Genomic DNA, 114,287 nt, shown 5'->3' with positions numbered 1-114,287 from the left:
ACGTCCTCGCACTGCACGGACACCAACGACCTCCCCGCATCACCGCGAACTCGCGGCACACCCGAAAACCCAACCGCCACTGCTGTCATCACGAGCTCCTCGGCGTCCGCGCGCTGGACGACCATCGGGGGCACATGCGAACGCGACGCCGGTCCCACGCGGGGATGACGCGACTCACAGAAAGTTACCCTGAATGGCGGCGTTTGGACACCGATCGGACTAATAAACCGGCCCTATCGATTGCGCTGGGTAACCAACGGCCGTTCCAGCTCGCGTCGGAGCCGAGTCAGCGCCCGGTGCTGCGCGACGCGGACGGCGCCGGGCGTGGCATCGACGGCGTCGGCGGTCTGGTCGGCGCTCAGCCCGACCACGACTCGCAGCACCAGGATCTCCCGCTGCTTGTCCGGCAGCAGCCGCAGCAGCTCGCCGATCCGCCGCGACAGCTCCACCCGCAACGCCGACTGCTCGGGGCCGACGTGCTCGTCGTCCGGCGCGTCGGGCAGCTCCGGCACCGGCTCGGCGCGGTTGCGCAACGCCGCACGGTGCGCGTCGGCGACCTTGTGCGCCGCGATCCCGTACACGAACGCCAGGAACGGCCGACCGTGGTCCTGGTACGTCGGCAAGGCGGTCAACAGCGCCAGGCACACTTCCTGCGCCACGTCGTCGGCCGACGCGGACGACCGCTCCCGCCTGCCCACGCGGGCGCGGCAGTAGCGCACCACCAGCGGGCGGACGGCGGCCAGCAGCGACGCGACGGCCCGGCGGTCACCGGCGACGGCGGCGCGCACGTGGTCGTCCAGCTCCTCGGGCGCGAGCGCGGCCATCAGCCGGCCCCGGCTAAGTGCGGGTCTCCCATGGCGAGTCCTCTGCGGTAGGCGGCGGAGGACTCCGTTCTACCGCACTCAGGCGGGCTTTCGGCCCAGGACGTGCAACCGGGCGGCCACATCGCGCAGCGGCGAGCGGGTGGACGCGGCCAGCTCCAGCTCGGCCAACGCCTCCGCGGCACCCGGGCTGCTCTCCAACACCGAGCCCGGCACCAGGTCCGACACCACGCCGTGACCCTGGACCGCCTCCACCTTCAGCCCCGCGGCCAGCACCAGCGCCTCCAGCCCGACCACGTCGAACCGGCGCAGCAGCGGGTCGCGGGTGTCGGTGAGCTGACCGGCCTCGTCGTCCAGCAGCCGGCGCGCGTCGACCAGCCGACCGGCGATCGCCCGGTGCAGCACGGCCGCGTACCGGTTCGCCACCAGCAGCGACACGGCGCCGCCCGGGGTCGCGGCGGCGGCCAGCGCGGCCAGCGCGGCACCGGCGTCGTCCACGACCTCCAGCAGCCCGTGCCCCAGCACGAGGTCCGCCGAACCGTCCCGGTCCAACGCGTCGGTGTCGCCCTGGATCGCGGTGACCCGGTCCAGCACGCCCTCGTCGGCCGCACGGCGGTGCAACGTCGCCAGCGCGTCCGGGCTCGGGTCGATCACGGTCACCGAGCACCCGGCCACGGCCAGCGGCACGGCCCACACGCCGCTGCCACCGCCGACGTCGAGCACGCGCGGCGGTTCACCGCCCCGGCGGTCGCGCGCGGCGGCCAGCTCGGCGTCGAGCACCCTGTGTACGGCGTCCGGTCGCATGGACGTAGAGCGTAAGGGCCGTAGGCTGCACTACGTGCATACGGTGGCGGTGCTCAGCCTCAAGGGTGGCGTTGGTAAGACGACGGTCGCGCTCGGTCTGGCGTCGGCGGCGCTGCGACGCGGTGTCCGCACGCTGGTCATCGACCTCGATCCGCAGTGCAACGCCACTTCCACGCTCGAACCCGACGACACCGAGGCCAGCATCTACGACGTGCTGCAGGATCCGAGCCGCGACACGCTGGACAAGGCGATCGCGCCCAGCGCGTGGGGCGACGGCGTGGACGTGCTGGCCGGTTCGGAGGACGCGGAGTCGCTGAACCACCCCGACCCGGGCGAGACGCGGCTGGGCAGGCTGCGCGAGGCGTTGCGGCTGTTGCAGGACGACGAGGAGCCCTACCAGCTGGTGCTGCTGGACTGCCCGCCGTCGCTGGGTCAGCTGACCCGGTCGGCGCTGGTCGCGGCGGACCGCGCGCTGCTGGTGACCGAGCCCACGATGTTCGCGGTCGCGGGTGTGCAGCGGGCGTTCGAGGCGGTGCAGGCCGAGCGTGAGCACAACGAGGACCTGCAGCCGTTGGGCGTGGTGGTGAACCGGGTGCGGCCGAGGTCGCACGAGCACCAGTTCCGCATCGACGAGCTGCGCGACATCTTCGGCCCGCTGGTGATGCCGGTGGCGTTGCCGGACCGGCTCGCGGTGCAGCAGGCGCAGGGCGCGTGCATGCCGATCCACGAGTGGGGCACGCCGGGCGCGCGCGAGGTGGCGTTGGCGTTCAACCTGCTGCTGGCGCGGATACTGCGGATCAGCCGGAGCAGACGCCGGGCCGTGCACCACGACTTCGACGACGAGGAGATCGGGGAAGCGGTGGACGCGTGAGCGGGCTCCGTGCCCGAGGGTGACACCGTCTTCCTGGCCGGGCACCGCCTGAACGAGGCGCTGGCCGGTCGCAGGCTCGTGCGCGGCGAGATCCGCCATCCCAAGTGGGCCACCGCCGACCTGAGCGGGCGGGACGTGCTCGCGGTGCGTTCGGTCGGCAAGCACCTGTTCACCCGGTTCTCCGGTGACCTGAGCCTGCACAGCCACTTCCGGATGGACGGCGCGTGGCACCTCTACCGGCCCGGCGAGCGCTGGAAGCGGCCCGGGCACCAGGTGCGGGCGCTGCTGGAGGTGCCGGACCGGGTGGCGGTGGGGTTCGCGCTGCACGACCTGGAACTGCTGCCGACCGACCAGGAGTCGCGGCTGGTCGGGCACCTGGGGCCGGACCTGCTGGGCGACTGGGACGACTCCCGGGCCGCCGAGGCGGTCGCGCGGCTGGTCGCGGACCCGGGCCGGGAGCTGGGGCTTGCCCTGCTGGACCAGCGCGTGATGGCCGGTGTGGGGAACCTCTACAAGGCCGAGGTGTGCTTCCTGCTCGGCGTCTCGCCGTGGAGCCCGGTGTCGGCCGTTGATCCGGCGGAGGCGGTGCGGCTGGCCCGCAAGCTGCTGCTGGCCAACGCGTGGCGCCCGGAGCAGAACACCACCGGCCTGATGGGGCGTGGCCGGCAGCACTGGGTGTTCGAACGGGGCGGCAAGCCGTGCCTGCGCTGCGGGACGAGGGTGCGCGTCGGCGGGCAGGGCGCGGGCGTGCTGGAGCGTCCCGCGTACTGGTGCCCGCGCTGCCAGCCAGGGCCGATCGCTTAGGGTTACCGCCGTGGTCTACAAGAGCGTGGTGCGCAAGGCGTTGTTCCGGATGCACGGCGGGGACGCGGAGCGGGTCCACGAGACCACCCTCGGCGCGCTGGAGAGGCTGAACCCGGCGGCGAAGCTGGTGAAGCGCAGGCCCGCCGGTGAGCGCACGGTCTTCGGCGTGCGGTTCCCCAACCCGGTCGGCCTGGCCGCTGGCCTGGACAAGAACGGCCGGGCACTGCACGCGTGGGGCGCGCTCGGGTTCGGGTTCGTCGAGGTCGGCACGGTCACCCGGCACGCGCAGCCGGGCAACCCGAAGCCGCGGCTGTTCCGGCTGCGCGACAGCGAGGCGATCATCAACCGGATGGGCTTCAACAACGACGGCGCGCTGGAGCTGGCCAACCGGCTCGACCGCCTCGGCCCGCTGTCCGTACCGCTGGGCATCAGCTTGGGCAAGTCCAAGGTCACGCCGGTCGAGGAGGCGGTGGAGGACTACCGGACCTCGCTGCGCGCGCTCTACCGGCACGGCGACTACTTCGCGATCAACATCAGCTCGCCGAACACGCCCGGCCTGCGCAGCCTGCAGGACCGCGGCGCGCTGACCGAACTGCTGTCCGCCCTCAACGCCACGGCGAGCGACCTGGCCGGCTCGAAGCCGCGCAAGCCCATCCTGGTCAAGATCGCCCCGGACCTCACCGAGCCCGCCATCGCCGAGCTGCTGGAGGTGTGCGCGGAGCACGAGGTCAGCGGCCTGATCGCGACGAACACCACGTTGTCGCGCGACGGGCTGGCCCCGGCCGACCAGCGGCTGGCGCACGAGGCGGGCGGGTTGAGCGGCCAGCCGCTGGCGGAACGGGCGCGCGAGGTGGTGTGGTTCGTCAGCCGGGAGACCGACGGCAAGCTGCCGATCATCGGAGTCGGCGGCATCGCGAGCCCGGACGACGCCAAGCGGATGCTGGACGCCGGCGCGAGCCTGATCCAGCTCTACACGGGGTTCATCTACGCGGGACCGGGCCTGGTGGCCAGGATCAACCGGGCGTTGCGCTAGAGGTTGCGGGCCGCGCGCAGCCAGCGCAGGAGCGGGTGCAGGATCACCACCAGCAGCGAGCCCCACACCAGGCCGCCCAGCTCCATGTCACCCAGCTCCAACGTCAGGTCGCCCACCCCGGCGACCAGGGCGGTGCCGCCGACCAGCGCGTTGCCCGGGTTGGTCAGGTCGACCCGGTTCTCCATCCACACCCGCACGCCGACCAGGCTGATCAGGCCGAGCAGCACGAGCGTGGCGCCGCCGACCACGCCCGCCGGGATGGTCGCGAGCACGGCGGTGACCTTCGGTGAGAACGACATCAGCACGGCGGCCACCCCGGTCACCGCGTACGCGGCGGTGGAGAAGACCTTGGTCACGCCCATGACGCCGATGTTCTCGGAGTACGTGGTGGTGCCCGACCCGCCGCCGAGCCCGGCCAGCGCGGTGGACACGCCGTTGGCGATGATCGAGTCGCCGACGTTGCCGTCGAGGTTGCGGCCGGTCAGGGCGCCGATCGCCTTGACGTGGCCGACGTTCTCCGCGACCAGCACGATCACCACCGGCAGCACCAGCAGCGTGACCGTCGGCCGCAGCTCCGGCGCGTGGAACTCGGGCAGCCCGAACCACGCGGCACGCCCCACCGCGGCCGTGTCGACCAGGTCGAGCCAGAAGCCGAGCGCCCACCCGGCGACCACGCCGATGAGCACGGAGAAGCGGAACGACAGGCCGCGGCCGAGCACGCCGCACAGCAGGATGATCCCCATCGTCACCACGGCGGGCAGCGGCTGCTGCGCGAACGAGTCGGTGGCCCGGTGCGACAGGTTGAGGCCGATCAGCACGACCACCGCGCCGGTCACCACCGGCGGCATCACGGCCTCCAGCAGCCGCACGCCCAGCGCCTTCACCGCGACCCCGATGATGATCACCAGCAGGCCGGCCGCGAGCACGCCGCCGAGCTGCGCGGCGATGCCCTCGTCGCGGGCGGCCGACAGCGGCGCGATGAACGCGAACGACGCGCCGAGGTAGCTGGGCACGCGGTTGCGGGTGATCAGCAGGAACAGCAACGTGCCGACACCGGAGAACAGCAGCGTGGTGCTGACCGGGAGACCTGTGGTGGCGGGGACGAGGATCGTGGCGCCTGCCATGGCGACCAGGTGCTGGGCGCCGAAACCGATGGTGCGCGGCCAGCTCAGCCGCTCCTGCGGCGCGATGGCGTCACCATCGGTGGGGCGGCCATCCCCGCGCACGGTCCACAACGCCACTCAATGACCTCCCCGGCGACCAGGACGGACCACGCTGTCCGACCCAGATCCTGCCACGCCAAGTAGTGGCCGCGGCTATATAACGGTCTGATAATCACACGATCGCAGCAGCGTACGCCACTGCGGCTGCGAGTTCAGCCCAACTCCGCTACGCAACGTGACGTAATCTCGGTTCGTGCAGATGGCCGCCGAGACGGCTGCGGAGATCCGCAGCGGGCGTCAGCGCGACAGTTCGCGCAACGCCGAGGCGAGGCCCGCCAGGTGGTCCGTCGCGTCACCCAGCACCTGCCGGGGGTTGGACGCGGTGCTCTCGGCGAGCACCCGACCCGCCGCGGCGACCAGGCCGCAGTAGCCGTCCACGCCCTCGTCCAGCTGCGCTCGCAGTCTTCGCACCCCTTCGACCAGCGGGGCGCGGTCCAGCGGCGGGGCGGTGTCGCGCGCCCGTTCGACGGCCTGCAGCTGCTGTGACACGGCCCGGATCGCGGACGCGGCCTCGGCGCCGGTGGCGCGGGCCTGCTCGACCGAGTCGGTGGGGATCGACGTCAACGCCGCCGAGTCGAGCTGGTGCAGCAGCTCCCGCAACGTGTCCTCGGCGTCTTCGAGCCGTTCCATCGGCTGACGCGCCACCGAGGACCGGGCGGGCAGCGGCGTGCGCACCGGCGCGGCCTGCAACTGCCGCCGTTCGGCGTCGATGCCCCTCATCCTGATGTTCGTGCGCACGGCCAGCACGGACGAGCCGGCGAAGCCGAGGGCGGCGACGACACCGACCGTGGGACCGATCACGCCCAGGATGGCGAGCGTGCCGACGGTCGTGAGCAGGGCCAGCACGATCAGCCAGAAGGTGAGCACGCGGCTCGATCGGCGATAGCGCCGATCGAGCTTCGCGCGCGGGTCGTTCCAGGCGGCGTACCGCCGTTTCACCTGGTCCGCGAGTTGCCCTTGGAGCTGGCCGCCGACGATCTGGGCGATCTCGCCGGCCACCTTCCTCGGTTCCATCGCGGACACCACCCTCTCAGCCCTGGCTCGCCGGCGGGTTCTGCTGCATCTGCTGGGTCGGCTGCGCCTGCGCCTGCTGCACCCGCTGCTGGATCTCCTGCTGGATGCTCGCGCTCGCACTGGCCGGCTGACCGCTCGTCACCTCACCGGCGACCTTGCCGCCCGCCATCGAGGCCCGGATCTGCTCCAACCGCGACTGGCCCGCCATCTCGGTGGTCGACTGCTGGACCTCCAGCATCCGGCCCTGCACCGAGTTCTGCGCCAGCTCCGCGGAACCGAGCGCGGTGGTGTACCGCTTCTCGATCTTGTCGCGGACCTCCTCCAGCGACGGCGTGTTGCCCGGCGCGGCCAGCTCGGTCATCTGGCGCAGCGAGTGCGAGACCTGCTCCTGCATCTTCGCCTGCTCGAGCTGGCTGAGCAGCTTGGTGCGCTCGGCGAGCTTGTTCTGCAGGACCATCGCGTTGCGCTCGACCGCCTGCTTGGCCTGCGTCGCCGCCTGCAACGCCTGGTCGTGCAGCGTCTTGAGGTCCTCGATGCTCTGCTCCGCGGTCACCAACTGGGTGGCGAAGCCCTGCGCGGCGTTCTCGAACTGCGTCGCCCGCTGCTCGTCACCCTTGGCGCGCGCCTCGTCGGCGAGCACGAGCGCCTGGCGTGCGGATGCCTGGAGCTTCTCCACTTCGCCGAGCTGGCGGTTGAGCTTCATCTCGAGCTGGCGCTGGTTGCCGATCACCGCGGCGGCCTGCTGGGACAGCGCCTGGTGCTGCCGCTGCGCCTCCTCGATGGCCTGCTGGATCTGCACCTTCGGGTCGGCGTGCTCGTCGATCTTGGACGAAAAAGCCGCCATGAAGTACTTCCATGCCTTCACGAAAGGGTTGGCCATCTCCTACGCCTGCCTTCTCCGCACTTCCCTGGCTCGCGCTCGTGATTGGCAACGACCCGGTGCCGGTGTTGGTTCCATCGTGTCAGTTGTCCCGCGCTGCTTCCACCGACCTGGGGAGATATCCGGGATCACCCTGAGTCACCCCCAGACTTTCGTCGGCATGGTCATCCTGCCCGCCCGCGATCGGGGGCACGCGGCGACCCCGTGGGGCGTTTGCCAAGTCGTTGCAAGCGCCGAAAGCCGAGCCGGTCGGACCGGCTCGGCTCTGGCACGTGTGCGCTGGGGTTACGCCGCCACCACCGCGTTGCGCGGCTTGCTGATCGAGGTCGACAGCCGGTGCGTCAGCATCGGCTGCAGCCGCAGGTCGGACAGGTCGTTGCCGATCACCGCGGGCACCATGGTGCCGCCTTCCAGACCCGCCGACGCGGACGCGGGCGCCCGTTCGGTGAGCTCGGCGGGGGTCGGCACGGGCTGCGTCACGGCGCCGATGTCCGAGGCGACCAGGTGCAGCAACTCCGACAGGGGCAGGTCCAACGCCTCGCAGATCGCGGCCAACAGCTCGCTGGACGCCTCCTTGCGGCCACGCTCCACCTCGGAGAGGTACCCCAGGCTGACGCGGGCGGTCCTGGAGACCTCGCGCAGCGTGCGGCGTTGGGTGGTGCGGGCATGGCGGAGCCGATCACCGATCGCCTCGCGTAGCAGCACGGTCATCGCGCGCCTCCTTCCGGCCGGCCGTGCCACCACGTTACCGACCCGTCCCGTCGACGGGCAGTGACTTCCCGACACGTCCGCCGAGGGCGAACGAGTGAACTCGTCGGTAAGTTCCCGCGTGCGCGTCCGGACGTGACGGGGAACTCGCTGCTCACATCACTCGACGGGGATCTTGAGGTGGTCGCGCAGGAGGTTCAGCACCGCCGTTGTCGATCTCTTGCGGACTTCGTCACGGTCACCACCGAGAGTGAGCGTTGCGACGGTCGACCCGGACGGACCGGACAAACCGATGTGGACGGTGCCGGGCGGGACGCCGTCCTGCGGGTCGGGGCCGGCCACGCCGGTCAGCCCGAGGCCCCACGTCGCACCGCAGCGCTCGCGTGCGCCCTCCGCGAGCTGTCGGGCCACTTCGGGGTGCACGGCGCCGTGCTCGGCCAGCAGCGCCGCGTCCACGCCCGCGAGGGTGTGCTTCAGGTCCGTGGCGTAGACCACCAGGCCGCCGCGCACCACGGCGCTGGAACCGGGCACGGAGGTCAGCTCGGCGATCACCAGGCCCGCGGTCAGGGACTCGGCCGTAGCGACCGTCTCACCGCGTGCCCTGAGGGCTTGGACGACGTCCTGAGCGCTCATGCGGCCTTGAGCGTTCACGCGCCCGCCACCGCGCGCTTGCCCCTGGCCCGCAGCCGGAAGGCGCGGATGACGTAGTCGACGCCCGTGACGACGGTCAGCACCACGGCCGCGCCCATCGTGGCCACCGACACCACGTCCAGCCAGGACGGCAGCGGCAGCACGTACAGGCCGATGGCGACGATCTGCACGAGCGTCTTGGCCTTGCCGCCGCGGCTGGCCGGGATCACGCCGTGCCGGATGACCCAGAAGCGCAGCAGCGTCACGCCCAGCTCACGGGCCGCGATGACGATCGTCACCCACCACGGCAGCTCGCCGAGCAGGCTCAGGCCCACCAGCGCGGCACCGGTCAGCGCCTTGTCCGCGATCGGGTCGGCGATCTTGCCGAAGTCGGTGATCAGCCCGTGCTTGCGGGCCAGGTTGCCGTCCACGTGGTCGGTGACCGACGCCACCGCGAACACGCCGAACGCGGCCAGCCGCCACCACGGCTGGCGGCCGTCCTCGGCGAACAGCAGGTAGAGGAACACCGGCACGAGCACCAGCCGGGACATCGTCAGCACGTTGGCGATGTTCAGCACCGGCACGCGCGCGGGTTCGGTCACCTCGGGAGCACCTCGATCGCGGAGACGACCAGGTCGACGCCCTCGGACTCGTCGACCCGGCAGCGGACCAGGTCGCCGACCTTCAGGCCGTCGGCGTTGGTGATGACGCACTCGCCGTCGACCTCGGGCGCCTGGTGGGCGGCACGGCCGACGCAGTCGTTCTCGTCGTCTTCCTCGGTCTCGACCAGGACGACGACCTCCTCGCCCACGCGCTCCTCGGCGCGCTGGGACGTGAGCTCCTCGACCAGGTTGGAGATGCGGGCGACGCGCTCGGCGATGGTGTCGGCGTCCAGCTTGTCCGGCAGGCCCTCGGCCTCGGTGCCGTCCTCGTCGGAGTAGCCGAACACGCCGACCGCGTCCAGCCGGGCGGCGGTGAGGAAGCGCTCCAGCTCGGCCACGTCGTCCTCGGTCTCGCCGGGGAAGCCGACGATGACGTTGCTGCGGATGCCCGCGCGCGGCGCGAGGGAGCGGATCTGCTCGACCAGGCCCAGGAACGACTCCGTGGAGCCGAACCGGCGCATCCGGCGCAGCACGGGCTCGCTGGAGTGCTGGAAGGACATGTCGAAGTAGTCGGCGACGCCGTCGGTGGTGGCGATGGCCTTGACCAGGGTGGGCTTGGTCTCGGCGGGCTGCAGGTAGGAGACGCGGACGCGGTCGATGCCGGGCACCTTCGCCAGCCGCTGGAGCAGCAGCTCCAGGCCGCCCAGCTCGCGCGGCAGGTCCTTGGCGTAGGAGGTCGAGTTCTCGGAGACCAGGAACACCTCGCGGACGCCCTGCTCGGCCAGCCACATCGCCTCGGCCACCACCTCGTCCGGGTGGCGGGACACGAACGCGCCGCGGAACGACGGGATCGCGCAGAACGAGCAGCGGCGGTCGCAGCCGGAGGCGATCTTCAGCGGTGCGACGGGCGTGTCCGCCAGGCGGGTGCGCAGCACGCGCGGGCCCCAGCCGTGCCCCGGGACCTGCACCTCTTCGGCCACCTTGGGCCGCTGCACGGGCGTGAGCGGCAGGAGGGTGCGCCGGTCGACCGGCTTGTGGGACTCGATGCTCTGACCTGCCAGGACGTCGTCCAGGCGGGCGGCGAGGTCGGTGTAGTGGTCGAACCCCAGCACGGCGTTCGCCTCCGGGAGGCTGTCGGCCAGCTCGGCACCGTACCGCTCGGCCATGCACCCGACCGCGACCACCTTCGCGCCGCTGTCGGCGGCGGCGAGGAGCGTGTCCACGGAATCCTTCTTGGCGGACTCGACGAAACCGCACGTGTTGACCACGACCACGTCGGCCTCGTCGTCGACCAGCTCCCACCCGCCCGCCGTGAGGCGGCCGGCGAGCTCTTCGGAGTCGACTTCGTTGCGGGCGCACCCGAGGGTCAGCATGGCGACGCGCTTGGACGTGGAGGGGGAAGACACGGTGCTCAGCGTAACCGGCGCTGCCCCTTCTCCTGTCCGCCCGTGCGCCGTCCGCGTGGTGGGCGACCGGCCGGGCGATGACACGGCTCACCTGAGCGTTCGTCGCGGAAGGGCTGGGCATAGCGTTTGCACCGTGAACGACTCGATCAACGTGCGTCGCGCCCGCACCGGCGACGTTCGGGCGATGAAGGCCCTCATCGACGCCTACGCCGGCAAGGTGCTGCTCGCCAAGCCGCTCGTCACGCTGTTCGAGGACATCCAGGAGTTCTGGGTCGCCGAAGAGGACGGTGTGGTGCTCGGGTGCGGTGCGCTGCACGTGCTGTGGGAGGACTTGGCCGAGATCCGGTCGGTGGCGGTGTCGCCGCACGCGTTGGGGCGGGGCATCGGGCACCGGATCGTGCACCGGTTGATCGAGACGGCCCGTGAGCTGCAGTTGGAGCGGCTGTTCGTGCTGACGTTCGAGACCGAGTTCTTCGGCAGGCACGGGTTCGTGGAGATCGACGGCACGCCGGTCTCCCCCGAGGTGTACGAGGAGATCATGCGGTCGGCCGACGAGGGTGTCGCGGAGTTCCTCGACCTCTCGTACGTGAAGCCGAACACGCTGGGCAACTCGCGCATGCTGCTGCACCTGTAACTCTTCGAGTGAAAACTCGAAGAGTGTTGACTCAGTGAACTCAGAACCGCCAAGATCGGCGACGTGGAGCAGTTGACGGTCGACGAGCTGGCGGTCCGGGTCGGCCTGCCCGGCAGCACCATCCGCATGTACCAGACCAAGGGCGTGCTGCACCCGCCCCGCCGGCAGGGCCGGGTCGCCTACTACGACGCCTCCCATCTGGAACGCCTCACGCTCGTCCAACGCCTGCAGTCGCGCGGCTTCTCGCTGCCCGCCATCGCCGAACTGGTGAAGGCGCGCGAGAAGGGCGCGAGCGTCGCGGCGGTGCTGGGCGTCGGCGAGGCGGAAGGCCCGGACGACTGGGTCCGGATCAAGGTCCGCGACATCAGCCACCTGGTCCCGCTCGGCGACATCCGGCCGCGCGTCCTGCGCCGCGCCGTGCAGCTCGGCCTGGTCCGCTGGCGCCGCGGCTGGCCGCACGTCCGCCGCTGGGCGCTGGAGGCGGGCAACCGGCTCGCCACGCTGTCCGTCCCGAGCGAGGACGTGCTGGACAAGTTCGCGAACCTGCGCACGGCCACCGACGGGATCGCGGCCGACTTCGTGGAGGTCTTCGAGCGCAGGCTGTGGCCGCAACTGGCGGACAACGCCGACCAGGAAGACCAACTGGACCGGATGCGCGCCCTGCTCGTGGAGCTGACCTACACGGCCGAGACGGTGGTCATCGGCACGTTGCGCGAGTCCATCCGCGAGGCCGCCGAGGAGTTCGCCCGCCGCCACCAACTGCTGCCCAGCGACGACTTCCAGCCCGCCTGGGTGGAGGAACCCGTGCCCATCGCGGAACGTCTCATCGAGACCGATGAGGACGACGAGTTCCCCGACGAGCCGACGATCCAGCGGTTCCTCGACCGGGGTGACGACCACGACGAGCCGATCAGGTGACCGCGGTCGTGCCCGACCCGGCCCGGGCGTCCGGGTGCCCGTGCCGGGCGCAAGCGCTTGCCGAAGCGGCTTGGACCAGTTCACCACCTACGCACGGAGGGCGGAGGCGTGATCGCACTCATCGGAGCACTGGTAGGTCTGCGCGCGGGGTACCGGTACGACCGCTCGATCGGCAGGCACCCGTTGCGATCGGGGGTGAAGCGGCTGGTGTTCTGGGTGCTGTTGTTCGTCGCCGAGTGCCTCGTGGTGCCGCAACTGGCCGTGGCGGTCGGCCCGGTGGTCGTCGTGGTGGTGTTCGCGTACGTGATGGCGATCGGTCTGGCCGGGCCGTGGGTTTCGGAGTACTACCGCAGGCGTGCGGCCTGATCACGCCCACGGACTGGCTGCGGCTGCGCGAAGTCCCGGCCGCCGACGCCGGACCGGTGGCGGGGTCGGCGCCCGGCTGAACAGACGAGCCGGTGTTGGTCGGGTACGGGCAGTGCGGCGGGTGGTTCAGCCTCCTCAAGAGAGGCGAAGCGGCACAGTCGGTCTGCCTCCGAATGGCACAGCGGATGCCTGCCGGGCGGTGCGGCGGACGCCGATCTGTTGGCGTTGCTGGGATTACGAGGTCAACCGGTCCGGCCCGCGGCCGGGATCGCGTGCGGGACAACGTTCACCCGTCGTTGACGCGGTATGAGCCGATCGGGGCTGTTGTGCGTTGATCTCCGGCCGGTAAAAACCCCTCAAGCCCGAAAACCGAGGGGAACAACAGTGCTCGTGAAATCCCTGCGCAACGCTTTCGCCGTCGTGGTCGCCTCGCTCGCCCTGGTGGCCGGCGCCGGTGCCGGTGTCGGCCAGGCGGCCATCAACGCGCCCGCCGTGACCGACGACTACCTGTTCACCAAGTCCCTGTCGCAGTTCAGCTCGCTGCGCGCGCAGCGGCCCTACAGCACCCAGCTCGACTGGTCGTCGGACGGCTGCTCGTGGTCGCCGGACAACCCGTTCGGCTTCAAGTTCCTGCCCGCCTGCCACCGGCACGACTTCGGTTACCGCAACTACAAGCGGCAGGGCCGGTTCAACGCGACGACCCGGCTGCGGATCGACAACAACTTCAAGTCCGACCTGTACCACCAGTGCGCGGGCAACTGGTCCTGCAACCGCACGGCCGACCTGTACTACCAGGCCGTGCGCGAGTTCGGCGCCAGCTGACCGGTCGACCGCTTCGCAGGGGCCCACGCCGATCGGCCGGGCCCCTGCGAAGTCCTCAGGTCGTGATCGAGAAGCTGTTCGACACGAAGTCCATGCCACCCGACGACGACGTGATCTCGAACCCGAACTGCACGTCGCCCACGGTCACGTCGCCGTACCACCCGCGCGCGCCGATCCACTTCAGCACCGCCAGGACGTCGACCGTGCCCGAGTTGGTGTTGCTCGTCCGCACGAACGAGAACACGGCGTTGGAGCCGTTGGAACCCCGGTACACGTCCCAGGTGTGACCCCCGACGGACACGGTGGTCTGCCTCGACCCGATGGGCCCGACCGCGCCCTGCTTGTTCATCCAGATCATGATCTCGTAAGCGTGGTTGTCGGCCCAGATGTCATAGGCCGTCGCATAGGCGCCCGACCCCGGCCGGGTCACGTTGAACGAACTCGAAAGCCTGCTCAACCCGCTCAGCTTCCGGTTCACCGCCTTCGCCGAGTGCGGGTAGGACTTCACGCCGCCGGTGTTCGGGTGGTTGGCCCACACGCCCCAGTTGCTGTAGGAGTTGGCCCAGATCCCCTGATAACCGGCGCCCGAGCCCCAGATGTTGTTGCGGACCGTGTACCCGCCGTTGGACCACGTGGCCCACTGGTCGCTGGACGACCAGGTCGCGGCGTGCGCGACACCGGTCGCTCCGAGCAGGGAACCCACCAACGCGACCGCGATCACGGCCGAGCGCATCCTGTTCATGGCGCTTCTTCCCGGGCAACGCTGCCCACTTCGGCACACCGGTGCCGAATCGCTTCGAAACGCGGTGCGCGGGATACCTGGCGACGCGGCGGTGGAGGTCCCGACTATCGCAGCACAATGCGCGCCGGGTCAACGCCCGACGTATTCGACTGATTCGACCGCACCATTCGACCGACTATTCGACAATCGCTTTGTGCGCCAACGCGGTCAGTCTTCGTCCCCGTCGTCGCCCGGCCCGGAGCCACCGCGGATCAGGTAGACGACCGAGTCCAGCTCGTCGGGCTTGATCAGCACCTCGCGGGCCTTGGAGCCCTCCGACGGGCCGACGACGCCGCGCGTCTCCAGCAGGTCCATCAGCCGACCGGCCTTGGCGAAGCCGACCCGCAGCTTGCGCTGCAGCATCGACGTCGAGCCGAACTGCGAGGTGACGATCAGCTCGGCCGCCTGGATCAGCAGCTCCAGGTCGTCGCCGATGTCGGCGTCGATCTCCTTCTTCTCGCCCGCCTTCGCCGCCGTGACGCCGTCGGTGTACTCGGGCTGCGCCTGGTCCTTGGTGAAGTTGACGATCTCGGAGATCTCGTCGTCGGCGACGTACGCGCCCTGGATGCGCACCGGCTTCGAGGCGCCCATCGGCAGGTACAGGCCGTCGCCCATGCCGATCAGCTTCTCCGCGCCCGGTTGGTCCAGGATGACCCGCGAGTCGGTCAGCGAGGACGTGGCGAACGCCAGCCGGGACGGCACGTTGGTCTTGATCAGACCGGTCACCACGTCCACCGACGGCCGCTGCGTCGCCAGCACCAGGTGGATGCCCGCCGCACGCGCCTTCTGCGTGATCCGGACGATCGCGTCCTCCACGTCGCGCGGCGCGGTCATCATCAGGTCGGCCAGCTCGTCCACGATCGCCATGATGTACGGGTACGGCCGGTAGACGCGTTCGCTCCCGGGCGGCGCGGAGATCTCGCCGGAGCGCACCTTCCGGTTGAAGTCGTCGATGTGGCGCACCCGGTTGACCTGCATGTCCTGGTAGCGCTGCTCCATCTCCTCGACCAGCCAGGCCAGCGCGGCGGCGGCCTTCTTCGGCTGGGTGATGATGGGCGTGATCAGGTGCGGGATGCCCTCGTACGGCGTCAGCTCGACCATCTTCGGGTCGATCAGGATCATCCGGACCTCGTCCGGGGTGGCGCGCGCCAGCAGGGACACCAGCATCGAGTTCACGAAGCTCGACTTGCCGGAACCCGTGGAGCCCGCGACCAGCAGGTGCGGCATCTTGGTCAGGTTCGCGGTGACGAAGTGGCCCTCGATGTCCTTGCCCAGCCCGATGACCATCGGGTGGTTGTCCTTGACCGTGGACGGCGAGCGCAGCACGTCGCCCAGCCGCACCATCTCGCGGTCGCTGTTGGGCACCTCGATGCCGACCGCGGACTTGCCCGGGATCGGCGCCAGCAGCCGCACGTTGTCCGTGGCGACCGCGTAGGCGATGTTCTTGGTCAGCGCGGTGATCTTCTCGACCTTCACGCCCGGACCGAGCTCGACCTCGTACCGGGTCACGGTCGGGCCGCGGGTGAAGCCGGTGACCTGCGCGTCAATGGAGAACTGGTCGAGCACGCCGGAGATGGCCTCGATCATCACGTCGTTGGCCTTGCTGCGGGCCTTCGGCGCGTCGCCGTCCTTGAGGATGGTGGGCGGCGGCAGCCGGTAGTCGCCCTCGACCGCGCGCACGGCGATCGCGGCGGCCTTCGAGGTCTCGGGGGTCGCCTTCGGCTTGGGGGTGGACTTGGCCGGTGGCGGCGGTGGCGGCTCCTCGTCCAGCGGCAGCTCGGGCTGCTCGTCGGGCTCTGCGGTGGCGGCGGCCTGGCGGCGGCTGCGCGACGGGCGGCGCAGCTTGGCCGGCTTCTCCTCCTCCGGCTCCGGCTCGACCTCCTCGGCGCCGAAACCGTCGAACTGGTCGGCCTTGCGGTGCAGCAGGCCGCCGAGCTTGCCGGGCACCTCGCGGATCGGCACGTGCACGAGCAGCAGCACGCCGTAGGCGAAGATCAGCACGAGCAGCGGCCCGGCGACCCAGGGCGTGAGGCCCTGGGCGAGGAACCCACCGGCGAGGAAGCCCAGCGCGCCACCGGCGTCACGGCGGGCGATCGGGTCCATCGGCAAACCGCCCACCAGGTGGAACATGCCCAGGAAGCCGACCGCGACCAGGATCGAGCCGATCACCAGCCTGGGTCGTGCCTCGGGGCTCGGGTCGGTGCGCATGAGGGTCACGCCGACCGCCAGCAGCACCACCGGCACGATCACCGCGGGGCCGCCGACGGAGCTGCGCACGGCCACGTCGACCCACTGGCCGACCGGACCGCCCGCCTGCCACCACACGCCCGCGGCGGTGATCACGGCCAGCGAGATGAGCACCAGCGCCAGGCCGTCACGGCGGTGCGCCGGGTCGAGCTCCTTGCCCCGGCCGACCGCGCGGACAACCGAGCCGACACCGCGACCGAGCAGTCCCCAGACCTTGCCGATGGAGCTGGACGACTTCTTCGCCGCCGCTCGCTTGGCGGGTGAGCGCTTGGAGGCCGGTCGGGATGCGCCGGCCCGTGGCTTCGCCCCGGAGCTGCGGGTCGTGCCCTTGCGCGAGGTTCCAGTTCGGCCGGCCATGGTGTATACCGTAGTCGCTGAGGCCCCACCAGCCCCAGTTAACAACGTTGGCCACGCCCGCCGCGAGGTCGCGTCGGTCGTTCGCGACTCATTTCCCGGCGATCACGCGGGAAATCAGGCGCGAACGATCGACTTCCAGGCGACCTCGCCCGCGACGCCGGAGGCGGCGCAATCCAGCACTGCCGTAGCCTGCCCGTCGTGTCCACACCACTGCTGTGGCGCGTGCTGACCGCCGTCGACCAAGGGTTCGTCGGTCTCAGCGGACGACTCGAAGTCACCGGCGACATCCCGGCGGACCTCAGGGGACGTCCCCTGCTGCTCGCGTCCAACCACATCGGCAACCTCGACCCGTTCGTGCTGATCGCGGCGTGCCGCCGAATCGGTGTCGCACCGCGCTTCCTGCTCGCGGGCGGGTTGCTCGACGCACCGATCATGGGACCCGCGCTGCGTGCGTCCGGCCACCTGCGCGTGGACCGCGCGGCGGCGGACGTCGGCGAGGCCTACCACCGCACCGTCGAGGCGTTGCGGCGCGGTGGCGACCCGATCGCCATGTACCCGGAGGGCCGGATCAGCCTCGACCCCGGTCTGTGGCCGGAGCGGGGCAAGACGGGTGCGGCGAGGTTGGCCCTCAGCGGCGGGATCCCGGTGGTCCCGGTGAGCCAGTGGGGCGCGCACGAGGCCGTGTACTGGGGCAACACGCGAGTCAGCGGGTGGGCCGACTTCAAGCCCTACCTCACGTCCTACCTGCGCGGGCTGCGGAAGCGGCCGACGTTCAAGGTGCACTTCGGCAAGCCCGTGGACCTGTCCGGGCTGGAGGACGGCAAGCCGGGCGACGCGCGGCGGGCGCACGAGCGGATCATGCGCGCCATCACGGCCGGCCTGGTGCCGTTGCGGATCAACGAGCCCGACCTGCCGAAGTTCCACGACCCCACACGGCCGACGACGGGGCACAGCCCGTGGCGGCCGGAGTGACGACGTGACCGGAACAGGCCAGTCCCGACGTCGGCGGCGCGGGGCGGAGCAGCCTGGTCCCGGGTGGGCAACACGGCCCACCCGGAGCAGGAGGTACGAGATGACGAACAAGGACTGGACGGTCCGCGGCAAGAACTGGGCCGCGCGCAACAAGAGCTGGTGACGGATCAGCCACCCGCGGGCACGTCGCCCGCGGGTGGCTGGTTCGCCCGCCGCCAAGCCACCGCGCACGCGAGCGAGCACAACGCGCCCGTCCCACCGGCCACGGCCGTCGCGGTCGCCGGGTCCCAGAGGTCGGCCAGCAACCCGCCGACGAACACGGTGCACCCTTGGGCCGCAACGATCCCGGACGACGCCACCCCGATGGCACGGCCGCGTTCGGCGTCGGGCGTGGCGCGGACGAACCCCGACTGCGTCTGCAACAGGTACGCCGTGGACGCCGCGCCGGACAAGCTCCACAGCACGAACGTCAGCACCAGACCGGGCCGGAAAGCGCACAGCACCAACGGAATCCCGGCGCACACCGCCAGCGCGCCCACCAGCCGGGCGCGGTGGTGCACGGGCACGTACCGGACGAACAGCCAGGCCCCGAGCACGCTGCCGAGCGGGTCGGCCGCCATCAGCACGCCCACCACCGCCGGTCCCGCACCGAGCTGGTCGGCGTACGGGACGGCCAGCGCCTCGGGCACGACGTACCAGCCGACCAGCCACGCCAACAGCACCAGCACCCGCCGTCGGGGATCGCGGGCCACCGACCTGATCACCCCGCGCACCGAACCGGCGGATTCCCGTGCGACGGCAGGCCGTGGCCGATTCCGCACACCGATCCGGATCAGGGCGGCCGACAGTAGGAACGTCACCGCGTCGGCCACCAGCGCGAGCCCCGGGCTGATCGCGGCCACCACCACCCCACCGCCCGCGAACCCCACCAGCTGCGCGGCCTGGCTGGTCATCTGCCGCACGGCCAGGCCGCGTTCGTACAGGTCACCGGACAGCACGTCGGGCAGCAACGCGCCCTGGGCGGCGGTGAACGGCGACCCCAGCAGCACCACGACCACGAGCAGCCCGCACAACGCCCACAACGGCAGCCCCGGCACCGCCATCACCGCGACCAGCACGGCCCGCGCCACGTCCGCCGTGACCATGACCGCCCGCCGCCGGTACCGGTCGGCGAGCCAGGACAGCAGGACCCCGCCGAACAACGCGGGCAGGAACGTCAACGCGTACACGCCGGCCGCCCACAACGCCGACTCCGTGCGCCCGTACACCAGGACCGCGAGCGCGACCCTTGCCAACTGGTCACCGAAGATCGAGAACAGCTCCGCTGCCCAGAGGAAGCGGAACTCCCGCAGCCGGAACACCGCGATCACGGCCGGTTCGCTGCGGTTCACCGGCCCAGCATGTCGGCAGCCCGACGTGCCGCCGCGCCGCTGTCCGCTAGCTGCCGGCCGCCCGCGCACGACGGCTGCGCGCCACGCGGCTCCTGGGCGTTCCCGCGGAAGGTGCGGGTGGGCGCCGGTGATCGCCGGCGCCCACCCGGTTCTCACGGGTTGGGCACCAGTGCCTGCCCACCGTCGCCCAGCGCGGTGACGGTGCCGAGGTCCGGGCCCTGGACGGGCCGCAGCGCGGGAATGCCGCTGGGCGGGGTGCCGAGGTCGCCGCTGGAGTTGTTGCCCCACATCCAGAGCCGACCCGAGGCGTCGAGCACCTGCCCGCCGTAGATGTGGCTGACGACGTCGACGGCGCCGGTGATGCCGACAACCCGAACCGGCACGTTCTTGACGCAGTCGAAGCAGTCGCTCCCGTCGCCGAGCGCGCCGGACGAGCCATCGCCCCACGACCACACCGTGCCGTCGTTGCGCACCGCGTAGCCGTTGTAGCTGTCACCGTCGATCTCGACCACCCCGGTCAACCCGGAGACGCGCACCGGGACCCGGGAGATGTAGTCGGTCGTGCCGTTGCCGAGGGCGCCGCTGTAGTTGTCGCCCCACGCCCACGCGGTGCCGTCCGCGGTGACGGCGAACGCGGTCGCCCCTTCCGCGGCGATCTTGACGACGCCGGTGAGCCCGCTGACCCTGGTCGGCACGCTCGACGACGCGGAGGTGGACCCGGTGCCGAGCTGGCCCCGGTGGTTCCAGCCCCAGGACCAGACCGTGCCGTCGTTGCGCAACGCGTAACCGGTTTCCCAACCGCCCGCGATGGCGGTGACACCCGTGAGCCCGGGGATCTGCCGGGGTTGCGCCGGGTGGGCGCCCACGCCGAGGCCCCGCGCGCCGGAGCCGTCGCTGCCCCAGGACCAGACCGTCCCGTCGGCCCGCAACGCGTAGTGGTTGCCGGCAAACCCGTCGGCGACCGCGACGGCCCCGGTGAGCCCGGTCACCCGCACCGGGATCGGGACGACGGCGGAGGCGTACCAGGCTTCACCGAACTGCGAGCCCCTGCCGCTGCCCCAAACCCACACCGAGCCGTCGGCCAGCGCCGCGGTGCTCGACGCCAGCGACACCACGCCGGACAACCCGTGCAGCGGCTTCGGCAACGAAGAGGACGTCGTCGTCCCGTTGCCGAGCTGCCCGTGGTTGCCGCCCCACACGTAGGCGCAGTCGCGCAGGCACGGCACGGGCGGCACCGAGAAGTACCCGGCCAGGTCCACGGCGACGTGGGTCTCACCCGCGTTGTTGTAGGTGTAGAAGCGCGACGCGTGGACGTCGTACTGGATCTCGACCACGGCGAGGTTCGCCGCCGTCTGGCCGCGCGCCAGGTTCAGGTTGGACGTCTCCGGGCGATCGCGTTCGGTCTGCCAGGCCGTGACGTACGTGTCGGCCGTCGGCGCGATCCCGGTCATGTTGACCACGGCGCCGATGGCCTCCGCCGGCACCGCCGCGTCGGGCATGACACCCCGGGACCGCTGCGGCCCGATGGGCGTGGCGTTCTGGTTGCCGTTCCCGGTGCCGTTGCGGGTGTCGAAGATCCGCCGCGGTGCGATCGGGGTGAACACCGCTCCGTACTCCGGCGTGTAGAACCCCTGGATGTCGACCACCAGGTCGAGCTCACCGGCGTTGTTGTACAGGTTCACCAGCCGTCCGGCGCCCAGCGCGACGGTCGTGAGGTTCGGGTTGGTGCCGCCGATCGGCACGTTGACCGTCGAGGCGGTCGGCCGGGCGGTGCCCGCGGGCCACGCGGTGACGTACGTGTTCGCGGTGGCGCGGGCGGCCGTCACGTTGAGCACGACCGCGGACGCCGAGGCGGGCACGGTCCGCGACAGGTCCAGCGTCGTCGTGCCCCCTGGACCGACGTGCCCGCCGCGGTACTCGTCCATCACCCGGGACGCCCGCACCGGGATGAACTTCGACCCGCCAGAGGTCGCGTAGTACCCCGCCAGGTCGGCGATGAGGTGCGTGCTGCCCGCGTTGTTGTAGAGGTCGACCACGCGGTCCGCGCCCACGGCCACGGTCACCAGGTTCGCGCGCGTCTCACCCACGCGCAGGTTCAGGTTCGACACCACCGGCCGCGCCTGCCCGTGCGGCGACGCCGTCACGTACGTGGCCGCCGTCGGCTCGGTCCCGGTCAGGTTGAACACGACCGCCGTGGCCGACGCCGGCACCGACCCCGCCAGGTCGACGGTCGTCGTGCCACCGGCGCCGACCGGACCACGACCGGACCGGGTGTCCAACACCCGCGTCGGCGACAACGCCGTGTAAGTCGACCCGACGGCCGCCTCCGCCGCCACGGCCCCGGACCCGACCGGAACGACCACGACCACGGCAGCCGCCATCAGGGCAGCGAGAAGGAACCGCAACAGATACCCCCGATCAAGGATCCCCCGACCCACGCGGAGGCTAGCAGTTCGCCACCGGGCACCACACCGGAATCCGCGGCGATCGAGGGACCGCCCACCTGGGCGAATCCGCCGGAGGAGCACGGTGCCGTCGCCTCCGCCGGACTCACGGCGAGGGCGACGGCACCGGCGTCACGTCGATCAGTTCACCGGGATGATGGTCGGCACGATCATCGGCCGCCGGCGGTAGGTCTCGGCGACCCAGCGGCCCACCACGCGGCGCACGGCCTGGGCGATGCGGTGCGAGTCGGTGATGCCCTCGGCTTCGGTGCGGGACAGTTCCATCTCCACCAAGGAGATCGCCTGGTCGAGGGCCTTCGGGTCGTCGGAGAACCCGCGGCCGGACACGGTCGGTGGGGCGACCGCGCGGCCGGAGCTGGAGTCGACGGCCACGGTGATCGCGATGAAGCCGCCCTCGCCGAGCACGAGCCGGTCGGACAGGGTGGACTCGCCGACGTCGCCGACCGACAGGCCGTCCACGTAGACGTGACCGACCTCGACCTTGCCGCTGATCGCCGCCTTGCCGTCGACCAGGTCGACCACCACGCCGTCCTCGGCGATGACGACCCGCTCGGGGTTCACGCCCGTCGCCACGGCCAGTGCCGCGTTCGCCCGCAGGTGCCGCCACTCGCCGTGCACCGGCATCACGTTCGACGGCCGCACGGCGTTGTAGAGGAACAGCAGCTCACCGGCGGGCGAGTGGCCGGACACGTGCACCTTGGCGTTGCCCTGGTGCACGACCGTCGCGCCGAGCCGCGCCAGGCCGTTGACCACGCCGAACACCGCGTTCTCGTTGCCCGGGATCAGCGACGACGCCAGCACGATCGTGTCACCGGCCTTGATCGAGATCTGCCGGTGCTCGCCGCGCGCCATCCGCGACAACGCCGACAGCGGCTCGCCCTGCGACCCGGTCGACACGAACATGACCTGGTCCTCGGGCATCTCCATGGCCTCGTTGAGGTCCACGAACAACCCGTCCGGCACGTTCAGGTAGCCCAGCTCGGCCGCGATGCCCATGTTGCGCACCATCGACCGGCCGACCAGCGCGACCCGCCGCTTGTACTGCACGGCCACGTCCAGCACCTGCTGCACGCGGTGCACGTGGGAGGCGAAGCAGGCCACGATCACGCGCTGGTTGGCCTTGCGGATGACGTTCTCCAGCACCGGCCCGATCTCGCGCTCCGGCGCGACGAACCCCGGCACCTCGGCGTTGGTCGAGTCGACCAGGAACAGGTCCACGCCCTCGTCGCCGAGCCGGGAGAACCCGGCCAGGTCGGTGAGCCTGCCGTCCAGCGGCAACTGGTCGAGCTTGATGTCACCGGTGTGCAGCACCAGACCCGCCGACGTGCGGATGGCGACCGCGACCGCGTCCGGGATCGAGTGGTTGACCGCGAAGAACTCCAACTCGTACGGCCCGTACGTGCGGCGTTCGCCGTCGGTGATCTCGATCAGCCGCGGCGTCTGGCGGTGTTCCTTGCACTTGGCCGCGAGCAGCGCCAGCGTGAACCGCGAGCCCACCACCGGCAGGTCGGGGCGCAGCTTGAGCAGGAACGGCACCGCGCCGATGTGGTCCTCGTGCCCGTGGGTGAGCACCAGCGCCTCGATGTCGTCCAACCGGTCCTCGATGGCCCGGAAGTCCGGCAGGATCAGGTCGACGCCAGGCTGGTCGTCCTCGGGGAAGAGCACGCCGCAGTCCACGACGAGCAGCCGGCCGGCGTGCTCGAACACCGTCATGTTGCGGCCGATCTCGCCAATTCCGCCCAGTGCGACGACGCGCAGACCTCCGTCGGGCAGTGCGGGCGGGGGTGAGCTCGGGTTGATCACGCGTTGACTCCCAATTCGGCCTCTACGGCCTTGATGTCCTCGGTTGAAGCGGGTACCAGCGGCAGCCTCGGGTCACCCACGTCCAGACCGCGCAAGCGCAGCGCCGTCTTGGCGTAGGTGACGCCGGGCATCCGGCTGAAGGGCCGCAGCAGCGGCAGCAGCGACTGGTGGATCGCGGTCGCGCCGGCGACGTCGCCGGACTCGAACGCGTCGAGCAGGTCGCGCAGCCGGTCCGCGGCGATGTGCGAGATGACGCTGACGAAGCCGACCGCGCCGACCGACAGCCACGGCAGGTTCAGCGGGTCGTCACCGGAGTAGTAGGCCAGGTCGGTGGCGGCGATGACCTTGCTGCCCGCGAGCAGGTCGCCCTTGGCGTCCTTCACCGCCACGATACGCGGGTGCTCGGCGAGCCGCAGCAGCGTTTCCACCTCGATGGAGATCACCGCGCGCGGCGGGATGTCGTACAGCATCACGGGCACGCCGACCTGGTCGGCCACGGCGGTGAAGTGCGCGAGCACACCCGCCTGGGTGGGTCGCGAGTAGTACGGGGTGACCAGCAGCAGGCCGTGCGCGCCCGCCGCCTCCGCCTGCTTGGCCAGGTGCACGCTGTGCGCGGTGTCGTACGTGCCGGCGCCGCTGACCACGGTGGCCCGGTCGCCGACCGCCTCCACCACGGCCCGGACCAGGTCCGCCTTCTCCGCGTCGCTGGTGGTCGGGCTCTCACCGGTGGTGCCGTTGACCACGAGACCGTCGTTGCCCAGCCCGACCAGGTGCTCGGCGAGCCGCTGCGCCTTGTCCAGGTCCACCGCCCCCTCGGCGTCGAACGGGGTGACCATGGCGGTGAGCACGCGGCCGAAAGGTCGGCCGGGCGAGGCGGTAGGACTTGCGGTCATGGCCGGAAATCTACCGCGTCACCCTCCGCAAGCTGCGACTACATGCTCCGGTCGAGGCCGCGCACCAGCCGGACCGCCTCGGCTTCGCCGTCGTACTCGACGCGTGCGGCGGCCCGGCCGAACACGTGCACCAGCAGTTCCGAGACCTGCCCGGTCAGCACCACGGGGTTCGCGCCGCGCCTGGCCACGACCGCCTCGCCGTCCGGGCGGCGCAGCACCACGCCGACCGGGCTCTTGCGGTACATCAGCCGGGCGGTCGGCGCGAGCCGCCGCCAGAGCACCGCGTCTCGTACCGGATCGGGTGAACGCGGCTCCCAGTCCTCGCGCGCCCGGCGCACGTCCTCGTGGTGCACGAAGTACTCGACGGCGTTCACCAGTTCGTCGGCCAGCGCGTACGGCGAGAACCGGGGCGGGCCGACGCGGACCAGCCCGACCAGCTCGTCCCACGGCTTGGCGGCGTAGGCGTCCTGGACGCGCTGCGTGTGGCCGGCCAGGGGCTTGACCAGGATGCCCGCCGCCGCGTCCGGGCGGCGCTCCCGCAGCACCAGGTGTGCGGCGAGGTCACGCGTGCGCCAGGGGTCGCACAGCGTGGGCGCGTCCGGGCCCACCTCGGCGAACAGCTCGGTCAGCAGCCTGCGTTCGTCCCGCGCGACGCCCATGCGCCCACGCTACTCGGCGTAGACCTGCTCGTTCAGCGCGGAGCCGTCCTTGTTCCACAGCACGCACGCCACGTCGCGGTAGCGCCTCTCCTCGTCCGACGACCTGGACTTCGTCGGGTCCTCCTCCCACGCGCCGAAGGTCGGCACGAGCGCCACGTACCGGAGCTTGGACTGCTTGTCCTCGACCGGCACCCGGTCGGACATGAAGTACATCGTGCAGAAGTTCTCCGCGTACCCGCGCAGGTACTCCTCACCCGGGTAGGGCATCTTGTCCGACCCGAACGGCTCGGCCGCCGCGTAGACCTCGGTCCGGTGCTGCTTCTCGCAGTCGGTGTAGTTGACCGTGTTCTTGGGGTCGACCAGGTTGTCACCGCACTGCCCGCCGCCCGCCTTGAACTGGTCGGGCTGGATCGTGCCGCCGGGTCCGTAGGTGATCGTCTCGGCCATCGCGGCGGGCGGCTGCTCGGTGAACCACCACCGGCCCAGGAACACGCCGGCGACCAGCAGCGCCACCGCCGCCACCGCCGTGCCGGTGATCAGCACGCCCTTGAGCCACGGCTTCCGCACGGCGGTCGGCGCGGTGTAGTGCATGGTCTGGTTCGGCGGCGCGCCGAACCCGGTCGGCGGCGTCGGCTGGGCGGCCGCGCGTTCCAGCATGGCGCGTGCCTGCGGGCCGGTCAGCCTGGCGTTCGGGTCGGGCATCATCAGGCCGGTGATCACCGCGCCGAGCACGCCGTGCGCCCTGGTCAGGCGGGGCATCTCGTTCATGATCGCGTGCAGGGTGGACGCGGTGGTGGAGCGCTCGTAGGGGTTGGCGCCCTCGACGGCGTAGCAGAGCGTCGCACCCAGCGCCCACAGGTCGGAGGCGGGCGAGGCCTCGTTGCCGTGGATGCGTTCCGGCGACATGTAGGCGGGCGAGCCGATGAGGCTGCCCGCGGTGGTCAGCCGCGGGTCGTCGACGGCCTGGGCGATGCCGAAGTCGGTGAGCTTCACCCGGCCGTTGGGCGTGACCATGAGGTTGCCGGGCTTGACGTCGCGGTGCACGATGCCGGCCTGGTGCGCGGAGTCCAACGCGGACAGTGCCTGGATGGCCATCGAGATGACCCGGTCCTGCGGCATCGGGCCGTGCGCGGCGATCAGGGTGGACAGCGTGGCGGCCTCGACCAGCTCCATCACGATGTAGGTCATGCCGGCCTCGGCGACCACGTCGTACACGGTGACCACGCCGGGGTCGTTGAGCCGGCCCGCGGTGCGCGCCTCGCGCAGCACCCGCTCCTCCAGCACCCGGCGCTCCTCCAGCGCGATGCCGTCGGGCAGGTGCAACTCCTTGATGGCCACCTGGCGGCCGATCACGTTGTCCTGGGCGCGCCAGACGACGCCCATGCCACCGCGACCCAACTCGGCGAGCAGGGTGTACCTGCCCGCGATCACGCGGGGTTGGGCGCTCACACCTTGCGTCGGACCAGTCACCGTCACTCCTCGAAACCCCGACCGCGGACCGGGCGGAACGCTACTTCAGACCGTGCATCGCCCGATCCGGTTTCACGGTTTCGTGACTTCGTGACCCGATGCGCGCAACGCCTGCACGGCGCGGGCCAGGTCGCCCGACTTCACCAGCAGGTGGTCGGTGTCGTAGGTGGACAACGCGAACAGGCTCACACCCGCCGCGGCCAGTTCACCCGACAGTGCGGCCATGATGCCAGTGAGGGTGAATTCCAGCGGACCGCGCACGGTCAACAACCGCCACCCGGACTGGACGGTGTCCGCCGGCGGTGCGTTCTCGACCGGGCACACGATCGACAGCTCGTCGGGCGTCCTGGTCACCGAGACCAGGCCCGGCGCGTCGAGCAGCCCGGCCGGGACGGGCGCGTCGGCGGGCAGCCGCGCGACCGCGTACTCACCCGGCTGGACGTCGACGATGAGCCGCTTCACGGCCGTCAGCCCTCGGTGACCAGCGGGCTGGAGGCGACCTCGGTGCCGTCGGCCAGGGTGGAGATGGTGAAGTCGGCGAACGCGTTGGCCGCCGCCTTCTGCAGTTGGCGCAGGCACTCCACGGCCAGCGCGCGGATCTCCACGTCGGCGTGCTCGGTGGCGCGCATGGCGATGAAGTGCCGCCACGCGCGGTAGTTGCCGGTCACCACGATGCGGGTCTCGGTGGCGTTGGGCAGGATCGCGCGGGCCGCCTGGCGTGCCTGCTTGCGGCGCAGGGTGGCGCTGGGCACGTCGGAGAACTTCTCCTCCAGGCCCTTGAGCAGCTCGTTGTAGGCGGCGATGCTGGCCTGCGCGGCGGCGAGGAACTTCTCGTGCAGCTCCGGGTCGTTCGCGATGACGTCCGGCTCGACCATGGCGGCGTTGCGCTCGGGCACGTACCGCTGGGACAGCTGCGAGTACGAGAAGTGGCGGTGCCGGATCAGCTCGTGGGTGAGCGAGCGGGAGATGCCGGTCAGGTAGAAGCTGACCGAGCCGTGCTCCAGCACGGACAGGTGGCCGACCTCGATGATGTGCTCGATGTAGCCGGCGTTCGTGGCGGTGGCGGGGTTCGGCTTGGTCCACGACTGGTAGCACGCGCGGCCGGCGAACTCGGCCAGCGCCTCGCCGCCGTCGGCGTCGGTCGACCACGGGACGCCGTCCGGGGGGAAGAACTCCGTCTTCGCGATCAACTGCACCTTCGGCGCCACCGTCTCAGCCATGGCTCGAACCCTAACCGAAGCCGGCTCGCGCGCCGCTGTTCGGTCGACCGGTGTGCGTCCGTTCGCCGTGCCGCCCGGTGACACCATGAACGACATCACGGGTTTCCTTGACTGATGTCACTTTTGACGTCATGGTGGTGTCATGGATCTGTCGCCGTACATCGCAGCACTGCGCGAGGACCTCGCCACGGCCGCGTCCGCCGGGGACGACAACACCCGGCGCACCGCGGCCCTGCTGTCCGCAGCTCTGGAGCCCGCCGCGCGGCTCGCGCTCATGAACGCACTGTCCGACCTGGCCGCGGAGGTCACCGCGGCCCTCGACGGCCCCGTCGTCGACGTGCGGTTGGACGGACGGGACGTGCAGGTGGTCGTCACCGGCACGGCCGCTCGGGAAGAACACGAACCCGAGCCGCAGGAAGTTCCCCGGCCGTCCGCCGGTGACGCCACGCGCGTCACCCTGCGACTGCTGGACGAGCTGAAGGCCAAGGCGGAACAGGCCGCCGCGGCGCAGGGCATGTCGCTGAACACGTTCGTCGCGCAGGCCGTGCAGGGCGCGGTCGGCGGGCGGCGCGGCGGTGGCCACCACAAGCACTGGGGGCCGCCGAAGGACCAGTCGGGCGGCGACTCGTCGTCGTCCTCCCGCGTCCGCGGCTGGGTGCAGGGCTGAGGGGGGATCATGGAATCGGATGTCGTGCGGCAGCAGAGCTTCGAGGTCGACGGCGTGGTGGAGGTCGACGTGGCGCTGCTCGCCGGCCGGGTGAAGGTGCACCTGGTCGACGAGCCGGGCGTGCACGTCGAGGTCAAGCACGACCCGTCGCCGGGCGAGTCGTGGACGGCGGGCCTGAACGGGCTGCTGAACTGGGTGAACAACCAGTTCGGCGGCGTGCCGGGGCAGCCGACCGGTCCTGGCGACGCGGTGCGGGACGCCCAGGTCGAGCTGTCCGGCGGGCGACTGAAGGTGCACTCGTCCAAGGCCCTGCCGTTGCGCGCCGTGCCGTTGGGCGTGACGGTGCGGGCGCCGCTCGGCTCGCACGTGATCACCAAGGCGGGTTCGGCGGACGTGACGGTGACCGGCGCGGCGGGCCGACTGGAGATCCAGACCGGCACCGGTGACGTGACCGCAGATCGCGCGGACGCGTCGTCGCAGGTCAACTCGGGTTCGGGCAAGGTGAGGCTCGGGCCGATGCTGGGCGGGTTGAAGGCGAAGACCGGCAGCGGCGACATCGAGGTGTCGTCGGTCGGCGGGAACACCGTCGTCTACACGGGCACCGGCGACGTGTGGCTGGGCGCCGTGCAGAACGACGTTCAGGTGCGCACGGGCGGTGGTGACGTCACGGTCGCCGACGCCGCGTCCGGCCGGCTCCAGCTCGGCACCGGCTCGGGTGACGTGCGAGTGGGCGTGCGACCGGGCGTGACGGCGCAGGTGGATCTGGTCTCCAGCTCGGGCTCGGCGCGCAGCGACCTGGACGTCTCCGACACCCCGCTGGAGGACGAGGCCGCGCTGTTCATCACCGGTCGGACCGGTAGCGGCGACGCCCTGGTGACCACCGCGACCACGGCCTGACCGGCGGTCCGATTTGTCAGACCAGACCGCGGCGTGCGCACCTCCGATGCGCGCGCCGCGGTTTCCTACTTGGCCGCTTGGAGTCCCGCGACCAGCAGTGACACCACCGCGTCGAAGCTCCGGTCGACCTCCGGCGACGACCACGACGGCGCGTGGACCGGGTCGTGGAACCTGGCGGTGGCGGCCAGCACGGCCTCGGCGGCCCCGGCCGGGTCGTCGGCGGTGAAGTCGCCGGACGCCACGCCGTCCTCCACGATCCGGGTCAGGTCCGCGACCAGGGTCGCCACGTGGGCGTCGACCACGGCGCTGTGCTCCTCCTCGGCACGACGGGGCCCGAGGTGTCCGCGCTGGGCCTGGGCTGCATGGGCATGTCCGACGTCTACGGCCCGGCCGACGAGACCGAGAGCATCACCACCATCCACGCCGCCACTTGCCGAGGGTCGACGCGTCATCCGACCACCGCGCCCAGCGCCGGCGCCAAGTCGCCCTTCGGGACCACGGCCACGTCGTCCAGCTCCAACCAGTCGGCCATGTGCCGCAGCTCGGCGGCCAACTCCACCGCGACCCGGCCCACGTCCGCAGTCGGCTCCGAGTACGCCGCCTGGACCCGCAGCACGCTCGCCGCCCGGTCCGCCTTCAGGTCGACCCGCCCCACCAGCTCGCCGTCGAGCAGGAACGGGAAGACGTAGTAGCCGTGGACACGCTTTGGTGCGGGTACGTAGATCTCGATCCGGTAGAAGAAGTCGAAGAGCCGTTCGGTTCTGGCTCGTTCCCAGATCAGCGGGTCGAACGGGCACAGCAGGGCGCGACCGGTGATCCGGCGCGGTACGCGGGCCTCGACGTGGCGGTAGGCGGGTGCGGTCCAGCCCTGTACCTCGACCGGTTCCAGCACGCCGGCCTCGACCAGGTCTGCCACGGCCTGCCGGCTGCGGGCCGGCTGCAGGCGGTAGTAGTCGCGCAGGTCTGGCTCGGTCGCCACGCCGAGCGCCGTCGCGGCACGCGTCACCAGTTCGCGCGCGCCCTCCTCTGCCGAGACCGACAGCCGCCGCGCCAACGCCTCTGGCGGCAGCACGCGTTCGCTCAGGTCGTACAGCCGCTCGAAGCCGCGCCGCGAACCGGTGGTCAGCACGCCCTCGCCGAACAGGTACTCGCACACCTTCTTGACCTCGGACCAGTTCCAGCCCCAGTGGTCCTTGGCCCGCGGCCCGCCACCGGCGAGCGCCCTCTCGATCGCGCCCGCGCCGACCGGCCCCAGTTCCTTCACCACCGCCAAAATGTCGTCCACGAGCTGCGGCGAGCGCTCGGCGATCGCCGTGTAGTTCTTCCACCAGCCCGGCCGCTTGGCGCCGGAGTGCAGCAACGGCCAGTCCTCCACCGGCACCAGGCTCGCCTCGTGCGCCCAGTACTCCACCAGCAACCGTGGCTTGCGGGCGCTGTGCGACCACGCGGCGGAGTCCACCAAGGACGGTGCGTAGGCGCCGAGCCTGCTGAACAACGGCATGTAGTGCGCGCGGACGGCCACGTTCACCGAGTCCAGCTGCAGCAACCGGATGCGGGACATCACCTTCTGCAGGTGCCGCCGGGTGGGCGCCGAGGCGGGCCGGGTGTCGGCGAAACCCTGTGCGCCCAGCGCGATCCGGCGGGCGACGTCAGCGCTCATCTTCTGCACGGACGGATCCTCCCACCGGGGTACGACATTTCCGCTCGGCCCGGACCACCAACACCACCGCGGCCACCACCAGCAGACCGCCGGCCAGCTGGAACACCCCGAACCGCTCGTCGGCCAGCCACACGCCCAGCACCACCGCGATCACCGGGTTCACGTACGCGTAGGTCGCCACGGTCGACACCGGCAGCTGACCCAGCACGTACACGTACGAGCTGAACGCCAGCAACGACCCGAACACCACCAGGTAACCCCACGCCACCCACGACGACGTGGTGATCACCTCGAACGACACCCGCTCCCCCGCGGCCAGCCCCACCACCGTCAACGCCGTCCCGCCGGCCAGCATCTCCACCGCCGACAACGCGAACGGGTTCGCGGGCGTGTCCAGCCGGTTGCTCAGGAACGACCCCAGCGCCCACCCGAACGCCGCCAGCAGCACGACCCACGGCCCCCACCACGACGAGTCGCCCATGTCGTCCAACAACAACGCGGCCAGCCCCACCAGCCCGATCACCACGCCCGCGTACGTCACGCGGTGCGGCCGTTCACCGGCGAACCGCCGCATCAGCACCACGTAGAGCGGCACGGAAGCCACCAGCAGCGCCGCCAACCCCGACGCCACCGACTGCTCGGCCAGCACCACGAGCCCGTTGCCCCAGGCGGGCAGCAGCAGCCCCAGCAGCACCGCCGAGCCGAACTGCCGACGCGTCATCCGCAGCCCGCCCCGCCACGCCACCACCAGCGCCAGCACCGCGCCCGCGATCAGGAACCGCGAGCCGCCCGACAGCAGCGGCGGCATCGACTCGATGGTGAACCGGATGGCCAGGTAGGTCGAACCCCAGACCACGTACACGACACCCAACGCTGCCCAACGCACGTCGCTGACGCTGTCACGCCGGACCTCCCGGAATCACGCGCATTTCGGCCACGGTGTCCGACGCCACTCCCGTCCGGGACGGCCGATAGGGTGCCGGCATGGCCGACGCCACCGTGCGCACCGCGCAGCCCGACGACGTGGCGGAGATCGCCCGCATCCACCGCGACACCTGGCGCACCGCCTACCGCGACCTCGTGCCCGCCGAGGTGCTGGCGGCGATCGACGTCGACGAGACCTCGACCGCGTGGGCCGAGGCCGTCGCGCACGGCCAGGTGTTCGTCGCGGCCGAGGGCGACTGGACGGTCGGGTTCTGCGTCGCCGGGATGGCGCCCGAAGGGGAAGTGGCGCACGCGGACGGCTCGCTGCCCGACGACGCGGCCACGACGGCGCTGGTGAACGTGCTCGTGGAACCGCGGTGGGGACGGCGCGGGCACGGCGGCAGGCTGCTCGCCACGGCCGCCACGCAGCTGCGCGAAGCGGGCGCGACCAGGGGTGTCGCCTGGGTGCCGGAGGCGGACAAGGCGTCGATCGGCTTCTACGGCAAGGCGGACTGGGCGGCCGACGGCACGGTGCGCACCCTGGACGCCGGTGGGAAGCCATTGCGCGAAATAAGGGTTACCGGGGGGTTGTCCCTACTGCTCGAGCCTTGACCGCACGGGTAGCCTCGCCGGGTGTTCGGGTGGTTGTGCCTCACGTTCAGCGTAGCTTTCGGCTCCGCTCTGTTACCCCTCATCAGCATCGAGATCTTCGTGATCGGGCTGGTGACCCAGCAGCCGGGCATCTCGTGGTGGTGGATCGGCCTCGCGGTCGCCCTGGGCCAGGTGCTGGGCAAGATGTTCTACTTCCTCGCCGCGCGCGGCTCGTTGCACCTGCCCGCGTTCCTCAAGCGCAAGGAGAAGAAGGCCAAGCCGCTGTCGACGTGGCGGCTGAAGTGGAAGGCCAGGCTGGAGTGGGTGCGCGTGCGCTGCCACCGGCACCCGCACTGGATGTTCGGCACGCACGCGGTCAGCTCGGTGGTCGGCCTGCCGCCGTTCATGTTCACCACCGTGCTGGCGGGTCTGGCGGGCATGTCGTCCTGGTTGTTCATCTCGACCAGCGTGGCCGGCCGGTTCGCCCGGTTCAGCGTGCTCGCCGCTTCACCCGCCGCGGTGGCTGGCTGGTGGGTGCACTAGCGCCGCGCTCGTGGCGCACCAACCGCTGCTCGGGCAGCGTCAGCCCGTAGTGGTCGTGCAGCTCGGCCTGCTCGGCGTCGGAGAGGTCGCGGCCACCGACCTTCGGCGCGTCCTCCACCTCCCGCTCCTCCACGGGAACCACGAGCCTGCGGTCGCGCACCTGGGCACCCCGGATCGGCACGAGCGTGGTGCCGCGGTCGGTGCGCACGGAGGCCCACAGCGGGCGGCCACCGGCCAGCCACAGCTCCGCGACCGGTCCGATGGGCCGGCCGTGCCGATCCAGCACGTCACAGTCGTAGAGGCGGTCCACCGCTGAGCGATCCATGCCTCTTCGGCTACCCGACCGTTCGGGTGATCGCACGGCGAACCACCCGGTCGTGTGACGACCTACTGTCCCCCGTCGGGGTCCTCGTCCACCCGTCCGAGCTGTCGGCGCACCACGAGCAGCACGGCGACGCCCACGGCCGCCACGAGCACGCTGATGACGAGGCCGAGGCGCAGCGCGTCCACGCCGCTGTCCGGGCTCACGTCGGCGGACAGCACGACCGCCGCCTTCTGCGAGACCGTCGGCCAGGCGAACGTGCCGGCCGCCGACGACGGCGCGGACGGCTCGGTCGTGGCGGACGACGAGGACGATGTCGTCGATGTCGTGGTGGTCGTCGTCGTGGTGGTCGTGGCGGGCGGCGCGGTCGTGAGCGACGGCGTCGCGGACGGTGGCGGTGCGTCGTCCGTCGTGGTGACGGTCGCGACCGAACCGGTGCACGGCACGCCGTCGACGGTGAACGCCGTCGGCTCGGGGTTGCTGCCCGACCAGGTGCCGTTGAAGCCGACCGTCACCGACCGGCCGGTGCCCACCCGGCCGTTGTGGTCGGCGTTGCTCACCCGCACGGTGCTGCCGCTCTGGCTGAACACGCCGTTCCACGTCTCGGAGCTGATCCGCTGCCCGGCGCCGAACGACCACTCCAGCGTCCAGCCCGACAGCGGGTCGCCGAGGTTCGTCAGCGTGACCCGCGCGCCGAACCCGCTGCGCCACTGGTCGATGATCACGTAGTCGACGTCGCACCCGGCCGCGGCGCGGGCCGTGGACACCGGGGTGGTGACGCCGACCGCGACCAGGGCCGCGACGACGGCGAGAGCCGCCCGGACGATCCGAGCGAAGTGCATGGGGACTCCTGGGAGGTGCGGTGGATCACCTGATTCTTCCCCAGGAGGCCCGCGTCGTTAGCCGAACGTGAGAGCAATGCCCAGCGCGGCCGCGATCACCACGCAGGCAACGGTCAGCAGCAGGTTCTCGCAAGTCTTAGCCACACACCCACGGTAACCAGGCAGCCCGGAAGATCCAAGGCAAGAGAACGTTAAGACCGGATGAATCACACCCAGGCAGGCCGATCTACACCCGATTCGTCGGCGACTGGAATAGGTCGATCGCTTTGCGCATCGTCTCCCGCGCCCGGCCGCGGTCACCGGCCAGGTCGTAGGCCTGGGCCAGCAGGAACCACGCCCGCCAGTCGCCGGGCCGCGCCTCGACCTCGGCCCGGCGCTGTTCGAACCACTCGTCGGCCGCCTCACGGTCCACCCGTCCGGACGGGCGACGCGGCAACCCGGAGGTGTCGAGGAGACCGCCCTCGGCGTCGAGCTGCCGCGCCATCCGCTCGGTGGTGAAGCCGAACTTCAGGTTCGTCCACGCGATCCACGCGCCGATCAGCGGCAGCACCAGCACGCCGACGCCCAGGCCGATGCCGACCGGGTCGCCGGTGCCCAGCAGCACCACGGCCCGGCCGCCGAGCAGCACGAAGTACACCGCCAGCGCGGCGGTGATCAGGAACGCGACGGTACGGGTCTTCATCGCCGGGCCACTTCCACGCCGACCGATCAGAGGTCCATGTACTTGTCGAGCCCCACGGACAACCCGGGGTGCTTCGCGATCGACCGCACGGCCAGCAGCACGCCCGGCATGAACGACTTGCGGTCCAGCGAGTCGTGCCGCAGCGTCAGCGTCTCGCCCTCCGTGCCGAACACGACTTCCTGGTGGGCGATCAGCCCGGCCACCCGCAGCGAGTGCACCCGCACGTCACCGACGAGCGTGCCCCGCGCGCCAGGGGCCTCCTGCGTCGTCGCGTCGGGCATCGCGCCCAGGCCCGCCGCCTCCCGCGCCTGCGAGATCAGCCGGGCGGTGTGCGCGGCGGTGCCGGACGGCGCGTCCACCTTGCGCGGGTGGTGCAGCTCGATGACCTCGACCGACTCGTAGTACGGCGCGGCCAACTCGGCGAACCGCATGGACAGCACCGCGCCGATGGCGAAGTTCGGCGCGATCAGCACGCCCAGCTCCGGCTTCGGCGCCAGCCACTCGGCGACGGTGCCCAGCCGCTGCGCGTCGAACCCGGAGGTGCCGACGACGGCGTGGATGTCGTTGTCCACGCAGAACCGGATGTTGTCCATCACCACCTCGGGGCTGGTGAAGTCGACCGCGACCTGCGCACCGGCGTCGGCCAGGTTGAACAGCCAGTCGCCCGCGTCGACCATCGCGACGACTTCCATGTCCTGCGCGGCCTCGACCGCTCGGCACACCTCGGCGCCCATGCGGCCCCTGGCGCCGATGACGCCTACGCGGAGCGGTTCTGCGGAACTCAAGAGATCACCTCGTGCACCTGGGACGGCAGATCGTCGGCGTGAGCGTAAGGGCCGACCACGGCGGCGGCGACGGGGCGTCGCAGCAAGTCCCGCGCCAACGTCGCCACGTCGGCCGCGGTCACCTCGTCGATGCGCGCCAGCGTCTGCTCCACGGACAGGTAGTCGCCGTAGTTCAGCTCGCCCTTGCCGATGCGCGACATCCGCGAGCTGGTGTCCTCCAGGCCCAGCACGAGCCCGCCGCGCAGCTGGCCCTTGCCGCGGGCCACCTCCGCGTCGCTCAGCCCTTCCCGGGCCACGGTGGACAGCACGTCCCGCACCACGCCGGCCACGTCACCGAGCCGGTCCGGCTGGCAGCCCGCGTAGATCGACAACGTGCCCGCGTCCGCGTAGAGGCCGACCGACGAGTACACCTGGTACGCCAGGCCACGCCGTTCCCGGACCTCCTGGAACAGCCGCGAGCTCATGCCACCGCCCAACGCGGCGTTGAGCACGTTCAGCGCGAACCGGCGCTCGTCGTGCCGGTCCAGGCCGCGCACGCCCAGCATCAGGTGCGCCTGCTCGGTGTCGTCGGAGTGCAGCACCAGCTTGCGCGACCCCGGGATGCGGGCCCGGCCGGCCCGCGGCGCGACGGGCGTGCCGACGCGGTCGAGCCGGTCGCCGATCTGCTTGCGCACCAGGCGCGTCACCTGCGCGTGGTCGACGTTGCCCGCCACCGCGAGCACCATCCGCGGCAGCGTGTAGCGCTTCTTGTAGAAGCCGAACAGCGCGTCGCGGTCCATGTCCCCGATGGACCGCTCCGTGCCCAGCACCGGCCGTCCCAGGGCGTGCTCGCCCATCAGGGCGTCCAGGAACGCGTCGTGCAGCAGGTCTTCCGGGTCGTCGTCGCGCATGGCGATCTCTTCGAGCACGACACCGCGCTCGGTCTCGAAGTCGCGCGGCTCGCACAGCGCGTCGAACACCACGTCGCACACGAGGTCCATGGCCAGCGGCAGGTCCTCGTCCAGGACGTGCGCGTAGTAGCAGGTGTGCTCCTTGGCGGTGAACGCGTTCAGCTCACCGCCGACCGCGTCGATCTCCTCGGCGATCTGCGCCGCCGTGCGGTTGGCCGTGCCCTTGAACAGCAGGTGCTCCAGGTAGTGCGCGGCGCCCGCGACCTCGACCCGCTCGTCGCGCGACCCGACCTGCACCCACAGGCCGACCGACGCCGAGCGCACGCCGGGGATGCGCTCGGTGATGACCCGCAGCCCGGACGGCAGCAGGCTGCGGCGCACGGCCAAGCCGCCGTCACCGCGTTCCAGCGACACCGTGCTGCCGGGCTTCTGCAGGTGCCCGAGCCTGCGCGTAAGCGGACGGCCGCGAGTGCTGGAAGCACCCGCGGCCGTCCCGTTGACGCTCGTCGTCACTGCGCGGAGGCCTCGGCCTCGGCGGGTGCGGCGTCCTTGGCGGGGTTGTCGGCGGCCGGGGCCGCGTCCGCGTCCTCGTTCACCAGCACCAGGCTGATCTTGCCGCGCTGGTCGATGTCCGCGATCTCGACGCGGAGCTTGTCGCCGACGTTGACCACGTCCTCGACCTTGTTGATGCGCTTGCCGTTGCCCAGCTTCGAGATGTGGATCAGGCCGTCCTTGCCCGGGAGCAGGGACACGAACGCGCCGAACGCCGCGGTCTTCACCACGGTGCCCAGGAAGCGCTCGCCGACCTTCGGCAGCTGCGGGTTCGCGATCGCGTTGATCAGGCCGATCGCGGCCTCGGCCGACGGGCCGTCCGCCGCGCCGACGTAGATCGTGCCGTCGTCCTCGATGGAGATGTCGGCACCGGTCTGCTCGGTGATCGAGTTGATCATCTTGCCCTTCGGGCCGATGACCTCGCCGATCTTGTCGGTCGGGATCTTGACCGACGTCACGCGCGGCGCGAACGGGCTCATCTCGTCCGGGCTGTCGATGGCCTCGGCCATGACCTCCAGGATGGTCAGGCGCGCGTCACGCGCCTGGCCCAGCGCGCTCGCCAGCACGTCGGACGGGATGCCGTCCAGCTTGGTGTCGAGCTGCAGCGCGGTCACGAACTCCTTGGTGCCGGCGACCTTGAAGTCCATGTCGCCGAACGCGTCCTCGGCACCGAGGATGTCGGTCAGCGCGACGTACTCCGTCTTGCCGTCGACCTCGTCGGACACCAGGCCCATGGCGATGCCCGAGACCGGCGCCTTCAGCGGCACACCGGCGTTGAGCAGCGACATCGTGGACGCGCAGACCGAGCCCATGGACGTCGAGCCGTTGGAGCCCAGCGCCTCGGACACCTGGCGGATCGCGTAGGGGAACTCCTCGCGCTTGGGCAGCACGGGCATCAGCGCCCGCTCGGCCAGCGCGCCGTGGCCGATCTCGCGCCGCTTGGGCGAGCCCACGCGGCCGGTCTCACCGGTGGAGAACGGCGGGAAGTTGTAGTGGTGCAGGTAGCGCTTGTGCGTCTCCGGGGACAGCGAGTCGATCTGCTGCTCCATGCGCAGCATGTTCAGCGTGGTGACACCCAGGATCTGGGTCTCGCCGCGCTCGAACAGCGCCGAGCCGTGCGCCCGCGGGATGACCTCGACCTCGGCCGACAGCGACCGGATCTCGGTGAGGCCGCGGCCGTCGATGCGGACCTTGTCGCGCAGGATCCGCTGGCGCACGAGCTTCTTGGTCAGCGAGCGGAACGCCGCGCCGACCTCCTTCTCGCGACCCTCGAACTGCTCGGCCAGCTTCTCCAGCACCGACGCCTTGACCTCGTCGATGCGGGACTCGCGCTCCTGCTTGCCGCCGATGGTCAGCGCCTGCGTCAGCTCGCCGCCCGCGGCCTGCTCGACGGCCTCGAAGGCGTCGGGCTGGTAGGCCGGGTAGGTCGGGAACTCGCCGGTGGCCTTCGCCGCGACCTGCGCCAGCTGGGCCTGCGCGTCGCACAGCACCTTGATGAACGGCTTGGCGGCCTCCAGGCCGGCGGCCACGACCTCTTCGGTCGGCGCCTGCGCGCCCTCGCCGATCAGGTCGATGACCTTCTCGGTGGCCTCGGCCTCGACCATCATGATCGCGACGTCGTCACCGACCACGCGGCCGGCGACGACCATGTCGAACACGGCCTTCTCCAGCTGCTCGTGGGTGGGGAACGCCACCCACTGGCCCTCGATCAGCGCCACCCGGACGCCGCCGATGGGGCCGGAGAACGGCAGGCCCGCCAGCTGCGTGGACGCCGACGCGGCGTTGATCGCCACGACGTCGTACAGGTCGGCCGGGTTCAGGCTCATCACCGTGATGACGACCTGGATCTCGTTGCGCAGACCGTCCACGAAGGACGGGCGCAGCGGCCGGTCGATGAGGCGACAGGTCAGGATCGCGTCGGTCGACGGGCGGCCTTCGCGGCGGAAGAACGAGCCGGGGATGCGGCCCGCGGCGTACATGCGCTCCTCGACGTCCACCGTGAGGGGGAAGAAGTCGAAGTGCTCCTTGGGGTGCTTCGACGCCGTCGTCGCCGACAGCAGCATCGTCTCGTCGTCCAGGTAGGCGACGACCGAGCCCGCCGCCTGGCGGGCCAGGCGACCGGTCTCGAAGCGGATGGTGCGGGTGCCGAACCGACCGTTGTCGATCGTGGCGGAAGTCTCGTGGACCTCGATGTCCGTCATATGGGTACTCCTCGTCATGCGGGTCACAACGCGCCCATGGCGCGGGATCGCGGTTCGGACGAGGCCGGTCTTCGATCGAAGTCCCCTGGGTGTCTGCCACCAGGGGGCCACTACCGAGGACCGGCGAACTGTCGTCCCGTGCGCCGCGCGTGCTTCCCTCGTCTTTGTTTTGTCGAACGCCGAGGGGGAGTGACCGTGTGGTCACTCCCCCTCGGCACGTCTCACCTGCGCAGGCCGAGCCGACCGATCAGGTCGCGGTAGCGCTGGATGTCCACCTTCTGGAGGTAGTTCAGCAGCCGGCGGCGCCGGCCGACCAGCAGGAGCAGGCCACGACGCGAGTGGTGGTCGTGCTTGTGCTTCTTCAGGTGCTCGGTCAGGTCGGCGATGCGCTTGCTCAGCAGCGCGACCTGGGCCTCGGCGGAACCGGTGTCCGTGTCGTGGACGCCGTACTCGGCGAGGATGGTCTTCTTTTCCTGGGTGGTCAGTGCCACGTGTTCGCTACTCCTTGTACTGGTCAAGTGCCGTGCGGCCCCGCCCGGGGGCGGGGTAGTCGGTGCTGGCCGCCACGGACCACAGCCAGACCCAAATGTCGAGGCTACCAGCAGTACCGGGGCACTACGCGTTTGACGTGCTCAAGCGCACCCGGTCGAGGACGGTGTAGCCCTCCGCCGGGTCGCTGCGGACCAGGGCGACCTCCGTGGCCGTCCACTCACGACCGGTGAACTCCACGTGCGGCAGCACGGCGCCGCGGGCCACGGTGACGTGCGGTCGCCAGTCCGGCGGCACGTGGGCCGCCTCGCCCAGCTCGCCCAGCGGGCCGTCCACGCCGATCCACAGCACCTTGCGGAACGTGCCGCTGCCGCGCAGCCGCAGCACGGGCGCGGTGACGCGGTCCAAGCCGTCGAGCTGGTCGGCGGGTTCGGCTTCGCCGAAGAACCGGACGGTGACGTGCCAGCGGGCCGGGTGCTGCCAGCGCAGCCGCGGGTAGGCCCGGCGGAACGGGCGGAGGGCGTCGTGCAGCTCCTCGACGACGTCGTCGGGCGGGAAGAGGGCGGAGAAGAGGCTCACCAGCGGGCGGCGGTCGGTCGGGCGGCGGTCGGTCGGGCGGCGGTCGGTCGGGCGGCGGTCGGTCGGGCGGCGCCGGCGGGCGGTCAGGTGTCGCGGCCCTTGCCCGCGCGCCGCAGCAGCTCGGCCAAGGCGGGGAAGTCCTCGCCCAGCACGTCGGCGGCCTGCGACAGCTCGCGGCGGTCGGCCAGGCGGCGCAGGAACGGGAACACCACGGCCTCGTCGTCGGCGGCGCCGTTCACCGGCAGTGAGTCGCGGCTCACGGTCGGCTTCGACTGCCGCACGTCCTCCAGCGCGCGCTGCAGGGCCTCGGGAGCGCCGGACGCCACGTCGGGGGTGAGGACCTTGCGCTCCAGCATGATCATCCGGGCCAGCACGGAGGGGTTGCCGATCTTGGCCCGACGTCCGCTCATGACCTGGCTCAGCATCGGGGCGCTGATGCCGAGCACGTCCGCGAGCTGGGCCTGCGAGACGTTGAACGCGACCACCAGCCGGCGCACCCGGTCGCCCAGGGGTTCCCCGTACCACTCGCGCTGCAACGCGAGGTTGCGCTGGACGATCTTGTGGTCCTCCACCTTCGCCTCTCCCCTGACCGACGGACGTGACAGGCATCTTGCCAGGTAGTCACGCGTCACACGGCCGGTTCCACCCAGCTGGTTCAACCGGTCAGGCGTCACCCGGATCCGCTAGGAGGTCACGGGTCGTGGCGACGTCGCGGTGCATCTGCTCCAGCAGCGACTCGACGCTGTCGAACTTCTCCATGTCCCGCAGCCGGTCCACGAAGTCGAGCGCCACGCGCTGGCCGTAGAAGTCCTCGTCCACGTCGAGCACGAACGCCTCGACCCGCCGTTCCCGACCGGAGAACGTGGGGTTGGTGCCCACGCTCACGGCGGCCTTGAGGCGGCGGCCCGAGCCGTGCACGAACCAGCACGCGTACACGCCGTCCGCGGGCACGGCGGCGAACCGCGTGGTGGACAGGTTGGCCGTGGGGAAGCCGAGTTCCTTGCCCCGGCCGTCACCGCGCACCACGATGCCCTCCAGCCGGTGCGGCCTACCGAGCGCGTGCGCCGCGGCGGCCACGTCGCCCGCGTCGATGCACGCCCGGATGTAGGTCGACGAGTACGTCACACCGTCGTCGGTCACCAGGTCCGCCCCCTCGGTCACGAAACCGAACCGCTTGCCCAACGCGCGCAGCAGGTCCACGTTGCCCGCCGCCTTGTGGCCGAACGTGAAGTTCTCCCCCACCACCACGGCCGCCACGTGCAGCCGCTCCACCAGCACCTCGTGCGCGAACTCGTCGGCCGGGGTGCGCGCCACCTCGGCGGTGAACGGGATCACGCAGAACACGTCCACGCCCATGCCCTCGACCAGTTCGGCACGCCGGCGCAGGCTGGTCAGCTGGGCCGGGTGGCTGCCCGGCCGGACCACCTCGGACGGGTGCGGGTCGAAGGTGATCAGGACGCTGGGCACACCTCTGTCCGCGGCCAACCCGACCGCCCGGTTGATCAGCGCTTGGTGCCCGCGGTGCACCCCGTCGAACACGCCGATGGTCACGACGCAGCGACCCCAGCCGCCCGGCAGGTGGTCGAGCCCTCTCCAGCGTTGCACGCGGGCCAGCCTAGGGGGTCGACCGGAGCGTGCCGTCCGAGGTGGGGGGCTCAGTCGCGGCGGATGTCGCGGCCGGCTTGGTGGACCGTGCCGCCGTCGCGCGCGATCGCGGTCTGGTTGACCGTGGTCGGTGAGTTGACGGTGACCGAGCCGAGCGTGCCCGCCTGCACCACGGCGCCGTGCACGGTGCCGCTGATGCTGTTGGTCACCGTGGTCGTCGGCGCCTGCGGTTTCGGCTCGGCCGGGACGTCGGCCGGTGCGTCGGCCCGCGGTCCGGCCGGTGTCGGCTGCAGGCGCAGGGCGATGACCACGCCCAACGCGGTGAGCAACGCGACCGCCACCCAGGTCCACGGGTTCGCGCGTCCGTCGGTGGCCAGGTTGATCGCCACCCCCGTGGCCGAAGTCACCACACCGGCAGCGGCCGGCCACACCCATCTCCTCGCCATGTCTCCAAGGTAGGCCCTAGCCGACCGGAGCGAGTACCACCAACGGCTTCGCGATCGGGCCCTCGTCCTTCGCCAGCGCGACCACGTGGCCGTCCGGCCCGAAGACGCCGTACGTGCCGTCCAGCCCACCGGCGGCCAGGCGTTGGCCGTGCGACAGGGCGACCGCCTCGCGTGGTGCGATCTCGCGGCGCGGGAACGCGGTGGACACGGCGGCGTCCAGGTCCAGGGACAGTCCCGGCGCGCTCTCCAGCTGCTCCAGGGTCTTGGCCACGCGCAGGTCGAACGGGCCGACGCGGGTGCGGCGCAGGGCCGCCAGGTGGCCGCCGACGCCGAGGTCCGCGCCGAGGTCACGGGCCAGCGCGCGCACGTACGTGCCGGACGAGCACTCCACCATGACGTCGAGCTCGGTGGCGCCGTCCTCGCGGCGGATCGACAGCACGTCGAACCGGTGCACGGTCACCGGCCGCGCCGGGATCTCCACCGCCTCGCCCGCGCGGACCCGCGCGTAGGCCCGCTTGCCGTCGATCTTCACCGCGCTGACCGCGCTCGGCACCTGCTCGATCGCGCCGGTCAGCTTCGCCACCCCGGCCCGGATGGCGTCCTCGTCCACTTCGGACGCGTCGGCCGTGGACAGCACCTCGCCCTCGGCGTCGTCGGTCGTGGTGGCCGAGCCGAGGCGGATGGTCGACAGGTACGCCTTGCTGTCCAGCGCCAGGTGGCCGAGCAGCTTGGTGGCGCGCTCGATGCCGAGCACGAGCACGCCGGTCGCCATCGGGTCGAGCGTGCCCGCGTGCCCGACCTTGCGGGTGCCGAGGATGCGGCGGACCTTGGCCACCACGTCGTGCGAGGTCATGCCGTCGGGCTTGTCGATCACGACGAGGCCGGGCGGGACAGGAGGACGAGAAGTTGCGGACACGGTCGAGGATCCTAAGCCTCGACCGGCAACCTTTGCCCCGTGCGGTGAAGGTTGCCGGTCGCGGCACTAGGCCTCGACCAGTACGTCCCACCGACGGCGGCGCAGCTGCACGGGCACGGCCTCGCCGCGGTCCTCGGCGGCGAACACCGCGGCACGCGCCCGACGCCACCACACCACCGTGCGCCACACGCCCACCAGCAGCACCGCCACCACGGACAGGAACGCGACCCGGTAGGCCTGCGGCGCCGGCAGCGCGGGCTCGACCACGTCCAGCAGCACACCGACGACCAGGGCCATGAACGTGACCGCGGCGAACCCGCCGACGTTGGCCACGCCGGTCGCCGTGCTCACCCGGTGCAGCGGGTTGTAGTCGCGCACCAGCGCGAACGCCACGCCGGACGCCGGGTTGCCCAGCGCCAGCACGGCGAACAGCACGTACAGCGCGGGCGTCGGCAGCACACCGCCCGGCCAACCCAGCAGCACCGCCCAGCACAGCACGGCCACGCCCAGGTAGGAGCCGACGATCGGCATCCGCCACTCCGGCCGGTTGCCGATCACCGTGCCCATCACCGGCCCGGTCACGATCGCCACCAGCACCAGCGTGCTCAGCACCGCCGAGGCCGACGGCCGCGACAGGCCCTGCGCCTCGACCAGGTACGGGAAACCCCACAGCAGGCCGAGCACCGCGGGCGTGGACATCGACGTGAAGTGCACCCAGAACCCGAGCCGCGTGCTCGGCTCGCGCCACGCGTCCCGCACCTTCGCGCCCACCGCCCGCAGCGGCACCGGTTCGACCACCGGCTGCGGCACGCCGTCGGGCACCTCGCGGATCCGCCACGCGACCACCGCCGAGTACGCCGCCGTGGCCAGGCCCGCGGCCAGGAACGTCACCGTCCAGCCCGCGTTGTCCAGCAGCAACGTCAGCGGCACGGTCGCGACCAGGTTGCCCGCACCGCCCAGCGCCGCGGACAGCGTCATCACCAGCGTGAACCGGCGGGGCGGGAAGTGCGCGGCGGCCAGCCGCAGCACGCTGACCCACGTCATGGCGTCACCGACGCCGAGCACCGCGCGGGCGGCCAGGCCGAGCGGGTAGGAGTCGGCGACCGCGAACAGCACCTGGCCGACGCCCATGAGCAGGGCGGCGGCGGTCAGCACGCGGCGCGGGCCGAAGCGGTCCACCAGCAGGCCGGTGGGGATCTGCATCAGCGCGTAGAGGCCGATCTGCAGCACGGTGAACGTGCCGAGCCCGGCGGGGCCGACGGCGAAGCGGTCGCCCGCCTCCAGGCTGGCCACGCCGAGCGAGGTCCGGTGGAACAGGGCGGCGATGTAGACGAGGACGGCGGTTGACCAGATCAGCCACGCCTGCTTCGTGGCACGATCGACCGGCAAGGCGTCTCCTAGGCTCGCGTGCGGCGGCACTCCCAGTATCGAGAAACACTTGCCTGGTGTTAACGATTCCTGAGGGTGCCGCGCGCCACATCACGCCTGGTCACACCGCGCCTACCCGTGCCCACTCCCCCGACCGGGTCCGCGCGAGCACCAGCACGAGCCGCAGCACCATGAACGCCGACAGGCCGGTCCAGATCCCGGTCAGCCCCCAGCCGAACGCGGAGGACGCCCACACCAGCGGCAGGAACCCGAGCGCCGCCGAGGCGAGCGTCGCCGTGCGCAGGAACTTCGCGTCACCCGCGCCGAGCAGCACACCGTCCAGCGCGAACACCACGCCCGCGATCGGCTGCAGGCCGACGAAGAACCACCAGGCGTGCGGAATCTCGTCCAGCACGGCCCGGTCGGTGGTGAACACCATCGGCAGCGGGCCGGACAGCGCCGCGAACAGCACGCCGAGCAGCACGCCGAACCACAGCCCGTAGCCGGTCACCTGCCAGGCGAACCGGCGGGCCTGCTCTCGGCGTGCCGCGCCCAGCGCCGCGCCCACGATCGACTGCGCGGCGATCGCCAACGAGTCCAGCACGAGCGCGAGGAACGTCCACAGCTGCAGCACCACCTGGTGCGCGCCCACCGCGCCGACCGACGTGCGTGCGGCCACGGAGGCGGCGGACAGGAAGCACGCCTGGAACGCGAGGCTGCGCAGCACCAGGTCACGGCCGAGGCCCAGCTGTGCCCGCATCCGGTGCCGGTCGGGCCGCAGGCTCACCCGCTCCGAGCGCAGCGCCGTGAAGAACAACCCGGCCGACAGCGCCTGTGCGACCACGTTCGCCACCGCCGAGCCTTCGAGACCCCAGTGCGCGCCGTGCACCAGGACCGGGCACAGCACGGCCGAGATGCCGTTGCCGATCAGCACGTATCGCAGCGGTCGGCGGGTGTCCTGCACGCCGCGCATCCAGCCGTTACCCGCCATGGTGACCAGCACGAACGGCGCCCCGAACAACGCGATCCGCAGCCAGGAGACGGCGTTGTCGGCGACCTCGCCCCCACCGGCCAGCAGCCGTGCGGCGGGACCGGCCAGCAGCTGCCCGAGCACGATCACCAGGGCGCCGACGGCCAGCGCGAGCCACGTCGCCTGCACGCCCTCCTCGACCGCTTCCGCCCGCCGCCCGGCGCCGAACAGCCGCGCCGTGCGCGCCGTGGTGCCGTAGGAGAGGAACGTCAGCTGGGTCGCGACCTGCGTGAACAGCACGCCGCCCAGCGCGAGCCCGGCCAGCGGCAGCGCACCGAGGTGCCCCACGACCGCCGTGTCCACCAGCACGTACAGCGGCTCGGCCGCCAACACCACCAGCGCGGGCGCGGCCAACCCGACCACCCGCCGCGCCGGAACCCGCTCCTCCACCCGATCCCCTCAATGCACGACACACCCGCCGCGAGCGTTGGACTCTCGCGCGTGTCCTACGTTCGGAACGCGTGTGTCCTACGTTCGGAACACCCGAATTCAACGCTCAGGACGACCCGGCCACGGTTTCCAGGGCCGCACGCAGGTTCGCCAGCACCTCGTCGGCCTGGCCGGTGGCGGTGAAGCCCGCGGCCAGCCGGTGGCCACCGCCACCGAGCAGCTGAGCCACCTCGCGCACGTCCACCTCGCTCACCGCGCGCAACGACACCGACCACGACGACGGCCGCAGCTCCTTCAGCACCGCCGCCACCTCGGCCTCGGCCGTGGTGCGCACCAGGTCGACCACGCTCTCCACCTCCTCGGGCCGCAGCCCGGAGGCGTCCTCCAGCGTCACGACGGCGTGCACGAACCCCCGCCCGCCCGCGGCACCACGCTCCAGCCGTGCCCGGCTCAGCACCTTCGCCAGCATCCCGAGATACCCGAACGGGTGAGAGTCCATCAACGGACGAGCCACGGCTTCGGCGTCCACCCCGGCGGCGAGCAGCCGCGCCGCCACCTCGTGCGTCCGAGCCGACGCGTGCCGGAACGACCGCGTGTCCGTCACCAACCCCGCGTACACGCAGCGGGCCACCGGCTCGTCCAGCTCAACGCCCAGCTCGTCCAGCAGCCGCAGCACGACCAGCGCGGTCGCCTCGGCGCGGTCGTCCACCACGTTCACGTGCCCGAACCCCGGGTTCGACACGTGATGGTCCAACACCACCACCACACCGGCGGTGGACACCCGATCAGCCAATGGACCGAGCCGCCCGACACTGCCCGTGTCCAACGCGACCAGCACCGGCGGCGCGGCGGGCACCTCCGAAGCGGGCACCAGCAGCCCGGCCACGTCCAGGCTCCGCAGCGTCTCCGGCACCTCGTCCGGCGCCCCGAACGACACCCGGACCACCACGCCTCGGCGGTGCAGGGCCAACCCCAGCGCCAACGCGCTGCCCAACGCGTCCGCGTCGGGGTTCACGTGCGCCAGCAGCGTCACGTCAGTGGCCGCGGACAGGACGCGTGCGGCCTCGGCGAGGCCCGCGCTCAGGTCGTCGGACCGGCGGGCGCCGTCGGACGCGCCCAGGTCGTTCACGCTCGGATCGTTGTGCACGACGAGAACGCTAGTCGGCGTCCTCGGCCTCGCGCGCGGGCTTGTACGGGTCGGGTTCGCCCGCGGGCTGCGCGCCGTGCGCGATCCGCGCCACCTCGGCGTCCAGCTCCCGTGCCTTGGCCAGCAGCTCGTCCATCCGACGCGCCTCGTCGGGCACGGTGTCGGTGACGAACGACAGGGTCGGCGTGAACCGGACACCGGTCTGCTGGCCGACCATGGTGCGCAGCACGCCCTTGGCCTTCTCCAGCGCCGCCGCGGCACCCGCGAAGTCCGGTTCGGAGTCCAGCTTCTCGCCGAGCACGGTGTAGTAGATCGTCGCGTCGTGCAGGTCGCCGGTCACCCTGGTGTCCGTGATGGTGACGCGGGCCAGCCTCGGGTCCTTCACCTCGTGCTCCAGCGCGGAAGCCACGATCTGCGAGATCCGCTTGGCCAGCTTGCGAGCCCGTGCCTGGTCGGCCACGGCGCTCCCCTCCTGTCGTTGCGATGTGCCGCCGCGAAAGGGCGACGTTGCTAGTCGTCCTCCGGCCCGACCAGCCTGTGGCGGGCGGAGAGAAGTTCCAATTCCGGCCGTCCGGCCACCAGCCGCTCGCAGGCGGCCATCACGTCCCTCACATGCTCGGCGTCGGCGGCGACGGCCGCCACTCCGATCAGGGCGCGGCGGTGCAGGTCCAGGTGACCCGCCTCGGCCACCGACACCTCGAACTTGCGGCGCAGCTCGGCCACGATGGGCCGCACCACGGACCGCTTCTGCTTCAACGAGTGCACGTCGCCGAGCAGCACGTCCAACTCAAGGGCACCGACGAACACAGTTGATCACCAGGGGGTGTCCAGGGGTGCGGGGCCGCCGGTCACGACGGCCCCGCACCTGGCTGAAGACGATCAGGCGCGCGGCTTCTCGCGCATCTCGAACGTCTCGATGATGTCGCCGACCTTCAGGTCGCTGTAGTTGCCGAGCGTCAGACCACACTCGAAGCCCTCGCGGACCTCGGTCGCGTCGTCCTTGAACCGGCGCAGCGAGCTGATCGGCAGGTTCTCCTGCACGACGTTGTTGTCGCGCAGCAGGCGGGCCCGGGCGTTGCGCCGGATCTCGCCCGACATCACGAGGCAACCCGCGATCGTGCCGACCTTGGAGGACTTGAAGACCTCGCGGACCTCCGCGCGGCCCAGCTGGACCTCTTCGTACTCCGGCTTGAGCATGCCCTTGAGGGCCTGCTCGATCTCGTCGATCGCCTGGTAGATCACCGTGTAGTAGCGGACGTCCACGCCCTCGCGGTTGGCGAGCTCGGTGGCCTTGCCCTCGGCCCGGACGTTGAAGCCCAGGACGATGGCGCTACCCGCGACGGCGAGGTTGATGTCGCCTTCGGTGATGCCACCGACGCCGCGGTGGATGACCCGCAGCTCGACGTCGTCGCCGACCTCGATCTTCATGAGCGCGTCCTCGAGGGCCTCGACGGTACCCGAGTTGTCACCCTTGATGATCAAGGTGAGGGCGCTGGTCTCCTTCAGCGCGGCGTCCAGGTCCTCCAGGCTGACGCGCTTGCGCTTCGCGGCGTTCATCGCGTTGCGGTTGCGGGCCTGGCGGCGCTCGGCGATCTGCCGGGCCACCCGGTCCTCTTCCACCACGAGGAACGTGTCACCCGCGCCTGGCACCGAGGTCAGACCGATGACCTGCACCGGACGCGACGGGGTCGCCTCGGTGACGTCCACGCCGTGCTCGTCCACCATGCGGCGCACGCGACCGTAGGCGGCGCCCGCCACGATCGAGTCACCCACGCGGAGCGTGCCGCGCTGGACCAGCACCGTGGCCACCGGACCGCGACCGCGGTCGAGGTGCGCCTCGATGGCGACGCCCTGCGCCTCCATCTCCGGGTTGGCCCGCAGGTCGAGCGAGGCGTCGGCGGTCAGCAGGATCGCTTCCAGCAGGCCGTCGATGTTGATGCCCTGCTTCGCCGAGATGTCCACGAACATGGTGTCGCCGCCGTACTCCTCGGCGACCAGCCCGTACTCGGTGAGCTGCTGGCGGATCTTGGCGGGGTTGGCCCCCTCCTTGTCGATCTTGTTGACCGCGACCACGATCGGCGCACCCGCCGCCTGGGCGTGGTTGATCGCCTCGACCGTCTGCGGCATCACGCCGTCGTCGGCCGCCACCACGATGACCGCGATGTCGGTCGAGTTCGCACCACGCGCACGCATGGCGGTGAACGCCTCGTGACCCGGGGTGTCGATGAAGGTGATGAGGCGCTCGTTGCCCTCCAGCTCCGTGCGGACCTGGTAGGCACCGATGTGCTGGGTGATGCCACCGGCCTCGCCCTCGGCGACCTTCGCCTTGCGGATGGTGTCCAACAGGCGCGTCTTACCGTGGTCGACGTGACCCATGACGGTCACGACCGGCGGACGGATCTGGAGGTCCTCCTCGCCGCCGGCGTCGTCGCCGTAGGTGATGTCGAACGTCTCCAGCAGCTCGCGGTCCTCTTCCTCAGGGGACACGACCTGCACGTTGTAGTTCATCTCGGAGCCGAGCAGCTCCAGGATCTCGTCGGAGACGGACTGCGTCGCGGTGACCATCTCGCCGAGGTGGAACAGCACCTGCACCAGCGAAGCCGGGTTGGCGTTGATCTTGTCGGCGAAGTCGGTCAGCGAGGCGCCACGCGGCAGGCGGATCGTCTCGCCGCTGCCCTTGGGCAGGCGGACGCCACCGACCGACGGCGCCTGCATGTTGTCCATGTACTCCTGGCGCTTCTGCCGCTTCGACTTGCGACCGCGGCGCGCCGGACCACCGGGACGGCCGAAGGCACCCGCGGCACCGCCGCGACCGCCGGGACCGCCACCACCGGGACGACCGCGGAATCCGCCGCCACCACCGGCCGGTGCGCCACCGCCACCGCCGCCACCGCCGCCGGGGCGGAAGCCACCGCCGCCGCCACCGCCACCACCGGGACGGAAGCCACCGCCGCCGCCACCGCCACCACCGGGACGGAAGCCGCCACCGGCGCCGCCGCCACCACCGGGACGACCGCCGCCGCCACCGGGACCGCGGCCACCGCCGCCGCCACCGGGACCTCCGGGGCCACGACCGCCGCCACCGCCACCGGGGCGGGGCGCCGGGCGACCGGGCATCATGCCCGGGTTCGGCCTGGGCGGCATGTTGCCGGGGTTGGGCCGGGGACCGCCGGGAGCGCCGCCGGAGCCACCCGGACGGGGGGCCGGACGCGAGTCACCGGGCTTGGGGCCGGACGGCCGCTCGCCGCCACCCGGCGCGGCCGGGCGCGGAGCCTGCGGACGCGGCGCCGGAGCGCCACCGCCGACGCCGAACGGGTTGTTGCCCGGACGCGGCGGCCGCGGACCGGCTGGCTTGGGTGCCTGCGGACGCGGCGGGACCACGGACGGGGTGTTCTGCGCCGCCGCCGGCTGCTGCTGCGGTGCGCGGGGGCCGGGACGAGGGCCGGGGCCACTGGTCCGCGGCGCCTGCTGCGGAGCCTGCTGGGACTGCTGCTGCTGAGGTGCGGCGGCGGCAGCGGGCTTGGGCGCCGGGGTGGGCGTCGGGGCCGAGGCCGCCGCGGGCGCGGGGGCCTGCGGCTGCGCGGCGGGCGCGGCCGGAGCCGCGGGTGCCGGAGCGGCGGGCTTGGCCACCGGCTTCGGCGCCATCGGCTTCGGGCCGGGCACGGGGCGCGGACCCGGCTTGCCGGCCGGGGCCGACGGACGCGGGGTGCCCTCGGTCCTGGTCTCGCCCGAGGTCGAGCCGGTGCTCGACGGCGCGGGCTTCGGCGGTGCCGGGCGGGCACCTGCCGGCTTGGGCTTCGACTCGCCCTTGGCGTAGGCGTCACGGAGCCGCCGGGCCACCGGGGCCTCGACGGTGCTGGACGCGGACTTCACGTATTCGCCCTGGTCGGCGAGCTTGCTGAGTAGTTCTTTACTCGTGACACCGAGCTCTTTGGCGAGCTCGTGCACGCGGGCCTTACCTGCCACTGCACTCCTCTGTGAGGGAGGCCGGCGGGCAAGTCCCGTCGACCTCGTCTTAACGTCGCGCGTTCATGTCTTCAGCTTCACGGCTGACTCATGACGGGTCGACCTGCTTCCTTGCTTCCTGCTGGTCACGGGGCGATCCCGTGACCTCCTTCCCACCCTGCGCCAGGTGACCGCGCACGCGTTCCACGTCGAGCGGTCCCTGGACCCGGAAGGCCCTGGGGAACGCCCGTCGCTTCTCGGCGTTGCGGAGGCAGTCCGGATCGGGGTGCAGCCATGCTCCCCTACCGGGCAACCGTCGGCGTGTGTCCGGGACCACAGCCCCGTCCACGACCACCACGCGCAGCAGCTCGGAGGGCAACGTCCGAGCGCGGCATCCGATGCACGTACGAACCGGGCCGATGTGCGTGAGATCCGATCCCCGACGTTGAACCACTGAGAAGTCTATCCCCTGTTGCCTATTCAGCCGAACCGGATGTCGCCGCGCCCGCCGGAGCGGACCCGCCGGCCTCCGCATCACTGCGGATGTCGATGCGCCAGCCGGTCAGCCGCGCGGCCAGCCGGGCGTTCTGGCCCTCCTTGCCGATGGCGAGGGAGAGCTGGAAGTCCGGGACCACGACCCGTGCCGTCTTGGCGCGCTCGTCGAGCACCCGTACGGAGACAACCTTCGCCGGTGACAAGGCATTCCCGACGAACGTGGCGGGGTCGTCGGAGTGGTCGATGATGTCGATCTTCTCACCGGCCAGCTCGCTCATCACGTTGCGCACCCGGGCGCCCATCGGCCCGATGCACGCACCCTTGGCGTTGACGCCGGGGACGGTGGTGCGGACCGCGATCTTCGAACGGTGACCTGCCTCACGTGCCACCGCGGGGATCTCCACGGTGCCGTCGGCGATCTCGGGCACCTCGAGCGCGAAGAGGCGGCGGACGAGGTTCGGGTGCGTGCGCGACAGGGTGATCTGCGGGCCGCGCGCGCCGCGGGACACGCCAACGACGTAGCACTTGAGCCGCGAACCGTGCTCGTAGGACTCGCCGGGCACCTGCTCGGCGGGCGGCAGCACGCCTTCGGTGTCCCCGATCTGGACGACGACCATGCCGCGGGCGTTGGCGCGGGCGTCGCGCTGCACGACACCGGCGATGATCTCGCCCTCCTTGGCGGAGAACTCGCCGAACGTGCGCTCGTGCTCCGCGTCGCGCAGGCGCTGCAGGATGACCTGGCGGGCGGTGGTGGCGGCGATGCGGCCGAAACCCTCGGGGGTGTCGTCCCACTCCTCGGCCACGGTGCCGTCCGGGTTCAGCTCCTGCGCGAGCACGCGCACCACGCCGGTCTTGCGGTCGATCTCGACGCGCGAGTGCGAGTGGTGGCCCTCGGTGTGCTTGTAGGCGGTCAGCAGGGCGGTCTCGATGGCTTCGAGAACCGTGTCGAAGGGGATGTCCTTGTCCCGTTCGATCGCCCTGAGAGCGGCGATGTCGACGTTCACTCCGACTCCTCCTTCGGGTGCTTGCCTTCGAGGAGCGCGAGCTCTTCGACCGGCGGCTGCTTGAACTCGACTTCGACGACGGCGCGCTCGATCGTCCGGTACTCGACGCGGCGCAGCTCGCCCTTGACCAGCAGCACGACGCCGGTGTCGTCGGCATCGCCGACGCGGCCGAACCACTCCACCTGGTCCGGCTGCTTGACCTTCACCAGGCGCAGCCGGTTGCGCTTCCAGTGGCGCGGCCTGGTGAGCGGGCGGTCGGCACCGGGCGAGGTGACTTCGAGGGTGTACGGCCCGGCGATGAGGTGCTCGTGCGCGTCGAGGGCGGCGGACACGGCGCGACTGGCCTGCGCCACCTCGTCCAGGCCGATCCCCTCGTCGCCGTCCACGACCACCTTGACCAGCCTGCGACGCCCAGCCTGGTTCACGTCGAGCAGTTCGAGGTCGAAGCCGATCGCCTCGACCGCCTCCCGCACGACGGGTGTTAGCTGCGCGGCGAGTTCTCCGCGCGGCGGGCTGGACACGTGGTGACTCCAAGTTCTCTTCGAGTGCAGAGGGCACGGCAACCCCGGCCGACGCTGCACTTCGCCGGCCGTGGTCGCCCAGACTATCTCTTCCGGCGGCCTCCCACGTGCCACGGGCGATCACGACCGTTGCGGAACGAGCCGCGGGGGCCGGGTGGGGCTCTGGCAGGATCGGTGGACGTGATCGGAAGAACGGCGTTCAGCAGGCGCGCGGTGCTGCTGGCGACGGCCACGGCGCCGTTGGCAGTCGCGTGCACCACACCACCTCCCCCACCGCCGCCACCGGACCCGCTGGCGGAGTTGGTGAAGGCGGCGCGCTCGGACGCCGCGCTGGCCACGGCCGTCGGCGCACCCGAGACGGCCGCGGCGCGCACCGAGCACGCGGAGCGGTTGCAGGCGGAGGTCGACCGGGCCACGCCGCGGGTGCCGGGCGCGTCCGTGCCGCCGTCGACGTCGGCTTCGGTGGCACCGCCGGCGGGCGCGTCGCGGGAGGCGTTGGTGCCCGCGTTGCAGGCGGCGCAGAAGCAGGCGGGTGACCTGGTGGCGTCGGTCGAGGCGCACCGGGTGGGGTTGGTCGCCTCGGTGGCGGCCGGGTGCGCGAGCCTGGTGGAGGCGCTGTCGTGAGCGTGGAGGCGGTGCAGGACGCGTTGGCCGCGGAGCACGCGGCGGTGTGGACGTACGGGTTGGTGAGCGCGTTCATCGCGGTGCCGCAGCAGTCGGCGACGGTGGCGGACGGCGCCACGGCCCACCGGGCTCGGCGGGACGCGACGGAGCGGTGGTTGCGCGACGCCGGTGCCACGCCCCGACCCCCGGCGGCGGCCTACCTGCCGCCCCAGCCGGTGGACAGCGCGGCGTCGGCCGTGGCGGCGCTGATCGCGGTGGAGACGGATGCGTGCGTGGCGTGGCGCGGTGTGCTGGAGAGGACCGGTGACGCGGCGTTGCGGACATCGGCGTTGGACGCGTTGACGGTGTCGGCGGTGCGGGCGACGCGGTGGCGGAAGGTGGCCGGGGTGACGCCGACCTCGATCGCGTTCCCGGGTGCCGGGGTCGGCTGATCAGGCGTTGAGGTCGGCGGCGAGGCGGAAGGCGTCGTTGCTGATCCGCTTCATCAGCTGGTTGTGCGCGGTCTCGTCGGGGCCGTGCTTGACCGAGTCCGATTCGATGATGATCACGTCGCGGTCCTGCTGGCGGGCGGCGAACCCGCCGTTGGCCAGGGTGGTCAGGCTCGGCACCCGGACGGCGCCGTCCTTGACCAGGTCGTTGACGTTGCCGGTGCCGTCGCGGGTGGTCAGGTCCTTCAGCTTGGCGGCGTCCTCGGCCGTCTTCATCCGCACGATCGACACGGACGTGTAGACCCTCAGCCCATCAGGCGTGGTCGTCGTGTACAGACCGCGAGTGAGCTGCTGGCACGGCGTGTTCGTCAGGAACGTCTTGGTCTGCCCGTAGGCGTGCGACGCGCAGTCGCTGTCCTTCAGCGGCTCGGGCACGTCCGGCGACGCGGTGAACGCGAACTCGCCCGCCGGGGTGGACGTGGTCGCCGGTGTGCCGGTCGGGGTGTTGTTCTTCGGCATCACGACCAGCCACACCAGCCCGGACACCACGGCCACCCCGAGCAGGCCCAGGCCCTTGAGCACCATCCCGCGGCGCGAGCGCGGCGCGGGGGCCGCGGGCCCGCCACGGGGCGGGGGCGGCGAGCTCAGCAGCGAGTCCAGCTGCCCGATCTCCGACCGCCACAGGGGCGCGGTGTCGGACGGCCGGATGGGCGGGATCCGCTGCGTCACCTCTTCGGGTGATTCGGGAGGAACCGACACAAAGACCCACGGTAACGGACGAGGGTCAGTCGAGCGCCCTGAGCACCTGATCGACATCGTCCATCGTGTTGTACAGGTGGAACGCCAGGCGGGCGCGGCCCGCGCGGGTGCTGGAGCGCACGCCGGCCTTCGCGAGGCGGTCGGAGGGCAGGTCGAGGGACACGATCGCCGAGCCTCGCGGTGGCAGGCCCAGACCGGTGAGCAGGGCGTCGGCCAGGGTGACGTTGTGGTCGCGGACCGCGGCCAGGTCGAGCGAGGCCAGGTAGGGCAGCGACACGGCGGCACCGAACTGGGCCAGCCAGACCGGGGAGAGGTCGAGGCGGCGGGCGTCGGGCGCCAGCCGGAGCGGCAGGCCGTAGACGGTGTCCCAGGGGTCGTCACCGGCGTGCCAGTTCGCGGCGACGGGCACGGTGCGTTCCAGGGCGGACGGTGAGCACGCGAGCCAGGCGCAGCCGCGGGGTGACAGCAGGAACTTGTAGCCGATGGCCACGACCCAGTCGGCCCAGTGCAGGTCCAGGGGCAGCCAGCCGACGGCCTGGGAGGCGTCCAGCAGCACGGGCACGCCGGTGGCGCGCAGGCCGTCGAGGTCGACGACGCGGCCGTCGGCGGACTGCACGACGCTGACGGCGACGAGGTCGTGCCGGGGAGCTTCGGCCACGATGGCGTCGAGATCGACTTCGGTGACCCGCAGGCCGCGGGCGGCGAAGGGGAACGTCAGGCTGGTGAACTCGCCGCGGGCCACGAGGACCGACGCGTCGGCGGGCAGACCGGCCGCGACCAGGGCGACGAGCTGGGACGCCGAGGCGCCCATGGCGACGCGTTCGGACGGCACGCCGACGAGTTGGCCGAACGCCCGGCGCGCGGTGGTCGCGTGCTCGTCGGCGGCGCCCGGTCCGTCCGCGCCGACCGCCCACCGGCGCACGGCGTCCGCGACGGCCTCGGCGGTGGGGGTGGGCGGGACGCCGACGCTCGCGGTGTTCAGGTAGCCGAGGGGGACGTCGAAGGTCGAGCCGAAGGCGGAGCGCATGAGATCATCACACGGTCTCGGCGACCGCGCCGTCCACCGATTTGCGGTTCTTGCGCCGGGCGTAGACCTGCTTGCGGGTGCGGGCGACGACCTCGCCCGAGGAGTCCAGCACGTCGGTGGAGAACCAGAGCAGGGCCTTGTTGTTGTCCGCGGCTTGGGAGCGCAGCTCGTCCAGGTGCTCGTCGGTCAGGTGGAACTCGGCGTGGACGGTGCCGCGGCCGGGCTTGACGAACTCGATCTCGCCCGCCCGGTCCCACACCAGGTGCTCGCGGCCGAGGTGGTGGAGCACGAGCAGCATCCAGAACGGGTCGGTCATCGCGAACAGCGAGCCGCCGAAGTGGGTGCCCACGTAGTTGCGGTTCCACCAGTGCAGCCGCATCCGGACCTTGACGTGGCGGTAGTCGTCGGACAGCTCGACCACGCGGATGCCGGCGAACAGGAACGGTGGCCACAGGTTCATGCCGCGGCGCAAACGGGATGCCTTCACGGCGGCTATGTTACCAGCGAGTAATTAGCGTTAGTGCAGGGTGATGACGTTCTTCGTCACCTTCGCGGCGGCGTCCGAGCAGAGGAACGCGATCACACCCGCCACGTCCTCGGGCTGGGAGACGTCGTGCTCGGCGCGCACCGCGTCGTTGACCCAGCCCGTGTCGGTGACGCCCGGCTTGACCACGTTGGACGTGATGCCGTGCGGCCAGAGCTCGGTGGCCGCGGACATGGCGTAGTTGTCCAGCGCCGCCTTCGCCGCGCCGTAGGACACCTCGCTGGGGAAGCCGAGCGGGCCGCCGGAGGTCAGGCCGACGATGCGGCCCCAGTTGCCGCCGCGGGCGATGTGGCGGCGGGCGAACTCGGCGATCAGCAGCGCGCCCGCGCGGGCGTCCACGGCGAACTGCGCGTCGAACGTCTGCGGCGTGACGGCTTGGAGCACCCGGCCGAACTGGTCGGTCTCCACGGCCAGGAACGTGTCCTGCACCCAGCTGGAGGCGTTGTTGACCAGGATGTCGACCGGGCCGAAGACGCGTTCCGCGGTGTCGAACAGCGTGGTGGGCGCCAGCGGGTCGGTGAGGTCGATCTCGAGCGCGTGCGCCTTGCCACCCGCTTCGGTGATGGCGGCGACGACGTCGTCCGCGTCCGACTCGCGGGCGGTGAAGTACTCGCGCGGCAGGCTCGGGTCCGGCGCGGGCACGAACCGCAGGTAGGAGATGAGGACGTTGACACCCTGGGCCGCGAGGGCCTTGGCGGTCGCGGCGCCGATGCCCTGGTTGGCGCCGGTGACGATCGCGGTGTGGATCACGACGGCATCGTGCCTGATCGGGCGCCGGCGGCGCACGGCGTTTTAAGCTCTCCAGGCATGCGCAGCGAAGAGATCGAGGTCCGCACCGGCTCGACCGAGGTCGTCCACGACCTCACCCGCGCGTGCGAGGACTTCCTGGCCGACGTGGACGGCGACGGGCTGCTGCACGTCTGGGTGCCGCACGCGACCGCGGGCCTGGCGGTGCTGGAGACCGGCGCGGGCAGCGACGACGACCTGCTGGCCGCGTTGCGCGAACTGCTGCCCGCGGACGGGCGGTGGCGGCACCGGCACGGGACCCCCGGTCACGGTCGTGACCACGTGCTCCCCGCGCTCGTGCCGCCCTACGCGACGATCCCGGTGCTAGGCGGTGTGCTGGCGCTGGGCACCTGGCAGTCCGTCTGCCTGGTCGACACCAACGTCGACAACCCCGTCCGCAAGGTCCGGTTCACCTTTCTTCCCGGGTAGCAGCAGGAGGGCCAGGCCCGCGGCGGCGAGCCCCGCGAACACCCAGACCTGGGCGGCGTCCAGCGACCCACCGTGCAGCAGCGCGCGCAGCCCTTCGGTGGAGAACCGGAACGGCGTCCACGACCACAGCAGCGTCCGGTAGACGGGGTCGATCAGCTCCGGCACCTGGCCCGCGACGGCGGGCGCCATCAGGTACAGCGGCCCGAGCACGGCCATCGCCCGGATGCCGAGCAGCCTCAGCAACGCGCCTTGGACCAGCGCGAACGCCGCGCCGACCAGTGCGAGGTAACCGAGCACGTCCGCGGTGAGCGGGAGCGCCGAGTCCCAGAGGGCGAAGAAGCCCGCCACGACGGCGACGCCGAGCACGGTCGTGGTGACGACGCCCGTCAGCCGGCCGACGGGGGTCTCCTTGCGCGCGACCATGGTGAACGCCGCGGCGGCGACCAGGCCCGCGATCCACAGCAGCGCGGTCGCGGCCAGCGGCGCGGTGCGACCGGCGGCCGAGGACGGGTTGAGCGTGACGGTTTCGGCTCGCATGCCGGCGCCTTGGGCGACGCCGGACAGCACTTGCTGGGCGATCTGCGTGCCGGACGGGTTCACCGCGCCGGAGAGCACCACGGTGGCGCCGTCGGGCGCGAGTTCGAGCACTCCGTAGACCTGTTGGCGGGACAGGAGGTCCCTCGCCTCGTCGGGCGTGGCGACGCGCCACGAGACCTCCGCGGTGCCGCTGCCGGCGAGCTTGTCCGCGACGCCGCGCAGCGGTGGTGGCGCGTCGGTGCCGACGGCGACCGCCAGCGGTACCGCGTCCGGGTGGACCGTCGCTTGGACGCCGAACGTCAGCAGGCCCAGGACGAGCGCGACCACCGCGCCCGCGACGGCGGTGGCCACCGCGATGACCGACGGCGGCCGGTCGTGCAGTGCGGCCATGGCGTCCTCCTCAGTAGTTCATCATGTGTTGAATTAGAGGCTACGTCCGATCGGGTGGCGAAGTCAACGCGTGCTGAATTAATCGGAGCGGTCCTGGCCGCGATCCGCACCGGGTACGGTTTGGCCGTGACATACCCAGGTGACGGGCAGTCCGGCTGGGGCGGCCAGCCCAACCAGGGCGATTGGGGCCGGCAGGACCAGGGCTACCCGCAGCAGGTCTACCCGCAGAACTACGGCGGCTCCTACGGCGGTCTCGGGGTGTTCTCCGGCGGTGACGAGCCGCCACCCAAGAAGAGCAAGACCAAGATGTGGCTGGCGATCGGCGCCGTCGTCGTCGTGCTGGTCGGTGGCGGCGTGACCGCGTACGTGCTGACCCGACCGGACGACCAGGTCCCGATCGCGCAGAACACGACCAGCAGCACGGCCACGACGACGACCAAGCCGTCCACCACGGCCAAGTCGACGCCGTCGAGCGCGCCGCCACCCAGCTGCGAGGCCGCCAAGCAGGGCTGGAACTGCCTGCCCGTCCCCTCGCTGTCGTACAGCTACGACGTGCCCAAGGGCTGGACGCCGGTGAACAGCTCCGCGCCGGTCGAGGGCATGCCGGACGTGAAGCTGATCGGCCTGACCGTCACCGGCGCGTACGACTGCGACGGCCGGGAGTTCACCCGCGGCGGCGCGGGCGGTGTCGTCGTGCCGCAGACCGACCTGACCGCGGTGGCCAAGGACTTCGCCCAGAAGCTCGCCACCCAGTACTACAAGTCCGCGCCGAAGTCCGAGGTCGAGCTCGGCGAGCCGAAGCCGGTGACGGTCGCGGGCAACATCGAGGGCGTGCAGGTCGACGCCGTGGCCACCACTTCCGGCGACGAGTGCCTGGCCACCAAGGGCGTGGTGAAGGTCCTGGTCCTCAAGGGCGACAAGGGCTTCCACGTGTTCATGGCCAACGGCGACCTCGAAGGCGGACCGGACGAGCCGAAGCCGCCGACAGACGCCGACCTGCAGGTCATGGTCGACTCCGTGAAGCCGCTGAGCCGGTGAGCTACACCGGGCTGGGCGTCTACCAGCAGCAACCGCCGAAGCGGCCGAACCGCGCACCGCTGTGGATCGCGTTGGCCGTGGTCGCCGTGCTCGTCATCGGCGGCGGCGTCACCGCGTTCGTACTGCTGAACTCCGGTGACGACCGGGCCGTGCCACCGACCTCTTCGACCACGTCCACGCCCGAGCCGGAGTGGCAGCCGGTGGACGACTCGCAGGCGGGCGTGGCCTACGAGCTGCCGCCGTCGTGGGAGTTCAGCGGCGCCGGCGCGTCCGGGCGGATCAGGCTGACCACGTCGTACGTGTCGCGGCCGTTCCAGTGCCAGGGGCGCAGCATGATCCAAGCGCAGGCGGCGGCCGGTTCGATCATCGACGACGACCCGGAGCAGGTCGCCACCGAGTTGGTGAACCGGATCGCGGCGGGCGGGTACACGGTGAACGGCGCGGCGCCCGAGATCGGCGAGCCGCGGGTCGAGTCGGCCGACGACGACGTGGTGCGGGTCAGCGTCGAGGTGACGCCGAAGTCGGCCAACGCCTGCTACGCGCCCAAGGCCACGGTCAGCGCGGTGGCGCTGCGCAACGGGTCCAAGGTGTCGGTGTTCGTGCTCAACGTCGCCGAGGGCGGGCCGCACGTGGCCGAGGGACCGTCCGAGGACGACGTGAAGCGCATCCTGGGGAGCGTGCGGCTGTCGTGAACACGTTGGTGCTGTGGGACATCGACCTGACGTTGATCGACGCGCGCGGCATCGGGCGCGACTGGTACCGCACCGCGTTCCGCGCGACGTCGGGCCTGGAGCTCGTGCGCATGCCGACCTTCCCCGGCCGCACCGAACGCGCCATCACGCGGGAACTGTTGACGGCGCACGACCTGGAGCCCACCGAGGAACTGGTCGCCCGGATGCACGCGGCGCTGATCGACGTGGCCACGCGGGAACGGGACCAGCTGCCGGCCCGGGGGCACGTGCTGCCTGGCGCCCTGGCGGCGCTGAAAGCGTTGGCGGAGCGCGAGGACGTCGTGCAGTCGCTGGTCACCGGCAACCTCGTGGAGATCGCCCGGTACAAGCTGGCCGCGTTCGGGCTGGACGAGCACCTGGACTTCGAGATCGGCGGCTACGGCTCGGTGTCCGAGCACCGGCCCGCGCTGGTCCTGGAGGCCGTGCGGCTGGCCACGGCCAAGCACACCCGCGAGTTCCGGTCTGTGGTCATCGGCGACACGCCGCACGACGTGGACGCCGCGCTGCACCACGGCGCCGTCGCCATCGGTGTCGCGACGGGCCGCAGCAGCGCCGAGGAACTGCGGGAAGCGGGCGCGCACGTCGTGCTGGAGGACCTGTCCGACACGACGACCGTGCTGCGGGCTGTGTCGGGTTGAAGTCCGGGCGGGCACGCGCGTGCCCGCCCGGAGCGGCTCAGCCCTTGACGACGTTCAGCAGGTGCTGGACGGCGTTGTCGAGCGGCACCTCTTCGCGCTCGCCCGTGCGGCGGTCCTTGACCTCGACCAGGCCGTTCGCCAGGCCGCGGCCCACCACCAGGATCGTCGGCACGCCGATCAGCTCGGCGTCGGCGAACTTCACGCCCGGGCTCGCCTTGCGGTCGTCCAGCAGCACCTTCAGGCCCGCTGCGGACAGCTCGCCCGCGAGCTTCTCGCCGCCCGCGAGCAGCGTCTCGTCCTTGCCCGCCACGACCACGTGCACGTCGGCGGGCGCCACGTTGCGCGGCCAGATCAGGCCGCGGTCGTCGTGGCTCTGCTCGGCGATCACGGCGACCAGGCGGGACACGCCGATGCCGTAGGAGCCCATGGTGATCCGGATCGGCTTGCCGTCCGGGCCGAGCGCGTCCAGCGAGAACGCGTCCGCGTACTTGCGGCCCAGCTGGAAGATGTGCCCGATCTCGATGCCACGCGCCGAGACCAGCACGCCCTTGCCGTCGGGCGACGCGTCGCCCTCGCGGACCTCGGCCACGTCGATCGTGCCGTCGGGGGTGAAGTCGCGGCCGCAGACCAGGTCCACCACGTGGTGGTCGGCCTTGTCCGCGCCGGTGACCCACGCCGTGCCGCGCACCACGCGCGGGTCGACCAGGTACTCGACCCCGTTCGCCTGCAGCGCCGCCGGGCCGATGTAGCCCTTGACCAGGAAGGAGTTGCGGGCGAAGTCCGCGTCCTCCAGCATGGCCACCTCGGCGGGCTCCAACGCCGCTTCGAGGCGCTTGACGTCGACCTCGCGGTCACCGGGCAGGCCGATGGCCAGCAGCGTCCAGTCCTCCTCGCCGGGCTTCTTGATCTTCACCAGGACGTTCTTCAGGGTGTCCGCGGCGGTGAAGGTGCGGTCGGTGTTGGCGTTGAGGAAGTCCACCAACGTCTTGATGGTCGGCGTGTTCGGCGTGTGGTGGACCTGCGCCTCGGGCTTCGTCGCCGGGTCCTGCTCGGCGGGCGCGGGCGTGACCACGGCCTCCACGTTCGCCGCGTAGCCGGACTCCGTGCTGCGGACGAACGTGTCCTCGCCGGTCTCGGCGACGGCCAGGAACTCCTCCGACGCCGAACCGCCCATCGCGCCGGACGTGGCGGAGACGATCACGTACTCCAGGCCGAGCCGGTCGAAGATGCGGATGTAGGCCTCGCGGTGCTGCCGGTAGGACTGCGCCAGGCCCTCGTCGGCGAGGTCGAAGGAGTAGGAGTCCTTCATCAGGAACTCGCGGCCGCGCAGGATGCCCGCGCGGGGACGCGCCTCGTCGCGGTACTTGGTCTGGATCTGGTAGAGCGTGACCGGGTAGTCCTTGTACGAGGAGTACTCGCCCTTCACGGTGAGCGCGAACAGCTCCTCGTGGGTGGGGCCGAGCAGGTAGTCGGCGCCCTTGCGGTCCTTGAGGCGGAAGAGGTTGGGGCCGTACTCGGTCCACCGGTTCGTCGCCTCGTAGGGCTCCTTCGGCAGCAGCGCGGGGAACTGGATCTCCTGCGCGCCGAAGGCGTCCATCTCCTCGCGCACGACCTGCTCGATGTTGCGCAGCACCCGCAGCCCCAGCGGCAGCCACGAGTAACCGCCCGGCGCGACGCGGCGCACGTAGCCGGCGCGGACCAGCAGCTTGTGGCTGGGTACTTCGGCGTCGGCCGGGTCCTCGCGCAGGGTGCGCAGGAACAGCGACGACATCCTCGTGATCACGGTGGGCGCTCCTCGTGGGCGGGTTGTCCGGGAAAGGGTAGTGAACCGGGTCTGATCAGTTCCAACGGGTTCCCGGTCGACGCGCGGGGCCGGAATTGTCGGTGGTCGGGTCTAGCGTGCCCGGCCATGACCATCGGCATCGACATGATCACCATCGACACGGCGGACCCGCGGCGGCTCGCGGACTTCTGGACCAAGGCGCTCGGCACGTCGATCCAGCACGACTGGGGCGAGTTCCTCATCCTCGCCCCGACGGGCGAGGGCGCGCCGCCACTGGCGTTGCAGCGCGTGGACGACCCGACACCGGGCAAGAACCGGGTGCACTTCGACTCCCACGTGGACGACCGCGCGGCTGAGGTGGCACGGCTGGTGGAGCTGGGCGCGACCGAGGTCGCCGAGCACACCGTGCCGGGCCTGACCTGGACCGTGCTGGCGGATCCGGACGGCAACCAGTTCTGCGTGGGCCAGTCGAGCTGAGCCGGGGACCGGGCTCGGTCGGGCTGGGCTGAGCCGGGGGCCGGGGGCCGGGCCGGGGCGGGCCGGATCCGGGGGGACCGGTCGGGCCGGGTGCCGGCAGGGCTGGCGGGGGGCATGGCTGGGCCGGGCTCAGCGGCGGCCGGGGTGGACGGTGGCCGGGCTCAGCGGTGGCCGGGGGCGGGGCTGGGCTGTGTTCGGTTGAGGCGGGCGCCGGAGGGGAGCGGTCGGGGTGGGCGCATAGGCTTGGCCGTCGTGTTGGTACTGCTGCCCCCGTCGGAGACCAAGGCCCTCGGTGGGTCCGGTGCGCCGCTCGACCTCGACCTGCTCTCGCACCCGGAACTCACGCCGGTGCGCGGCAAGCTGGTCGACGCCCTGGTCGACCTCGCCGCCGACGTGCCCGCGAGCCTGGCCGTGCTCGGGTTGTCCGAACGCCAGGCCGGCGAGGTGGGGCGCAACGCCGAGCTGCGCCGCTCCCCCACGCTGCCCGCGCTGGCCCGCTACACGGGGGTGCTGTACGACGCGCTGGCACTGGAGGAGTTGACCAAGACCGAGAAGTCACGGGCCTTCGCCCGCCTCTCGGTGGCCTCGGCGCTGTTCGGCGTCGTCGGCGGCGGCGATCCGATCCCGGCCTACCGGTTGTCCGGCGGCAGCGTGCTGCCGTCCGTCGGGCCGCTCGGCGGGCTGTGGCGGCCCGCGCTGGAACCGGTGCTGGCGGCGGCCGACGAGTTCGTGGTCGACCTGCGGTCCAGTCCGTACACCTCGCTGGCCCGCGTCCCCGGCGCCGCCGTGGTCCGCGTGGTCACCGAGGACGGCAAGGGGCGCCGCAACGCGGTGAGCCACTTCAACAAGGCGCACAAGGGCCGGCTCGCGCAGGCGATCGTCAAGTCGCGGTCCGAGCCCACCGACCTCAAGGGGCTGATCAGGGTTGCGGTCCGGGCCGGGCTCCGGGTCGAGCCGACCGGCGCGCGGACCGCCGACCTGATCGTCTGACGGTCCGCGCGCCTCACGCCGAACGGACCGGGTGGACCGGGCGCACGGGCACGGCCCGCCGGCGCTGGTCGGCGCGGTTCGGGGTCGAGTGCGCGGCGGTGGCTCGCAGGTCGGCCAGCACGCGCGGCGCGTCGCGGTCCCCGGCTTGAGCACTGCCCGCCAGCCGGGAGCCCAGGTGGAGTTGTCGCTGGTGGTTGCGCTCCAGGCCGTAGACCACGAGGGCGACGACCGCCAGGGCGATGAGGATCGAAGTCATGGCACTAACTGTGCGATGCGCAAGAATCCGCCACAATTGGCAGTCTTGCCGTTGTGCGTCAAGATCCTGCCAAGTAGTGTGATGGCATGCTGCGCACCGTTGCCGCCGTCGTCATGGACGGCGTGGCACCGTTCGAGTTCGGCGTGGTCTGCGAGGTCTTCGGCGTCGACCGCACCGACGACGGCGTGCCACCGATCGACTTCCGGGTCTGCGCCGAGCGCCCCGGCAAGCCGCTGCGCACCAGCATCGGCGTCTCCCTGATCCCCGAGCACGGCCTCGACGCGCTGGTCGACGCCGACCTGGTCGCGGTGGCCGCCGTGACGACCCGTCAGGGGTACCCGCCCCAACTGCTCGAAGCCGTCCGCGAAGCCCACCGACGGGGCAGCACGCTGCTGTCGGTGTGCACGGGCGCGTTCGTGCTCGGCGCGGCGGGCCTGCTGGAGGGCCGCCGCTGCACCACCCACTGGCACCACGCCGCCGCGCTCGCCGAGCGCTTCCCCGACGCCAAGGTCGACCCGGACGTGCTGTTCGTGGACGACGGCGACATCGTGACCAGCGCGGGCACGGCCGCGGGCATCGACGCGTGCCTGCACGTGGTCCGTCGCGAGTTCGGTGCGGCCGTCACGGCGACCATCGCGCGCCGCATGGTCGTCGCACCTCAACGCGAGGGCGGCCAGCGCCAGTTCGTCGCGCTGCCCACGCCACCGAACCAGGCCGACAGCCTCCAGCCGCTGCTGGCGTGGCTGCAGGACCGGCTCGACGCCGAGCACACCGTCACGAGCCTGGCCGAGCGCGCGAACATGTCGGAGCGCACGTTCGCCCGCCGCTTCGCCGCCGAGACCGGCACGACGCCGCACCGCTGGCTGACCACCCAACGGGTCCTGCGCGCCCGCCAGCTCCTGGAGGAGACGCAGCTCACCGTGGAGGACGTGGCGCACCGCAGCGGCTTCGGCACGGCCGCGTTGCTGCGTCACCACTTCACCGCCGTGGTGGGTGTGCCCCCAAAGGATTACCGACGGTCGTTTTCACACCGCTGACCGCCATTTGCGTGACGGAACGTCGGGATTTGTCACCTCACGTGAGGGTGATGACAGAATGCGCGGGTGACCACCGACACACCCGACGACGCCTCCGGCAGGACGCTCCCGGCACCGGTCACCCCCGCCCAGTTGCGGGGGGTCACCGAGGACCTGCGGACCGACGCGCTCGACGCGCCGGAGACCTTGAAGCGGGTGTGGTCCGGGCTGTGCCTGGCCCGGCTGCTCGGCCTGCGCCTGGCCCTGGCCGACGGGACGTGGCGGCAGCGGCAGATCAACGCGGAGTCGCTGGAGCACCAGCTCGCGCACGACCTCGGCACGTCGGCGACGTTCGCGGACACCGCGCTCACCCTGCCGGGCACCACGACGCCGACCCCTCTCCGGCCGGACGAGGTGGACGACGCCGTGGCCGCGTTGGTGGACTTCAGCGGCACGGCCCGGGAGCGGATGCTGGCCGTCGCGCCGCGCGCCTCGCAGTGGCACGACGAACGCGTGCTGCGGCACGACTCGCTGGTGATCCGCCAGCTGGCGGCGGCCTGGCTGGGCGAACGCGCCGGCTACCGCGTGGAGACGCGATAAATCGGTTGCGCCCGCGCGGCACGGCCGGGCAGCCTGTGCCCGTACGCGAAGAGCGCCGGTGGTGGCAGACCACGGCGGAGTCGAGGAGGTGCCAGATGGCGACAGCTGTCCGGGACGTGGCACCGACCCGTCCGCTCGCCCCGCTCGCCTGACGCGAACCCGCGCGAAGGACCACACCGCGCCGGGTGGGGGCGATCACTCCCACTTCACCTGGAGCTCATCCAGTGCGCGAGCACGATCAGTACACCGATTTCGAGGCCGAGTTCGACCACGCCGACGACCTCAAGTGGCGTGCCAAGAAAGCGAAGAAGGCCTCCGCCCGCACCGAGGGCGACGTCGAGCCGGGCCGTCGCGGCCGGCTCACCGAAGAGGCCAAGGACCGCCTCGCCCAAATGCGGGAGGACGCCGTCGCGGCGGACGTCCCGGAGGACGGCGACCGCTGGTCCACCTGGGGCGACGCCGACCAGGGGCCGAAACCGCACCCGGAGTGGCTGGTCACGGACCTGTCCGCGGTGGACCGCGAGCTGGGGATCGTGAAGACCGGCAAGGAGGCGGACGTCTTCCTGCTGGAACGCGCGTTGCCCGGCACCGACCGGTCGTGCCTGCTGGCCGCGAAGCGGTACCGCAGCAACGACCACCGGCTGTTCCACCGGGACGCGGGCTACCTCGAAGGCCGTCGCATGCGGCGGTCCCGGGAGATGCGCGCGATGGCGAACCGCAGCGCGTTCGGCCGCAACCTCATCGCCGAGCGGTGGGCCGTGGCCGAGTTCGCCGCGCTGGCGACGCTGTGGCAGTCGGGCGCACCCGTGCCCTACCCGGTGCAGCGCGACGGCACCGAACTGCTGCTGGAGTTCGTCGGCACGGACGGCGCGGCGGCGCCGAGGCTGGCGCAGCTGCGGCCGGAGCCGGACGAGCTGCTCGACCTGTGGCGGCAGCTGGTGGACGCGCTGGGCGTGATGGCGTCCGCGGGGATGGCCCACGGGGACCTGTCCGCGTTCAACCTGATGGTGCACGACGGTCGGCTGGTCGTGATCGACCTGCCGCAGGTGGTGGACCTGGTGGCGAACCCGCGCGGGCCGGAGTTCCTGGAACGGGACGTGCGCAACGTGGCCGGCTGGTTCACCGCGCGCGGCCTCGCGCCGGAGCTGGCGGAGCCGCACGGCGTCACCGAGATGCTGCTGGACCTGGCCGGTCTGCGCTGAGGTCGCGGTGACCACTTCGGGGTCGCACACCCGAAGTGGTCACCGCGCGGATCCGCGGTTGCTCCGTTCAGTTGGTGCGCATCGCGTCGGATTGCGGGCGTGAGGTGCACGCCTATGCCCTGTGACGTGCACTTTTGAGGATTCTCACGAGCACCGGGAACGTGCGCGGGATCGCCGCGTTCACCACCCGTGTGCGCGAGAACACCGCCGGGATGACGAACTCCGGCGCGTGATCAGCTAGACTGAGTGGTGCACCGCCCGGTGGCGCCACAGAGCGCCCCAGGCCGCCAGAGTGGCCGGTGGTGCTTCCCAACCACTATCGGCGCGATCCGCGCGCCGGGCCCGTCCCCGCGATCGCGCCTGCTCAAGCAGAGCAATCCTCGAGACGTGCCGTGTCCCGGAGGTTTGTTTTGCCGACAATGTCCCAAGGCCGTTCCGAGCGCCCCCAGTTCCGCAAGCCCCGCAGCAACCGGCGCCCAGGCCAGGGCAACCGTCGTCCCGCTCCCACCGCGGAGCTGACGACCACCATCCCCGAACACGTCGAGAGCACGATGCCCGAGGGCCCGCTGCCCTCGTTCGCCGAGCTGGGCCTGTCCGACGAGCTGCTCCGCGCGCTCGAGCAGGCGGGCATCACCGAGCCGTTCCCCATCCAGGCCGCCACGCTGCCGGACGCCATGGCGGGTCGTGACATCCTCGGTCGCGGTCAGACCGGCTCCGGCAAGACGCTGGCGTTCGGCCTTGCGCTGCTGTCCCGCCTGACCGGTGGTCGGGCCAAGCCGCTCAAGCCGCGCGCGCTCGTGCTCGTGCCGACCCGTGAGCTGGCGATGCAGGTCGAGGAAGCCCTCAGCCCGTTCGCCCGCGCGCTGGGCCTGTGGTGCCGCACGGTCGTCGGCGGCACGTCGTTCCCGCGTCAGGTCGACGCGCTGCGCCGTGGTGTCGACCTGCTGATCGCCACCCCCGGCCGGCTGTCCGACCACGTGCGGCAGGGCACGGCCGACCTGTCCGAGGTCATGTTCACCGCGTTGGACGAGGCCGACCAGATGGCGGACATGGGCTTCATGCCGCAGGTCCGGGCGATCCTCGACCTGACGCCGCAGAACGGCCAGCGGTTGCTGTTCTCCGCCACGCTCGACGGCGACGTGGACAAGCTCGTCCGCCAGTACCTGCACGACCCGGTGGTCCACTCGGTCTCGCCGCCCACGGGCAGCGTCACCACGATGGAGCACCACCTGCTGTTCGTGTCCGCCGAGGACAAGCAGAACGTGGTCACCGAGGTCGCCGCGCGCGAGGGTCGCACGATCATGTTCGTGCGCACCAAGCACCACGTGGACCGGTTGGCCAAGAAGCTGCGGTCGATGGGCGTGCACGCCGGTGCGCTGCACGGCGGGAAGGCGCAGAGTGCGCGCACGCGTGTGCTGGGCCAGTTCCGCGAGGGCACCATGCCGGTGCTGATCGCCACCGACGTGGCGGCGCGCGGCATCCACGTGGACGACGTGAGCCTCGTGGTCCACGTCGACCCGCCCGCCGACCCGAAGGACTACCTGCACCGTGCCGGTCGCACGGCGCGGGCCGGCCAGTCGGGCACGGTCGTCACGCTGGTCACGCACGACCAGCGGCGGGCCGTGCAGGGCCTGACGTCGCGGGCGGGCATCCGTCCGACGTCGACCAAGGTCCGTCCGGGTGACGAGGAGCTGGTCCGCATCACGGGTGCCCGCGTGCCGAGCGGGGTTCCGGTCGTGGAGCCGGAGGTCCCGGTGCGCGCCCGTCGTGGTGGCGGCGGTGGCCCTCGCCGCAACGGCGGCGGCAGCGGTGGCGGCTTCGGCGGCTTCCGCGGCGGCCGTTCCGACCGGGACCGCGGCGGCTCGGGCCGTCCCCGCCGGGTGGCGCAGCACTAGTCCACAGCCGACCGCCGCACCGGCCTCTGACACCCGAAATTGTCAGACCCTTGTGGCAACATAAAAGCAGGGGTCCCCTTTGCCGGGGACCTCTGCTTCGGCGTTTTCCGCCGGCCTTCGCTCCGACCGCGCGTCGTGCACGGTGGCCCAGGTAGGCGTTGGTACCCCAGGTCAGGCGCGCTGCGGTCGACGGCACCCCTTCAGTCCTCTGTGGACCTGGCCGCCTCCGTCCGCGGGTCGCCGCAGCGGGCGCTCACCGAGTGGGCGGAATCCGCGGGCGGCCGCGTGTTCCGCCCCTCGGGCCGCCCGGCTCGAAGCCTCTCGCGGTGCGGCGAGGCCGCTGAGAACCCGCAGGCGCCGTCACCTCCGTGCGCCGCCGGGACCGGTGAGCGCGGGAGTCGCCGGAATCGCTCGGCGAGCGTCCCGCACCGGAACTAGCTCAACAGCGCGTCGGCACGGGTGGTGCGCATGTGCAGCACGTGCCGACCTTCACGGCGGGTCGTCACCAGGCGTGCGGCCCGCAGCACGCCGAGGTGCTGGGACACCGCACCCGCCGTGACGCCGAGCGCCGCGGCCAGGTCCGCCGTGCTCTTCGGCGCTTCGAGCAACGTGAGCAGGTGGGCGCGGGTGCGGCCGATCAGGGCGGCCAGGTCGTGCGGTGTCCCCCGGTCCTCCCACAGGGTGCCGATGCCGCGGGCCGGGTAGCGGAGCACGCCCTGGCCGACCGGGTCGATCGCGATCCACGCCTTCGGCCAGCAGAACACGCTCGGGGACAGCACGAGACCGTGCTCGGCCAGGTCGACCCGGTGCTCGGGCTTGCGGTGCAGGACCAGTTCGCCGTCGGCCCACGTGACCTCGGGGTGCAGGTCGGGGAACACCGCCTCGACGCCCTTGTCGGCCAGGGTCGCGGCCCGCGCCGCGATGTCGGCCTCCAGCACCGCGGTGATCCGCTTCCAGTGCGGCGCGATGAGCCGGTCGTGGCAACGCCGGATGACGTCGGCCTCGGGTCGCGCGACCTGCCGCAGTTCGGCGTCCAGGTCGGGCATCCGCACGTTCGGTACGGGCATCAGGTCGGCCGGTTTCGCGGGACCCTCCAGCTTGGCCAGCAACGTGTCCACCCCGTCGATGCCGTCGAGCCGCTCCCGCGCCCACCGCACCCACGGCAGGTGCACGGCGTGCGCGCCCGGCGTGCGCAGCCCGTCGACCGCCATCACGGTCTCGAACACCGGTGAGTAGGCGAACCGCACCTTGGCCAGCCCCACCCCGGCGAGCCGCACCCACACCGCCACGACGTCCCCGTTCCACCCGACCGCGGCCATTGTCCCACCTGGACGGTGGCCAGCCCTACCTCGCACGGCATGGCCAGCACCAGTGATCTTGGGCGCGCGCCGGTCGAGGCTGGTGCCCATGACGAAGACGTGGCACCGGCCCACCCTGTGGTTGGCCGTGGTGATGGCGGTGGGCGCGCTGGGGTGCGCGGTGGCGATGCTGCTCGACGGGCGGGTGCTGCAAGGCGTGCCGCTGTGGGCGAAGCCGTTCAAGTTCTCGGTGTCGCTGGCGGTCTACTCCGCCGGCCTGTCGTGGATGCTCTCCGTGCCGCACCGGGGACGGCGGTGGACGTCCGGGCTCGCCACGTTCGCCACGGTGGTCATCTTCGTCGAGGTCGGGCTGATCGCCATCCAGTCCGCGCGGGGCATGTTCACCCACTTCAACTCGTCCGACGACCCGCTGAACCAGTTCGTCCAGGTCAGCTTCGGCACCGCGATCCCGGCGATGTTCCTGGCCAATGTGGCGCTGGCGCTGGTGCTGTCGTTCCAGCGCTTCGGCCGGCCGGACGTGCGCTGGGCCGTGCGGACCGGGCTGTACCTGGCGGTCCTGGGCATGTTCTCCGGCTACCTGATGGTCTTCAAGCGCAAGGAGTCCGTCGCGGTCGACGCGGCCGGCCGGGAGGTCGAACTGGTCGCCGGGCACAGCGTCGGCGTGCCCGACGGCGGCCCGGGCCTGCCGATCCTCGGCTGGAGCACCACCGGCGGCGACCTGCGCGTACCGCACTTCTTCGGGATGCACGGGCTGCAGGTGATGATCCTGCTGGCCCTGGGGCTGGCCGCGCTGGGCCTCGCCGAACGCGTCCGCACCCGCCTGGTCCTGGTGGGCGCCCTCGGCTACGCCGGGCTGTTCGCGCTGCTGGTCTGGCAGGCGTGGCGCGGCGAGCCGCTGGTCCACCCCGGCGGCACGACGTTGGCAGCCCTGGCCGGGCTGGTCGTGGTCGTGGCCGCCGGGGCGGTGTCGGCGCTCAGGACCGGAACGGCAGTTGCCCCGCCAACCCGGCAACCGGTCCCGCAACGATGATCGCGGGCGGGCGGATGCCGTGCTCGGCGATGTCCGCGGCCAGCGAGGCCAGCGTGGACCGCACGACCTTCTGCGTGCGGGTGCCACCCTCCTGGATGACCGACACCGGGGTGTCGCCCGGACGGCCCGCCATCAGGGCGTCCGCGAACGCCGCCGCCCGCTCCACCCCCATGAGGATCACGACCGTGCCGGACAGCCGCGCCAACGCCGACCAGTCGACCAGCGACCGCTCGTCGTCCGGCGCGACGTGGCCGGACACGACCACCACCTCGTGCGCCACGCCCCGGTGCGTCACCGGCACGTCGGCCAGCGCCGGCACGCCGAACGCGCTGGTCACGCCGGGCACGACGGTGACCGGAACGCCCGCCTCGGCGCACGCGATCAGCTCCTCGAAGCCCCGGCCGAACACGTACGGGTCACCGCCCTTGAGGCGGACCACGAACCGGCCCGCCTTGGCGTGGTCGACCAGCGTGGTGTTGATGAAGTCCTGCGTCGCCGCCCGGCCGTACGGGATCTTCGCCGCGTCCACCACCTCGACGTGCGGCGGCAGCTCGTCCAGCAGCTCGCGCGGCGCGAGGCGGTCGGCCACCACGACGTCGGCCCTGGCCAGCAGCCTGCGCCCGCGCACGGTGATCAGGTCGGGGTCGCCCGGGCCGCCGCCGACCAGCGCCACGCCCGCCGGCTGGTCGTGGTGGTCGGCGATCGAACCGTCGCGCAACGCCGACACCAGACCGTCGCGCACCCCGGCGGACCGGCGGTGCTGCCCGCCCGCGAGGACGCCGACCAGCAGGCCGTCGTGCTCGCCGACCGCCGGCGTCACGGCGGTGCCCTTCACGGCCACGTCGGCGCGCACGCAGAACACGCGGCGCTCCTCGGCGTCCGCCGTGACCCTGGCGTTCACCTCGGGCGAGGACGTGCAGGCCAGCACGTACCAGGCGCCGTCCAGGTCGCCCTCGGCGTACTCGCGGGCGTGCCACGTCGCCTCACCGCCCTCGACCAGGCCCTGGACCGCCGGGGTCACCTCGGGGGAGATCACCTCCACCCTGGCACCCGCCGCGACCAGCCTGGGCAGCCTGCGCTGGGCGACCGTGCCGCCGCCCACGACGACGACCCGCCGCCCGGTCAGGTCCAGGCCCACGAGGTAGTGCTGTTCACCGTGCATGGGTAGAAGCATCCACACCAGACATGTCCTGTCCAACCCGGGTGCTTCACATCACGGCGCTACCTCTGCTCGATCCACGCGTCCACGGCATTCGACCGGCAGCGGATCTTGGTCCGGGCCGTGCTGTTGATGATGGTGTGCCACGAACTGTCGACGGTCGTGCCGTCCACGCAGGAGGCGACCAGGCGGAACGACCCGCGGCCCTCGCACCTCCCCGAGGCCGCCTTGCCCTCGACCGACGTGATGCACGAGTGCAGGCCTTCCGCGGCGGAGGCCACGCCGGGCGCGGCGAGAAGCAGGACCAGCATCACGAGTAGTTGGCGCATGGCACCGCATCGAACACGCCGGACGTGCCCACGACCGGCAAGACACCCGGTCGTGGGCACGTCGCGGGTGGTTACAGCTGCGCCGTGATCACCGAGTAGTACGAGGCGATCCGCGCGTACACGCCCGGGTAGCCCGCGAGCGCGCAGCCCCGGCCGAACGAGGTGGCGCCGATCAGCTTGCCGCCCGCGACCAGCGGGCCGCCCGAGTCACCCTGGCAGGTGTCCACGCCACCCTGCGGGTAGCCGGCGCACACCATCGAGGTCGGGCTGTAGTTGGAGTAGGCCGAGCGGCAGGTCGAGTCCGACGTCACCGGCACGGTCGCGCCGAGCAGGTACCGCGAGGCCGAGCCGCCCGAGGACGTCGTGCCCCAGCCGTAGATCCGGGCGCTGGTGCCCGCCGCGTACAGGGCGGTGTCGGACGGGGTGGCCAGCGGCAGGTAGGTGGAGCTGATGCTGCTGCCCAGGGTCAGCACCGCGACGTCGTAGCCCGAGCTGGCGGTCCGGTAGCTGGGGTGCACCCAGATCCGGCTCACCGTGACCACGCGGCCCGCCGAGCTCAGCTTGTCGTCGCGGCCGTGCACCACGCGGGTGCTCGACGCGCTCCGGCCGCTCACGCAGTGCGCGGCCGTGACGACCTTGTTGGCCCGGACCAACGTGCCGCCGCAGAACTGGCCGCCGGAGCTGGTGGCCAGGTACACGACCCACGGGTAGGTGCTGGTGGACACGCGGGAGCCGCCGACGATGTACGGCGACACACCGGTGTCGGAGGACGTCTCGGCCGAAGCGGGAGCGGTGGTCATCAGACCGATCGCGGCCACCGTCGCGGCCAGGACGGTGAGCAGGCGACGCAGGGTTTTCGCCATGTCGATCCTTCCAGTGCAGGGACGCCCCTCGTGCGGGGCGCACCCTCCAGCTAGGACCAAGACGACGAACGCGACAACCGCCTTTCGACGGGCCGTCGGGACTTCACAGTTGACGAGTGACGCCCGTCACGCGGATGACATCCGCCCGAATCGGCCCGGCAACAACCGGTCCGGCGCCCGCCGCCACGAACGCCACCGCCGCGCCCGCCTCGGCCAGCCGCACCGCGCCGTCCGCCGCCACCCGCGTACCGGGCCGCAGCAGGTGCCGCACCTGCGCCACGCAGTCGGCGCTGCCCACCACGACCGACGCCCGCCGCAGCTCGGCCTCGGCCCGCGGCGTGCGCTCGTCCGCGTCACCGGGACCCAGCCCCACCAGCGCCAACCGGCCGCGCGGCAGCACCCGTGCGGCGGCGACCGTCACGCCCTCGCCCTTCACCTTCTCGGCGGCCATCTCCACCCGACCGCCGCCGGACAGCTCCATCGCGCCGCGCAACGCCGCCGCCTCGGCCACGCTCGGGATGCCGATGGCCAGCTCCGCCGGGTTCGGCACCGGGATCACCGCCAGCTCCTCCCCCGGGTAGGACAGCAGCGGCGCGGTAGTCGAGTCGTGCCAGAAACCCCAGTCCTCCAACGCGTCCGCGATGCCCGGCTCGGCGACCTTGCGGTCCAGCGTGGCGAACGCCCGGATGGCGCGCAGGTCCAGCCCGCGCTTCTCCGCCAGCTGCGCCAACGCCGCCGACACCGCCGACGCGGACACCCCCGTGCTCGACCCGACGCCCACGACGAGCGTGCGCGGCACGACCCGCACCACGCGGTCGTCGGCCGGTCCCTTGGGCACGCGGTCGTCCACCAGCACGGTCCACGCGGTCTCGTGGCCGGCACCGACGACGTTGTCCGGCAGCGCGGGCAGCGGGAAGCCGAGCGGGTTGGCCAGCAGCACCGGCTCGCCGAGCCGCACCGCCTCGCCGCACCCGGCCAGGTCACCTGCCACGGTGGCGTCCAGCAGCTCCACCAACTCGTCCAGCGGCGAACCCGCCGACGCCGACGTGGTCACCGCCTGCGCGCCGAGCACGTCGGCGACCCGACCGGCCAGCGCGTCCGCACCGCCCAGCAGCGCCACGGCGAACCCGCCGTCCACGCACACCACGCCCGGGTCGGACCGCTCGTCCCGCAGCAACGGCGCGACCAGCCGCACGGTCGCCTCCGTGCCGAGGAAGAACACCGCCGAACCCAGCCGGGGCCACAACGCGCGCAACGCGGGCCCGATCGGACCGTCCGGCACCACCGCGTCCGGCCCGAGGAACCCGGCCAGCTCGACCGCGGCCCGCCGCCCGCGCTCGCGCTCGCCGGCGGCGAACACCCCGATCACGCCTTCTTCACCCCCCACAGCACGGTCACCGGGTTGGTGGCCAGCAACGTGCCGCCGGTGAGCCGCGCGGCGGCCACCTGGCTGCCCTCGACGGAGTACCCGGCCTCCGACAGCGCGTCCCGCGCGGGCAGCACCCGGTCCAGGTCCGGTGTCGCCACCACGACCCGCTGCGCACCCGAGCGCGCGCTCTGCCGCACCACGTCCGCGCCACCGCCGCCGACGAACACCGCGTCCGGCCGGGGCAGCTCGCCCGCCCTGCTCAGCTCGGCCTCCACCACGCGCACGTCCACGCCGTGCGCGGAGGCGTTGGCGATGATCCGCACGCACTGCACCGGGTCGCGTTCCACCGCGACGACAGCCGCGCCGAGCCGGGCGCACTCGACGCCGATCGCGCCGGGTCCCGCGCCGACGTCCCACACCAGCACGCCGGGCCGCGGTGCCAGCCGGGCCAGCACCAGCGCCCGCACCTCGGCGACCGCGATCATGCCGTCGCGGTGGGCGAAATCGTCGTCCGGCAATGCCCAGCCCTCGCCGGCGGGCGCGAAGTTCTGCTCGGCCAGGCACAGGACCGCGCCGGCCTCGGGCCACGGCCGCGCGACCGCGTCCGCCGGGTCCACAGTGGACAGACCGGCGGCGGACTCCACCACCAGCGAGCGGCGCCACCCGGCCAGCCCGCGGGCCAGTTCCGCCGGGTCGGCACCGGAGACCACGACGGCGGGCCGGGCCCGGCACACGTTCACCGCGTGCCGCAGGCCCACCGCCCCCGCGTCCACGACGGTCACGTCGTCCCAGGAACGACCGGCTTGCGTGACGAAACGGTGCAGCGCGACGACGTCCATGTCAGTTCACGCGCTTGTTCTTCTTGGCCCGCGACCCGCTCGGCTTGCGCGGTGTGGTGCTCGCCCGCACGGTGGTCGGCTTGGGCTTCGCGGCGGCGGCCACCACGGGCTTGGGCTTCGGCTTGGCCTCGTCCGCCTCGACGTTCTCCGGCTCGTCGGTGACCAGCTGCAGCAGCGGCTCGCCGACCGGTTCCGGCTTCGGCTTGGCGGGCGCGTGGCGCTTGGTGCGCGCCGTCTCCTGCCAGTCGTGCACCGCCGACCACGCCGCCGCCGACGGCGACTCGCCGGACTTCACCACCGGCAGGCTCGCGCGCTTGGCCCACTTCGACGGCCGCGACCGGCGCACCGGCTCGTCGCCCTCGACCACCGGTGCGCGGCGGCGGGAGGCCGGCTGCGCGAGCACCTTGCCGATGAGGAACAACGTGGTGCGGTAGAGCTTGCGCTCCTTGACGCACGCCTCCAGCTCGCCCAGCGTGGTCTCCGCGACCGTTTCGTCGGGCAGGGAAACCTTGTACGCCACCACGACCGGCGTGTCGTCGGCGTAACCGCCCGCGCGCAGCCGTTCGACCAGCAGGCCCGCGCGGGCGCCGGACGCGGAGATCGCCATCGTGGTGCCGTGCGCGGCGAACTCCTCGACGTGCTCGGCCGTCTCGGGCCCGACCAGCAGCAGCGACTGCGCGACGGACGACGTGGTCAGCTCGCGGCCGACGGACGCCGCCGCGGCGGAGACCTGGGACACACCCGGCACGACGTCGGTCTCCAGGCCCAGCCGCCGGCACGCCTCCTGCTGGTCGCGCAGACCGCCCCACAGCGACGGGTCGCCCGCGTGCAGCCGCACGACCTTGAGCTTGCCCGCCGACGCGCGCCGGTACACCTCGACCACGTCGGCCTCGGTGACGCGGGAGAAGTCGACCAGCTCGGCGTCGGCGCGGGCGTGCTCGCGCACGCACTCCACCTCGATCACGCTGGGCGCCCACAGCACGACGTCGGCCTCGGCTATCCGCTTCGCGCCGCGCACGGTGATGAGATCGGCGGCGCCGGGACCGGCGCCCACGAAGGAGACCCGACCAGTCATCACAACTGCTCCCCACGACGTGTTCGGCTTGGTGGGCAAGGACCGTACCGCGCGAGCGCGATCCACTAACGAGTGGCCTCGGAGCGCACGGACGCGCTCGCGCAGGCCCGCACGAAGCGCGTCACGGCCTCCGGCGCGGACGCCGGGTGGGTGTGCAGGTACGACGCGTGGACCCGGCCGACGACGAATCCCTCGGCCACCGGGCGCAGGTCGTGACCGCGCCACTGCCAGGCCGGTTTCCCGCCGTGCGGGACGCTCAGCGCGGTGCGGTGGAACTCGTGCCCGGTGATCCGCTGACCCGCGCGGGCCAGCACGGAGTCCTGCGGCGCGACGGCGTCGCGGTAGCCGAGCGTGAGCCGGGGCGTCATGGCACCGTCCGCGTCGATCACACCGCACATCGGTGCACCGTCCAGGGAGTTCGCCAGGTACAGCAGGCCGCCGCACTCGGCGTGCACCGGAGCGCCGCCGCGGGCCAGGGCGGTGACGGCGGCGCGCAGCGCTTCGTTGGCGGACAGCTCGGCGGCGTGCTGCTCGGGGAAACCGCCGGGCAGCACGAGACCCGCCGTGCCGTCGGGCAGCGTTTCGTCACGCAGCGGGTCGACCACGACGACGTCCGCACCGGCCGCGCTGAGCAGCTCGACCTGCTCGGCGTAGCCGAACGTGAACGCCGCACCGCCCGCGACGGCGATCGTCGGCGTACCGTCGACCCGCTCGACCTCGGCGTGCGGGTCCCAGGTCGGCACGGCCATCGCGGGCACCTCGGCGGCGAGCGCGCGCACCGCGTGCAGGTCGACGTGCCGTGCGACGGCGTCGGCGATGGCGTCCACGGCGGCGGTGGCGGCCGGTCCGTGCTCGGCGGCGGTGACCAGGCCGAGGTGCCGGGACGGGAGCGTGAATTTGTCGTCCCGCGGCAGCACGCCGAGCACTTCCAGCCCGACCTCGGCGCACGCGCCGCGCAACACCTGCTCGTGGCGGGCCGAGCCGACCTGGTTGAGGACCACGCCGCCGAGCCGCACGGTCGGGTCGTAGCCGCGGAACCCGTGCAGCAGGGCGGCGAGGCTGCGGCTCTGGCCCCGCGCGTCGACCACGAACAGCACCGGCGCGGACAGCAGCTTGGCCACGTGCGCGGTGGACCCGAGGCCCTCGGTGTCCACCCGCCCGTCGAACAGGCCCATCACGCCTTCCACCACGGCCAGGTCGCAGCCGCGGGCGCCGTGCGCGAACAGCGACGCCACCCGGTGCTCGCCGACCATGACCGGGTCGAGGTTGCGGCCCGGCCTGCCGGTGGCCACCGAGTGGTAGCCGGGGTCGATGTAGTCCGGGCCGACCTTGAACGGCGCGACCTTGTCGCCCGCGCGGCGCAGCGCCGCCATCAGGCCGGTGGCCACGGTGGTCTTGCCGCTGCCCGACGCGGGCGCGGCGACCACCAGCCGGTTCACCACTCGATCCCCTTCTGCCCCTTCTGGCCCGCGTCCATCGGGTGCTTGACCTTGGTCATCTCCACCACCAGGTCGGCGGCGTCGACGAGCTTGTCCGGCGCGTACCGGCCGGTGATCACGACGTGCTGGTGGCCCGGCCGGTTGGTCAGCGCCTCCACCACCTCGTCCACGTCGATCCAGCCCCAGTGCAGGGGATAGGTGAACTCGTCCAGCACGTACAGGCCGTGCTGTTCGGCGGCCAGTCGGCGGGAGATCTCCTGCCAGCCCTCGCGCGCGGCGGCGGCGTGGTCGTCCTCGGTGCCCTGCTTGCGGGTCCAGGACCAGCCCTCGCCCATCTTGTGCCACTCGACGGGGCCGCCTTCGCCGGTCTGCTCGTGCAGGCGGCCGAGCGCGCGGAACGCCGACTCCTCGCCGACCTTCCACTTGGCTGACTTCACGAACTGGAAGACGCCGATGGACCAGCCCTGGTTCCACCCGCGCAGGGCGAGGCCGAAGGCGGCGGTCGACTTGCCCTTCATCTCACCGGTGTGCAGCAGGACCAGCGGCCGGTTGCGGCGCTGGCGGGTGGTGAGGCCGTCGGCGGGCACGACGGACGGTTGACCTTGGGGCATCTCGGCGCTCCTACGCGGCTCGGGCCGCGCGCACCACGCCGGCCACCTGGTCTGCGGACAGTTCTTCCAGGCGCACGCACGCCGCTCCCAGCGCACCGGCCACCCGTGCCGCCAGGCCGAGCCTGACCGGGCCGTGCTCGCAGTCCACCACTACCGACGCCACCCGGTCGGCGGCCAGCATCCCGGCGGCGCGCAACGCGTCCCGCATCGGGTCGCCGCCCGTGCCCGCCGCCGTCGCACGGCCGTCGGTGAGCAGCACCAGCAGCGGTCGGCGGCGCGGGTCGCGGACGCGTTCGGACTCCAGCACGCGGCGGGCGCGCAGCAGTCCGTCGGCCAACGGCGTGCGACCGCCGGTGCGCAGGGCGCGCAGCCGGGCCGCCGCCGCGTCCACCGAGTTCGTCGGCGGCAGGGCGACCTGGGCCTCACGACCGCGGAACGTCACCACGCCGACCTTGTCCCGCCGCTGGTAGGCGTCGCGGAGCAGGGAGATCACCGCGCCGCTGACCGCCGACATGCGCTGCCGGGCCGCCATCGAGCCGGACGCGTCGACCACGAACAGCACGAGGTTGCCCTCCTTGCCCTCCCGCACCGAGAGCCGCAGGTCGGCGCCCCTCAGCTCCAGGCCGGGACCGCTGCGGCCCCGGGCCGCCTGGTGCGGTGCGGCGGCGGCGAGCGTGCCGACCAGGTGCAGACCGCTTCCGTCCACAGTGGACGAACGGACCACGCGGCCGGTGCGGGCGCGTGCCCGGGACCGCTTGCCCGGTGCACCCTCGCCGACGCCCGGCACCTGCAACAACCGGGCGCGGAACGCGGGCGCCGGTGCGTGCGACCGCTCGGCGGAGCCTGATCCGTCCGAAGTGGACTCCGGTGGTTCGCCGGGCAGCGGCGAGCCACCACCGTCGTCGTCCGGGCCATCGGGGTCGCCTTCGGGCTCCTCTCCGGCGGCCTCCGCGCCCTGCTGGAGGGCGTCGTCCAGCTGCTCCTGCTCCAGGCCCGGTTCGTCGAACGGGTCGCGGCGCTTGCGGTGCGGCAACGCCAGCCGCACGGCCGCCTCCACGTCCTCCTCGGCCACCTCGGCGGCACCACGCCAGGCGGCGTGCGCGGTCGCCGTGCGGGCCACCACCAGGTCCGCGCGCATCCCGTCCACCTCGAACGCGGCGCAGATGGCGGCGATGCGGCGCAGTTCGGCGTCCGGCAGCACGACGTCCTCGAGCCGGTCGCGCGCGGCGACGATCCGCTGTGCCAACTCCTGGTCGGCCTCGGCCCAGCGGGCGGCGAAGCCCTCGGGGTCGGCTTCGTAGGCCAACCGCCGCCGCACGACCTCGGTTCGCGTCGGCACGTCCCGCGACGCGCGCACCGCGACCGTGAGGCCGAAGCGGTCCAGCAGCTGGGGGCGCAACTCGCCCTCCTCCGGGTTCATGGTGCCCACCAGGAGGAACGACGCGGCGTGCGAGACGGATACGCCTTCGCGCTCGACGTGCGCGCGGCCCATGGCGGCGGCGTCGAGCAGCAGGTCCACGAGGTGGTCGTGCAGCAGGTTCACCTCGTCCACGTACAGCACGCCCCGGTGCGCGGCGGCCAGCAGACCCGGCTGGTAGGCGCGGACGCCCTCGGTCAACGCGCGCTCCAGGTCGAGCGAGCCGATCAGCCGGTCCTCCGTCGCGCCGACCGGCAGCTCGACCAGCCGGGCCGGGCGGCGTTCCACGCCGTGGCCGTGCGGCCCGTCGGGGCAGTCGGTTGGCACGGCCGGGTCGCAGCCGAACCGGCAGCCCGGCACCACGTCCAGCTCGGGCAGCAGCGCGGCGAGCGCGCGGACCACGGTCGACTTCGCGGTGCCCTTCTCACCTCGGACGAGCACCCCGCCGATACCGGGGTGCACGGCGTTGAGCAGCAGTGCCGTGCGGAGGTCGTCGTGACCGACGACAGCGGAAAAGGGGAAACGCGCGCCCATGCGGCGGTGTCCTTCCTCGGGTGTCCACGCCCGTGTCCGGTCGATGAGTCGGGGGTCGAGTTCCTGACTCCCGGGCTCCTCGGTCCGGTCACAGTGGCGGGACCGTGCCGGATTCACACCGGCTTCCTCGCGCACCCCCTCAAGCCTGGGCATCGTCGCACTTCCCCGGTCACCCTCCAAGCCCTGGGCGGGCGACCACGATCACACATCGACCGTCGGTGCGGGAGCCGAGGTCCGCGAGGGCAGGTGTCAACGCCGACCGGAGGCCGTGAACTGCCGGAGGTCCGGGCCGGCGGGCTCCCCTAGCTCCACCTCCACGCTCAACGGCGCGCGGAACGACAGCAGGCCCAGCATCGGTGGTGGCGCGGTCGAGGTCAGGCGCAGGTCGGGGAAGCGGTGGGCGGTCTCCCGCAGCACCACTTCAGCCTCCAGCCTGGCCAGGCCCGCGCCCAGGCAGAAGTGCCTGCCGAAGCCGAACGCCAGGTGCCTGCGGGCGTTCGGCCGGGCCGGGCAGAACCGCTCCGGCTCGGCGAACACGTCCGGGTCGGAGCCGCTGCCCGCCAGCATCAGCAGCAGCTGCGCACCGGCCGGGACCTCCACCCCGGAAAGCGTGACCGCCTCGGCCGCGATCCGCCGCCACGTGCTCACCGGCGGGTCGCGCCGCAGCACCTCCTCCACGCACGCGGCGGCGAAGCCGGGTTCGCCCAGCCGCGACCACAGGCCGTCCTCCCGCAGCACGGCGTGGAACGCCGCGCTCAGCAGCTGGGTCGTCGTCTCCTGGCCCGCGATCAGCAGGAAGTAGCACAGCCCGGCCGCGTCCCGGATCGGCACGCCCTGCGCCCGCAACGCGCCGAACAGGTCGTCACCCCCGGGGTCGGCGGCCTTGATCCGGGAGGTCAGCCACTGGTGGAACGCGGCGGCGGGACGGGCCAGCTCGTGCTGCCGCTCCAGCGTGACGTCACCCCAGAACAGCTCCAACGACGCCGTGCTCCACGCCTTGAGCGCGTCGACGTCCACGTCCCGGATGCCCATGACCTCCAGCAGCACGATCGCGGGCAGGTCGCGGGCCAGTGCCGCGTGCAGGTCGGCACGTCCGCTCAGCCGGTCCAGCCGTTCGGCGGTCAGCTCCGCGATTCGCGGCCCCGAGGCCGCCACCCGCACCGGGGTGAGGAAGCGGGAGACCAGTCGACGCAGGTCGGCGTGCGTGTCGGTGCCGTTGTTGGCCAGCGTCGGCGGCAGCGAGAACCCGGCCCGCGCCAGCACCCGCAGCACCGGGCGCGGGATCGGGACGACGGCGGTCAGCGCGTTGTCCGGGTGGAAGCGGCGCGGGTCGGCCAGCACGGCGCGCACGTCGTCGTAGCGGCTGACCAGCCACAACCCGGTGCGCTCGTCGCGGTGGACCGGCGCGTCCTCGCGCAACGAGCGCAGGTCGGCAGGCTCCGGCTGGAAGAGGTCCACGCCGGCACCGTAGCCGTCGGATGCGACACTGCCGGCGTGAGTGTGCGCACAGGTGACTCGGTGTTCGACTGGATCGACACGCGTGCCGAGGCCCGGGCGAAAGCCGGTCTGGCCCGCCGGGTCCGGCCCCGCCCCGCCGACTCGACGAACCTCGACCTGGCGTCGAACGACTACCTCGGCCTGGCCCGCGACAAGCGGGTGACGGGTGCCGCCGCGGCGGCCTCGCTGCGCTGGGGCGCGGGCTCGACGGGATCGCGGCTGGTCACCGGTTCCACCGACCTGCACACCGAGCTGGAGTACGAGCTGGCGAACTTCTGCGGCACGCAGTCCGCGCTGGTGTTCTCCTCCGGCTACGCTGCGAACCTGGGGGCGCTGACCGCGTTGTCCGGCCCCGGCACGGCGATCGTGGCCGACCAGCACATCCACGCCTCCCTGATCGACGGCACCCGGCTGTCCAAGGCGGACGTCGTGGTCGCCGGGCACTGCGACGTCGGGCAGGTCACCCACGCCCTGGCCACGCGCGGCAAGCGGCGGGCGCTGGTGGTGACCGACTCGGTGTTCTCCGTGGACGGCGACCTGGCACCGCTGGCGGAACTGGCCGCGGCCTGCCGCGAGCACGACGCGGCGCTGGTCGTGGACGACGCGCACGGCCTCGGCTTGGTCGGTGACGGCGGGCGCGGCGCGGTGCACGCGGCAGGCCTGGCCAAGGCGCCCGACGTGGTGACCACGGTGACGCTGTCCAAGTCGCTCGGCGCGCAGGGCGGCGCGGTGCTCGGCCCGAGCCGGGTGATCAAGCACCTGGTCGACACCGCGCGCACGTTCATCTTCGACACCGGGCTCGCGCCGGCCAGCGCGGCGGCGTCACTGGCCGCGTTGAAGGTGCTGCGGGACGAGCCGGAACGGCCCGCGCGGTCCCTGGAAGTGGCTCAGGACCTGGCGTTCCGGCTGAAGGAGAAGGGGCTGCGGGTCAGCGCGCCGACGGCGGCCGTCGTGTCGGTGCAGGCGCCGTCGCCCGAGGCGGCGTTCGACTGGGCCGAGGCGTGCCGCGCGCAGGGCGTGGTCGTCGGGTGCTTCCGCCCGCCGTCGGTGCCGGACCGGGTCTCCCGGCTGCGCCTGACCGCCCGCGCCGACCTGTCGGAGGGCGACATCGAGCGCGCCGTGCGGGTGATCACGGAGACCGGCGCATCCGCAGGTGCGGTATCCCGTCCTCGATGAACTCCGCGCCCTGCGGTTCGAAGCCGAACGACGCGTAGAAGTCGGCCACGTAGGTCTGCGCGTCCAGCACGCACTCCACCTGGCCGACCTCGGCCAGCGCGGCCTCCACCAGCCGGCGGCTGTAGCCGCGACCGCGGGCGGCGCGCGCCGTGCAGACCCGGCCGATGCGGAACGTGCCGCCGGGCTCCTCCAACAGCCGCAGGTAGGCCAGGGGTGCGGGTGCGTCGTCGGCTTCCAGCCAGAAGTGCCGGGTGCCCGGTTCGAGGTCACGCCCGTCCGGGTCCGCGTAGACGCAGTTCTGCTCCACGACGAACACGTCGGAGCGCAGCTTGAGCACGGCGTAGAGCTGGTCGGGCGTCAGGTCGGCCGACCACTGCCGGCGCAGCGTCGCCGGGTAGGGGTGTGAGCGCACCCCACTGTGGTACCACAGTCTCAGATTTGGTCCTGGTACCGGCTCAGCCGCGTGTAGACGCCGGGTTGACCGGGCCGGGCGCAGCCGCGGCCGTAGGACACCACGCCCACCAGCTCGTTCGCCACGGTGAGCGGACCGCCCGAGTCGCCCTCGCAGGCGTCCTTGCCGCCCTCCGGGTAACCCGCGCACAGCATCGCGCCCGGCCGGTAGTCGGGCACCTGCGCCGCGCACTCGGCGTCCGCCCGGATCGGCACGTCGACCTCCAGCAGCCGCCGGCTCGGCGGGCCGAACTCGCCGGTCCGACCCCAGCCGTACACCGTGGCCTGGCCCGGGGTGGCATCGGCGATGCGGATCGGCCGGTACGGCAGCGGGGTGGCGAGGGTGAGGGTGGCCACGTCGTCACCGGCGGAGACCTCGGTGTAGGCGGGGTGCCGCCAGAGCGCGGCGACCTCGACCGCCCGGCCTTCGGAGGTGTCGAGGTCGGCGCGCCCCGCGACGGCGGTCAGGTCGGCGGGCTGCCGGTCACGGGTGCCGAGGGCGGTGCGCGCGAACGTGCAGTGCGCGGCCGTGACCACCTTGTCCGGTGCGACGAGCGCACCGCCGCAGAAGAACGTGCCCCGGTCGAACAACGCCACCGCCCACGGTGTCGCGGGTGCTTCCCGGCCGCCCACGATCGCGTCCGCGGGCAGCGCGGACAGGACCAGCACGAGAACGGCGAAGACCGGCGCGCTGATGCGCATGGAGCACCCTCTCTACGACGTGTGACTGAATGGGCACCGACCGTAGCGGAGCGCGTTCTGGGGCAGCACCGGGGTATGAGATCCGGAAAATCTCTTGTTAGAGTGCTGTGGCGCCGAAGATTCGATGGCCAGTGAGGCAGATCACGGAAATCTGTCCGGAACCTGAGGGAGGTTTCCATGCACCTGGACTTCACCCAGCTGCCGGCGTTCCTGATCGCTTGCGCGGTGGTCGTGCTGACGCCGGGCGTGGACGCCTTCCTCCTGCTGCGCACCTCGATGCGGTCCGGCACCAGGGCCGGGCTGCTGGCGCTGGCGGGCATCCACACCGCGGCCTTCGTGCAGGTGGCGTTGGTGATCTCGGGACTGGGCGTGGTGATCGCCCGCTACCCCGCCGTGCTCACCGGGCTGCGCTGGATCGGCGCGGCGTACCTGCTCTACCTGGCGGTGACGATCACCTGCGGGCTGCTGCGGCGTTCGGGCGGCGAGGTGGTGGCGGTCGCGGCCCGGCCGTTCCGGCAGGGTTTCCTGACCAACATCACCAACCCGAAGATGCTGCTGTTCTCGCTGGCGTTCCTGCCGCAGTTCATCGGCACGGGCGACCCGGCGTTCCAGCTCGGGATGCTCGCGGCGGTGTTCCTCGGGCTGGCCGCGCTGTGGGAGCTGACGATCGTGGTCACCGCGGCGCGCGTCGCGGGATCACTGCGCCGACCCGGCGTGACCACGGCGCTGGACGCGGTGTGCGCGGCGGTGTTCCTCACCATGTCGATCGGGCTCGTGCTCTGACTCTCCCAGTCGGCGTGCGGACCCCCGAGGCCCGGAGGTCCGCACGCCGCTCGCGTCAGACCCGCAGTTGCTGCTCGAGCACGTCGGCGTACTTCTTGACCTCGCTGTAGACGCCCGGCTTGCCCGCCCGGGCACAACCTTCACCCCAAGAGGTGATGCCGATCAGCTTCCCACCGGCCACGTACGGACCGCCCGAGTCGCCCTGGCAGGTGTCCACGCCGCCCTCGGGGTAGCCGGCGCAGGTCATCTCCTCCGGGTCGTACTGGGGGTAGGCGTCGTGGCAGTACCCGTCCTCCATCACCGGCACGGTGGCGCCCAGCAGGTACCGCGACGCCGCGCCCTGCTCGCTGGTCCGGCCCCAGCCCAGCACCAGGCCGTTCGTGCCCGGTTCGTACAGCCAGGCGTCGGACGGGCCGGCGAGCGGGAGGGGCGCGTACTCCACCGGTGCGCGCAACGTCAGCACCGCGACGTCGGCGCCCTGGTCCGCCGACACGTAGTCCGGGTGGACCCAGATGTCGTCCAGCCGCACGACCTTGCCCTCGTCACTGTTGCGGTCCTCGCGACCCACCACCACCCGCGTGCTCCGCGGCGTGCGCGAGACCGCGCAGTGGGCGGCGGTGACCACCTTGGTCGGCGCGACCAGCGTGCCGCCGCAGAACTGGTGGCCGCCCGAGTCGGTCAGGTACACCACCCACGGGTGATCGGCGATCGACACCCGATCACCGCCGACCACGCGCTCGTCCACGTCCGCCGCGGCGGTGCCCGCGAGAGCCATCAACATCGTCATCAACAACGCGGCAAGCCGCATCGGCCCCTCCTCCTGATCCAAGACGTCAAGAGGAGGTTAGCCAGAATGGCCGTCTCCGCTGGACCAAGCAGACTAGTCCGCTCCGGTGAACTTGTTCCGGACCTTGCCCGCGGCACCCACGAGCACGTCGCCGACCTCGTTGAACACCTTCATCAGCGGGTCCTCGGACTGGGCCGCCGACTCCTTGTACGACCGGGCCGCCGACTTGATGTCCTCGGTGAACGAGCTCGTCGGCCGGTCGTCCTCGCGGCGCTGGTACGCGCCGGTCAGGATCGCGCGGTACTCCTCGCCCGCCGCCCACTTCTGCAGCTCGGCGGCGCGGACCACGGCCATCGGGTGCGTCAGCGGCCACGTCCGGATCAGCTTGAGCACGCTGTCGCGCACGTCCTCGACCTGCTCGTACTCCTTGGCCTGCTTGAGGAACTCGGCCGTGTCCACCTGGGAGAGGTCCATGCCGCCCGCCATGGCGACGTGCACGCGCAGCGCGGCGGCCGGGTCCTGCCCGCACAGCAGGCCCGCCCGGTCGCAGGACAGCTCGGTCTTGCGGTACCACTCGCGCAGCGCGGCGATGATCGCGGTGATCGCCCAGTAGCCGCCCGGCATCCAGCCCAGGCCGTGCTGCAGCTGCATGAGCCGCTGCAGGATCGTCTGGTACAGCGCGTGCCCGGACAGCACGTGCCCCATCTCGTGCCCGATGGCGAACCGCAGGCCGTCGGCGTCCAGCAGCTCGATCAGGCCCGTGGTGAGCACGATGAACGGCTTGTCGATGCCCAGCGTCATGGCGTTGGGCACCGGGTCGCGCTTGACGAACAGCTCCGGCACCGGGTCGACGTCCAGCGTCGCCGCGGTCTCCAACCGGAGCCGGTCCAGCTCCGGGTACTGCTTCGGGCCCACCCTGATGCTCGACGCCAGGTAACCCAGCCGCTCACCGCGTTCGGTGAACGCCCCCGCCACCGCCTGCAACACCGGGCCGATGCCCGGCACCGCGCGCAAGACCGCCAACGCCCCCCGGTCGACCGGGTGCTCGTACGCCCTCGGGCTGATGCCGGGGAACCGCACACGTGCGCTCGACCGCTCGATCTCCTCGCTGCTCATGCCTCCCACAGTGCCACGACCCGTGACCCGCCTCTCCCCGTTCGGCGGAATCGGCGTGCACACTGACCGGGTGAACGCAGACGTGCTCGGCACCGACTACGAGACCCGCGTGCTGCCGCTGGGCGGCGGTGACACCACCGCGACCCTGGTGCGGCGCCGCGCGCAGCCGGCCACCCGCGGCGCGGTGCTGTACGTGCACGGTTTCGCGGACTACTTCTTCCAGCGTCACGTCGCCGAGCACTTCACCGCGCGGGGCTTCGACTTCTACGCCATCGACCTGCGCGCCTACGGGCGGTCGCTGCGGCCGGGCCAGGTGGCGAACTTCGTGACCGACCTGGCTGAGCACTTCGAGGAGCTCGACACCGCGGCACGGGTGATCCGCGAGGAGGACGGCCACCGACACCTCGTGGTGATAGGCCACTCGACCGGGGGACTGATCACCAGTTTGTGGGCGCACGAGCGGCGTTCCGACGACCTGCTGGACGCGTTGGTGCTCAACAGCCCGTGGCTGGACCTGGCCGAGCCGTGGCTGGTGCGGACGGTGGGCACGGCGCTGATCCGCGGTGTCGGCCGGTTCGCGCCCAGGTTGGTGCTCAAGCCCGGGCTGGGCCCGGTGTACGGCGAGAGCATCCACCGCGACCACCACGGCGAATGGGACTTCGACACGGCGTGGAAGCCGATCGAGGCGTTCCCGGTGCACGCCGGGTGGCTGCGCGCCATCCGCCGCGGTCACGCCCGGCTGCACCGGGGGTTGGACGTGCAGGCGCCTGTGTTGCTGCTCAGGTCCGGGCGCAGCCACTTGCACGCGAAGCGGTGGACTCCGGAGGCGATGACCGCGGACAGCGTGCTGGACGTGGAGCACATGCGGGTGTGGGGTCCGAAGATCGGCCCGGTGGTGCGGGTCGTGACGGTCGAGGGTGGGATGCACGACCTGTTCTTGTCCGCCGAGTCGGTGCGGCGGCGGGCGCTGGCCGAGGTGGACGAGTTCCTGGACGACATCTGACCCCGGCCGCCGACCCAACCCGCCCGCTTCGCAGGCGTCCCCGCGCAGGGGGACCCCTGTTCTTCATTCTACCGACGGGGACCGACAATTCCGGTCGTCCCGTCACTCGGGCGGCGTGAGGCGGAGGTCCGGGTCGATCGGTGGCTCGCCGTCGAACGGGCCGTCGGGGATCGCGCCCAAGGCGTCCAGGGTCAGACCGATCTCCTGCCCGTGCGGGTCCGTGCCGGTCGGCGGTGTGGTGAACCAGGCGTGCAGGTCCTCGGGAATCCGATAGCGGTCGGTGAGGTCGCGGTACAGGGTGGCGCGTTCGACGGACTGCTCGGCCAGTTGCCGGTACTCGCGCATGGCCAGTCGCATCCGGATCCAGCGGTAGCGGTCGGTCTTGGTGGCGTTGTCCTCGGTGAACCGGGTGCGCAGCAGTCGTCCGGCCTCCGCGCCGCGCTCGGCCAGGGCGCGGATCGTGTCCGGGCGCATGAAGAGGTTCGTGCCGCCTTCCAACGCGCCGACGCGGACGTGCGCGATCCGGCCGCGGTAGCCCGGGAGGGCGGACTGCATGGTGTCGCGCCAGTCCAGCATGGTGTTGAGGATCGCGGACGCGAAGTGCTGCACGAGGCCGATGCCGCGCCACGGCGTGCCGCCGGTGGACGCGTCCTGCTCCGGCAGCCACACGTCCCGGTCGTCGCCCGGCGGGTAGGACTGCAGGCTCAGGCCGAACGTCGGCCAGCGCGGCAGCAGGTTGTCGAAGAAGTGGATCGGGAAGTTGCTCGTGATGCCACCGTCGGAGAACCAGTGCACGCGCGGTTCCGGTTCGGCGCGCACCAGCGGCACGGCGGCGATCAGGCCGGGCAACGGCATGCTCATCCGCACGGCCAGCGCGACCGGCAGGTTCGCCGGCAGCACGTGGACGGTTTCGGCGGGGTGCAGGGGGCAGCGGTGCTCGGTGGCGTCGTGGCCGAGCTTGTCGACGGTCCGTTGCGGCAGCACGGTTTTCAGGCACGTCGGGCAGAACAGCCAGGGGGCACGCGGTTCGGTGAACGGCAGCCGGTAGGGGCGGCCTTCGGACAGGTCCGTCGTCATCAAAACCAGGTTCGTGGTGAGGTCGTCGAACGTCAGGTCCGCCGTCCCGGACAGGTCGTCGAGCACGTCCGCGATCCAGTCGCTCAACGGCGGCACGCCGGTCGACGCGGGCACGCCGCAGCGCCGGTCCCAGAAGTTCGGCCGGAACGCCCCGGTGCCCGGTACGAGTCCGAAGTGGACGGTGGTGGCCATCCGGTCGAGGAACCGCTTGGCGCTCAACCCGTAGGTGACCGCGACCGCGCTGACGAACGCGAACCCGAGCACCAGCCACCACACCGCGGCGGTGGCCGCGCTCGCCAGGCCCGGCGCCGTCCACCGGGTGCCCAGCGCGACCGGGATCAGCGGGACCACCAGGAGCAGCCCGGTGCCGAGGCGACGCAGCCACGCGTCCCGCCCGCTCGGCAGGACCCGCAGCACGATCCCCGGCACGGCGACCAGCACCACGACGGTGAGACCGATCAGCACCCAATTCGGCGTGGCACGCCAGTCGATCGAGTGAAACCACAGCGTCGGCCCGACGAGCCACAACGCCAGTGCCAGCGCCAGGAACACCCGGGCCCGCCACCCGATCGCGCTGATCAGGGCCAGCAACAGGCAGGTGAGGGCGCTGCGCCCGGTCGAGTCGCGGCGTTGCATGGAGGCCGCCACGATCCGGTACAGCTTGCGGGTGTGCTCGCTGGGCTGGAACAGCTGCGCCAGCCGCCAGCCGGGCGCGGCGAACCAGTCGACGACCTCCTCCAGCTTGCGGAAGCCGTCCCGCTCGCGCCCCTTCTCGGCGGCGGCGGTGAACGCGGCCCCGATCGCACCGGCCGAGGCCCCACCCAACGACCGGAACCGGTAGTGCCGCGCCAACTCCACCACCGCCAACGGGTAGACGACCCCGCTCGCCGCCCCACCCCGCATGGTCAGGTCGCAGTACCGGTCGAAGTCCTCGGCCATGGCGGAACCTCCCACCACCATGATCTCCCGCCACCGGCCCGCGTGGCTCTAGACCAATCGGCTTCCCTCCCCGCGTGTCGGAGCCTGGAGATTCGACGTGCGGGTGGTCAGAGGTTGGCGGCCGCGATGCGTTCGATGTCCGCCGGTGTGCCGGACATGATCGTGCGGACGTGTTCGGTGAGCAGTTCGACCGGCCAGTCCCACCACTTGGCGCGCAGCAGCCGGGCCACGTCCTCGTCCTGGTAGCGCTGCTTCACCGGGCGCGCGGGATTGCCGCCCACCACCGCGTACGGCGGCACGTCCGACGTCACCACCGCGCCCGTGGCGACGATCGCGCCGTCGCCGATCGTGACGCCGGGCATGACGAGCGCTCGGTAGCCCAACCAGACGTCGTTGCCGACCACGGTGTCACCGCGCGTCTCCATGCCGGTGATCAGGTCCAGCGTCCGTTCCGCCCAGGTGCCGCCGAAGATCGTGAACGGGAACGTGGACACGCCGGTGGTGAGGTGGTTCGCGCCGGCCATGATGAACGTCGTGCCCGTGGCCAGCGCGCAGAACTTGCCGATCACGAGCTTCTCGGCGCCGTACCCGTAGAGCACGTTGCGGGTCTCGAACTCCAGCGCGTGCTCCGGGTCGTCGTAGTACGTGTACTCGCCGACCTCGATCGTCGGCGAGGTGACCAGCGGCTTGAGCTGGACGACGCGGTCGGCGTGGGGCAACGGGTGGAGGACGGTGGGGTCGGGGATCAACAGTGAGAACTCCTAACGCGACTCGTGTTGCGTTAGAGTGGCACGTCTCAGCCACTAACGCAACTGGAGTCGCATTTGACGTCCCGACCTGGCGGTCGCTCGGCCCGCGTGCGCGTCTCCGTCCTCCAAGCCGTCCACGCCGAGCTGATCGAGCACGGCTACACCGGCCTGACGGTCGAGAACGTCGCCGAGCGCGCCGGCGTGCACAAGACCACCGTCTACCGCCGCTGGGGCACGGTCGACGTGCTCATCGCCGACGCCCTCGACCACACCCGCGAGACCGAGTGGCCGGTGCCCGACACCGGCACGGTCGAGGGCGACCTGATCGCCATCGCCGCCGAGGTCGCGGACACCTTCGCCGACCCCGTCCGCCACCCCGTGCCGATCGCGATCGTCATCGCCGCCCAGCAGTCGACCCGCGCCCAGGACGCGAAACGCCGGTTCTACGCCGCCCGGCACGCCGAGGCGGCCAAGGTGGTCACCCGCGCCGTCGAACGCGACGAGCTGCCACCGCAGGAAGACCCCGTCGAACTAATCCGCCTCACGTGCGCGCCGCTGTACCACCGGGTCTTCATCACCGGCGAACCGGTCGACCGCACCACCGCCGAACGCGCCGCCCGCGCCGCCCTCGCCGCCGCCCGAGCCGGACTTCTCTGACCACGGCCCCACCCGTCGGACAGCCGCAGCTCACCCAGCTCCGACACCGGACCCGGCCCCAGTCGAATACCTCTTCCGCGAGGTGGCGGGCGAACGGCGTGCCCTCGGGGACCGACCTGCCGCCGGCGTCGACGCCCGCCCCGTGCGGCCGGCAATCCGGTTCCACGCGCGAACCGCAGCTCCGTCACTACAGCTCGTACCAGCGCAGGATCTCCGGGTCGAGCACGCGGGCCGCGAGGCCGATCCGCCGTGCCGTCTCGGTCAGCTCGGCCGCCGCCGCGGGGTTGCCGCGCGGGGGCAGGGTCGGGTCGTCCAGTTGCGTCACCATGTCGTCGTGGTGGCTCGGGATCAACAGCTTGGGCCGGGTCGCCCGCAACGCACGAGCGGTGTAGTCGAAAACGTTTGCGTGGCCGCTCATGCCGAGCACCAGCACGTCCGGGCGCAGGCCCGCGATCTCGCGTTCGACGTAGTTGGCCGTACCGGACAGGAACAGCACCGAGAAGCCGTCCACGGTGACCAGGTACGCCAGCGAGCCGCCTTCCACGAGGTCGCTGATGGTTTCCGGGCGCGACGGCGGCGCGGTCAGGGTGCCCGGGGCGAAGTAGCCGTACGTGCCGAACTGGCTGTGCAGGCTGCGGAACACCTGGACGGTGAAGCCGTGGAAGTCCAGGTGCTCACCGCCGGACGCCACGATCACGTTGTCCCCCGGCACTTCCCGCGCCGTCAACAGGTGCCGGTGGGTCTCGGTGCCGATGACCCGCGAACCGTGCTTCTCCACCACGTACGGGATCTCCAGCAAGTGGTCGTAGTGGCCGTGCGTGGCCAGCACCAGCTCCGGCCGTTCACCGAGGTGCCGGTCGACCAAGTCCGCGCGCACCGCCAACGGGTAGTCGGCGATGAACTTCCCCTCCTCGTCGAACACCGGCAGCCGGCTCAGGTACGGGTCGATCAGCACCCGCCTGCCGCCGAACAACAGCTCCCACCCCGCGACGCCGAGCCAGCGCAGGCTCACCCCGCTGCGCCCCGACGCGAACGCCGGCCCCGGCGACCCCGCACCCGCCATCGCGACCGCCGCCGAACCGATCAACACCTGTCGTCTGCTCACGCACATGCCACCAACGACATCAGCCCGCACCGGCACGTGTCCAAGTCCGATATCACCAACTCTGCGATATCCGTTCGACTATCATGGCTGGTCGTGGACCTCCTGCGGCACCTGCGGTACTTCCTGGCCGTGGCCGAGGAGCTGCACTTCGGCCGTGCCGCGGCCCGCCTGCACATGTCCCAGCCACCGCTGTCGCAGAGCATCCAACGCCTGGAACGCGAGCTCGGCGTCCGCCTGCTCGACCGCGACGCCCGGCACGTCGCGCTCACCGACGCGGGCCGCCAGATCCTCACCGAGGCCCGCGGCCTGCTGGCGGGCGAGGACAGGTTGCGCGCGCTGGCCGAGCGGTTCCGCCACGGCGAAGCCGGGTCGCTGCGCGCGGGCGTGCCTCCCGACCTTGGTGGACGGGCGGTGGCCGCGCTGCTGCCCGCGTTCCGCCGCCGCAGCCCCGTCGAGCTCAAGCTCCGCGAGATCGGCACCGCGGAGCAACTGCGCGCGCTGGCCGACCGCAGCCTGGACGTCGGCGTGCTGCGGTTCCCGTTCGACGTGTCGTGGCTGAGCCTCGGGCCGGTGCTGACCAGCCCGCTCGGCGTCCTGCTCCCCCGCGACCACCCCCTGACCACCGCACCGGATGTCCGGTTGGCCGACCTGAACGGCCTGGCGCTCGTGCTGTTCCCCCGCTCCACCGCGCCCGCGTTGCACGACGAGGTGCTGACCACGTGCGCCCGGCACGGCTACACACCCGCCGAGGTCCACCAGGCGGGCAACCCGGAGTTCGCGCTGGGACTGGTCCTGGCGGGCGGCGCGGTGGCGTTGCACGACGGCGTCGCACCCCCGCCGGACGCGGTCTGGCGCCCGCTGCGCGGCACGCCCCTGCTCTGGCGGACGTCGGCCGCCTGGCCGCGCGGACGGCAGACCCCGGCCGTCACCGCCTTCGCCGACGCCGTCACCGAAGTCCTGACCGCACAAGGGATGCGGCACGCCGAGGGCACGCTCCCGCGCTACCCCCGCCCGGCCGCGGAGTACCTGTCATGACCGCCGCACGGGTGCGCGCCGCGTTCACCGACGCCGGCGTCACGGGCCGGCTGCACGCCGTCGACCTCGACCACCCCGACCGCGAGGTCTCCGTCGGCGCGGACGACCCGGTCGTGCTGGCGAGCGTGTTCAAGGTGCCGCTGCTCGTGGCGCTGCACCACAGCACCCACGACCTGACCCGCCGGATCACCCTCGACCACGACCGCAGCACCGGCCCCACCGGCGTGGGCGGCATGCTCGACCCGGTCACGATGTCGTTGCGGGACCTCGCCTACCTGGCCGTCACGGTCTCCGACAACGCCGCCGCGGACGCCCTCATGGACCTCGTCGGCACCGACGCCGTCAACCGGGCCCTCCGCGACCTGCACCTGACGCGCACCGCGGTCGTCCACCGGGCGAGGGACTTCATGCGCACCATGGCCGAGGACGCCGCCCCCGACGAACTACCCGCCGCGCTCACCGATCCCGTCGTGCTGTCACGGCTGCGCGCCCTGAACCCCGACCACACCAACCGGGGCACCGCGCGCGACCTGACCACCCTGCTGCGGCACATCTGGCAGCACGACGACTGCGCGCCGATCCGCCACGCCATGGCCCGGCAGGTCTGGCCGCACCGCCTGTCGTCCGGCTTCCCGTTCGACGACGTCCGCGTGGCGGGCAAGACGGGCACCCTGCCCACGATCCGCAACGAGGTCGGCGTGGTGGAGTACCCGGACGGCGGCCGTTACGCGGTCGCCGTCTTCACCCGCAGCGCGAGCACCGCATTCACCCTCCCGCAGGCGGACGCCGTGATCGGGACCGCGGCCAGACTCGCCGTCGAGCACTTGCGCTAAGCCTTCCGGCCAACCCCCGCGTACGCGCTGATGTAGGCGTCATCCGAATCCGGGCGCCACTCGCTCAACGGCACCACACCCGGCTCCACGACCTCCAGCCCGTCGAAGAACGCGGCGACCTCCACACCCGTCCGCAGCACCAGGGGGCTGTCCGTCTTGCGGTAGATGGCGTTCACCTGCTCGCCGCTTTCCCTGCCCTCCTGCGACACGCCGTCCCAGCTCGCGTGCGAGATCGCCACGTAGCTGCCCGGCGCCAGCACCTCCCGGTACCGCGCGATCGCCGCGTGCGGGTCGTCCGCGTCCGGCACGAAGTGCAGCACCGCGACCATCAGCAACCCGATCGGCCGGTCGAAGTCGAGCATCGCCCGCACTTCCTCGTTGCCCAGCACCGAGTCCGGGTCGCGCAGGTCCGCCTGGATCGCGCTCGCCCGCGGGTTCCCGGCCAGCAACGCCGTGCTGTGCGCGACCGCGACCGGTTCGACGTCGGCGTACACCACCCGGGCCTCCGGGTTGGTCTGCTGGGCGATCTCGTGCACGTTGCCGACCGTCGGGATGCCCGACCCCAGGTCCAGGAACTGGTCGATGCCCTGCGACAACAGGTAGCGGACCGCGCGCCGCAGGAACGACCGGTTGGCCCTGGCCGCCCCGGACATGCCGGGGAAGATCTGCTCGACCGACTTGGCCGCTTCGCGGTCGACCGCGAAGTTGTGCGACCCACCCAGGAAGTAGTCGTACATCCGGGCCGCGCTCGGCCGGTCCAGGTCAACCGAGGACGGGACCCAGCTCGCCTGCTCCATCGCACATCTCCTCGTCAGCCGACGGCGTGATCGTTGCCGCGTCACCAACCGGGCACAACCCCCGAATGGACGCTCGCTCAGGGCGAACACCTACCGGAAACAATCCCGGGCTCATCTTGGTTGAGCCAGTCAGACTCAACTTTGGAGGGATCATGGGCGAGACGTTGGCGCTGCCGGTGCTGCCGCTGGACGACGTGGTCGTGCTGCCGGGCATGGTCGTGCCGATCCGGATCAGCGGCTCGGACGCCACCGCCGAGGCCCGCGCCGCGATCGAGGCCGCGACCGCAGCGGGCGGCCAGTCGAAGGTGCTGCTGGTGCCCCGGCTGGACGGCAAGTACGCGAAGGTGGGCACGCTGGCGCTGATCGAGCAGGTCGGCAGGCTGCCCGGCGGCGAACGCGCGGCGGTCGTGCGCGGGACCGAGCGGGTCCGCATCGGCACCGGCACCACGGGCCCCGGCGCGGCCCTGTGGGTCGAGGCGACCATCGCCGACGAGGCACCGATCGACGACCGCACCCACGAACTGGCCCGCGAGTACCGCGCGCTGGTCACCACCATCCTCCAGCAGCGCGGGGCCTGGCAGGTCGTGGACTCGGTCCAGCAGGTGGACGACCCGTCCGCCCTGGCCGACCTGGCCGGTTATGCCTCCTACCTCAGCGACGAGCAGAAGGTCTGGCTGCTGGAGACCAGCGACGTCACCGAGCGGCTCGAGAAGCTGCTCGAATGGGGCCGCGAGCACCTGACCGAGCTCGACGTCGCCGAGACCATCCGCAAGGATGTCAAGGAAGGCGTCGAGAAGCAGCAGCGGGAGTTCCTGCTGCGCCAGCAACTGGCCGCCATCCGCAAGGAACTGGCCGAGCTCGACGGCAAACCGGCCACCGAGGAGCAGGACTACCGCGCCCGCGTCGAGGGCGCCGACCTGCCGGAGAACGTCCGCGAGGCGGCCCTGGCGGAGGTCGACAAGCTCGAACGCACCGCCGAGCAGTCCCCCGAGGTCGGCTGGATCCGCACCTGGCTCGACACCGTCCTCGACATGCCGTGGAACGAGCGCACCGAGGACGCCTACGACATCGCCGGCGCCCGTTCCGTCCTCGACGCCGACCACGCGGGCCTGGACGACGTCAAGGAACGCATCACCGAGTACCTCGCCGTGCGCCGCCGCCGTGCCGACCGCGGCCTCGGCGTCGTGGGCGGCCGCCGTTCCGGCGCGGTCCTCGCCCTCGTCGGCCCGCCCGGCGTCGGCAAGACCTCCCTCGGCGAATCGGTGGCCCGTGCCATGGGCCGCAAGTTCGTCCGCGTCGCCCTGGGTGGCGTCCGCGACGAAGCCGAGATCCGCGGCCACCGCCGCACCTACGTCGGCGCGCTGCCGGGCCGGATCGTCCGCGCCATCTCCGAAGCGGGCTCGATGAACCCCGTCGTCCTCCTGGACGAGATCGACAAGGTGGGCGCCGACTACCGCGGCGACCCCACCGCCGCACTCCTCGAAGTCCTGGACCCGGCCCAGAACCACACCTTCCGCGACCACTACCTCGAAGTCGAACTGGACCTCTCCGACGTCGTCTTCCTGGCGACCGCGAACGTCCTGGAATCCATCCCGGGCCCCCTCCTCGACCGCATGGAACTGGTCCAACTCGACGGCTACACGGAGGACGAGAAAGTCACCATCGCCCGCGACCACCTCCTGCCACGCCAGGTGGAACGCGCCGGCCTCACCACCGACGACGTCACCATCACCGAGAAGTCGCTGCGCAAACTGGCCGGCGAGTACACCCGCGAGGCAGGCGTCCGCCAACTGGAACGCTCCGTGGCCCGAATCCTGCGCAAGATCACCGCCCGCGTCGCCCTCGACCAGACCGAACTCCCGGTCACCGTCGACGTCCCCGACCTCCGCACCTACCTGGGCTCGCCCAAGCACACCCCGGAATCGGCCGAGCGCACCGCCGTCCCCGGCGTCGCAACGGGCCTGGCGGTCACCGGAGCCGGCGGCGACGTCCTCTTCGTCGAGGCCTCCCTGGCCCCCTCCGACACCGGCGCGTCCGGCGTCACCCTGACCGGCCAACTGGGCGACGTCATGAAGGAATCGGCCCAAATCGCCCTGTCCTACCTACGCTCCAACGACCACCGCGCCGAAGTCCTCGCCGACCGAGGCGTCCACATCCACGTCCCCGCCGGCGCGGTCCCGAAGGACGGCCCCTCCGCCGGCGTCACCATGACAACGGCCCTGGCATCACTTCTCTCGGGCCGCCCCGTCCGCTCCGACGTCGCCATGACCGGCGAAGTCTCCCTCACCGGCCGCGTCCTCCCGATCGGCGGCGTCAAGCAGAAACTCCTCGCCGCCCACCGCGCCGGCATCACCACGGTCCTACTCCCCCAACGCAACGAACCCGACCTCGACGACGTCCCCGAATCCGTCAGGAACGAACTGACCATCCACCTCGTCGCCGACGTCCAAGAAGTCCTCAACCTCGCCCTCGAACCAACCACCAACACCACCACGACAACAGCAACCACCGCAGCCGCCTAGCACTCCCACAAATCCCAACCGACCACATCGGACCCGCAGCAGAACCACAAAGGCCCGATTTTACATGGGGTTCGGGTGCTTTAGGCTGGTCGAAGCCGGGCAGGCTTGGCGGGCGCTTTCTCCGCCAGGCCTGCCCGGCTTTGGCCTGCCTGGAGTACCCGTAAGGGGCCCCATGTCAAATCGAGCCGGACTTGACGTCTCACCGGACTTGACGTCTCACACCGATCCTGAGGCCTTGACCGTCGAGCCGAACCCAACCACTGCCCCCGCCCCACCTTCACCTCAGATTGCACAGATCCAACGGCACACCATTTGCCGTCACACACGGCAGATACCCGGCATCCTTCATCCGCACCCGAGCGTCATCGTGCTGCCGCACATACCCCACGAACCGCCCCATCAACGAATCAGCCGCCGGCTCCGACCGCGTGTACAGGTACTCCACCGTCCAGAACGGGTAACCCGCCTCCACCCCCGCCGCCGCGTCGAACACCTTCCCGTCCAACGACAGCGCGGTCAACGCGTTGGTCTTGCGCGCCTCCGCCACCGAAGGCGCGTCCGCGTACCCGATCGCACCCTCGACCGCGCCGATCTCCCGCACCACGTCGGCGTTCTCGTCCCGCTCACACCGGATCACCGGAGCCTCCGGCGCCCGGTCCTTCACCCGGCAGTCGTTGGACGACAAAGCACTCTCGCTCGTACCCAACACCCGCCGCTCGAACAACTCCCGCGTCCCCGACTCGCCACCACGCCCGACGATCCGGATCGGCAACGGCGCACCGCCACGCAACTGGCTCCAGTCCGTGTACTCACCCGCGTAGATCGCGCGCAACTGCGCCACCGAAATGGTGTCGAGGCCGACCGAGCTGTGCACCACCACGTGGTACACCACGATCGCCAGCTGCTGTGCGAACACGCCCTGCGTCTCCTGCTTGCCGTCCGACAGCGCCACCAGCCCCTCTTCACCCCCCGCCACGTCACGCACACCTTGAATGCTTCCCGTCGCGGACGTGGTGATCTCCGCTCCGGGGCACGCCCGCTCGTACTGGTCGGCGATGGTCGCCATGGTCGGCATGAAGACGCTCGACCCCTCCACCGCCAGCTTGCCGGTCGCGCACGCCACCGTCGCGTCGTTCGAACTCGGCGGCCACGCCAGCACCAGCACCAGCACCGCCGCCAACAACGCGGCCAGGCCACCGGTGAGCCTCGGCAGGGTGATCAGCCGTTCCGGGCGCTCGTCGTGCACGATCCCCGTGCCGCCGAGGTCGCCGACGACCTTCACGTCCTTGCCCAGCTCACCGTCCCGGTTGCTGTCCGGCTCGCGCAGCACCACCAGCAGCTTGAACTTCTGCTTGCGCCGCAACGTCAGCTTCTCCAGCCGCACGCCGTGCCACACCGGTTCGCCCGGCGGGTCCGCGGCCACCGCCAGCCCACCCCACCTGGCCACGCGCTGCGCCATCCGCTCCCGCACCGTCGGCAGCGTGGCCTTCACCGGGTTCGCCTCCGAGCCGAAGAACTGCAGGCTCCGCCGGATCTCGGCCTTCATCTCCTCCGAGCCCGCCTCGGACACCCGCGCGTTCCACACGACCCGGTCGCCGAAGGTGAACGTCAGCGGCTTGTCGAAGTCCTCGCCGTCGATGTCGTAGCTACCCGTGTTGCGGATCCGGATCACCACGATGCTCATCCGGTCCAGCACCCGCACCAACTCGCGCAGCTGCGGCGAGTTCGGGTCGGTGCCGTCGTGCAACTGCTCCGGACCGAGACCGATCTTGGAGTTGTAGAGCACCCGGAACCCGAGCCTCTTGCGGCGCACGAAGAGCCGGTCGATGACCGGTGTCGCGAACAGCAGCCCGATCGCGAGCAGCACCGGACCGGGACCACCGAGGAAGTCCAACGCGGACCGCAGTACCTGCACACCGAATTCTCGGTCGGCGGGCCGACCGAGAACCGGGTCACCACCGGGTGTTCACCGTGACTTCATCCGTGCGTCAGTGCCCGACTCCAGTGCCGACTCCAGTGCCAACGTCAGTGGCCGACGTCGATCACCACGCGGGTGGGCGAGCCGAGCAGGAACACGCGGTGCCACGAGTCGCGCCGCAGGCCCAGCCCGACGGTGAGGTTGGCCTCGAAGTCACCTGTGATCGCGACCGCCTGCACGTTGGTCAACGCGGGCGTCCCGAACTGCCGGGGACCGGTGTAGGTGGGGTTGCCGTTGTCGTCGTGCGCGGCGGCCGGCGCGAGCCGCACTTCCAGGAAGTACGTGCCCGGCAACGAGACCGGGTTGCCGGAACCGTCCTGGTAGAGCTGGTCGACGCACCGGATGAAGAACTCCGGCCGGTGGCCGTTCAGATCGAGCACGACGCGGTCGAAGCCGGCGTGCCTGCCGGTGCGGATGTCGGTCAGCACCGGGGTCTGCGTCATCGAGGACGCCGCCGACGCGGCCGGGATGGCGACCCCGACCGCGGCCAGCGTGAGGACGAGCAGTGCGAGTTTTCTGAGGCGTCTGTTCATGACGGCCCTCCATGGGCTCTCCCGGCTCACTTGGCCGAGCCGGTACACCCATAAAGACGTGTCGCACGTCACACGGTTGCTTTTGGCTCCGCCAGGAAGTCCTCCAGCACCACCGGCGTGAGGCCATCGGCCTTGCAGCGCTCGAGGAACGCCAGAAAGTCCTCCACGAACGTGTGCCGGAAGTGCATGAGCACGATGTCACCGGCGTTCAACCGGCCACCCGCCTGGAACTGCACCACCCCGTCGTTGACCGCCGCCGTCCACATCACCAACGCGGTGAACCCGCAGTCCGCCGCCGCCCGGCGCGTGGTGTGGTCGAAGTTGCCGAACGGCGGCCGGAACAGCTTCGGCTTCGCGCCGAGCTGCACGCGCAGCAGGTCGGCGTTGCCGCAGATCTCCTGGCGCTGGAACTCGTACGGCTTGCCCAGCAGGTCCGGGTGGGTCGAGGTGTGCGCGTGCACCGTCGCCACGCCCTCGAACTGCCTGAAGTACTCGGCGTGCCCGTCAACGTGCTTGGAGTTGAGGAACAGCGTCGGCTCGACCCCGCTCTTGCGCATCAGCTCGACCGCCGCCGGGTGGCGGACCGCCCCGTCGTCGATGGTGATGAACACGTACGGCCGGTCGGTCTCGATCCGACGGATCACCGGCACCAGGCCGTCCACGGTCGGCGGCACGTGCTGCTGGGGCGTTCCGTACGAGTACGCCGGCTGGAACACGGGAATGGTGGTCCCACCTGGGCCGGGCACGGCCGTCGGTGGTGTCGTGGTGGTGGTCGTCGTCGCGGTTGTGGTGGCCGTGGCCGCCACCTGCTCCTGCCGAGCTTCCGGCTCGGGCTGTGGCGAGCACGCGCTCGCCACCACGACGACGGCAGCCAGGACCGCCATTCCCCTGCGTCTCATCCGGGTTCCCCTCGAACGGGCGTCACCCACCTGGGTGACACTCACTCGATTGGGACGCCACGAGGACACCCAGGTTGCCCGCAGGTTGGTGAACACTCGAACACCACCGGCTCTGCGTCCCTCCCACCCCGGCGATAAGGTCGTGCGGGTCTGTCCCGCAAGATCACGTGTGGAGGACCTGATGAGCCTCGAACGCCCCGTCGCGCCCGACCCCTACTCCCTGCTGCCGCAGGTGGCGTCGTTCACCGTCAGCTCGACCGACGTCTCGGACGGCCAACCGCTGACGGAGGCGCACCTGTTCGAGGGCGGCAACACCTCGCCACAGCTGAGCTGGACCGGGTTCCCGGAGGGGACCAAGAGCTTCGTGGTGACCTGCTTCGACCCGGACGCGCCCACCCCCTCGGGCTTCTGGCACTGGGTCGCGGTGAACATCCCGGCGTCGGTCACCTCGCTGGACACCGGCGCGGGCGCCTCGGACGACGCGCTGCCCGCCGGCGCGTTCCACGTCCGCAGCGACTTCGGCACCCGCGCGTTCGGCGGCGCCGCCCCGCCGCCCGGCGACCAGGTGCACCGCTACTACTTCGTGGTGCACGCGGTGGACGTCGACAAGCTGGACGTCGACGGTGACGCGTCACCCGCCGTGGTCAGCTTCAACCTGGCGTTCCACACCCTGGCCCGCGCGATCCTGGTGCCGACCTACGCACACTGACCGACACCCGACCGGCGACCGCACCGCTACTCCACGTCACCGGGAACAAGTGCCTCACGTCGCGGGTTGCAGCACGACGTGAGGCACTTCGACCTGGTCATCATCGGTACCGGTTCCGGCAACTCCATCGCGGACGAGCGGTTCGCCGGCTGGAACATCGCGATCGTCGAGAAGGGCGTCTTCGGCGGCACGTGCCTGAACGTCGGGTGCATCCCCACGAAGATGTTCGTGCACACCGCCGACGTCGCCGCCGCACCCGCCTCGGGCGCGCGGCTGGGCGTGGACGCCCACCTGGACGGTGTGCGGTGGACCGACGTCCGCGACCGGATCTTCGGCCGCATCGACCCGATCTCCGAAGGTGGCCGCCACTGGCGGGCCGAGGAGAACGCCAACGTCACCGTCTACGAGGGCACGGCCCGGTTCACCGGTCCGAAGACCCTCGACACGGGCACCGGCGAGGTGATCACCGCCGACCGGTTCGTGCTGGCCGCGGGCAGTCGCCCGGTGGTCCCGGACGTCGCCGACCTCGACACCGCCGGCTACCACACCAGCGACACGATCATGCGGCTCGACGCCCTGCCCCGTCGCCTCACGATCCTGGGCAGCGGTTTCGTCGCGGCGGAGTTCGCGCACGTGTTCTCCTCCTTCGGCGTCGCGGTCACCCTGATCGCGCGGTCCGACCTGCTCCTGCGCCACGAGGACCGCGAGGTCGCCACCCGGTTCACCCAGGTCGCCGGCGAGAAGTGGGACGTGCGGCTCAAGCGCAAGGCCGTGCGGGCGGAGCGGGTCGACGGCGTGGTGCGGCTGCACCTGGAGGGCCCGGACGGCGCGGAGGTCGTGGAGTCCGAGGAGCTGCTGGTCGCGGTCGGCCGCACACCGAACTCGGACCTGCTCGACCTCGCCGCCACCGGTGTCGACGTGCACCCCGACGGACGCGTAGTCGTCGACGAACACCAGCGCACGTCCGTCGAGGGCATCTACGCGTTGGGTGACGTCAGCTCGGAGTACCAGCTCAAGCACGTCGCCAACCACGAGGCGCGGGTCGTGCAGCACAACCTGCTGCACCCGGACGAGCCGATCTCCTCCGACCACCGGTTCGTGCCCGCCGCCGTCTTCTCGTCGCCGCAGGTCGCGTCGGTCGGGTTGACCGAGGAGGAGGCCGTCGAGCGCGGTGTCCGGTACGTGGCCGCGTCGCAGGCGTACGCGTCGATCGCGTACGGCTGGGCGATGGAGGACGACACGGGGTTCGCGAAGGTCCTGGCGGACCCGGACACCGGCCTCATCCTGGGCGCGCACGTGATCGGGCCGCAGGCGTCGAGCGTGATCCAGCCGGTGATCCAGGCGATGAGCTTCGGCCTGGACGCCCGGACGATGGCCCGCGGCCAGTACTGGATCCACCCGGCGATGCCCGAGGTGATCGAGAACGCGCTGCTCAACCTGCCGCTGACGCACTAGAGCCGGGCGGAACGCGAAGTCAGCGGGGAGACCCGGTCGTACCCCTCGTGCGACCGGGTCTCCCCGTTCGTGTCCGTAACCGACACATCGCACGGCGAAGACGAGGCGTTATCAGTTACACGGTCCGCGGCCGACCCGCGACCCACCCCAACGCCGTCAGCACGACCAGCAGACCGACCAGGACCAGCATCGACAGCGTCCACGTCCCGGTCGCGCCGCGCAGCACGCCGAACGCGAACGGCCCGGCGGCCGAGATCAGGTACCCGATGCTCTGCGCCATCGCGGACAGCCGCGCGGTGTCCGCGCCGGACGACGTCCGCAGCGAGATCATCACCAGCGCGAGGGGGAACATGCCCATCCCCACGCCGATCAGCACGACCCACAACCCGGGCGCCGTCGCGGGCGCGAGGGCCAGGCCCAGCACACCCAGCACCGACAGCACGCCCAGCGCCAGCACCAGCCAGGACTGCCCGGCCCACCGCGCCGCCAGCGGCGGCACGATCAGGCTCACCGGCACGCCCAGCACCATCGTGATGGCCAGCAGGAGCCCGGCCGTCGTCCGGTCCACCCCGGAGTCGACCAGGATCTGCGGCAACCAGCCCATCACCGTGTAGGCCAACAGCGACTGCAGCCCGAAGAACACCGTGATCACCCACGCCAGCGGGCTGCGGATCAGCGACCGCCCCACCCGCGCCGTGCGCACGACCGGCCGCGCGGACCACCCGTGCCGCGCCCCGGAGATCCACACCACCAGCGCCGCCGCCGACAGGAACGCCCACGCGCCGACGGCCAGCCGCCACGACCCGAACACCGACTCCAGGCTCGGGGTGAAGGCCGCGCCCACCGCCGCCCCGGCCGCCAGCGCGGCCGTGTAGACGCCGGTCACGAGCCCCACGCGCCCCGGGAACGACTCCTTCACCACCACCGGGATCAGCACGTTGCACACCGCGATGCCCGCGCACGCGATGAACGTGCCGCCGAGCACCGCCGCCGGGCCGTCCACCACCCGCAGCACCAAGCCGACCGTCAGCACCAGCAGCGACAGCGCGACCGCCCGTGCCATGCCGAGTCGTCGGCCCAACCACGGCGCGAGGAACGCGGCGAACCCGAAGCACAGCGTCGGCACGGCGGTCAGCAGGCTCGTCCACGCGGTCGAGACGCCCAGCGACGTCCGCACGTCGCCCAGCACGGAGGCCAAGCTCGTGACGGCCGGACGGAGGTTCGCGGCGGCCAGCGCTACGCCGATCGCCAACAGGGTGCTGCCGACCAGGGCAACTTGGCGGTTCCCGCGCACCTGACCCACGGCAGTGCGGCGAGGATGGTCGGCGATCGTCGCATTGGCACCGCCATCGGTGGCAATGTGGGCAGTCGACGGTGACCAGTCTGGCCGGGTCTGCTGGATTGGCACGGAGCTACTATCGCAGACATGGGATGTTCGGATGAAAGGATGACGCTGTGCCGTTGGCCACTACTCGGCGGGCCGGGCTCGTCGACCAGGTGATCGACCAGATGCGGGGGGCGATCGCCGCCGGTGAATGGCCGGTCGGCCGCCGCATCCCACCGGAGCCGGAGCTGGTCACCGCCCTCGGCGTGGGTCGCAACACCGTGCGGGAGGCAGTGCGCGCGTTGTCCCACGCCGGGCTGCTGGAGGTGCGCCAGGGCGACGGCACGTTCGTCCGCGCGACCAGCGAGCTGTCCGGCGCGGTCCGCCGGATGTGCGGCACCGAGCTGCGCGAGGTCCTGCAGGTGCGCCGGACGCTGGAGGTGGAGGGCGCCCGCCTGGCCGCGACCAACCGCACCGACGAGGAGGTCCGCAAGCTCGAAGGGCTGCTGGCCGAGCGGGACGAGGCGCTGGCCGCGAAGGACTGGGCCCGGCTGGTGGAGCGGGACACCGCGTTCCACGTGCTGCTCGTCCAGTGCTCGCACAACACGCTGCTGGCCGAGCTGTACCAGGGCCTGACCGAGGCGGTCCGGGCCAGCATCACGGCGACCGTGGAGACCGATCACGAGGACGACCACGTCTCGCACACCGGCCTGCTCGACGCCGTGCGCGACCGTGACGCGACTCGGGCCGCGGCGGAAGCGGGCGGCTTCCTGGAGGAGTTGCTGGAGCGGCACAAGGACTGACGACGCGATCCGGATCGCGGGCGGAGCACGTCCGCGATCATGCCTACAGTCGTGGTCATGAGCGCATCGACGTCCAGCACCGACGCCATCACGCCGTTCCGGGTCGAGATCCCGCAGGCCGACGTCGACGACCTGCGGGCCCGCCTCGCCGCCGCGCGCTGGCCGACCGACCTACCGGGCGCGGGCTGGGACTACGGCGTGCCGGTGGCGTACCTGCGCGAGCTGGCCGACCACTGGCAGCACCGCTACGACTGGCGCGCCTGGGAGGCGAAGCTCAACGCCCACCCGCAGTTCACCACGACGATCGACGGCCAGACCGTGCACTTCCTGCACGTGCGCTCGGCGGACGCGGACGCGCTGCCGATCGTGCTGACCCACGGCTGGCCCGGCTCGGTGGTGGAGTTCCTCGACGTCATCGAGCCGCTGTCGCGGGACTTCCACCTCGTCATCCCGTCCATCCCCGGTTACGGCTTCTCCGGACCGACCCACGAGAAGGGCTGGGACGTACCGCGCATCGCCCGGACGTGGGCGGAGCTGATGCGCCGGCTAGGTACGACCGCTACGGCGCGCAGGGCGGCGACTGGGGTTCGGCCATCTCCCGCGAACTCGGCATCGTGGACGCCGAGCACGTCGTCGGCGTGCACCTCAACATGCTGATCACCCGCCCCGGCGGTGATCCGTCCGGGCTCACCGAGGCCGACTTCGAGCGGCTGGCCGGGCACGACGCGTTCCGGGAGAAGTCGGGTTACGCGCAGATCCAGGGCACCCGGCCGCACACGCCGGCGTACGGGCTGCACGACTCGCCGGTCGGCCAGCTCGCGTGGATCGCGGAGAAGTTCAAGGAGTGGACCGATTCCACCGACCGGCCCGAGGACGCGGTGGACCGCGACCTGCTGCTGACCAACGTGTCGGTCTACTGGTTCACCGGCACCGCCGGGTCGTCCGCCCGGCTGTACAAGGAATCCGCGGCCACCTGGGGCAGCCGGGTGACGCCGTCGACCACACCCACCGGCGTGGCCGTGTTCCCGCGGGAGATCACGCTGCCCGTGCGCCGGATCGCCGAGCGCACCGACAACATCACGCGGTGGACCGAGTTCGACCGGGGTGGGCACTTCGCGGCGATGGAGCAGCCGGCGTTGCTCGCCGAGGACGTCCGCGCGTTCTTCCTCGGTGTCCAAGGCCGGTAGGGGCAGAGCCGGTAAGGGCTTTCACGTCGGGGGCGGAGGCCTCCCACGGCGGCGGATTTCCGCAGGAGGCCCCCTGGTGAGTGGCTTGGAACGGGCCCGTGACCTCGGTCACCCCCGACGGCCCACTCCGATACTCGTCGCAAACCGACGCATCGCAACAGTGGTTTGCCCGATCGTTACCTCAGACGTTGCTTCAGGGTCGGTTCAGGCCGTCTCGCGCTGCTCCCAACAGTCGCGCAACGCCGCCAAAGTGGCGGTCACGGCGGGACGACGACCGGCCTGCGTCCGCCACACCGCGAACACCCGCCGGGTCGGCGTCGGCCGGAACGGCACCGCGCGCACCGAGTCCGGCAACCCGCCGCGGCCGAGCCGGGGCAGCAGTGCCACGCCGATCCCCTTGGCCAGCAACGCCAACTGCGTCTCGTACTCGGCGATCCGGTAGGCCAGGTCGGGCTCCAGGTCGGCACCGCGGAAGGTGTTCACCAGCCAGTCGTGGCAGATCGTGCCCTCCGGCTGGCAGATCCACCGTTCACCGGCCAAGTCCTCCGGCGCCACGGATTCCCTGTCCGCCAACGGGTGTCCGACGGGCAGCAGCACGTCCGCGACGTCCTCGCCGAGCCGCACCCGCGACACCGGCTCGGGCACGGCCAGCGGTGCGTTGACCCAGTCGTGCGTGACCGCCAGGTCCAGCTCGCCGCGTGCCACCGCCTCCAGGCAGTCGGGCGGGTCGAGCTCGACCAACCGCACGTCCAGCTGCGGGTGCCGCTCGGCCAGCCGCACCACCGTCGCGGGCAGCAGGCCGCGCGCGGCGGTGGCGAACGCGCCGACCCGCAGCTCGCCGACGGCCGCGCCGCGCTGCTCCTCCAACGCCACCTCGGCGTGCTCGACCAGCGCGAGCACCTGGCCCGCCGTGGCCGACAGCAGGTGGGCCGCGTCGGTCAGCGCGACGCCACGGCCCCGGCGTTCCAGGAGGGTCGTCCGGGTCTCCCGTTCCAGCTTGGCGATCTGCTGCGACACGGCCGAAGGCGTGTAGCCCAGGGCCGTGGCCGCCGCGCCGACCGAGCCGTGCTGGGCGACGGCGTGCAGCGCGCGGAGGCGTCCGAGATCCAACATGTAGCGATCCTAAACTGAAAACCTTAGAAGTCGTCGCTGGTGCTACATGGTCCGAGCGCTGAGACTCGGGGACGTGAAACCACGCCACGTCGCGATCGCCGTGCTCGTCGCCACCATCTGGGGTGCCAACTTCGTCGTCATCAAGGTCGGCCTGCGCGACTTCCCGCCGCTGTTCTTCTCCGCGCTGCGGTTCCTGGCCGCCGCGGTGCCCGCGCTGTGGTTCGTCGGCAGGCCGAAGGTGGCGTGGAAGTGGGTCGTCGCGGTGGCGTTGGCGTTGGGGGTGGCCAAGTTCGGGTTGCTGTTCGTCGGGATGGCGGCCGGGATGCCCGCCGGGTTGTCGTCATTGGTGTTGCAGAGCCAGGTGTTCTTCACCGTGCTGTTCGCGGCCGTGCTGCTGCGCGAACGGCCGCGGGCGGTGCAGCTCGCGGGGATGGGCGTGGCGGCGGCGGGGATCGTGGTGATCGGGTTCGACTACGGGGTCGGCAGCCCGATCTCGGCGTTCCTGCTGGTGGTGCTCGGCGCGGTGGCGTGGGGACTGGCCAACGTCGCCACCCGGTACGCCCGGCCGCCGGACCCGATCAACTTCATCGTGTGGGTGAGCGCGGTGGCGGTGCTGCCGTTGTTGGGGCTGTCGCTGGTGTTCGAGGGCGCTGCTGCGGACTTGGCGGCGTTGCGCGGGCTGAGCTGGACGGGGGTGGGCGCGATCCTGTTCATCGCGTGGGTGTCGACGTTGCTCGGCTTCGGGTTGTGGAACTTGCTGCTGCGCAGTTATGAGGCGAGCGCGGTGGTGCCGTTCGCGTTGTTGGTGCCGGTGGCGGGGATGTTGTCCGGGTGGTTGCTGTTGGGCGAGACGGTCACGGCGGTGCGGTTGGGGGCGGGGGTGTTGGTGGTGATCGGGATGGCGGCGACGACGGTGAAGGGTCGGTCGGATGCGCCGGGTCGGTCGGGTCGGTCGGGGGAACCGGAGCTCGTCGAGTCGGCGGCGGCGGGTGGCGGCGGCTCTGCGATCGGGGTTCGGGTCCGTGGTGGGAATGGTGGTACCCGCATCGGTGATTGACGGGGTGTCGGGGTTCCGATGGGCTGGAGGTCGTGGAGCACCGCGTGCTTTCAGCCAGGACGATCGTGCTCTGGGCGGTCGGGTTGGGGTTGGTGGCGGTGGGGGCCGTGGTGGTTCTCCTGGTCACGCTCGGGTCGGGGGAGCCGCGGGATGGGGTTCGGTTGGACGTGGTTCGTACCGCGGCCAGCATCGTGCTCGGGACGGGCGGGGCGGCGGCGTTGTTGCTCACGGCTCGCCGGCAGCGGTATGCCGAGTTGGATCTGGTGCAGAAGGACCACGATGCGACCGAGCGCCGGGTCACCGAGTTGTACGGCAAGGCGGCCGACCAGTTGGGCAGTGACAAGGCGCCGGTGCGGTTGGCCGGGTTGTACGCGCTGGAGCGGTTGGCGCAGGGCAATCCCGCGCATCGGCAGACGATCGTGAACCTGGTCTGCGCCTACTTGCGGATGCCGTTCACGCCGCCGCCGGAGGCGCGGGTCAGGGGGCGGATCGGGCCGCGGGACGCGCATCGGTTCCAGGAACTGGAAGTGCGGCAGACGGCCACCGCGCTGTTGGCCGCGCACCTGCGACCGGATCGGCCTGAGGCGTTCTGGGCCGACATCACGCTCGACCTGTCCAACGCCACGCTGGTCAAGTTGACCCTGACGCACGCGCGGGTCGTGGCGGCGTCGTTCGCGGGGACCACGTTCGTCGGTCCGGCGACGTTTCGCGGCACCACGTTCAGCGGGACGGCGGACTTCCGCGACACCTCGTTCCGCGACCTGGCCGACTTCCGGCGGGTGGAGTTCCGCGACTCGGTGTTCCGGGGCGCGGTGTTCGAGGGCGGCACGGACTTCGGCGTGCACACCGCGGCCAAGTTGGCCGGCGCCCGGACGCGGACCCGCGACGTGCGGCGGAAGTGGCCGGACGGGTGGGTGGAGCAGGCCGTTGACGCCGATTGGGCAGTGCTCGTCGCCTCACGTGACCGGCGTTGACCCGAACGGGCGACGTATCCCGGGGTCGGTGACCGGTACCTTCACAGTGTGACTACCCGTGAGCGGAGGTGTGACGTGTGTGCCAACCTCCGCATGTCCCTCCGCGCTCTGGCGGACATCTAAGTCAGCGTCGTCCAGTCCGGACCGCACAGATTCCCTCACGCACGGATGCGACCGCACGGTCCTCGACGGGCCGACGCGGGTAGGTCCGCCCGGCTTGCCGGTCGAGCAACCTCCCGCGCGCCGTCGTCACGCCCGGTCGTCTGCACGGCTCCCCGCCCACCGGTGGTACTACCGCGCGACTTGTCGGTCGCGTGCACCGAGGTCGGAGGCCGTCACGCGACAGGTGGCGCACCGGCGGGAGGGATGACCGGCAGTCCGGGTGGCGCGCCCTTCTCCAGCAACGCCCACACCGCGTCGGTGTCGAGGTGGTCGGCGACCAGGTCGCCGAGCAGGTCGAGCTGAGCGGCTCGCCGCCCGGCGAAGTCCACGTCCGGGGCGGGGGTGAATCCTTGCCGGTCCGCGTGACCGGCGGCCCAGCGCAGCAGGGCGCGGCGGAAGGCGTCGTTCTCCAGCAGGCCGTGCCAGTGGGTGCCGGCGACCCGGCCGCGCAGCGCGCCCTCCGGCGTGCCGTCGGGCAGGGTGACCAGGCCCGCTTCGGCGTTGCGGGTGACCACGCCGTGGTGGATCTCGTAGCCGGTGACGGGTTCGCCGAACGCGTCGCCGTGCGGCCTGCTCAGCGTCTTGTCCGGTGCGAACCGCACGTCCACGTCGAGCAGGCCGAGGCCCGCGACCGTGCCCGCGCGCGATTCCACCGCGTCCTCGATCGTCCGGCCGAGCATCTGGAACCCGCCGCAGATGCCGAGCACCGGGCCGTCGTGCGCGGCGATCGCGTCGGCCAGGCCCGTGGCGCGCAGCCAGCGCAGGTCGTCCACCGTCGCCTTCGAACCGGGCACGACCACGAGGTCCGCGTCGGCCAGCCGGGACGGCTCGGTGACGAACCGCACCGACACGCCCGGCTCGCACGCCAGCGCCTCCACGTCGGTGGCGTTGGAGATGCGCGGCAACCGCACCACGGCCACCCGCAGCCACTGGTCGCCGTGCGGCGGTGCCGGCCGCCCGATCACGCCGTCCGCCGCGTAGGACAGGGAGTCCTCGGCGTCCAGCCACAGCTCCTCCCGCCACGGCAGCACGCCCAGCACCGGACGCCCGGTGAGCGCGTCCAGCTGCCGCAGGCCCGGTTCGAGCAACGCCGGGTCGCCCCGGAACTTGTTCACCACGAACCCGCCGACCAGCGCCTGGTCGGCCGGGTCGAGCAGGGCCAGCGTGCCGAACAGGTGCGCGAACACCCCGCCCCGGTCGATGTCGCCGACGACGAGCACCGGCAGGTCCGCCGCCCTCGCCAGGCCCATGTTCGCGATGTCGTTCGCCCGCAGGTTGATCTCGGCGGGCGAGCCCGCGCCCTCGCAGACCACCACGTCGAACTCGTCCCGCAGGCCGTCGAGGGTGGTCAGGACGGTGGCGAACAGCTCGGCCTTGCGCTCGCGGTAGGACAACGCGGACACCTCGCCCACGGCCCGTCCCAGCACGACCACCTGGGAACTGCGGTCGCCGCCCGGCTTGAGCAGCACGGGGTTGAACCGCACGCTCGGCTCCAACCCGCACGCGGCGGCCTGCACCGCCTGCGCCCGGCCGATCTCGCCGCCGTCGGCCGTCACGACCGAGTTGTTGGACATGTTCTGCGCCTTGAACGGCGCCGTCCGCACCCCGCGCCGGGTGAGCCACCTGCACAGACCGGCCGCCAGCACGCTCTTCCCCGCGTCCGACGTCGTGCCGGCCACCAGCAACGCACTGCGCACAATGTCCCCTAGCTGTCGGTCCCGGCTGACATCATCCACGGCATGGCCGACGTCCCCGCCACCACAGTCCTGGTGCACAGCCCCTACCTCGGGCCCGCGAGCCTGCGCCCGCTCGCCGGGGCGCTGGCCGAACTCGGTCACCCCGTGGTGCTGCTCGACCTCCGCGTCACGGTCAACGCCGCGCCCGTCCACCAGCGGCTGCTCGGGGTGTTCGCCGACGCCGTGGAGGACTCCCTGGTGGAGGGCGACCTGGTGCTGGTCGGGCACAGCGGCGCCGGTCCGCTGCTGCCCGCGTTCGCCGACGCCTTGGAGACGCCCGTGCGCGGGCTGGTGTTCCTCGACGCGGACCTGCCCACGCCGGGGCGGAGCTGGCGGGACGACGCGCCCGCCGAGCGGATGGCCCACCTCAAGGCCATCTCGCGGGACGGGCTGATGCCGCGCTGGGACCTGTGGTTCGCGCCCGAGGCGCTGTCGGCGATGGTGCCGGACGTGCGGCTGCTGGAGGAGATCGTGGCCGAGGCGCCCGAGGTGCCGCTGGCGTTCCTGAAGGAGCCCCGGCCCACCGTGGCGTGGACCGGGCCGTGCTCGTACGTGCGGCTCAGCCCCGCCTACGACTCCGCCGCGGCGGCCGCGCGCGAGCTGGGCTGGCCGGTGGTGGAGGTCGACAGCCACCACCTGGGCGCCGTGACGTCGCCCGAGGTGGTGGCGGAGGCGTTGGTGCCGCTGCTCAGCAGACGGTGAGGATCTCGGCGCCGTCGGCGGTGACCACGATCGTGTGCTCGAACTGGGCGGTCCAGCTCTTGTCGCGGGTGGTGACCGTCCAGCCGTCGTCCCACAGGTCGTGCTCGATGCCACCGAGGGTGATCATCGGCTCGATGGTGAACGTCATGCCCTCTTCGATGATGGTCGGCACGTGCGGCGCGTCGTAGTGCAGCACCATCAGGCCGCTGTGGAAGGTGCGGCCGATGCCGTGACCGGTGAAGTCGCGCACCACGCCGTAGCCGAAGCGGTTGGCGTAGGACTCGATGACCCGGCCGACCACGTTGAGCTGCCGACCCGGCTTCACGGCCTTGATGGCGCGCATGGTGGCCTCGTGCGTGCGTTCGACCAGGAGGCGGGCCTCCTCGCTCACGTCGCCCGCGAGGAAGGTGGCGTTCGTGTCGCCGTGCACGCCGCCGATGTAGGCGGTGACGTCGACGTTGACGATGTCACCGTCCTCGACCACGGTCGAGTCGGGGATGCCGTGGCAGATGACCTCGTTCAGCGAGGTGCAGCAGGACTTGGGGAAACCGCGGTAGCCGAGCGTGGACGGGTACGCGCCGTTGTCGCACAGGAACTCGTGGGCGACCGCGTCGATCTCGTCGGTGGTCACGCCGGGCACGATCACCTTGCCCGCCTCCTGCAACGCCTGCGCGGCCAGTCTGCCCGCGACGCGCATCGCCTGGATCACCTCGGGCGGCTGCACCCACGGGTCGGTGTTGCGCTTGGGTTCAGGCCGGTCGACGTACTCGGGCCGCTCGATCTCGGCGGGCACCGGACGGCGCGGGGACAGCACACCTGGCTGGAGGACGGCACGCACGGACATGCCCCCAGATTACGGCTCTGCGTGATGAGGCATGCGCCACGTGTCCCCTAGGCGGCGCGCTCCGGGTCACCAACGTTCCGCCGCGCGCCCTCCGGAGCACCACCTCGGAGGGTCCGGTCCGGCTCGATTTGACATGGGGCCCCTTACCTTGATCTTTAACCTGT

114 protein-coding genes, 1 pseudogene and 1 riboswitch are annotated in these 114,287 nt (G+C 71.9%); of the genes and pseudogenes, 39 read left to right on the top strand and 76 right to left on the bottom strand.

Annotated features, from left to right (window positions below; all coding sequences use genetic code 11):
• Positions 1-233: 233 nt before the first annotated feature.
• Together A6A25_RS40265 and A6A25_RS40260 are read right to left on the bottom strand one after the other, a co-directional pair.
• Positions 234-824 (bottom strand): sigma-70 family RNA polymerase sigma factor, encoded by a 591-nt coding sequence (locus tag A6A25_RS40265; protein ID WP_073899611.1) that lies wholly within the window; start codon positions 822-824, stop codon positions 234-236.
• A gap of 78 nt (positions 825-902) precedes the next feature.
• Entirely contained in the window at positions 903-1,625 is a 723-nt protein-coding gene (locus A6A25_RS40260) for a class I SAM-dependent methyltransferase (protein ID WP_073899609.1), read from the bottom strand.
• A gap of 34 nt (positions 1,626-1,659) precedes the next feature.
• Between A6A25_RS40260 and A6A25_RS40255 the strand changes: the two genes are divergently transcribed.
• From A6A25_RS40255 to A6A25_RS40245, 3 genes are read left to right on the top strand one after another with little or no spacing between them, the layout of a single operon-like run.
• On the top strand, positions 1,660-2,496 hold the full coding sequence (locus A6A25_RS40255; RefSeq protein WP_073899607.1) for a ParA family protein: 837 nt from the start codon (positions 1,660-1,662) through the stop codon (positions 2,494-2,496).
• 9 nt (positions 2,497-2,505) lie between these two features.
• Complete coding sequence (locus A6A25_RS40250) at positions 2,506-3,300, top strand: DNA-formamidopyrimidine glycosylase family protein (RefSeq protein ID WP_073899606.1); 795 nt, start codon at positions 2,506-2,508, stop codon at positions 3,298-3,300.
• 10 nt (positions 3,301-3,310) lie between these two features.
• Positions 3,311-4,333: a quinone-dependent dihydroorotate dehydrogenase gene (locus A6A25_RS40245; protein ID WP_073899604.1), complete on the top strand. Its 1,023-nt coding sequence runs from the start codon at positions 3,311-3,313 to the stop codon at positions 4,331-4,333.
• On the opposite strand, the gene A6A25_RS40240 is transcribed toward A6A25_RS40245, so the two are convergent.
• The 7 genes from A6A25_RS40240 to rimO all read right to left on the bottom strand — a co-directional run bounded on the left by A6A25_RS40240 (position 4,330) and on the right by rimO (position 10,763).
• Entirely contained in the window at positions 4,330-5,574 is a 1,245-nt protein-coding gene (locus A6A25_RS40240; RefSeq protein ID WP_073899602.1) for a uracil-xanthine permease family protein, read from the bottom strand. The two genes, A6A25_RS40245 and A6A25_RS40240, sit on opposite strands and share 4 nt — an antisense overlap.
• Before the next feature lie 219 nt (positions 5,575-5,793).
• Positions 5,794-6,570, bottom strand: coding sequence for a phage shock envelope stress response protein PspM (gene pspM, locus A6A25_RS40235; RefSeq protein WP_073899600.1), 777 nt, complete (start codon positions 6,568-6,570; stop codon positions 5,794-5,796).
• 16 nt (positions 6,571-6,586) lie between these two features.
• Positions 6,587-7,450: a PspA/IM30 family protein gene (locus tag A6A25_RS40230; protein WP_073899598.1), complete on the bottom strand. Its 864-nt coding sequence runs from the start codon at positions 7,448-7,450 to the stop codon at positions 6,587-6,589.
• Between the two features lie 285 nt (positions 7,451-7,735).
• Positions 7,736-8,161, bottom strand: a complete 426-nt coding sequence (locus A6A25_RS40225) for a helix-turn-helix domain-containing protein (RefSeq protein WP_073899596.1) — start codon at positions 8,159-8,161, stop codon at positions 7,736-7,738.
• A gap of 156 nt (positions 8,162-8,317) precedes the next feature.
• On the bottom strand, positions 8,318-8,791 hold the full coding sequence (locus A6A25_RS40220) for a CinA family protein (RefSeq protein WP_073899594.1): 474 nt from the start codon (positions 8,789-8,791) through the stop codon (positions 8,318-8,320).
• Positions 8,792-8,805: 14 nt separating this feature from the next.
• Entirely contained in the window at positions 8,806-9,390 is a 585-nt protein-coding gene (gene pgsA, locus A6A25_RS40215; RefSeq protein ID WP_073899592.1) for a CDP-diacylglycerol--glycerol-3-phosphate 3-phosphatidyltransferase, read from the bottom strand.
• Positions 9,387-10,763: a 30S ribosomal protein S12 methylthiotransferase RimO gene (rimO, locus tag A6A25_RS40210; protein ID WP_073899590.1), complete on the bottom strand. Its 1,377-nt coding sequence runs from the start codon at positions 10,761-10,763 to the stop codon at positions 9,387-9,389. The genes pgsA and rimO overlap by 4 nt, the downstream gene beginning before the upstream one ends.
• Before the next feature lie 166 nt (positions 10,764-10,929).
• Between rimO and A6A25_RS40205 the strand changes: the two genes are divergently transcribed.
• The 4 genes from A6A25_RS40205 (at position 10,930) to A6A25_RS40190 (ending at position 13,536) form a co-directional block, all read left to right on the top strand.
• Positions 10,930-11,430 (top strand): amino-acid N-acetyltransferase, encoded by a 501-nt coding sequence (locus A6A25_RS40205; protein ID WP_241829176.1) that lies wholly within the window; start codon positions 10,930-10,932, stop codon positions 11,428-11,430.
• Positions 11,431-11,493: 63 nt separating this feature from the next.
• A complete protein-coding gene (locus A6A25_RS40200; RefSeq protein ID WP_073899588.1) occupies positions 11,494-12,348 on the top strand; it encodes a MerR family transcriptional regulator in 855 nt (284 codons plus the stop codon).
• Between the two features lie 108 nt (positions 12,349-12,456).
• Positions 12,457-12,714, top strand: coding sequence for a hypothetical protein (locus tag A6A25_RS40195; RefSeq protein WP_073899586.1), 258 nt, complete (start codon positions 12,457-12,459; stop codon positions 12,712-12,714).
• 390 nt (positions 12,715-13,104) lie between these two features.
• Positions 13,105-13,536, top strand: a complete 432-nt coding sequence (locus A6A25_RS40190) for a phospholipase (RefSeq protein ID WP_073899843.1) — start codon at positions 13,105-13,107, stop codon at positions 13,534-13,536.
• Between the two features lie 55 nt (positions 13,537-13,591).
• On the opposite strand, the gene A6A25_RS40185 is transcribed toward A6A25_RS40190, so the two are convergent.
• Together A6A25_RS40185 and A6A25_RS40180 are read right to left on the bottom strand one after the other, a co-directional pair.
• Positions 13,592-14,278, bottom strand: coding sequence for a glycoside hydrolase family 12 protein (locus A6A25_RS40185; protein WP_073899584.1), 687 nt, complete (start codon positions 14,276-14,278; stop codon positions 13,592-13,594).
• 207 nt (positions 14,279-14,485) lie between these two features.
• On the bottom strand, positions 14,486-16,921 hold the full coding sequence (locus A6A25_RS40180) for a DNA translocase FtsK (protein WP_073899583.1): 2,436 nt from the start codon (positions 16,919-16,921) through the stop codon (positions 14,486-14,488).
• Positions 16,922-17,119: 198 nt separating this feature from the next.
• On the opposite strand from A6A25_RS40180, the gene A6A25_RS40175 reads away from it, so the two are divergent.
• Positions 17,120-17,893 (top strand): lysophospholipid acyltransferase family protein, encoded by a 774-nt coding sequence (locus tag A6A25_RS40175; protein ID WP_083669061.1) that lies wholly within the window; start codon positions 17,120-17,122, stop codon positions 17,891-17,893.
• 167 nt (positions 17,894-18,060) lie between these two features.
• Here the strand turns inward: A6A25_RS40175 and A6A25_RS40170 are convergent, their stop codons facing one another.
• The 8 genes from A6A25_RS40170 to thyX all read right to left on the bottom strand — a co-directional run bounded on the left by A6A25_RS40170 (position 18,061) and on the right by thyX (position 27,794).
• On the bottom strand, positions 18,061-19,284 hold the full coding sequence (locus A6A25_RS40170) for an MFS transporter (RefSeq protein ID WP_241829175.1): 1,224 nt from the start codon (positions 19,282-19,284) through the stop codon (positions 18,061-18,063).
• Positions 19,285-19,436: 152 nt separating this feature from the next.
• Complete coding sequence (locus A6A25_RS40165; RefSeq protein ID WP_073899579.1) at positions 19,437-21,665, bottom strand: RCC1 domain-containing protein; 2,229 nt, start codon at positions 21,663-21,665, stop codon at positions 19,437-19,439.
• A 204-nt stretch (positions 21,666-21,869) separates the two neighbouring features.
• On the bottom strand, positions 21,870-23,552 hold the full coding sequence (locus A6A25_RS40160) for a ribonuclease J (RefSeq protein ID WP_198933042.1): 1,683 nt from the start codon (positions 23,550-23,552) through the stop codon (positions 21,870-21,872).
• The gene (gene dapA / locus A6A25_RS40155; protein WP_073899575.1) at positions 23,549-24,445 is read right to left on the bottom strand and encodes a 4-hydroxy-tetrahydrodipicolinate synthase; all 897 of its coding nucleotides are present in this window, start codon (positions 24,443-24,445) and stop codon (positions 23,549-23,551) included. Before dapA ends, A6A25_RS40160 begins: the two co-directional genes overlap by 4 nt.
• A 38-nt stretch (positions 24,446-24,483) precedes the next feature.
• Positions 24,484-25,104, bottom strand: coding sequence for a TIGR03085 family metal-binding protein (locus tag A6A25_RS40150; protein ID WP_073899573.1), 621 nt, complete (start codon positions 25,102-25,104; stop codon positions 24,484-24,486).
• Between the two features lie 9 nt (positions 25,105-25,113).
• Positions 25,114-26,574 (bottom strand): serine/threonine-protein kinase, encoded by a 1,461-nt coding sequence (locus A6A25_RS40145; RefSeq protein ID WP_073899571.1) that lies wholly within the window; start codon positions 26,572-26,574, stop codon positions 25,114-25,116.
• A gap of 72 nt (positions 26,575-26,646) precedes the next feature.
• Positions 26,647-27,036 carry an ACT domain-containing protein gene (locus A6A25_RS40140; protein WP_073899569.1) on the bottom strand — a complete coding sequence of 130 codons (390 nt, stop codon included), beginning with the start codon at positions 27,034-27,036 and terminating at the stop codon, positions 26,647-26,649.
• Positions 27,037-27,041: 5 nt separating this feature from the next.
• Complete coding sequence (gene thyX / locus A6A25_RS40135; RefSeq protein ID WP_073899567.1) at positions 27,042-27,794, bottom strand: FAD-dependent thymidylate synthase; 753 nt, start codon at positions 27,792-27,794, stop codon at positions 27,042-27,044.
• Between the two features lie 142 nt (positions 27,795-27,936).
• Between thyX and A6A25_RS40130 the strand changes: the two genes are divergently transcribed.
• Together A6A25_RS40130 and A6A25_RS40125 are read left to right on the top strand one after the other, a co-directional pair.
• Positions 27,937-28,461, top strand: coding sequence for a toxin-antitoxin system HicB family antitoxin (locus tag A6A25_RS40130; RefSeq protein WP_073899565.1), 525 nt, complete (start codon positions 27,937-27,939; stop codon positions 28,459-28,461).
• A 9-nt stretch (positions 28,462-28,470) separates the two neighbouring features.
• A complete protein-coding gene (locus tag A6A25_RS40125) occupies positions 28,471-29,358 on the top strand; it encodes a DUF4097 family beta strand repeat-containing protein (RefSeq protein WP_073899563.1) in 888 nt (295 codons plus the stop codon).
• A gap of 65 nt (positions 29,359-29,423) precedes the next feature.
• Here the strand turns inward: A6A25_RS40125 and A6A25_RS44495 are convergent, their stop codons facing one another.
• From A6A25_RS44495 to A6A25_RS40110, 3 genes are all read right to left on the bottom strand, one after another.
• The gene (locus tag A6A25_RS44495; protein WP_073899562.1) at positions 29,424-29,660 is read right to left on the bottom strand and encodes a hypothetical protein; all 237 of its coding nucleotides are present in this window, start codon (positions 29,658-29,660) and stop codon (positions 29,424-29,426) included.
• 146 nt (positions 29,661-29,806) lie between these two features.
• Entirely contained in the window at positions 29,807-31,018 is a 1,212-nt protein-coding gene (locus tag A6A25_RS40115; protein ID WP_073899560.1) for a winged helix-turn-helix domain-containing protein, read from the bottom strand.
• Positions 31,008-31,904: an EamA family transporter gene (locus tag A6A25_RS40110; protein ID WP_073899558.1), complete on the bottom strand. Its 897-nt coding sequence runs from the start codon at positions 31,902-31,904 to the stop codon at positions 31,008-31,010. The genes A6A25_RS40115 and A6A25_RS40110 overlap by 11 nt, the downstream gene beginning before the upstream one ends.
• Positions 31,905-32,002: 98 nt before the next feature.
• On the opposite strand from A6A25_RS40110, the gene A6A25_RS40105 reads away from it, so the two are divergent.
• Both A6A25_RS40105 and A6A25_RS40100 read left to right on the top strand, forming a co-directional pair.
• On the top strand, positions 32,003-32,554 hold the full coding sequence (locus A6A25_RS40105) for a GNAT family N-acetyltransferase (RefSeq protein ID WP_073899556.1): 552 nt from the start codon (positions 32,003-32,005) through the stop codon (positions 32,552-32,554).
• A gap of 21 nt (positions 32,555-32,575) precedes the next feature.
• Positions 32,576-33,076, top strand: coding sequence for a hypothetical protein (locus A6A25_RS40100; RefSeq protein WP_073899554.1), 501 nt, complete (start codon positions 32,576-32,578; stop codon positions 33,074-33,076).
• On the opposite strand, the gene A6A25_RS40095 is transcribed toward A6A25_RS40100, so the two are convergent.
• From A6A25_RS40095 to rimP, 21 genes are all read right to left on the bottom strand, one after another.
• Entirely contained in the window at positions 33,024-33,401 is a 378-nt protein-coding gene (locus A6A25_RS40095) for a PRC-barrel domain-containing protein (RefSeq protein WP_143193724.1), read from the bottom strand. The two genes, A6A25_RS40100 and A6A25_RS40095, sit on opposite strands and share 53 nt — an antisense overlap.
• Positions 33,402-33,463: 62 nt before the next feature.
• Positions 33,464-34,240 carry a cellulose-binding domain-containing protein gene (locus tag A6A25_RS40090; RefSeq protein ID WP_073899550.1) on the bottom strand — a complete coding sequence of 259 codons (777 nt, stop codon included), beginning with the start codon at positions 34,238-34,240 and terminating at the stop codon, positions 33,464-33,466.
• Between the two features lie 226 nt (positions 34,241-34,466).
• Positions 34,467-34,922 (bottom strand): tetratricopeptide repeat protein, encoded by a 456-nt coding sequence (locus A6A25_RS40085; RefSeq protein WP_073899548.1) that lies wholly within the window; start codon positions 34,920-34,922, stop codon positions 34,467-34,469.
• A 26-nt stretch (positions 34,923-34,948) separates the two neighbouring features.
• Positions 34,949-35,707, bottom strand: a complete 759-nt coding sequence (dapB, locus tag A6A25_RS40080; protein WP_073899546.1) for a 4-hydroxy-tetrahydrodipicolinate reductase — start codon at positions 35,705-35,707, stop codon at positions 34,949-34,951.
• Positions 35,704-37,032, bottom strand: coding sequence for a M16 family metallopeptidase (locus tag A6A25_RS40075; protein WP_380734883.1), 1,329 nt, complete (start codon positions 37,030-37,032; stop codon positions 35,704-35,706). The genes dapB and A6A25_RS40075 overlap by 4 nt, the downstream gene beginning before the upstream one ends.
• A 74-nt stretch (positions 37,033-37,106) precedes the next feature.
• Positions 37,107-39,350: a polyribonucleotide nucleotidyltransferase gene (locus A6A25_RS40070; RefSeq protein WP_073899542.1), complete on the bottom strand. Its 2,244-nt coding sequence runs from the start codon at positions 39,348-39,350 to the stop codon at positions 37,107-37,109.
• A gap of 221 nt (positions 39,351-39,571) precedes the next feature.
• Positions 39,572-39,841, bottom strand: coding sequence for a 30S ribosomal protein S15 (gene rpsO, locus A6A25_RS40065; protein WP_073899540.1), 270 nt, complete (start codon positions 39,839-39,841; stop codon positions 39,572-39,574).
• Positions 39,842-39,965: 124 nt separating this feature from the next.
• On the bottom strand, positions 39,966-40,418 hold the full coding sequence (locus A6A25_RS44490; RefSeq protein ID WP_158073907.1) for a 2'-5' RNA ligase family protein: 453 nt from the start codon (positions 40,416-40,418) through the stop codon (positions 39,966-39,968).
• An 83-nt stretch (positions 40,419-40,501) separates the two neighbouring features.
• Positions 40,502-40,990, bottom strand: a complete 489-nt coding sequence (locus A6A25_RS44485) for a helix-turn-helix domain-containing protein (protein ID WP_073899538.1) — start codon at positions 40,988-40,990, stop codon at positions 40,502-40,504.
• 91 nt (positions 40,991-41,081) lie between these two features.
• Positions 41,082-42,023 carry a bifunctional riboflavin kinase/FAD synthetase gene (locus A6A25_RS40050; protein WP_073899536.1) on the bottom strand — a complete coding sequence of 314 codons (942 nt, stop codon included), beginning with the start codon at positions 42,021-42,023 and terminating at the stop codon, positions 41,082-41,084.
• Positions 42,024-42,073: 50 nt separating this feature from the next.
• Positions 42,074-42,469 carry a hypothetical protein gene (locus A6A25_RS40045; RefSeq protein WP_143193723.1) on the bottom strand — a complete coding sequence of 132 codons (396 nt, stop codon included), beginning with the start codon at positions 42,467-42,469 and terminating at the stop codon, positions 42,074-42,076.
• A gap of 16 nt (positions 42,470-42,485) precedes the next feature.
• A complete protein-coding gene (gene truB, locus A6A25_RS40040) occupies positions 42,486-43,385 on the bottom strand; it encodes a tRNA pseudouridine(55) synthase TruB (RefSeq protein ID WP_073899532.1) in 900 nt (299 codons plus the stop codon).
• A gap of 66 nt (positions 43,386-43,451) precedes the next feature.
• Positions 43,452-44,774, bottom strand: a complete 1,323-nt coding sequence (locus tag A6A25_RS40035; RefSeq protein ID WP_073899530.1) for an MFS transporter — start codon at positions 44,772-44,774, stop codon at positions 43,452-43,454.
• A 100-nt stretch (positions 44,775-44,874) separates the two neighbouring features.
• On the bottom strand, positions 44,875-46,173 hold the full coding sequence (locus A6A25_RS40030; RefSeq protein ID WP_073899528.1) for an MATE family efflux transporter: 1,299 nt from the start codon (positions 46,171-46,173) through the stop codon (positions 44,875-44,877).
• Positions 46,174-46,279: 106 nt separating this feature from the next.
• Complete coding sequence (locus A6A25_RS40025) at positions 46,280-47,257, bottom strand: DHH family phosphoesterase (protein WP_073899840.1); 978 nt, start codon at positions 47,255-47,257, stop codon at positions 46,280-46,282.
• Between the two features lie 73 nt (positions 47,258-47,330).
• The gene (rbfA, locus tag A6A25_RS40020; protein ID WP_073899526.1) at positions 47,331-47,780 is read right to left on the bottom strand and encodes a 30S ribosome-binding factor RbfA; all 450 of its coding nucleotides are present in this window, start codon (positions 47,778-47,780) and stop codon (positions 47,331-47,333) included.
• 50 nt (positions 47,781-47,830) lie between these two features.
• Positions 47,831-48,127 (bottom strand): DUF503 domain-containing protein, encoded by a 297-nt coding sequence (locus A6A25_RS40015; RefSeq protein WP_073899524.1) that lies wholly within the window; start codon positions 48,125-48,127, stop codon positions 47,831-47,833.
• 72 nt (positions 48,128-48,199) lie between these two features.
• Entirely contained in the window at positions 48,200-51,286 is a 3,087-nt protein-coding gene (gene infB / locus A6A25_RS40010) for a translation initiation factor IF-2 (protein ID WP_073899522.1), read from the bottom strand.
• A gap of 88 nt (positions 51,287-51,374) precedes the next feature.
• Positions 51,375-51,800 (bottom strand): DUF448 domain-containing protein, encoded by a 426-nt coding sequence (locus A6A25_RS40005; RefSeq protein WP_083669075.1) that lies wholly within the window; start codon positions 51,798-51,800, stop codon positions 51,375-51,377.
• A complete protein-coding gene (gene nusA, locus A6A25_RS40000; protein WP_073899520.1) occupies positions 51,742-52,764 on the bottom strand; it encodes a transcription termination factor NusA in 1,023 nt (340 codons plus the stop codon). The genes A6A25_RS40005 and nusA overlap by 59 nt, the downstream gene beginning before the upstream one ends.
• Positions 52,761-53,285 carry a ribosome maturation factor RimP gene (rimP, locus tag A6A25_RS39995; RefSeq protein WP_073899518.1) on the bottom strand — a complete coding sequence of 175 codons (525 nt, stop codon included), beginning with the start codon at positions 53,283-53,285 and terminating at the stop codon, positions 52,761-52,763. The genes nusA and rimP overlap by 4 nt, the downstream gene beginning before the upstream one ends.
• Positions 53,286-53,465: 180 nt before the next feature.
• On the opposite strand from rimP, the gene A6A25_RS45135 reads away from it, so the two are divergent.
• Entirely contained in the window at positions 53,466-53,909 is a 444-nt protein-coding gene (locus A6A25_RS45135; RefSeq protein ID WP_241829173.1) for a hypothetical protein, read from the top strand.
• Positions 53,906-54,340, top strand: coding sequence for a ferritin-like domain-containing protein (locus tag A6A25_RS45130; protein ID WP_241829172.1), 435 nt, complete (start codon positions 53,906-53,908; stop codon positions 54,338-54,340). The genes A6A25_RS45135 and A6A25_RS45130 overlap by 4 nt, the downstream gene beginning before the upstream one ends.
• Here A6A25_RS45130 and A6A25_RS39985 read toward each other — a convergent pair whose 3' ends face one another.
• The 4 genes from A6A25_RS39985 to A6A25_RS39970 are packed head-to-tail and all read right to left on the bottom strand — an operon-like array spanning position 54,341 to position 57,417.
• Positions 54,341-55,096, bottom strand: a complete 756-nt coding sequence (locus A6A25_RS39985) for a hypothetical protein (protein ID WP_143193722.1) — start codon at positions 55,094-55,096, stop codon at positions 54,341-54,343.
• Between the two features lie 25 nt (positions 55,097-55,121).
• Entirely contained in the window at positions 55,122-56,123 is a 1,002-nt protein-coding gene (locus A6A25_RS39980) for an aminotransferase class V-fold PLP-dependent enzyme (RefSeq protein WP_073899514.1), read from the bottom strand.
• 7 nt (positions 56,124-56,130) lie between these two features.
• Complete coding sequence (locus tag A6A25_RS39975; protein ID WP_073899512.1) at positions 56,131-56,610, bottom strand: DUF4442 domain-containing protein; 480 nt, start codon at positions 56,608-56,610, stop codon at positions 56,131-56,133.
• 30 nt (positions 56,611-56,640) lie between these two features.
• Positions 56,641-57,417, bottom strand: a complete 777-nt coding sequence (locus tag A6A25_RS39970; RefSeq protein ID WP_073899838.1) for an SDR family oxidoreductase — start codon at positions 57,415-57,417, stop codon at positions 56,641-56,643.
• A 57-nt stretch (positions 57,418-57,474) separates the two neighbouring features.
• On the opposite strand from A6A25_RS39970, the gene A6A25_RS39965 reads away from it, so the two are divergent.
• Positions 57,475-57,882: a YjbQ family protein gene (locus A6A25_RS39965; protein ID WP_073899510.1), complete on the top strand. Its 408-nt coding sequence runs from the start codon at positions 57,475-57,477 to the stop codon at positions 57,880-57,882.
• On the opposite strand, the gene A6A25_RS39960 is transcribed toward A6A25_RS39965, so the two are convergent.
• Positions 57,778-58,809 carry a hypothetical protein gene (locus A6A25_RS39960; RefSeq protein WP_073899508.1) on the bottom strand — a complete coding sequence of 344 codons (1,032 nt, stop codon included), beginning with the start codon at positions 58,807-58,809 and terminating at the stop codon, positions 57,778-57,780. The genes A6A25_RS39965 and A6A25_RS39960 overlap by 105 nt on opposite strands.
• Before the next feature lie 126 nt (positions 58,810-58,935).
• Here A6A25_RS39960 and A6A25_RS39955 point away from each other — a divergent pair, with 126 nt between their 5' ends.
• From A6A25_RS39955 to A6A25_RS39945, 3 genes are read left to right on the top strand one after another with little or no spacing between them, the layout of a single operon-like run.
• Positions 58,936-59,847 (top strand): hypothetical protein, encoded by a 912-nt coding sequence (locus tag A6A25_RS39955; RefSeq protein WP_073899506.1) that lies wholly within the window; start codon positions 58,936-58,938, stop codon positions 59,845-59,847.
• Entirely contained in the window at positions 59,844-60,539 is a 696-nt protein-coding gene (locus tag A6A25_RS39950; RefSeq protein WP_073899504.1) for a hypothetical protein, read from the top strand. The genes A6A25_RS39955 and A6A25_RS39950 overlap by 4 nt, the downstream gene beginning before the upstream one ends.
• Positions 60,536-61,216 carry an HAD family hydrolase gene (locus A6A25_RS39945; RefSeq protein WP_073899502.1) on the top strand — a complete coding sequence of 227 codons (681 nt, stop codon included), beginning with the start codon at positions 60,536-60,538 and terminating at the stop codon, positions 61,214-61,216. The genes A6A25_RS39950 and A6A25_RS39945 overlap by 4 nt, the downstream gene beginning before the upstream one ends.
• 37 nt (positions 61,217-61,253) lie before the next feature.
• On the opposite strand, the gene A6A25_RS39940 is transcribed toward A6A25_RS39945, so the two are convergent.
• Entirely contained in the window at positions 61,254-62,999 is a 1,746-nt protein-coding gene (locus A6A25_RS39940) for a proline--tRNA ligase (protein WP_073899501.1), read from the bottom strand.
• Between the two features lie 126 nt (positions 63,000-63,125).
• Here A6A25_RS39940 and A6A25_RS39935 point away from each other — a divergent pair, with 126 nt between their 5' ends.
• Both A6A25_RS39935 and yaaA read left to right on the top strand, forming a co-directional pair.
• Positions 63,126-63,476 (top strand): VOC family protein, encoded by a 351-nt coding sequence (locus A6A25_RS39935; RefSeq protein WP_073899499.1) that lies wholly within the window; start codon positions 63,126-63,128, stop codon positions 63,474-63,476.
• Positions 63,477-63,728: 252 nt separating this feature from the next.
• The gene (gene yaaA, locus A6A25_RS39930; RefSeq protein WP_073899837.1) at positions 63,729-64,466 is read left to right on the top strand and encodes a peroxide stress protein YaaA; all 738 of its coding nucleotides are present in this window, start codon (positions 63,729-63,731) and stop codon (positions 64,464-64,466) included.
• A 13-nt stretch (positions 64,467-64,479) separates the two neighbouring features.
• Here yaaA and A6A25_RS39925 read toward each other — a convergent pair whose 3' ends face one another.
• Positions 64,480-64,722: a hypothetical protein gene (locus A6A25_RS39925; protein ID WP_073899497.1), complete on the bottom strand. Its 243-nt coding sequence runs from the start codon at positions 64,720-64,722 to the stop codon at positions 64,480-64,482.
• An 86-nt stretch (positions 64,723-64,808) separates the two neighbouring features.
• Here A6A25_RS39925 and A6A25_RS39920 point away from each other — a divergent pair, with 86 nt between their 5' ends.
• The 4 genes from A6A25_RS39920 (at position 64,809) to A6A25_RS39905 (ending at position 69,435) form a co-directional block, all read left to right on the top strand.
• Complete coding sequence (locus A6A25_RS39920) at positions 64,809-65,759, top strand: GlxA family transcriptional regulator (RefSeq protein WP_073899495.1); 951 nt, start codon at positions 64,809-64,811, stop codon at positions 65,757-65,759.
• Positions 65,760-65,825: 66 nt separating this feature from the next.
• Complete coding sequence (locus A6A25_RS39915) at positions 65,826-66,338, top strand: hypothetical protein (protein ID WP_073899493.1); 513 nt, start codon at positions 65,826-65,828, stop codon at positions 66,336-66,338.
• A 224-nt stretch (positions 66,339-66,562) separates the two neighbouring features.
• Positions 66,563-67,540 (top strand): serine protein kinase RIO, encoded by a 978-nt coding sequence (locus A6A25_RS39910; protein ID WP_073899491.1) that lies wholly within the window; start codon positions 66,563-66,565, stop codon positions 67,538-67,540.
• A gap of 419 nt (positions 67,541-67,959) precedes the next feature.
• The gene (locus A6A25_RS39905) at positions 67,960-69,435 is read left to right on the top strand and encodes a DEAD/DEAH box helicase (RefSeq protein ID WP_083669059.1); all 1,476 of its coding nucleotides are present in this window, start codon (positions 67,960-67,962) and stop codon (positions 69,433-69,435) included.
• A 434-nt stretch (positions 69,436-69,869) separates the two neighbouring features.
• Here the strand turns inward: A6A25_RS39905 and A6A25_RS39900 are convergent, their stop codons facing one another.
• Entirely contained in the window at positions 69,870-70,754 is an 885-nt protein-coding gene (locus tag A6A25_RS39900; RefSeq protein WP_083669058.1) for an ArsR/SmtB family transcription factor, read from the bottom strand.
• An 88-nt stretch (positions 70,755-70,842) separates the two neighbouring features.
• Here A6A25_RS39900 and A6A25_RS39895 point away from each other — a divergent pair, with 88 nt between their 5' ends.
• Positions 70,843-71,784 (top strand): hypothetical protein, encoded by a 942-nt coding sequence (locus A6A25_RS39895; RefSeq protein ID WP_073899487.1) that lies wholly within the window; start codon positions 70,843-70,845, stop codon positions 71,782-71,784.
• On the opposite strand, the gene cobA is transcribed toward A6A25_RS39895, so the two are convergent.
• From cobA to A6A25_RS39845, 10 genes are all read right to left on the bottom strand, one after another.
• Positions 71,729-72,946, bottom strand: coding sequence for a uroporphyrinogen-III C-methyltransferase (cobA, locus tag A6A25_RS39890; protein ID WP_073899485.1), 1,218 nt, complete (start codon positions 72,944-72,946; stop codon positions 71,729-71,731). The two genes, A6A25_RS39895 and cobA, sit on opposite strands and share 56 nt — an antisense overlap.
• 59 nt (positions 72,947-73,005) lie before the next feature.
• On the bottom strand, positions 73,006-73,254 hold the full coding sequence (locus A6A25_RS39885; protein WP_143193721.1) for a hypothetical protein: 249 nt from the start codon (positions 73,252-73,254) through the stop codon (positions 73,006-73,008).
• 89 nt (positions 73,255-73,343) lie between these two features.
• Entirely contained in the window at positions 73,344-74,135 is a 792-nt protein-coding gene (locus A6A25_RS39880; RefSeq protein WP_073899481.1) for a S1 family peptidase, read from the bottom strand.
• Positions 74,136-74,238: 103 nt separating this feature from the next.
• Positions 74,239-75,504 carry a cobalamin biosynthesis protein gene (locus A6A25_RS39875; protein WP_073899479.1) on the bottom strand — a complete coding sequence of 422 codons (1,266 nt, stop codon included), beginning with the start codon at positions 75,502-75,504 and terminating at the stop codon, positions 74,239-74,241.
• On the bottom strand, positions 75,501-76,343 hold the full coding sequence (locus A6A25_RS39870) for a bifunctional cobalt-precorrin-7 (C(5))-methyltransferase/cobalt-precorrin-6B (C(15))-methyltransferase (RefSeq protein ID WP_073899477.1): 843 nt from the start codon (positions 76,341-76,343) through the stop codon (positions 75,501-75,503). The genes A6A25_RS39875 and A6A25_RS39870 overlap by 4 nt, the downstream gene beginning before the upstream one ends.
• Position 76,344: 1 nt before the next feature.
• Complete coding sequence (locus A6A25_RS39865) at positions 76,345-77,418, bottom strand: cobalt-precorrin-4/precorrin-4 C(11)-methyltransferase (protein WP_073899475.1); 1,074 nt, start codon at positions 77,416-77,418, stop codon at positions 76,345-76,347.
• Between the two features lie 65 nt (positions 77,419-77,483).
• Entirely contained in the window at positions 77,484-78,857 is a 1,374-nt protein-coding gene (locus A6A25_RS39860) for a cobyrinate a,c-diamide synthase (protein ID WP_083669073.1), read from the bottom strand.
• Positions 78,854-79,468, bottom strand: a complete 615-nt coding sequence (cobO, locus tag A6A25_RS39855; RefSeq protein ID WP_073899471.1) for a cob(I)yrinic acid a,c-diamide adenosyltransferase — start codon at positions 79,466-79,468, stop codon at positions 78,854-78,856. Before cobO ends, A6A25_RS39860 begins: the two co-directional genes overlap by 4 nt.
• 10 nt (positions 79,469-79,478) lie before the next feature.
• On the bottom strand, positions 79,479-81,419 hold the full coding sequence (locus A6A25_RS39850) for a putative cobaltochelatase (RefSeq protein ID WP_073899469.1): 1,941 nt from the start codon (positions 81,417-81,419) through the stop codon (positions 79,479-79,481).
• Between the two features lie 57 nt (positions 81,420-81,476).
• Positions 81,477-81,548: riboswitch (cobalamin riboswitch) on the bottom strand.
• 120 nt (positions 81,549-81,668) lie between these two features.
• Positions 81,669-82,877, bottom strand: a complete 1,209-nt coding sequence (locus A6A25_RS39845) for a cytochrome P450 (RefSeq protein ID WP_198933040.1) — start codon at positions 82,875-82,877, stop codon at positions 81,669-81,671.
• Positions 82,878-82,913: 36 nt separating this feature from the next.
• On the opposite strand from A6A25_RS39845, the gene A6A25_RS39840 reads away from it, so the two are divergent.
• A complete protein-coding gene (locus A6A25_RS39840) occupies positions 82,914-84,092 on the top strand; it encodes an 8-amino-7-oxononanoate synthase (RefSeq protein ID WP_073899467.1) in 1,179 nt (392 codons plus the stop codon).
• Here A6A25_RS39840 and A6A25_RS39835 read toward each other — a convergent pair.
• Positions 84,046-84,504 (bottom strand): GNAT family N-acetyltransferase, encoded by a 459-nt coding sequence (locus A6A25_RS39835; protein ID WP_073899465.1) that lies wholly within the window; start codon positions 84,502-84,504, stop codon positions 84,046-84,048. The two genes, A6A25_RS39840 and A6A25_RS39835, sit on opposite strands and share 47 nt — an antisense overlap.
• Positions 84,505-84,524: 20 nt before the next feature.
• Complete coding sequence (locus A6A25_RS39830; RefSeq protein ID WP_073899463.1) at positions 84,525-85,244, bottom strand: S1 family peptidase; 720 nt, start codon at positions 85,242-85,244, stop codon at positions 84,525-84,527.
• Between the two features lie 177 nt (positions 85,245-85,421).
• Between A6A25_RS39830 and A6A25_RS39825 the strand changes: the two genes are divergently transcribed.
• Positions 85,422-86,027 carry a LysE family translocator gene (locus tag A6A25_RS39825; RefSeq protein ID WP_073899461.1) on the top strand — a complete coding sequence of 202 codons (606 nt, stop codon included), beginning with the start codon at positions 85,422-85,424 and terminating at the stop codon, positions 86,025-86,027.
• A 55-nt stretch (positions 86,028-86,082) separates the two neighbouring features.
• On the opposite strand, the gene A6A25_RS39820 is transcribed toward A6A25_RS39825, so the two are convergent.
• Together A6A25_RS39820 and A6A25_RS39815 are read right to left on the bottom strand one after the other, a co-directional pair.
• A complete protein-coding gene (locus A6A25_RS39820; RefSeq protein ID WP_073899459.1) occupies positions 86,083-86,835 on the bottom strand; it encodes a S1 family peptidase in 753 nt (250 codons plus the stop codon).
• 72 nt (positions 86,836-86,907) lie between these two features.
• Positions 86,908-87,930, bottom strand: a complete 1,023-nt coding sequence (locus tag A6A25_RS39815) for a M48 family metallopeptidase (protein WP_073899457.1) — start codon at positions 87,928-87,930, stop codon at positions 86,908-86,910.
• Between the two features lie 70 nt (positions 87,931-88,000).
• Here A6A25_RS39815 and A6A25_RS39810 point away from each other — a divergent pair, with 70 nt between their 5' ends.
• The gene (locus tag A6A25_RS39810) at positions 88,001-88,933 is read left to right on the top strand and encodes an alpha/beta hydrolase (RefSeq protein WP_198933039.1); all 933 of its coding nucleotides are present in this window, start codon (positions 88,001-88,003) and stop codon (positions 88,931-88,933) included.
• 102 nt (positions 88,934-89,035) lie between these two features.
• Here the strand turns inward: A6A25_RS39810 and A6A25_RS39805 are convergent, their stop codons facing one another.
• Together A6A25_RS39805 and A6A25_RS39800 are read right to left on the bottom strand one after the other, a co-directional pair.
• Positions 89,036-90,949, bottom strand: a complete 1,914-nt coding sequence (locus A6A25_RS39805; protein ID WP_143193720.1) for a patatin-like phospholipase family protein — start codon at positions 90,947-90,949, stop codon at positions 89,036-89,038.
• Positions 90,950-91,056: 107 nt separating this feature from the next.
• On the bottom strand, positions 91,057-91,701 hold the full coding sequence (locus tag A6A25_RS39800) for a CatB-related O-acetyltransferase (protein WP_380734801.1): 645 nt from the start codon (positions 91,699-91,701) through the stop codon (positions 91,057-91,059).
• 105 nt (positions 91,702-91,806) lie between these two features.
• On the opposite strand from A6A25_RS39800, the gene A6A25_RS39795 reads away from it, so the two are divergent.
• Positions 91,807-92,355, top strand: a complete 549-nt coding sequence (locus tag A6A25_RS39795; RefSeq protein WP_241829171.1) for a TetR/AcrR family transcriptional regulator — start codon at positions 91,807-91,809, stop codon at positions 92,353-92,355.
• A gap of 187 nt (positions 92,356-92,542) precedes the next feature.
• On the opposite strand, the gene A6A25_RS39790 is transcribed toward A6A25_RS39795, so the two are convergent.
• Positions 92,543-93,460 carry an MBL fold metallo-hydrolase gene (locus tag A6A25_RS39790; RefSeq protein ID WP_158073905.1) on the bottom strand — a complete coding sequence of 306 codons (918 nt, stop codon included), beginning with the start codon at positions 93,458-93,460 and terminating at the stop codon, positions 92,543-92,545.
• A 93-nt stretch (positions 93,461-93,553) separates the two neighbouring features.
• Here A6A25_RS39790 and A6A25_RS39785 point away from each other — a divergent pair, with 93 nt between their 5' ends.
• Positions 93,554-94,495, top strand: a complete 942-nt coding sequence (locus tag A6A25_RS39785; protein WP_073899449.1) for a LysR family transcriptional regulator — start codon at positions 93,554-93,556, stop codon at positions 94,493-94,495.
• A complete protein-coding gene (locus A6A25_RS39780; protein ID WP_073899447.1) occupies positions 94,492-95,328 on the top strand; it encodes a serine hydrolase in 837 nt (278 codons plus the stop codon). The genes A6A25_RS39785 and A6A25_RS39780 overlap by 4 nt, the downstream gene beginning before the upstream one ends.
• Here the strand turns inward: A6A25_RS39780 and A6A25_RS39775 are convergent.
• Positions 95,325-96,125 (bottom strand): SAM-dependent methyltransferase, encoded by an 801-nt coding sequence (locus tag A6A25_RS39775; RefSeq protein WP_073899445.1) that lies wholly within the window; start codon positions 96,123-96,125, stop codon positions 95,325-95,327. The genes A6A25_RS39780 and A6A25_RS39775 overlap by 4 nt on opposite strands.
• Before the next feature lie 152 nt (positions 96,126-96,277).
• On the opposite strand from A6A25_RS39775, the gene lon reads away from it, so the two are divergent.
• A complete protein-coding gene (lon, locus tag A6A25_RS39770; RefSeq protein ID WP_073899443.1) occupies positions 96,278-98,647 on the top strand; it encodes an endopeptidase La in 2,370 nt (789 codons plus the stop codon).
• A gap of 277 nt (positions 98,648-98,924) precedes the next feature.
• Here lon and A6A25_RS39765 read toward each other — a convergent pair whose 3' ends face one another.
• The 3 genes from A6A25_RS39765 to A6A25_RS39755 form a co-directional block, all read right to left on the bottom strand.
• Entirely contained in the window at positions 98,925-100,562 is a 1,638-nt protein-coding gene (locus A6A25_RS39765; RefSeq protein ID WP_073899441.1) for a PstS family phosphate ABC transporter substrate-binding protein, read from the bottom strand.
• Positions 100,563-100,672: 110 nt separating this feature from the next.
• Positions 100,673-101,158: an AMIN-like domain-containing (lipo)protein gene (locus tag A6A25_RS39760; protein ID WP_073899439.1), complete on the bottom strand. Its 486-nt coding sequence runs from the start codon at positions 101,156-101,158 to the stop codon at positions 100,673-100,675.
• 68 nt (positions 101,159-101,226) lie between these two features.
• Positions 101,227-102,057, bottom strand: coding sequence for a polysaccharide deacetylase family protein (locus tag A6A25_RS39755; RefSeq protein WP_073899438.1), 831 nt, complete (start codon positions 102,055-102,057; stop codon positions 101,227-101,229).
• Positions 102,058-102,238: 181 nt separating this feature from the next.
• On the opposite strand from A6A25_RS39755, the gene A6A25_RS39750 reads away from it, so the two are divergent.
• Both A6A25_RS39750 and A6A25_RS39745 read left to right on the top strand, forming a co-directional pair.
• A complete protein-coding gene (locus tag A6A25_RS39750; RefSeq protein WP_073899829.1) occupies positions 102,239-102,766 on the top strand; it encodes a YbhB/YbcL family Raf kinase inhibitor-like protein in 528 nt (175 codons plus the stop codon).
• A 78-nt stretch (positions 102,767-102,844) separates the two neighbouring features.
• A complete protein-coding gene (locus A6A25_RS39745; RefSeq protein WP_073899827.1) occupies positions 102,845-104,221 on the top strand; it encodes a mycothione reductase in 1,377 nt (458 codons plus the stop codon).
• Positions 104,222-104,336: 115 nt separating this feature from the next.
• Here the strand turns inward: A6A25_RS39745 and A6A25_RS39740 are convergent, their stop codons facing one another.
• Entirely contained in the window at positions 104,337-105,524 is a 1,188-nt protein-coding gene (locus A6A25_RS39740) for an MFS transporter (RefSeq protein ID WP_380734796.1), read from the bottom strand.
• Between the two features lie 152 nt (positions 105,525-105,676).
• On the opposite strand from A6A25_RS39740, the gene A6A25_RS39735 reads away from it, so the two are divergent.
• Positions 105,677-106,348, top strand: coding sequence for a FadR/GntR family transcriptional regulator (locus A6A25_RS39735; protein WP_073899436.1), 672 nt, complete (start codon positions 105,677-105,679; stop codon positions 106,346-106,348).
• A 57-nt stretch (positions 106,349-106,405) separates the two neighbouring features.
• A pseudogene (locus A6A25_RS39730) lies at positions 106,406-107,535 on the top strand (epoxide hydrolase family protein).
• A gap of 204 nt (positions 107,536-107,739) precedes the next feature.
• Here A6A25_RS39730 and A6A25_RS39725 read toward each other — a convergent pair.
• The gene (locus A6A25_RS39725) at positions 107,740-108,648 is read right to left on the bottom strand and encodes a LysR family transcriptional regulator (protein WP_073899434.1); all 909 of its coding nucleotides are present in this window, start codon (positions 108,646-108,648) and stop codon (positions 107,740-107,742) included.
• Between the two features lie 73 nt (positions 108,649-108,721).
• On the opposite strand from A6A25_RS39725, the gene A6A25_RS39720 reads away from it, so the two are divergent.
• Together A6A25_RS39720 and A6A25_RS39715 are read left to right on the top strand one after the other, a co-directional pair.
• The gene (locus A6A25_RS39720) at positions 108,722-109,705 is read left to right on the top strand and encodes an EamA family transporter (RefSeq protein WP_073899432.1); all 984 of its coding nucleotides are present in this window, start codon (positions 108,722-108,724) and stop codon (positions 109,703-109,705) included.
• Positions 109,706-109,749: 44 nt separating this feature from the next.
• Entirely contained in the window at positions 109,750-110,679 is a 930-nt protein-coding gene (locus A6A25_RS39715; RefSeq protein WP_073899823.1) for a pentapeptide repeat-containing protein, read from the top strand.
• A gap of 335 nt (positions 110,680-111,014) precedes the next feature.
• Here the strand turns inward: A6A25_RS39715 and A6A25_RS39710 are convergent, their stop codons facing one another.
• Positions 111,015-112,538, bottom strand: a complete 1,524-nt coding sequence (locus A6A25_RS39710) for a cobyric acid synthase (protein WP_073899430.1) — start codon at positions 112,536-112,538, stop codon at positions 111,015-111,017.
• Between the two features lie 42 nt (positions 112,539-112,580).
• Here A6A25_RS39710 and A6A25_RS39705 point away from each other — a divergent pair, with 42 nt between their 5' ends.
• Positions 112,581-113,279 (top strand): alpha/beta fold hydrolase, encoded by a 699-nt coding sequence (locus A6A25_RS39705; protein WP_073899428.1) that lies wholly within the window; start codon positions 112,581-112,583, stop codon positions 113,277-113,279.
• Here the strand turns inward: A6A25_RS39705 and map are convergent.
• A complete protein-coding gene (gene map, locus A6A25_RS39700; protein WP_073899426.1) occupies positions 113,266-114,123 on the bottom strand; it encodes a type I methionyl aminopeptidase in 858 nt (285 codons plus the stop codon). The two genes, A6A25_RS39705 and map, sit on opposite strands and share 14 nt — an antisense overlap.
• Positions 114,124-114,287: the final 164 nt, after the last annotated feature.

Origin of the sequence: Saccharothrix sp. CB00851 (genome assembly GCF_001905065.1) — a bacterium.
GTDB lineage: Bacteria > Actinomycetota > Actinomycetes > Mycobacteriales > Pseudonocardiaceae > Actinosynnema.
This window is presented reverse-complemented; position numbering and strand designations above follow the sequence as displayed.

Coding starts and splice junctions, on each gene's coding strand:
- A6A25_RS40265 (WP_073899611.1), bottom strand. CDS start 824: ATGGCCGCGCTCGCGCCCGAGGAGCTGGACGACCACGTGCGCGCCGCC.
- A6A25_RS40260 (WP_073899609.1), bottom strand. CDS start 1,625: ATGCGACCGGACGCCGTACACAGGGTGCTCGACGCCGAGCTGGCCGCC.
- pspM (WP_073899600.1), bottom strand. CDS start 6,570: ATGGAACCGAGGAAGGTGGCCGGCGAGATCGCCCAGATCGTCGGCGGC.
- A6A25_RS40230 (WP_073899598.1), bottom strand. CDS start 7,450: ATGGCCAACCCTTTCGTGAAGGCATGGAAGTACTTCATGGCGGCTTTT.
- A6A25_RS40225 (WP_073899596.1), bottom strand. CDS start 8,161: ATGACCGTGCTGCTACGCGAGGCGATCGGTGATCGGCTCCGCCATGCC.
- A6A25_RS40220 (WP_073899594.1), bottom strand. CDS start 8,791: ATGAGCGCTCAGGACGTCGTCCAAGCCCTCAGGGCACGCGGTGAGACG.
- rimO (WP_073899590.1), bottom strand. CDS start 10,763: ATGCTGACCCTCGGGTGCGCCCGCAACGAAGTCGACTCCGAAGAGCTC.
- A6A25_RS40185 (WP_073899584.1), bottom strand. CDS start 14,278: ATGAACAGGATGCGCTCGGCCGTGATCGCGGTCGCGTTGGTGGGTTCC.
- A6A25_RS40180 (WP_073899583.1), bottom strand. CDS start 16,921: ATGGCCGGCCGAACTGGAACCTCGCGCAAGGGCACGACCCGCAGCTCC.
- A6A25_RS40165 (WP_073899579.1), bottom strand. CDS start 21,665: ATGGCGGCTGCCGTGGTCGTGGTCGTTCCGGTCGGGTCCGGGGCCGTG.
- dapA (WP_073899575.1), bottom strand. CDS start 24,445: ATGACCGCAAGTCCTACCGCCTCGCCCGGCCGACCTTTCGGCCGCGTG.
- A6A25_RS40150 (WP_073899573.1), bottom strand. CDS start 25,104: ATGGGCGTCGCGCGGGACGAACGCAGGCTGCTGACCGAGCTGTTCGCC.
- thyX (WP_073899567.1), bottom strand. CDS start 27,794: ATGGCTGAGACGGTGGCGCCGAAGGTGCAGTTGATCGCGAAGACGGAG.
- A6A25_RS40130 (WP_073899565.1), top strand. CDS start 27,937: ATGGATCTGTCGCCGTACATCGCAGCACTGCGCGAGGACCTCGCCACG.
- A6A25_RS40125 (WP_073899563.1), top strand. CDS start 28,471: ATGGAATCGGATGTCGTGCGGCAGCAGAGCTTCGAGGTCGACGGCGTG.
- A6A25_RS40115 (WP_073899560.1), bottom strand. CDS start 31,018: ATGAGCGCTGACGTCGCCCGCCGGATCGCGCTGGGCGCACAGGGTTTC.
- A6A25_RS40105 (WP_073899556.1), top strand. CDS start 32,003: ATGGCCGACGCCACCGTGCGCACCGCGCAGCCCGACGACGTGGCGGAG.
- A6A25_RS40095 (WP_143193724.1), bottom strand. CDS start 33,401: ATGGATCGCTCAGCGGTGGACCGCCTCTACGACTGTGACGTGCTGGAT.
- A6A25_RS40090 (WP_073899550.1), bottom strand. CDS start 34,240: ATGCACTTCGCTCGGATCGTCCGGGCGGCTCTCGCCGTCGTCGCGGCC.
- A6A25_RS40085 (WP_073899548.1), bottom strand. CDS start 34,922: ATGAAGACCCGTACCGTCGCGTTCCTGATCACCGCCGCGCTGGCGGTG.
- A6A25_RS40070 (WP_073899542.1), bottom strand. CDS start 39,350: ATGACGGACATCGAGGTCCACGAGACTTCCGCCACGATCGACAACGGT.
- A6A25_RS40045 (WP_143193723.1), bottom strand. CDS start 42,469: ATGGCGAGGAGATGGGTGTGGCCGGCCGCTGCCGGTGTGGTGACTTCG.
- A6A25_RS40005 (WP_083669075.1), bottom strand. CDS start 51,800: ATGCGGAGGCCGGCGGGTCCGCTCCGGCGGGCGCGGCGACATCCGGTT.
- A6A25_RS39980 (WP_073899514.1), bottom strand. CDS start 56,123: ATGCGCTCCGCCTTCGGCTCGACCTTCGACGTCCCCCTCGGCTACCTG.
- A6A25_RS39965 (WP_073899510.1), top strand. CDS start 57,475: ATGCGCAGCGAAGAGATCGAGGTCCGCACCGGCTCGACCGAGGTCGTC.
- A6A25_RS39960 (WP_073899508.1), bottom strand. CDS start 58,809: ATGGCCGCACTGCACGACCGGCCGCCGTCGGTCATCGCGGTGGCCACC.
- A6A25_RS39935 (WP_073899499.1), top strand. CDS start 63,126: ATGACCATCGGCATCGACATGATCACCATCGACACGGCGGACCCGCGG.
- A6A25_RS39925 (WP_073899497.1), bottom strand. CDS start 64,722: ATGACTTCGATCCTCATCGCCCTGGCGGTCGTCGCCCTCGTGGTCTAC.
- A6A25_RS39920 (WP_073899495.1), top strand. CDS start 64,809: ATGCTGCGCACCGTTGCCGCCGTCGTCATGGACGGCGTGGCACCGTTC.
- A6A25_RS39905 (WP_083669059.1), top strand. CDS start 67,960: ATGTCCCAAGGCCGTTCCGAGCGCCCCCAGTTCCGCAAGCCCCGCAGC.
- A6A25_RS39900 (WP_083669058.1), bottom strand. CDS start 70,754: ATGGCCGCGGTCGGGTGGAACGGGGACGTCGTGGCGGTGTGGGTGCGG.
- A6A25_RS39895 (WP_073899487.1), top strand. CDS start 70,843: ATGACGAAGACGTGGCACCGGCCCACCCTGTGGTTGGCCGTGGTGATG.
- cobA (WP_073899485.1), bottom strand. CDS start 72,946: ATGCACGGTGAACAGCACTACCTCGTGGGCCTGGACCTGACCGGGCGG.
- A6A25_RS39885 (WP_143193721.1), bottom strand. CDS start 73,254: ATGCTGGTCCTGCTTCTCGCCGCGCCCGGCGTGGCCTCCGCCGCGGAA.
- A6A25_RS39880 (WP_073899481.1), bottom strand. CDS start 74,135: ATGGCGAAAACCCTGCGTCGCCTGCTCACCGTCCTGGCCGCGACGGTG.
- A6A25_RS39870 (WP_073899477.1), bottom strand. CDS start 76,343: ATGGACGTCGTCGCGCTGCACCGTTTCGTCACGCAAGCCGGTCGTTCC.
- A6A25_RS39865 (WP_073899475.1), bottom strand. CDS start 77,418: ATGACTGGTCGGGTCTCCTTCGTGGGCGCCGGTCCCGGCGCCGCCGAT.
- cobO (WP_073899471.1), bottom strand. CDS start 79,468: ATGCCCCAAGGTCAACCGTCCGTCGTGCCCGCCGACGGCCTCACCACC.
- A6A25_RS39850 (WP_073899469.1), bottom strand. CDS start 81,419: ATGGGCGCGCGTTTCCCCTTTTCCGCTGTCGTCGGTCACGACGACCTC.
- A6A25_RS39830 (WP_073899463.1), bottom strand. CDS start 85,244: ATGCGCATCAGCGCGCCGGTCTTCGCCGTTCTCGTGCTGGTCCTGTCC.
- A6A25_RS39825 (WP_073899461.1), top strand. CDS start 85,422: ATGCACCTGGACTTCACCCAGCTGCCGGCGTTCCTGATCGCTTGCGCG.
- A6A25_RS39820 (WP_073899459.1), bottom strand. CDS start 86,835: ATGCGGCTTGCCGCGTTGTTGATGACGATGTTGATGGCTCTCGCGGGC.
- A6A25_RS39815 (WP_073899457.1), bottom strand. CDS start 87,930: ATGAGCAGCGAGGAGATCGAGCGGTCGAGCGCACGTGTGCGGTTCCCC.
- A6A25_RS39805 (WP_143193720.1), bottom strand. CDS start 90,949: ATGGCCGAGGACTTCGACCGGTACTGCGACCTGACCATGCGGGGTGGG.
- A6A25_RS39780 (WP_073899447.1), top strand. CDS start 94,492: ATGACCGCCGCACGGGTGCGCGCCGCGTTCACCGACGCCGGCGTCACG.
- A6A25_RS39775 (WP_073899445.1), bottom strand. CDS start 96,125: ATGGAGCAGGCGAGCTGGGTCCCGTCCTCGGTTGACCTGGACCGGCCG.
- lon (WP_073899443.1), top strand. CDS start 96,278: ATGGGCGAGACGTTGGCGCTGCCGGTGCTGCCGCTGGACGACGTGGTC.
- A6A25_RS39760 (WP_073899439.1), bottom strand. CDS start 101,158: ATGAACAGACGCCTCAGAAAACTCGCACTGCTCGTCCTCACGCTGGCC.
- A6A25_RS39755 (WP_073899438.1), bottom strand. CDS start 102,057: ATGAGACGCAGGGGAATGGCGGTCCTGGCTGCCGTCGTCGTGGTGGCG.
- A6A25_RS39750 (WP_073899829.1), top strand. CDS start 102,239: ATGAGCCTCGAACGCCCCGTCGCGCCCGACCCCTACTCCCTGCTGCCG.
- A6A25_RS39725 (WP_073899434.1), bottom strand. CDS start 108,648: ATGTTGGATCTCGGACGCCTCCGCGCGCTGCACGCCGTCGCCCAGCAC.
- A6A25_RS39705 (WP_073899428.1), top strand. CDS start 112,581: ATGGCCGACGTCCCCGCCACCACAGTCCTGGTGCACAGCCCCTACCTC.
- map (WP_073899426.1), bottom strand. CDS start 114,123: ATGTCCGTGCGTGCCGTCCTCCAGCCAGGTGTGCTGTCCCCGCGCCGT.